The organism is Bacillus siamensis KCTC 13613 (genome assembly GCF_000262045.1).
Lineage (GTDB): Bacteria > Bacillota > Bacilli > Bacillales > Bacillaceae > Bacillus > Bacillus siamensis.
The window spans coordinates 57,672-168,166 of record NZ_AJVF01000021.1; the positions used below are offsets into that span (position 1 = coordinate 57,672).

Annotated in this window: 106 protein-coding genes, 5 tRNA genes, 1 pseudogene and 1 other annotated feature (1 of these 113 only partly in view); of the genes and pseudogenes, 42 read left to right on the forward strand and 70 right to left on the reverse strand. The window is 46.1% G+C overall.

The window, feature by feature from the left end:
- From Y79_RS0105825 to Y79_RS0105835, 3 genes are all read right to left on the reverse strand, one after another.
- Positions 1–577: the 5' portion of a metal ABC transporter ATP-binding protein gene (locus Y79_RS0105825; RefSeq protein WP_016936838.1), read on the reverse strand. 119 nt of this gene lie to the left of the window's left edge; only the first 577 of its 696 coding nucleotides appear in the window; the start codon lies at positions 575–577; its stop codon lies beyond the left edge, outside the window.
- A 54-nt stretch (positions 578–631) separates the two neighbouring features.
- On the reverse strand, positions 632–1,585 hold the full coding sequence (locus tag Y79_RS0105830; RefSeq protein ID WP_016936839.1) for a metal ABC transporter substrate-binding protein: 954 nt from the start codon (positions 1,583–1,585) through the stop codon (positions 632–634).
- 180 nt (positions 1,586–1,765) lie between these two features.
- Positions 1,766–3,448, reverse strand: a complete 1,683-nt coding sequence (locus Y79_RS0105835) for a glycoside hydrolase family 13 protein (RefSeq protein ID WP_016936840.1) — start codon at positions 3,446–3,448, stop codon at positions 1,766–1,768.
- A gap of 222 nt (positions 3,449–3,670) precedes the next feature.
- Here Y79_RS0105835 and Y79_RS0105840 point away from each other — a divergent pair, with 222 nt between their 5' ends.
- The 4 genes from Y79_RS0105840 (at position 3,671) to Y79_RS0105855 (ending at position 6,523) form a co-directional block, all read left to right on the forward strand.
- A complete protein-coding gene (locus Y79_RS0105840) occupies positions 3,671–4,312 on the forward strand; it encodes a dTDP-4-dehydrorhamnose 3,5-epimerase family protein (protein WP_029575242.1) in 642 nt (213 codons plus the stop codon).
- A 1-nt stretch (position 4,313) separates the two neighbouring features.
- The gene (locus Y79_RS0105845) at positions 4,314–4,937 is read left to right on the forward strand and encodes a dTDP-4-dehydrorhamnose 3,5-epimerase (RefSeq protein ID WP_029575243.1); all 624 of its coding nucleotides are present in this window, start codon (positions 4,314–4,316) and stop codon (positions 4,935–4,937) included.
- A 15-nt stretch (positions 4,938–4,952) separates the two neighbouring features.
- A complete protein-coding gene (locus tag Y79_RS0105850; RefSeq protein WP_016936841.1) occupies positions 4,953–5,210 on the forward strand; it encodes a hypothetical protein in 258 nt (85 codons plus the stop codon).
- A 74-nt stretch (positions 5,211–5,284) separates the two neighbouring features.
- Positions 5,285–6,523, forward strand: a complete 1,239-nt coding sequence (locus Y79_RS0105855) for an MFS transporter (RefSeq protein ID WP_016936842.1) — start codon at positions 5,285–5,287, stop codon at positions 6,521–6,523.
- Between the two features lie 3 nt (positions 6,524–6,526).
- Here Y79_RS0105855 and Y79_RS0105860 read toward each other — a convergent pair whose 3' ends face one another.
- Both Y79_RS0105860 and Y79_RS0105865 read right to left on the reverse strand, forming a co-directional pair.
- The gene (locus tag Y79_RS0105860) at positions 6,527–7,303 is read right to left on the reverse strand and encodes a glucose 1-dehydrogenase (protein WP_016936843.1); all 777 of its coding nucleotides are present in this window, start codon (positions 7,301–7,303) and stop codon (positions 6,527–6,529) included.
- Between the two features lie 113 nt (positions 7,304–7,416).
- On the reverse strand, positions 7,417–8,538 hold the full coding sequence (locus Y79_RS0105865) for a response regulator aspartate phosphatase (RefSeq protein WP_016936844.1): 1,122 nt from the start codon (positions 8,536–8,538) through the stop codon (positions 7,417–7,419).
- A 110-nt stretch (positions 8,539–8,648) separates the two neighbouring features.
- On the opposite strand from Y79_RS0105865, the gene Y79_RS0105870 reads away from it, so the two are divergent.
- Positions 8,649–9,152 carry a M15 family metallopeptidase gene (locus Y79_RS0105870; protein ID WP_016936845.1) on the forward strand — a complete coding sequence of 168 codons (504 nt, stop codon included), beginning with the start codon at positions 8,649–8,651 and terminating at the stop codon, positions 9,150–9,152.
- Here the strand turns inward: Y79_RS0105870 and Y79_RS0105875 are convergent.
- Positions 9,149–10,507: a YcdB/YcdC domain-containing protein gene (locus Y79_RS0105875; protein WP_016936846.1), complete on the reverse strand. Its 1,359-nt coding sequence runs from the start codon at positions 10,505–10,507 to the stop codon at positions 9,149–9,151. The two genes, Y79_RS0105870 and Y79_RS0105875, sit on opposite strands and share 4 nt — an antisense overlap.
- Positions 10,508–10,707: 200 nt before the next feature.
- Positions 10,708–12,108, reverse strand: coding sequence for a YcdB/YcdC domain-containing protein (locus Y79_RS0105880; protein ID WP_016936847.1), 1,401 nt, complete (start codon positions 12,106–12,108; stop codon positions 10,708–10,710).
- Positions 12,109–12,236: 128 nt separating this feature from the next.
- Between Y79_RS0105880 and Y79_RS0105885 the strand changes: the two genes are divergently transcribed.
- A complete protein-coding gene (locus Y79_RS0105885; protein ID WP_016936848.1) occupies positions 12,237–13,232 on the forward strand; it encodes a DUF5105 domain-containing protein in 996 nt (331 codons plus the stop codon).
- A 43-nt stretch (positions 13,233–13,275) separates the two neighbouring features.
- On the opposite strand, the gene Y79_RS0105890 is transcribed toward Y79_RS0105885, so the two are convergent.
- The 4 genes from Y79_RS0105890 to Y79_RS0105905 all read right to left on the reverse strand — a co-directional run bounded on the left by Y79_RS0105890 (position 13,276) and on the right by Y79_RS0105905 (position 17,500).
- A complete protein-coding gene (locus Y79_RS0105890) occupies positions 13,276–14,208 on the reverse strand; it encodes an aldo/keto reductase (protein WP_016936849.1) in 933 nt (310 codons plus the stop codon).
- Between the two features lie 129 nt (positions 14,209–14,337).
- On the reverse strand, positions 14,338–15,408 hold the full coding sequence (locus Y79_RS0105895) for a helix-turn-helix domain-containing protein (protein ID WP_016936850.1): 1,071 nt from the start codon (positions 15,406–15,408) through the stop codon (positions 14,338–14,340).
- A 136-nt stretch (positions 15,409–15,544) separates the two neighbouring features.
- Positions 15,545–16,189, reverse strand: coding sequence for a lipase EstA (locus tag Y79_RS0105900; RefSeq protein WP_016936851.1), 645 nt, complete (start codon positions 16,187–16,189; stop codon positions 15,545–15,547).
- A 195-nt stretch (positions 16,190–16,384) separates the two neighbouring features.
- A complete protein-coding gene (locus Y79_RS0105905; RefSeq protein ID WP_016936852.1) occupies positions 16,385–17,500 on the reverse strand; it encodes a type II asparaginase in 1,116 nt (371 codons plus the stop codon).
- A gap of 176 nt (positions 17,501–17,676) precedes the next feature.
- On the opposite strand from Y79_RS0105905, the gene lmrA reads away from it, so the two are divergent.
- Entirely contained in the window at positions 17,677–18,243 is a 567-nt protein-coding gene (lmrA, locus tag Y79_RS0105910; RefSeq protein ID WP_016936853.1) for a transcriptional regulator LmrA, read from the forward strand.
- A gap of 37 nt (positions 18,244–18,280) precedes the next feature.
- On the forward strand, positions 18,281–19,720 hold the full coding sequence (gene lmr(B) / locus Y79_RS0105915) for a lincomycin efflux MFS transporter Lmr(B) (protein WP_032864767.1): 1,440 nt from the start codon (positions 18,281–18,283) through the stop codon (positions 19,718–19,720).
- Between the two features lie 34 nt (positions 19,721–19,754).
- Here lmr(B) and Y79_RS0105920 read toward each other — a convergent pair whose 3' ends face one another.
- Complete coding sequence (locus tag Y79_RS0105920; RefSeq protein WP_016936855.1) at positions 19,755–20,882, reverse strand: aminotransferase class V-fold PLP-dependent enzyme; 1,128 nt, start codon at positions 20,880–20,882, stop codon at positions 19,755–19,757.
- A gap of 71 nt (positions 20,883–20,953) precedes the next feature.
- Between Y79_RS0105920 and pcp the strand changes: the two genes are divergently transcribed.
- A complete protein-coding gene (gene pcp / locus Y79_RS0105925) occupies positions 20,954–21,601 on the forward strand; it encodes a pyroglutamyl-peptidase I (RefSeq protein ID WP_016936856.1) in 648 nt (215 codons plus the stop codon).
- On the opposite strand, the gene tatC is transcribed toward pcp, so the two are convergent.
- The 4 genes from tatC to Y79_RS0105945 all read right to left on the reverse strand — a co-directional run bounded on the left by tatC (position 21,598) and on the right by Y79_RS0105945 (position 25,039).
- Entirely contained in the window at positions 21,598–22,326 is a 729-nt protein-coding gene (gene tatC / locus Y79_RS0105930) for a twin-arginine translocase subunit TatC (protein WP_016936857.1), read from the reverse strand. The genes pcp and tatC overlap by 4 nt on opposite strands.
- Positions 22,327–22,387: 61 nt before the next feature.
- On the reverse strand, positions 22,388–22,585 hold the full coding sequence (locus Y79_RS0105935) for a twin-arginine translocase TatA/TatE family subunit (protein ID WP_003156681.1): 198 nt from the start codon (positions 22,583–22,585) through the stop codon (positions 22,388–22,390).
- Between the two features lie 12 nt (positions 22,586–22,597).
- The gene (locus Y79_RS0105940; protein WP_016936858.1) at positions 22,598–24,349 is read right to left on the reverse strand and encodes an alkaline phosphatase D family protein; all 1,752 of its coding nucleotides are present in this window, start codon (positions 24,347–24,349) and stop codon (positions 22,598–22,600) included.
- Between the two features lie 261 nt (positions 24,350–24,610).
- Positions 24,611–25,039 carry a cell wall hydrolase gene (locus tag Y79_RS0105945; protein ID WP_029575244.1) on the reverse strand — a complete coding sequence of 143 codons (429 nt, stop codon included), beginning with the start codon at positions 25,037–25,039 and terminating at the stop codon, positions 24,611–24,613.
- A gap of 151 nt (positions 25,040–25,190) precedes the next feature.
- Between Y79_RS0105945 and Y79_RS0105950 the strand changes: the two genes are divergently transcribed.
- Positions 25,191–25,574 (forward strand): DUF2512 family protein, encoded by a 384-nt coding sequence (locus Y79_RS0105950; RefSeq protein WP_016936861.1) that lies wholly within the window; start codon positions 25,191–25,193, stop codon positions 25,572–25,574.
- Between the two features lie 63 nt (positions 25,575–25,637).
- Here Y79_RS0105950 and Y79_RS0105955 read toward each other — a convergent pair whose 3' ends face one another.
- From Y79_RS0105955 to Y79_RS0105970, 4 genes are all read right to left on the reverse strand, one after another.
- Complete coding sequence (locus Y79_RS0105955; protein ID WP_016936862.1) at positions 25,638–25,976, reverse strand: thioredoxin family protein; 339 nt, start codon at positions 25,974–25,976, stop codon at positions 25,638–25,640.
- A gap of 173 nt (positions 25,977–26,149) precedes the next feature.
- The gene (locus Y79_RS0105960; protein WP_007609195.1) at positions 26,150–26,539 is read right to left on the reverse strand and encodes a DoxX family protein; all 390 of its coding nucleotides are present in this window, start codon (positions 26,537–26,539) and stop codon (positions 26,150–26,152) included.
- 131 nt (positions 26,540–26,670) lie between these two features.
- Complete coding sequence (locus Y79_RS0105965) at positions 26,671–27,609, reverse strand: ring-cleaving dioxygenase (protein WP_016936863.1); 939 nt, start codon at positions 27,607–27,609, stop codon at positions 26,671–26,673.
- Positions 27,610–27,633: 24 nt separating this feature from the next.
- Complete coding sequence (locus Y79_RS0105970) at positions 27,634–28,254, reverse strand: nitroreductase family protein (protein ID WP_016936864.1); 621 nt, start codon at positions 28,252–28,254, stop codon at positions 27,634–27,636.
- Positions 28,255–28,682: 428 nt separating this feature from the next.
- Here Y79_RS0105970 and Y79_RS0105975 point away from each other — a divergent pair, with 428 nt between their 5' ends.
- Complete coding sequence (locus Y79_RS0105975) at positions 28,683–29,576, forward strand: cation diffusion facilitator family transporter (RefSeq protein ID WP_016936865.1); 894 nt, start codon at positions 28,683–28,685, stop codon at positions 29,574–29,576.
- A gap of 387 nt (positions 29,577–29,963) precedes the next feature.
- On the opposite strand, the gene Y79_RS0105985 is transcribed toward Y79_RS0105975, so the two are convergent.
- From Y79_RS0105985 to glnK, 4 genes are all read right to left on the reverse strand, one after another.
- Entirely contained in the window at positions 29,964–30,128 is a 165-nt protein-coding gene (locus tag Y79_RS0105985) for a tryptophan RNA-binding attenuator protein inhibitory protein (RefSeq protein WP_016936867.1), read from the reverse strand.
- A gap of 88 nt (positions 30,129–30,216) precedes the next feature.
- Positions 30,217–30,466 (reverse strand) — a binding site (T-box leader).
- A 48-nt stretch (positions 30,467–30,514) separates the two neighbouring features.
- Complete coding sequence (locus Y79_RS0105990) at positions 30,515–31,435, reverse strand: macrolide 2'-phosphotransferase (protein ID WP_016936868.1); 921 nt, start codon at positions 31,433–31,435, stop codon at positions 30,515–30,517.
- A 296-nt stretch (positions 31,436–31,731) separates the two neighbouring features.
- Positions 31,732–32,679: a glutamine utilization two-component system response regulator GlnL gene (gene glnL, locus Y79_RS0105995; protein ID WP_016936869.1), complete on the reverse strand. Its 948-nt coding sequence runs from the start codon at positions 32,677–32,679 to the stop codon at positions 31,732–31,734.
- Positions 32,679–33,971 carry a two-component system sensor histidine kinase GlnK gene (glnK, locus tag Y79_RS0106000; RefSeq protein ID WP_016936870.1) on the reverse strand — a complete coding sequence of 431 codons (1,293 nt, stop codon included), beginning with the start codon at positions 33,969–33,971 and terminating at the stop codon, positions 32,679–32,681. Before glnK ends, glnL begins: the two co-directional genes overlap by 1 nt.
- 244 nt (positions 33,972–34,215) lie before the next feature.
- Here glnK and Y79_RS0106005 point away from each other — a divergent pair, with 244 nt between their 5' ends.
- The 4 genes from Y79_RS0106005 (at position 34,216) to Y79_RS0106020 (ending at position 39,238) form a co-directional block, all read left to right on the forward strand.
- Positions 34,216–35,199 (forward strand): glutaminase, encoded by a 984-nt coding sequence (locus Y79_RS0106005; RefSeq protein ID WP_016936871.1) that lies wholly within the window; start codon positions 34,216–34,218, stop codon positions 35,197–35,199.
- Between the two features lie 24 nt (positions 35,200–35,223).
- Positions 35,224–36,660, forward strand: coding sequence for an alanine/glycine:cation symporter family protein (locus Y79_RS0106010; RefSeq protein WP_016936872.1), 1,437 nt, complete (start codon positions 35,224–35,226; stop codon positions 36,658–36,660).
- A 116-nt stretch (positions 36,661–36,776) separates the two neighbouring features.
- Positions 36,777–37,724: a homocysteine S-methyltransferase gene (gene mmuM / locus Y79_RS0106015; RefSeq protein WP_016936873.1), complete on the forward strand. Its 948-nt coding sequence runs from the start codon at positions 36,777–36,779 to the stop codon at positions 37,722–37,724.
- Between the two features lie 113 nt (positions 37,725–37,837).
- Positions 37,838–39,238 (forward strand): amino acid permease, encoded by a 1,401-nt coding sequence (locus Y79_RS0106020; protein WP_162139818.1) that lies wholly within the window; start codon positions 37,838–37,840, stop codon positions 39,236–39,238.
- Positions 39,239–39,282: 44 nt separating this feature from the next.
- On the opposite strand, the gene Y79_RS0106025 is transcribed toward Y79_RS0106020, so the two are convergent.
- Positions 39,283–40,350 (reverse strand): branched-chain amino acid aminotransferase, encoded by a 1,068-nt coding sequence (locus Y79_RS0106025; RefSeq protein WP_016936875.1) that lies wholly within the window; start codon positions 40,348–40,350, stop codon positions 39,283–39,285.
- 369 nt (positions 40,351–40,719) lie between these two features.
- Here Y79_RS0106025 and gltP point away from each other — a divergent pair, with 369 nt between their 5' ends.
- On the forward strand, positions 40,720–41,970 hold the full coding sequence (gltP, locus tag Y79_RS0106030; protein ID WP_016936876.1) for a glutamate-aspartate/proton symporter GltP: 1,251 nt from the start codon (positions 40,720–40,722) through the stop codon (positions 41,968–41,970).
- A 36-nt stretch (positions 41,971–42,006) separates the two neighbouring features.
- Here gltP and trhO read toward each other — a convergent pair whose 3' ends face one another.
- The 8 genes from trhO to Y79_RS0106070 form a co-directional block, all read right to left on the reverse strand.
- Positions 42,007–42,975, reverse strand: coding sequence for an oxygen-dependent tRNA uridine(34) hydroxylase TrhO (trhO, locus tag Y79_RS0106035; protein ID WP_016936877.1), 969 nt, complete (start codon positions 42,973–42,975; stop codon positions 42,007–42,009).
- 106 nt (positions 42,976–43,081) lie between these two features.
- Positions 43,082–43,357, reverse strand: coding sequence for a hypothetical protein (locus Y79_RS0106040; protein WP_016936878.1), 276 nt, complete (start codon positions 43,355–43,357; stop codon positions 43,082–43,084).
- Between the two features lie 42 nt (positions 43,358–43,399).
- A complete protein-coding gene (locus tag Y79_RS0106045; protein WP_016936879.1) occupies positions 43,400–44,215 on the reverse strand; it encodes a phosphatidylserine decarboxylase in 816 nt (271 codons plus the stop codon).
- Entirely contained in the window at positions 44,208–44,696 is a 489-nt protein-coding gene (locus tag Y79_RS0106050) for a DedA family protein (RefSeq protein WP_016936880.1), read from the reverse strand. The genes Y79_RS0106045 and Y79_RS0106050 overlap by 8 nt, the downstream gene beginning before the upstream one ends.
- Entirely contained in the window at positions 44,687–45,220 is a 534-nt protein-coding gene (pssA, locus tag Y79_RS0106055; protein WP_016936881.1) for a CDP-diacylglycerol--serine O-phosphatidyltransferase, read from the reverse strand. The genes Y79_RS0106050 and pssA overlap by 10 nt, the downstream gene beginning before the upstream one ends.
- 477 nt (positions 45,221–45,697) lie before the next feature.
- On the reverse strand, positions 45,698–46,852 hold the full coding sequence (gene purT, locus Y79_RS0106060; protein WP_016936882.1) for a phosphoribosylglycinamide formyltransferase 2: 1,155 nt from the start codon (positions 46,850–46,852) through the stop codon (positions 45,698–45,700).
- 82 nt (positions 46,853–46,934) lie between these two features.
- Entirely contained in the window at positions 46,935–48,002 is a 1,068-nt protein-coding gene (locus Y79_RS0106065; RefSeq protein WP_016936883.1) for an iron-containing alcohol dehydrogenase family protein, read from the reverse strand.
- 74 nt (positions 48,003–48,076) lie between these two features.
- On the reverse strand, positions 48,077–48,547 hold the full coding sequence (locus Y79_RS0106070) for a helix-turn-helix transcriptional regulator (RefSeq protein ID WP_016936884.1): 471 nt from the start codon (positions 48,545–48,547) through the stop codon (positions 48,077–48,079).
- A 191-nt stretch (positions 48,548–48,738) separates the two neighbouring features.
- Here Y79_RS0106070 and Y79_RS01000000119990 point away from each other — a divergent pair, with 191 nt between their 5' ends.
- The 6 genes from Y79_RS01000000119990 to hpaB all read left to right on the forward strand — a co-directional run bounded on the left by Y79_RS01000000119990 (position 48,739) and on the right by hpaB (position 56,595).
- Positions 48,739–50,670 carry a T7SS effector LXG polymorphic toxin gene (locus tag Y79_RS01000000119990; RefSeq protein WP_162139819.1) on the forward strand — a complete coding sequence of 644 codons (1,932 nt, stop codon included), beginning with the start codon at positions 48,739–48,741 and terminating at the stop codon, positions 50,668–50,670.
- Between the two features lie 13 nt (positions 50,671–50,683).
- Positions 50,684–51,082: a ribonuclease toxin immunity protein CdiI gene (gene cdiI / locus Y79_RS0106080; protein ID WP_016936886.1), complete on the forward strand. Its 399-nt coding sequence runs from the start codon at positions 50,684–50,686 to the stop codon at positions 51,080–51,082.
- A 142-nt stretch (positions 51,083–51,224) separates the two neighbouring features.
- On the forward strand, positions 51,225–52,226 hold the full coding sequence (locus Y79_RS0106085; RefSeq protein WP_016936887.1) for an ADP-ribosylglycohydrolase family protein: 1,002 nt from the start codon (positions 51,225–51,227) through the stop codon (positions 52,224–52,226).
- A gap of 100 nt (positions 52,227–52,326) precedes the next feature.
- Complete coding sequence (locus Y79_RS0106090) at positions 52,327–54,501, forward strand: glycoside hydrolase domain-containing protein (RefSeq protein ID WP_016936888.1); 2,175 nt, start codon at positions 52,327–52,329, stop codon at positions 54,499–54,501.
- Between the two features lie 72 nt (positions 54,502–54,573).
- Positions 54,574–54,999, forward strand: coding sequence for a hypothetical protein (locus Y79_RS0106095; RefSeq protein WP_016936889.1), 426 nt, complete (start codon positions 54,574–54,576; stop codon positions 54,997–54,999).
- A 150-nt stretch (positions 55,000–55,149) separates the two neighbouring features.
- Positions 55,150–56,595, forward strand: coding sequence for a 4-hydroxyphenylacetate 3-monooxygenase, oxygenase component (hpaB, locus tag Y79_RS0106100; protein WP_016936890.1), 1,446 nt, complete (start codon positions 55,150–55,152; stop codon positions 56,593–56,595).
- A 54-nt stretch (positions 56,596–56,649) separates the two neighbouring features.
- Here hpaB and Y79_RS0106105 read toward each other — a convergent pair whose 3' ends face one another.
- Positions 56,650–56,892, reverse strand: coding sequence for a DUF2651 family protein (locus Y79_RS0106105; RefSeq protein ID WP_016936891.1), 243 nt, complete (start codon positions 56,890–56,892; stop codon positions 56,650–56,652).
- A 335-nt stretch (positions 56,893–57,227) separates the two neighbouring features.
- Between Y79_RS0106105 and glpT the strand changes: the two genes are divergently transcribed.
- A complete protein-coding gene (gene glpT / locus Y79_RS0106110; RefSeq protein WP_016936892.1) occupies positions 57,228–58,562 on the forward strand; it encodes a glycerol-3-phosphate transporter in 1,335 nt (444 codons plus the stop codon).
- Positions 58,563–58,658: 96 nt separating this feature from the next.
- Positions 58,659–59,546 carry a glycerophosphodiester phosphodiesterase gene (locus Y79_RS0106115; RefSeq protein WP_016936893.1) on the forward strand — a complete coding sequence of 296 codons (888 nt, stop codon included), beginning with the start codon at positions 58,659–58,661 and terminating at the stop codon, positions 59,544–59,546.
- Positions 59,547–59,641: 95 nt separating this feature from the next.
- Here the strand turns inward: Y79_RS0106115 and Y79_RS0106120 are convergent, their stop codons facing one another.
- The gene (locus tag Y79_RS0106120) at positions 59,642–61,261 is read right to left on the reverse strand and encodes an APC family permease (RefSeq protein ID WP_016936894.1); all 1,620 of its coding nucleotides are present in this window, start codon (positions 61,259–61,261) and stop codon (positions 59,642–59,644) included.
- Between the two features lie 185 nt (positions 61,262–61,446).
- Here Y79_RS0106120 and Y79_RS0106125 point away from each other — a divergent pair, with 185 nt between their 5' ends.
- Positions 61,447–61,707 (forward strand): hypothetical protein, encoded by a 261-nt coding sequence (locus Y79_RS0106125; RefSeq protein ID WP_016936895.1) that lies wholly within the window; start codon positions 61,447–61,449, stop codon positions 61,705–61,707.
- Between the two features lie 43 nt (positions 61,708–61,750).
- Here the strand turns inward: Y79_RS0106125 and Y79_RS0106130 are convergent, their stop codons facing one another.
- From Y79_RS0106130 to Y79_RS0106185, 12 genes are all read right to left on the reverse strand, one after another.
- Positions 61,751–62,449, reverse strand: a complete 699-nt coding sequence (locus Y79_RS0106130) for a YqeB family protein (RefSeq protein ID WP_016936896.1) — start codon at positions 62,447–62,449, stop codon at positions 61,751–61,753.
- A 109-nt stretch (positions 62,450–62,558) separates the two neighbouring features.
- Positions 62,559–62,807: a sigma-G-dependent sporulation-specific acid-soluble spore protein CsgA gene (locus Y79_RS0106135; protein WP_029575245.1), complete on the reverse strand. Its 249-nt coding sequence runs from the start codon at positions 62,805–62,807 to the stop codon at positions 62,559–62,561.
- Positions 62,808–62,887: 80 nt separating this feature from the next.
- Positions 62,888–63,364: a DUF4879 domain-containing protein gene (locus Y79_RS0106140; RefSeq protein ID WP_016936898.1), complete on the reverse strand. Its 477-nt coding sequence runs from the start codon at positions 63,362–63,364 to the stop codon at positions 62,888–62,890.
- 105 nt (positions 63,365–63,469) lie between these two features.
- Positions 63,470–63,649, reverse strand: coding sequence for a hypothetical protein (locus Y79_RS0106145; RefSeq protein ID WP_016936899.1), 180 nt, complete (start codon positions 63,647–63,649; stop codon positions 63,470–63,472).
- 13 nt (positions 63,650–63,662) lie between these two features.
- A complete protein-coding gene (locus Y79_RS0106150) occupies positions 63,663–64,805 on the reverse strand; it encodes an ABC transporter permease (protein WP_016936900.1) in 1,143 nt (380 codons plus the stop codon).
- Positions 64,802–65,989 carry an ABC transporter permease gene (locus Y79_RS0106155; RefSeq protein WP_016936901.1) on the reverse strand — a complete coding sequence of 396 codons (1,188 nt, stop codon included), beginning with the start codon at positions 65,987–65,989 and terminating at the stop codon, positions 64,802–64,804. Before Y79_RS0106155 ends, Y79_RS0106150 begins: the two co-directional genes overlap by 4 nt.
- Complete coding sequence (locus tag Y79_RS0106160) at positions 65,986–66,933, reverse strand: daunorubicin resistance protein DrrA family ABC transporter ATP-binding protein (RefSeq protein ID WP_016936902.1); 948 nt, start codon at positions 66,931–66,933, stop codon at positions 65,986–65,988. The genes Y79_RS0106155 and Y79_RS0106160 overlap by 4 nt, the downstream gene beginning before the upstream one ends.
- 138 nt (positions 66,934–67,071) lie before the next feature.
- Positions 67,072–67,716, reverse strand: coding sequence for a response regulator (locus tag Y79_RS0106165; protein ID WP_016936903.1), 645 nt, complete (start codon positions 67,714–67,716; stop codon positions 67,072–67,074).
- A gap of 4 nt (positions 67,717–67,720) precedes the next feature.
- A complete protein-coding gene (locus tag Y79_RS0106170; RefSeq protein WP_016936904.1) occupies positions 67,721–68,851 on the reverse strand; it encodes a sensor histidine kinase in 1,131 nt (376 codons plus the stop codon).
- 10 nt (positions 68,852–68,861) lie between these two features.
- Positions 68,862–69,575, reverse strand: a complete 714-nt coding sequence (locus Y79_RS0106175) for a YjjG family noncanonical pyrimidine nucleotidase (RefSeq protein WP_016936905.1) — start codon at positions 69,573–69,575, stop codon at positions 68,862–68,864.
- Between the two features lie 92 nt (positions 69,576–69,667).
- Positions 69,668–71,053, reverse strand: coding sequence for an amino acid permease (locus Y79_RS0106180; RefSeq protein WP_016936906.1), 1,386 nt, complete (start codon positions 71,051–71,053; stop codon positions 69,668–69,670).
- A 422-nt stretch (positions 71,054–71,475) separates the two neighbouring features.
- On the reverse strand, positions 71,476–71,907 hold the full coding sequence (locus tag Y79_RS0106185; protein WP_016936907.1) for a MarR family winged helix-turn-helix transcriptional regulator: 432 nt from the start codon (positions 71,905–71,907) through the stop codon (positions 71,476–71,478).
- Positions 71,908–72,101: 194 nt separating this feature from the next.
- Here Y79_RS0106185 and Y79_RS0106190 point away from each other — a divergent pair, with 194 nt between their 5' ends.
- From Y79_RS0106190 to Y79_RS0106200, 3 genes are all read left to right on the forward strand, one after another.
- Positions 72,102–72,506: a CidA/LrgA family holin-like protein gene (locus Y79_RS0106190; protein WP_016936908.1), complete on the forward strand. Its 405-nt coding sequence runs from the start codon at positions 72,102–72,104 to the stop codon at positions 72,504–72,506.
- Positions 72,476–73,168 carry an LrgB family protein gene (locus Y79_RS0106195; RefSeq protein ID WP_016936909.1) on the forward strand — a complete coding sequence of 231 codons (693 nt, stop codon included), beginning with the start codon at positions 72,476–72,478 and terminating at the stop codon, positions 73,166–73,168. Before Y79_RS0106190 ends, Y79_RS0106195 begins: the two co-directional genes overlap by 31 nt.
- A 112-nt stretch (positions 73,169–73,280) precedes the next feature.
- Positions 73,281–74,123, forward strand: a complete 843-nt coding sequence (locus Y79_RS0106200; protein ID WP_016936910.1) for an aldo/keto reductase — start codon at positions 73,281–73,283, stop codon at positions 74,121–74,123.
- Positions 74,124–74,174: 51 nt separating this feature from the next.
- Here the strand turns inward: Y79_RS0106200 and Y79_RS0106205 are convergent, their stop codons facing one another.
- On the reverse strand, positions 74,175–75,341 hold the full coding sequence (locus Y79_RS0106205) for a DUF4885 family protein (protein ID WP_016936911.1): 1,167 nt from the start codon (positions 75,339–75,341) through the stop codon (positions 74,175–74,177).
- A gap of 133 nt (positions 75,342–75,474) precedes the next feature.
- Between Y79_RS0106205 and Y79_RS0106210 the strand changes: the two genes are divergently transcribed.
- Positions 75,475–76,341 (forward strand): hypothetical protein, encoded by an 867-nt coding sequence (locus tag Y79_RS0106210; protein WP_016936912.1) that lies wholly within the window; start codon positions 75,475–75,477, stop codon positions 76,339–76,341.
- A gap of 75 nt (positions 76,342–76,416) precedes the next feature.
- On the opposite strand, the gene Y79_RS0106215 is transcribed toward Y79_RS0106210, so the two are convergent.
- From Y79_RS0106215 to Y79_RS0106290, 16 genes and pseudogenes are all read right to left on the reverse strand, one after another.
- Positions 76,417–77,079: an ABC-2 transporter permease gene (locus Y79_RS0106215; RefSeq protein ID WP_016936913.1), complete on the reverse strand. Its 663-nt coding sequence runs from the start codon at positions 77,077–77,079 to the stop codon at positions 76,417–76,419.
- Positions 77,057–77,929, reverse strand: a complete 873-nt coding sequence (locus Y79_RS0106220; protein ID WP_016936914.1) for an ABC transporter ATP-binding protein — start codon at positions 77,927–77,929, stop codon at positions 77,057–77,059. Before Y79_RS0106220 ends, Y79_RS0106215 begins: the two co-directional genes overlap by 23 nt.
- A gap of 601 nt (positions 77,930–78,530) precedes the next feature.
- Complete coding sequence (locus Y79_RS0106225; protein WP_016936915.1) at positions 78,531–79,070, reverse strand: hypothetical protein; 540 nt, start codon at positions 79,068–79,070, stop codon at positions 78,531–78,533.
- 3 nt (positions 79,071–79,073) lie between these two features.
- Positions 79,074–79,892 (reverse strand): restriction endonuclease, encoded by an 819-nt coding sequence (locus tag Y79_RS0106230; protein WP_155816720.1) that lies wholly within the window; start codon positions 79,890–79,892, stop codon positions 79,074–79,076.
- 281 nt (positions 79,893–80,173) lie between these two features.
- Positions 80,174–81,067, reverse strand: a pseudogene (locus tag Y79_RS01000000119995) (YaaC family protein); the annotation flags it as partial.
- A 267-nt stretch (positions 81,068–81,334) separates the two neighbouring features.
- A complete protein-coding gene (glmS, locus tag Y79_RS0106240) occupies positions 81,335–83,137 on the reverse strand; it encodes a glutamine--fructose-6-phosphate transaminase (isomerizing) (RefSeq protein WP_016936919.1) in 1,803 nt (600 codons plus the stop codon).
- Between the two features lie 431 nt (positions 83,138–83,568).
- A complete protein-coding gene (gene glmM / locus Y79_RS0106245) occupies positions 83,569–84,915 on the reverse strand; it encodes a phosphoglucosamine mutase (protein ID WP_016936920.1) in 1,347 nt (448 codons plus the stop codon).
- A gap of 17 nt (positions 84,916–84,932) precedes the next feature.
- The gene (locus tag Y79_RS0106250) at positions 84,933–86,372 is read right to left on the reverse strand and encodes a CdaR family protein (protein ID WP_016936921.1); all 1,440 of its coding nucleotides are present in this window, start codon (positions 86,370–86,372) and stop codon (positions 84,933–84,935) included.
- Positions 86,365–87,186 (reverse strand): diadenylate cyclase CdaA, encoded by an 822-nt coding sequence (cdaA, locus tag Y79_RS0106255; RefSeq protein WP_003156763.1) that lies wholly within the window; start codon positions 87,184–87,186, stop codon positions 86,365–86,367. Before cdaA ends, Y79_RS0106250 begins: the two co-directional genes overlap by 8 nt.
- Before the next feature lie 174 nt (positions 87,187–87,360).
- Positions 87,361–87,978 (reverse strand): anti-sigma-W factor RsiW, encoded by a 618-nt coding sequence (gene rsiW / locus Y79_RS0106260; RefSeq protein ID WP_016936922.1) that lies wholly within the window; start codon positions 87,976–87,978, stop codon positions 87,361–87,363.
- Between the two features lie 13 nt (positions 87,979–87,991).
- Positions 87,992–88,555, reverse strand: coding sequence for an RNA polymerase sigma factor SigW (gene sigW / locus Y79_RS0106265; protein ID WP_003156766.1), 564 nt, complete (start codon positions 88,553–88,555; stop codon positions 87,992–87,994).
- Positions 88,556–88,783: 228 nt separating this feature from the next.
- A tRNA-Gln gene (locus Y79_RS0106270) sits at positions 88,784–88,855 on the reverse strand.
- Between the two features lie 4 nt (positions 88,856–88,859).
- Positions 88,860–88,944, reverse strand: a tRNA-Tyr gene (locus Y79_RS0106275).
- Positions 88,945–88,963: 19 nt separating this feature from the next.
- Positions 88,964–89,036: transfer RNA gene (locus Y79_RS0106280), tRNA-Thr, on the reverse strand.
- A gap of 5 nt (positions 89,037–89,041) precedes the next feature.
- Positions 89,042–89,117: transfer RNA gene (locus Y79_RS0106285), tRNA-Val, on the reverse strand.
- Between the two features lie 3 nt (positions 89,118–89,120).
- Positions 89,121–89,192 (reverse strand) — tRNA-Glu (locus Y79_RS0106290).
- Positions 89,193–89,372: 180 nt separating this feature from the next.
- On the opposite strand from Y79_RS0106290, the gene Y79_RS0106295 reads away from it, so the two are divergent.
- The 12 genes from Y79_RS0106295 to Y79_RS0106350 all read left to right on the forward strand — a co-directional run bounded on the left by Y79_RS0106295 (position 89,373) and on the right by Y79_RS0106350 (position 102,920).
- A complete protein-coding gene (locus tag Y79_RS0106295) occupies positions 89,373–89,825 on the forward strand; it encodes a 2-thiouracil desulfurase family protein (protein ID WP_016936923.1) in 453 nt (150 codons plus the stop codon).
- A gap of 17 nt (positions 89,826–89,842) precedes the next feature.
- Entirely contained in the window at positions 89,843–90,319 is a 477-nt protein-coding gene (locus Y79_RS0106300) for a GNAT family N-acetyltransferase (protein WP_016936924.1), read from the forward strand.
- Positions 90,320–90,398: 79 nt separating this feature from the next.
- Positions 90,399–91,328, forward strand: coding sequence for an N-acetylmuramic acid 6-phosphate etherase (gene murQ / locus Y79_RS0106305; RefSeq protein ID WP_016936925.1), 930 nt, complete (start codon positions 90,399–90,401; stop codon positions 91,326–91,328).
- 137 nt (positions 91,329–91,465) lie between these two features.
- The gene (locus Y79_RS0106310; protein WP_016936926.1) at positions 91,466–92,833 is read left to right on the forward strand and encodes a PTS transporter subunit EIIC; all 1,368 of its coding nucleotides are present in this window, start codon (positions 91,466–91,468) and stop codon (positions 92,831–92,833) included.
- A gap of 18 nt (positions 92,834–92,851) precedes the next feature.
- Positions 92,852–94,135: a penicillin binding protein PBP4B gene (gene pbp4b, locus Y79_RS0106315; RefSeq protein ID WP_016936927.1), complete on the forward strand. Its 1,284-nt coding sequence runs from the start codon at positions 92,852–92,854 to the stop codon at positions 94,133–94,135.
- 46 nt (positions 94,136–94,181) lie between these two features.
- The gene (locus tag Y79_RS0106320; RefSeq protein ID WP_016936928.1) at positions 94,182–96,095 is read left to right on the forward strand and encodes a glycoside hydrolase family 3 protein; all 1,914 of its coding nucleotides are present in this window, start codon (positions 94,182–94,184) and stop codon (positions 96,093–96,095) included.
- A 15-nt stretch (positions 96,096–96,110) separates the two neighbouring features.
- Positions 96,111–97,355: an exo-beta-N-acetylmuramidase NamZ family protein gene (locus Y79_RS0106325; RefSeq protein ID WP_016936929.1), complete on the forward strand. Its 1,245-nt coding sequence runs from the start codon at positions 96,111–96,113 to the stop codon at positions 97,353–97,355.
- Between the two features lie 137 nt (positions 97,356–97,492).
- Complete coding sequence (gene btr / locus Y79_RS0106330; RefSeq protein WP_016936930.1) at positions 97,493–99,088, forward strand: bacillibactin transport transcriptional regulator Btr; 1,596 nt, start codon at positions 97,493–97,495, stop codon at positions 99,086–99,088.
- An 87-nt stretch (positions 99,089–99,175) separates the two neighbouring features.
- Positions 99,176–100,132, forward strand: coding sequence for an iron-hydroxamate ABC transporter substrate-binding protein (locus Y79_RS0106335; protein WP_016936931.1), 957 nt, complete (start codon positions 99,176–99,178; stop codon positions 100,130–100,132).
- Positions 100,133–100,151: 19 nt separating this feature from the next.
- The gene (locus Y79_RS0106340; protein WP_016936932.1) at positions 100,152–101,159 is read left to right on the forward strand and encodes a FecCD family ABC transporter permease; all 1,008 of its coding nucleotides are present in this window, start codon (positions 100,152–100,154) and stop codon (positions 101,157–101,159) included.
- A gap of 1 nt (position 101,160) precedes the next feature.
- Positions 101,161–102,171, forward strand: coding sequence for an iron ABC transporter permease FeuC (gene feuC, locus Y79_RS0106345; RefSeq protein WP_029575246.1), 1,011 nt, complete (start codon positions 101,161–101,163; stop codon positions 102,169–102,171).
- Positions 102,168–102,920 carry an alpha/beta hydrolase gene (locus tag Y79_RS0106350; RefSeq protein ID WP_016936934.1) on the forward strand — a complete coding sequence of 251 codons (753 nt, stop codon included), beginning with the start codon at positions 102,168–102,170 and terminating at the stop codon, positions 102,918–102,920. Before feuC ends, Y79_RS0106350 begins: the two co-directional genes overlap by 4 nt.
- Here the strand turns inward: Y79_RS0106350 and Y79_RS0106355 are convergent.
- The 5 genes from Y79_RS0106355 to Y79_RS0106375 form a co-directional block, all read right to left on the reverse strand.
- A complete protein-coding gene (locus tag Y79_RS0106355; protein ID WP_099743946.1) occupies positions 102,909–103,850 on the reverse strand; it encodes a bile acid:sodium symporter family protein in 942 nt (313 codons plus the stop codon). The two genes, Y79_RS0106350 and Y79_RS0106355, sit on opposite strands and share 12 nt — an antisense overlap.
- Positions 103,851–104,000: 150 nt before the next feature.
- Positions 104,001–105,434: a SulP family inorganic anion transporter gene (locus Y79_RS0106360; RefSeq protein ID WP_016936936.1), complete on the reverse strand. Its 1,434-nt coding sequence runs from the start codon at positions 105,432–105,434 to the stop codon at positions 104,001–104,003.
- A 231-nt stretch (positions 105,435–105,665) separates the two neighbouring features.
- Positions 105,666–106,712: a zinc-dependent alcohol dehydrogenase gene (locus Y79_RS0106365; RefSeq protein ID WP_016936937.1), complete on the reverse strand. Its 1,047-nt coding sequence runs from the start codon at positions 106,710–106,712 to the stop codon at positions 105,666–105,668.
- Positions 106,687–107,637, reverse strand: a complete 951-nt coding sequence (locus Y79_RS0106370) for an inositol monophosphatase family protein (protein ID WP_016936938.1) — start codon at positions 107,635–107,637, stop codon at positions 106,687–106,689. Before Y79_RS0106370 ends, Y79_RS0106365 begins: the two co-directional genes overlap by 26 nt.
- Positions 107,634–108,902: an aspartate aminotransferase family protein gene (locus Y79_RS0106375; RefSeq protein ID WP_016936939.1), complete on the reverse strand. Its 1,269-nt coding sequence runs from the start codon at positions 108,900–108,902 to the stop codon at positions 107,634–107,636. The genes Y79_RS0106370 and Y79_RS0106375 overlap by 4 nt, the downstream gene beginning before the upstream one ends.
- Before the next feature lie 228 nt (positions 108,903–109,130).
- Here Y79_RS0106375 and Y79_RS0106380 point away from each other — a divergent pair, with 228 nt between their 5' ends.
- Positions 109,131–110,342, forward strand: a complete 1,212-nt coding sequence (locus tag Y79_RS0106380) for an MFS transporter (protein ID WP_016936940.1) — start codon at positions 109,131–109,133, stop codon at positions 110,340–110,342.
- Here Y79_RS0106380 and Y79_RS1000000121675 read toward each other — a convergent pair.
- A partial coding sequence (locus tag Y79_RS1000000121675; protein ID WP_235714281.1) for a hypothetical protein occupies positions 110,315–110,495 on the reverse strand: 181 nt, incomplete at its 5' end. The genes Y79_RS0106380 and Y79_RS1000000121675 overlap by 28 nt on opposite strands.

A 110,495-nucleotide genomic window follows, 5' to 3' on the forward strand; every position in this document is an offset into this window, starting at 1 on the left:
TGACGACGGTGCGGTTGTGATTTTTCACCTGATGGTGCATAAATTCGTAGAACCCCTGTCTGCTTTCATAATCAACCGCTGTTGTCGGCTCATCAAGCATCAGCAGATCCGGATTGCTCGCAAGCATTCTCGCAATGCAGATTTTCTGCTTCTGTCCGCCGGATAAGTCGCCGATTTTCCGATTGCGGAAATCCCACATCTCCACCATCTTCAGCGCGTTTTCCACTTCGTGGTGATCCGTTTCGTTCAATCGTTTAAACCATTTCCCCTTCGTATAACGGCCGGATTGCACAAGCTCAAGGACCGTGCTCGGGAACCCCGCGTTAAATGAAGAAATCTGCTGCGGAACATAGCCGATTGTCAGGCGTTTTCCGGCTGCGTTTTTTTTACTGATCTCGGCCGTTCCTTCCCAAGGTCTGAGCATGCCGAGCATGACTTTCATGAGCGTCGATTTTGACGCGCCGTTCGGCCCTGTAATGCCGACGAATTCGCCGCTTTTGATTTCCAGCGACACGCCGTCAAGCACCGGTGTATGCGAATAACCAAAAACGATATCTTTTAATGTAACGAGATTCATGCTGACCTTCCTTTCCCGCATAGAAATAGTGTGCACCCTGCGGCGCACACTATGTTATTTAACCAATAGCGAATCTTTCAGTGCATCGAGGTTTCTCTCCATAATGTCGATATATCCGATGCCTTTATCCCGTTCTTTTTGGCTTAAACCTTCCAGTGTATTGAGCACTTCCGTTTTCGCGCCGATTTCACCGGCAAGTGTATCTGCAACTTTAGGCGATGCGACTTCTTCAAAGTAGATGATCTTCACATCATGCTGTTTGGCAAACGTTTTGAGATCTGCCAGTTTGGCCGCACTCGGCTCTTCTTCAGGAGAAAGGCCTGCAATCGCGACCTGTTTCAAGCCGTACTCTTTAGCGAGATAGCTGAACGCCGCATGCTGTGTGATCAATTCTTTTTTCGCCGCTTTATTTAATGTTGTACGGTATAGTTTATCAAGATCCTTCAGTTTTGCAATATATTCTTTACTATTTTTCTCATAGTATGCCTTATTCTTCGGGTCCTGTTTTACGATCTGCTCCGTAATGGTTTTGACCTCTTTTTGCGCAAGAACCGGGCTCAGCCAGACGTGAGGGTCCATGCTGCGGTCATGACCGCCGTGTTCATGCTCTTCTTCCTCTTCATCCGAGCCTTTGAGCAGGTCAATTCCTTTTGACGCCTTTACAAACTTCGCATGATTAGAACTCATGCTTTTTTCCGCTGACGGAACCCATGTCTCCATATATTCGCTGTTGTATACGAAAAGATCGGCGTTTTGAATGCCGGCGATATCCTTCGGCGTCGGCTCCCAATCATGGGGTTCGACCGAAGACGGGATGAGAATGTCTACATCGCCTTTGTCTTTTACAATTTGTTTTGTGAATTCGTACATAGGATAAAAGGTCGTCACGACGTGCAGTTTGCCGTTTTTCGAAGAACCTGACGAACCTTTTGAAGATGAATTGCCGCAGCCCGCCGCGATTAAAAAGCATGCCGCAATGACGATGATTCCGCTCCATTTTTTAAACAAGCCGTTTCCCCCTGTTCTGCAAATCAGAATGATGACGATTTCCGAATCGTACTTTCTCGCTCATTTGTTACCTTTACCATAATAAAACGAAGTAATTACGTTTTGCAAGATATTTTTTCTAAATTGATATTCGATTTACCTATAAAGCCCCCGTCAGGTAAGGACAGGGGGGTCTAACTCTTAGCAGGCCAGCAGATAGACTCTTGTTTCATAAGGGCGGAATGTGATGCGGGATTCCGCGCCGCCGCCATTTTCATAGTTGCTGAGAAGAAGCTCGGCGCTTTCAGGTTTGGAGCCATCCGGCCAATAAAAAACGGCTTCTTCTTTCGATACGTTGCTGATGGAGATGAGTTTTTGTCCGTTTGCCTGTCTTTCATACACAAACAGCTGCGGGTCATCAGGAAGCAGCAGCGTGTAGCTGCCTTTTATGACATCAGCATACTGTTTTCGCAGGCGGATCAGTTTTTTGTAAAAGTTCAATACAGAATCGGGATCATCCTGAGCCTCGGCTGCATTGACGGTTTTGTAATTGGGATTGACCTTCAGCCACGGTTCTCCCTTTGTAAACCCGGCATTCTTGCTGCCGTCCCACTGCATCGGTGTACGGGCATGGTCACGGCTTTTCGCCATAATGGACGCCATGACTTCTTCTCTGTCACAGCCCTTTTCAAATACCCTTTTGTGATACATATTGACGGTCTGAATATCCTGATAGTCCTCAATCCTGTCAAACGGGGCGTTTGTCATGCCGAGTTCTTCTCCCTGATAAATGTATGGCGTGCCTTTCATGAAATAAAGCAGGGCGGCAAGCATTTTGGCTGATGCCTTTCGGTATTTGCCTTCGTCTCCGAAGCGGGATACGATCCGGGGCTGGTCATGATTGCACCAATACAGCGTATTCCAGCCCTGATGTTCAAGTGTTTTCTGCCAGTCTGTAAGCACTTTCTTCAAATCGGCCAGCTCAAGCGGCTTTACATCCCAATGCTCTTGGCCCGGCTTCTGGTCAAGCTCCATATGCTGAAAATGAAAAATCATATTCAGCTCATGCTCATCGGTTCCCGTATAAACGAGCCCCTCCTCAGGCGTCACTGATCCGGCCTCGCCGACCGACATCACGTCATATTTGGAAAATACCTCTTTCGTCATTTCTTTTAAATAATCATGTATCCGTGCTCCGTTTGGCCGGAAAGGCTTCGGATCGGCCCGGCGAGCGATATAATCTTCATACGGCGGCAAGTATTCTTTTTTGGACAGAAAATGGAGCTGGTCTATACGCAAGCCGTCCACGCCTTTATCGAGCCAGAATCTCATCATCTCGTACACGGATTGCCGCATTTCGGGATTTTCCCAATTCAGATCGGCTTGTTTGACGGCGTTCATATGCAGATAATATTCGCCCGTATGTTCTTCGTACTGCCAGACGGATTGTCCGTAAGCCGACACCCAATCGGTCGGCGGGCCGTCCGCGGTGCCCGGCCGCCAAATATAATAATCGCGGTATTTGCTGTCGGGATTCATTTCCGCCTCTTTGAACCAAGGATGCTCTGTGGATGTATGATTTAAGACGAAGTCCATCACAAGCTTTAATCCTCGGCTGCGGCATTCCGCAAGCAGATCGTGAAAATCCTCCATCGTTCCGTATGATTCCATAATCGCTTGGTGATCTGTCACATCGTAGCCGTTGTCAACGTTTGGCGACGGGTAAATCGGGCAGATCCATATCACATCGGCGCCAAGCTCTTTTATATAATCGAGACGCGCGATAATTCCCCGCAAGTCACCTATGCCGTCACCATTCGTGTCTTGAAAGCTCCGCGGGTAGATTTGGTAGACAACGGCGTCTTTCCACCAGTCATTCGGCATAAAGTCTAATCTCCTTTATTTTTAATAGATTATTTCCTTATTTTTATTAAATGTAAACAAGGTCTTCCCTATATTTCCAAACATGATATGACCACTTGAGTCACAGACCAAAAATAAAAAAATCCAATTATTACAAAATATGTTTACAACATTCTAAAAATTGGTTATTATTAGTTTATTCAAAATAATCAGTATTTAAATCAAATGAGAGGAAGGATACTAATGAAAGAGGAAGAGATCGAGAAAACCGAAATTGAAGGATTGTTTTTCCAAAAGAATCTATATACTTGTTCTCCTGATGAAAAATACTCTCACGTAATAGCAAGCGATGGGCCCGGGATTTCTGATATGGTTACTCATAGTAATCAATTCTCCTATCAACATTACGGCATTCACATAGCCCAGGTAGATAGATTAACTTTTTTTGGTGACAGAACACAAAAAATCATCGGTCATTTTGTTGATTGCAGAAAGGACTCACCAACACTTCATAAAAAAGTAGTACTTGAATATTATCCAGATCCTAAAAAAATGCTTTATATTGACAGAGGCATTGCACACACTTTTGATGGACTGGAAAATGTCTTAACTAGAGACGAGCCTATTTGGTATCTCTCAACTGGAAACATTCATTATAATATGGCAAATGACGTCGTCAATGTAGATAGAAATGAAAGCATTGAAAATTTCCCCATTTTAGAAGTGAACAAATATCCTATCCCAAAACAAGCCTATGAATTCGCTCTTAAAGTTCAACAACACAATATGAAAGATCTCCAAGAATTCCCTCATAGATTTCAAATTCAATTAGATGGCGAAATGCGCTATGTAAATTTAAAACCTAAAAAAAGAAGTGAGGTGTAGCATGAATACAATCGAAAAAACTAATATACAGGGACTGTATTGGAAAAAAAATTATTATGTAGGAACTGGAATCCGCAGTTATACTTTGGTGGCAAATGAGGGGCCGATTGTTACTGATGTATTCTTTTTTGAGGATGATACCCATTATAAAAACTTTTATTTGCATATTGGACAAATTGACAGATTCACTTTTATCGGAAACGAAAATCAAATGATAACAGCTGAATTTATTGATTGCAGAGAGAACTCCCCTACACTTCATCAAAAATTAACAATGGAATTCACACCTGACCCCCGAAAACATTTAGTTATAGAAAGAGGCATTGCAAAGAGATTCCTTGGATTGAAAAATACAACAATACGTTCCGAACCAATACTTTTTGCAACAAACGAAAATAATGGTTATATCGTAGGAAATGACCGCCTAATTTTTTCTGAAAATACAAATGCGGAGGAATTCCCTAAAGTAAATATCAATAAACTCCCTCTGCCCAAAGAGGCGTTGCAATTCCTGTTAAAAAAGGAGCAAGAAGTCCTGAAAACTGGTAAAACACCTCCATTTTCTTATAAAGCTTATATTGACGGGGAACTGAGACGAATACAAATGAAACCAACGGGAAATTGAAAGGGGGTGATATAAATGACAACTGTAATGGAAGATATATATACTTCCCTGCATGAGCTGGAAGATCTAGTAAACAAAATTGATAATCCTTTAGAAAAAGAAGGGCTAAAGGCATTCATCAATTGTATTACTCCTCAGCTTATGGATGAAGCCTCGATTGCATTGCTTGGAAAAATCGCTCAAACACCTTATGGCGCTGCCTCAATTGAAGCAAAAAGCGCTAAAGATTTACTGAAAGAAATAGGGGACAATTACGAAGTTACGATTGAGTAGAGTAATCGAGAAGAACTTAGCTGTCCTAAGTTCTTCTCTTTATTGTATTTAACATTATGGGAAAGGATTAAATCATGATTAAAAACAGAGCGTTTCTTTTCGTAGTCAGCAGTAATTTTATACACAAATTAACTGAAAATATATATGACCTTGTTCTCCCCTTGTTAATACTTTATTTCACGAACTCTCCAATATTAATGGGGGTTTGCTACGCTCTAGGTTTTCTGGCAGATTTTCTTGCAGCCTATTTTGGCGGCGCTGTTATTGATTCATATAATAGGAAAAAGGTACTTATCTTCATTTCAATATCGCAGGCATTCCTCATTTCTTTAATTCCGATCTTCCATGAATTGCAGATCCTAACAGCACCTCTTGTCTTATTCATTGCCTTTTTTATTGATCTGCTAATCGCAATGTATGGTTTAACTGACATATCTATCATTCCTGAAATCGTGAAAAAGAGTGATCTGCCCTCAGCTAATTCTTTTTCTCAGATCGCTTTATCAATAGCCACATCAATTGGCCCTTCAATAGCCGGTTTATCATTAACTATATTTGGATTGTTTAACAGCCTATGGTTTACATTTTTAGGTTTTTTAATCCTTATCTTCTCGCTTAAATTAATAAACTACTCAGATAAAGAGATAACAGCCGCTGCAACTCCTAAGGAAATTCTCAGGAAAAGTTTTGAAGGTCTTAAATATACCCTCTCGATTAAAGTTTACAAGCTGCTGACGTTATGGAACCTATTTATAAATTTAGGGTTAACAGGGGCGGTTCTTATGATTATGTTCAAACTAAAAGAAGAGCTTCATATCACGGAAACACAAATCGGTTTCATTTATACGCTAAGTGCTGCAGGCGGAATCATTAGCGGAGTTATTCTTCCCTACGTGCACCGTTTTTTCAAGTCAGCACATGCATTATTTATTTCAGCTTTCATGACTGCATTGTCTTTACTGATTCTTGCATACAGCGATCATTGGCTTATAATCGGGATTCTTAATTCCATTTTAATGGGGAGCATAGGTTTAAATTCCAGACTTGTAAGTTTGCTTTTTCAGACTCATGTCCCTGCTGACTATTTAGGACGCGTTTTTAGCGGTTCAAGGCTCATTTCAACATTACTGGCTCCCCTCAGCGTTTTAGCCGCAGGCTATTTTTCTCATAAGCTTGGCACTTTGCATGTGTTCCAAGCAGGCTCATTTATTATTATCTTGACAAATATTGTTTTTCTGTTTACTTCACTTCGAAACGAAGACTGGCGTCTCCTAAAAGAAGAAAGTGACATTAAAAATAAGAAATTAGTGTAATGTTCACTCCAGCTGAGACGGATAAAGCGTCATGCCTCCGTCGACGAAAAGTGTCGTTCCGGTCACGTAACTTGCTTCCTCCGACACCATCCATGCGGCGGCGGCTGCGACTTCTTCCGGTTTTCCGAAGGCGTTCATCGGAATTTTTTTCAGCTGGGCCTGTTTATGTGTTTCATCTTCCAGGTCCTTATTAGACTCCGTGGCGATCGTGCCGGGAGCGATGGCATTGACCCGGATGCCTTTGGATGCATAATTGAGCGCCATCGTTTCCGTCATCATTTTGATCCCGCCTTTGGATGCTGAGTACTGCACGTTTTCAGGGCGGGGTATTTGCTGATGGACGCTCGATATGTTTAAGACCGTTCCTTTTTTCCCGCGATCGAGCATATGTTTAAGGGCCGCTTTCGCCCCCAAAAAGGTGCCGGTCACGTTGACGTCGATGACCTTTTGCCAATCCTCCAGGCTCATTTCATGGGGCATCGCTTCGGCACCGTTAAAGCCGGAATTGTTGACCATCACGTCCACTCCGCCGAAATGCTCCTGTGCGGCATCAAACAGCGCCTGAATCTCATTCTCTGAGGATACATCGGCTTTTACGGTGACGGCTCTGCCTCCCGCTTTCTCAATCATGGCCGCTGTTTCATCTGCTCCGGCAGCATCACCGAGGTAGTTTACAACCACATTCATCCGCTCCTTGCCGAAGCGTTCGGCAATGGCTTTTCCGATTCCTTTCGAAGAACCTGTTACAATCGCCGTTTTTTCCTGTAAATCCTGATACATTGTCTCTTTTCCTCCCTGATGTTGATACAGGGCATGTACCCGGTTTTGATCGGCTGAAAACAGAAGGAATCATAAAAAGAACGATGAGACCGAAGCTCCACCGTTCATTTTCATTATGCGTAGTTGTTCATCTGCAGCCTTTTTTGCACGCCGACAAGCCGGCTGAAAAAATAAGATGCCGCTTTGTAGTTCCCCCGTTTATGAAAGAAATGGGCCGCATCCTGAAGCAGCTCCTCCGTGTCAGCCAACAGTTCCTTAGATTCCAGAATATCAAAATACTCTTTGAGCGAGTCCTGCCCGCCTTCCCCCTGATAAAGCTCTTTAATCAGACGGAATTTTGTCATATAGATCTCATCTTCCCACTCCGCCGCGCTTTTCATGCCCCGTGCGCAGCTGGCGGCGGCTTCACTGTATTTTTCCATTTTAAAGTATATATGTGTGAGTGAAAAAACAGCCTGAATGACCTGTTGGAAGCTGTGCGCTTCAAAGCCGGCAGCCGCACGTTCAAAGTCATCGGCCGCCTTGCAAAAGTCACCCAGACTGTACATACAGTGCCCGATATTATAATAGGCCGCAGCTATCATATATTGATCATCAAGCCGCTCCGCGTGCTCCAAGGCGCATTCGAGGTATTCCAGCGCTTTTTTATGCTGCTGGGCGTCCATCAAATTTCCGGCAATGATAAACTTGCACTGCACCCTTCTCATTCCGTATAATTCATATTTCTTGTAAATATCAAGCGCCTGTCCCGCGTAATTCATCGAAAAGAAAGTCTGCTTGATATGATAGTACACTTCAGAAATTTTATACAAAAACTCGGCTTTCTCTATGTCATCTTCCACATATTCAAGCTTTTCCTCAGCCCGTTTGTAATGAGAAATCGCTGAGATGAAGTTTTTCTGCTTAAATTCATACATTCCTCTGAAATAGTAAAAATAGTATTCCAGTAAACCGGTCAGCTTTTGCTGGTTCATCTCAATCTCAGTGAGCATTTCAGAGAACGGAGGCCGGCCGTCGCAGTCTTTCATGGGTTTTAATTTATCCAGCATGATGCGGTGCCGAAATTCCATCAATGAAAAATACAATAATAAGTCCTGGTTCTCTTCCATATCTTCGAGTTCATATTGAATCTCCCGCTTCAGCGCTTCAGCTTTATCGGCTTCAAACGCGCGGATCAGCTTATACCATTCATTCATCTTTACGGCTACTTCTTCAGATGGAATCTTGGATTTCATAGATTTGCCTCCTTCCTCCGGCTACTAATTATGTTATATTTTATCATAGCAAATTTATAACAGTGAGCAAACAAAGATTTTAACCAATTAAAGAAAGAGAGTATTCCGCCATGAGATTACCAGCCAGAATAGCGCTGCTTTTCATCCTCTTCTTTTCCGCAGACCTATGTTTTTCCTATGTGCAGAAAGAACTGAGGCTGCAAACGGCATTACAGGAAAGAGATATACCAAGCGATCTTCATCCGCTCGTTAAACAGAATGCGCAGTTATTGCAGACGGCCGCACTGAAAAAAGGCATCACCGTCGTTATCACAGAGGGTTTCAGATCAATTGAGGAACAAAACGAATTGTACCGTCAAGGACGTTCAAAAAAAGGAAACATCGTCACCTACGCAAAAGGCGGAGAATCATACCACAATTACGGCCTTGCCATCGACTTCGCCCTGCAGAAAAAGGATGGCAGCCTGATTTGGGATATGACGTATGACGGAAACCGAAACGGCACGCCCGATTGGCTTGAGGTCGTATCGATTGCCAAAACGCTCGGTTTTGATTGGGGAGGCGATTGGAGAGGCTTTAAAGATTATCCTCATTTACAAATGATCCCTGGCTAATAAAACCTTTTCTTTTTTCGCTTTTGCGCATCAATATACGGAGGATATACAGGCCTGTACACAAGCTTATACCCTTCACTGCCGGACGGCGTAAAATCGCGCTGCCATTCCAGCTGCAGATGGAAATCAGATAAAAAAGCTGCCTTTGCTTCTTCAAGGGTAACGGCCGGCACCGGATTGATCCGCTCCAGCTGCTCCGGATCAATATCAGGCGCCATGTAAGCTTCCACAAGCCCGGTTACGGGACTGACAATGATCCTCGCAGCGCCGAAACGGAGCGGAATATCCCGATACCATACGGAAAAATGGAAGCGGAACCGGCCCCTGCCGTCCGTCTTCAGCGGGTTCATTTTAAAAAACTCGTCCGCTCTCGGATAAAGCTTGTATAAAAACTGAAGTGCGACCTCCTCACACTCTTCTGCTGAATAAACGGCCGGGCCCGCATGCTCAATAAAAGATTTAAAGGCCGTCATTTTCCCTGTCTTTTTGTCTGTTTTCATCTTCATTGTATTTTTGTTGCTGCTTTCAAAATAGCTTTCTATACTCAAATCTTTCCGTTCCGGAACTGACCCTTTCCGCCATGTCGTTCCGATCTCATCTCCGAGGCCGCGGTGGCGCGTCTGAATCATATCCGCGGTAAACCCCATCAATTCATAGATGCTGGCTTCCCATTTATGTTTAAGCGCGGGAAGCGGTTTTGCCGGTTCGTTTCTGTCTTCGCAAAGCGGCTGATCCGGAACGATTTCATCTTCTCCGGCAGGATAGCTGTAGGACGGCAGGATCGGTTCATAGACGAGACGCGGCGTTTTCTCAAAATTGACAACGTCATAGACGAGACTGAATGACAGCCCGCTCATATAATGCGAGATCACTTTCTCCTGATCGACGAATGTTTCCGGGACGGGCGCTTCACCCTTATCCCCATAATAGATAAACTGCACGACGAAGCCGCTCTCGGTTACATCAACGAAAAAACCCGAATCGGGAAGCGGCCTGCCGAACACTTTTTTTGTATAGTTAAAACGGATGCACCCATTGCGTTCTTCCCTCGCCTGAAAAGTGAAGTTCATAAAAGTAAGCGGGCGGTGTCTGGCCGCAAACCGAAGAGCCGTCAGCTTTAATTCGGCATCTGACAGCTGAATGTCTGAATCCGGACGGTCATTGCGCGAATATGCAAGCAAAGATCCGTCGCCGCCCAGCTCAATCGTTACCGTTTTGTCCGGATGGTTGCGATCTTTCCATATATAATAGGCTCTCGTTTTTTGTTTTTCATCAAAATCTTCTATTTCAAGCTCATAGTGCGGCGGTATGTTCCCGATCTCCAGCGCTTTTTTTCTCAGATGTTCTTTCAGCAATGGGGTCATCCTTTCAGAAGAGTGTATAAAAAAGAACTGTTTTTTATTATATAAAAACGTCCTTATCCTTTTAAAGGGAAGAAAGTGCCTTTTATGTGTCTATTTTTAGCAAAGAGGGAAAACAGCCGTATTCAGAGCGGCTGTTTTTCATACAAATGGCACACTTCCTGCGAAAGCCCCGGGACGAACGCCTATGACCTTCAGCCTATTAAACTCATAATCGCTTCTCCCGTATGAGCCTCAATAAACCGCGGGAAAACCGGCTTGTATACGAGCCGGTACACATTTCTGCCGCTGTCGTCATCGTAACAACGATCCCAAGCGAGCTCGGCTTTGATATTCCGGCGGATCGCGTCCTTCGCCTCTTCCATTGTCAATGAAGGAACGGGATCGATATGATCAAGCTCTTTCGGATCAATTTCCGGCGGCATATATACAGTGACAAGACCCGTCTTTTTGCTGACACAGATTCTCCCCTCTCCGAATCGCAAATCAACGCCGCCCGAACAAGCCTTATATGTAAGTCCCACGTTTTCTCCTTCATCATCCGGTTCATCATATTGAACCCGGAAATACTGATCCGCTTCCGGAAACATGGCGAATAAAAAGCGGATGGCCATGTGATGGCATTCTTCCTCGGAAAACTCCGGTTCGCCTTCACTTTGTATAAATGACATTACCCCGGTGAGCCGGCCCGATTCTTTATCATACCTTGTTTTCAATACATGTTCATTCCGCTCTTTTAACAGACTTTCAAAGCTTTTATCTTCCCGTACGGATTTTGTTTTTTCAGGGCGCCACGCTATGCCGATACTGCCCTCTCCAAGATCGCTTTCCCTCTCTTTATAAAAACCGTCATGCAGCCCGATCATGTCATTGATGCTCATCTTTTCCGCTTCAGGTGCAGGGCGTGAAATCGGGACATACGGACGCGTGTCGTCTTCCAGCTCTTCACACTCTTCTAATTCTTCATTCTCTTCCTTCAGGTCAGCCGATATCGGCCGCGGCGGAGATACGATTTCATAGACGAGATGGGGCTTGTCATCCCCCTGCACATAGACGGACTGGTGCAGTACGGTGAACAATAGCTCTGCTTCTATTTGTTTGACAAAGTGATCCAATGCATCCCGCTTGTCCGCAATTGTCCCGGGTCTTAACAGCTCATCCGCCCTCCCATAATAAGAAAAACCGGTTACTTCCCCTGTCACAGCCAGGTCGACGTAAAACCCGGTCATCGGAAGCGGCAGACCGTCAGCCATCTGAACATAGGAATATCTCACATCACCCTCATTTACGGAGCTTTTTTTCTCCCATTCGAACTCAGCCAATGCCCTCGGACGGTGGGTTTCTGCAAACGCCCGCATCCGTTCTTCTATGTCCGATTCCGAAAGAGGCGGCAGATCAGTCCGAAAAGCCGGACGGGATAAGGATTTCAGTTTTCCGTCCCCGTCCAATTCGACCATGATGCCGGCTTCCGGATCATTCTTGTCTTCCCACCAAAACAGAACCTCATCTTCCTGGTATTCTTCCACCTTACTCTCGTAGCCTGCAGGTACGTTTCCGATTCTGAGAGCCAGCTGTTTCAATTCTTCTTTTTTCATCATAACACTTCCTTTTCTTCCAAAAAGATTAATGATTACCAAGACTCTTTTAAACAAATCTAGTATAATTAACCTGCCTTTCTTCATGACTATTGAATCAACCATTACAACAACAGGGGGTTAACCAGATGTCCATCAAAAAAATGAGCGCCGTGTTTTTCATTTTGCTTCTCACGGCATTTACTGCTGCATGCAGCAGCGAAACGAGCAGCGGCCAGGAAAGCGGCACGGCGAAAGTGAATATAAAAGATACGGCGTGGGCCGCTTCAGACGATACCGAACATCCGGCCGCACTTAAAGTAACGGTCACTGTCAAAAATACGGGCAAAGACCCGCTTACCGTCAAAAGCAGCGACTTCTCGCTTTACCAGGATGACGCGAAAACAGCGGCGGCCGATAAGGAAGACCAGATGCAGAGCGGCACGCTTCATGCGGGCAAGACAGTGACGGGCAATCTGTACTTCACGGCTGACGAAGGCAAATCATATGAATTGGTATATCAGCCGCAGGCAAAAGACGCGAAGCCTTTATCTTATAAACTGAAAGTCAAAGGCACAGCCTCAAACGCAAAACCTGAACCGACGGACGCATTATCCGCATACATTGATGTGATGCTGTACGGCAAGCACAATAAAGATTTCACCCGCCTGACCGGTGTAAATGAAAAAATGACGGCCGCCGCCTATCAGGAATCAGCGAAAGCCAGCTTTATCGCTTCAGCAGGCATTTCACAGGAGCAGGCGGATTCAAAAGCCATTTCCGCTATTATTGACGCCATGTCATCAGCGCTGCGGGATAATACAGAGCTCAAGGTGCATACCAAATCCATGTCAGGCAAAAAAGCCGTCCTTGAAGCCAATGTGACGCCGCTTGATATGTCTCCGCTTGCGGGCCGGCTGCAAGACCGCGTGCAAGACTATGCCGGAAAGCACCCCGATGCTGATGAAAACGAAATTGTCAGCCACCTGCTTTCTGTCTACCCAGAAGAGTTTATGCGCCTGAAACCGGCTTCTTCTTCAGTGACAAAAGAAATTGAAATGAAGAAAAACGCCCGCGGCCAGTGGTATCTGGATACAGATGCCGATCTGGAAGGATTGACGGAAGCGTTTTTGAAAACGTCCTGACAACAAGAAAGGAAATAGCGCAGGCTATTTCCTTTTTTTATTTTCACTTAAAGATGTCACTGATATATTGAACTTCGTCCTCGGTTAACTGCACATCAAGCGCGTCCAGATTGTGTTTCAGCTGGTCGGGGCGTTTGGCTCCGGGAATGATCGCATCCACCGCAGGCTGCGACAGAAGCCACGCGAGTGCGATATGCGCTGTCTGCACGCCTTTTTCTTCAGCAACGGCCCGCATCTTATCCACTCTCTCCAGGTTTTGGTGAAAAGCTTCTCCCTGAAACGGCGGCCTGTTCTTTCGGCTGTCCTCAAAGACTGTGTCTTTTGTAAACTTTCCCGTCAGCAAGCCGGAAGCAAGCGGAAAATAAGGAATAAAGGAAATGCCGTTCTTTTCACAGTAAGGCAGCAGATCGCGCTCCGCCTCACGCTGAATCAGTGAATATTCCGACTGAAAAACCTCTAAATAGCCGTCCGCGTTAAACTCCTGCAGTTGTCCGAAGCTGAGATTGGACGCGCCGATTGCTCTGATTTTCCCTTCGTCCTTCAGTTCTTTTAACGTACCCGCCACCTCGGACAGCGGTGTTTTTCCGTCAGGGAAGTGAACGTAGTACAGATCAATCACATCTGTTTTCAGCCGCTTCAGGCTTTTTTCCGCCTCACTTCGAAGAAATTCACGGCTGTTGTCCAGTTCGATCTGCCCGTTGACTTCTTTGTGCGCGCCCTTTGACGCAATGACGAGGCTGTCCCGCACGCCGCGCTCTGCGACAACTTCACCGATTAACTCTTCTGAACGCCCCAAACCGTATATAAACGCCGTATCAATAAAATTGACGCCGCCATCCAATGCTGTGCGGATGAGTTCTTTTCCCGTTTCATCATTGAGATTAGGAAACAGATTATGTCCTCCGACCGCATTTGCGCCAAAACCGATACGCTTTACCCGTAAATCCGTCCTGCCCAGCGTACGTGTTTCCTCCATGGCTCAGATCCCCTTCCTTTTATACCTCTGTTTAGTATTAGATAGACAGTAAGAATTATCCTGCCTGAGAGCCTATCTACAGAAAAAACCTTGAAAAGCGTTTGCCCTTCAAGGTTTTTTTGCCGTGTATTAAGATGTCAGAGCTGCGGCGAAGCGTTCGGCTTCATCCGTGAGAGCACCCTCGATTTCCTTATAGCGGCTGGAAATCGTTGAGGCGCTGACGCCGTACTTCTTCGCCAGCTTCGCTTGAGAAACGGACGCGCCGTTCAGAGAAATGCTGTTCACATAATATTCGACCGCCGCCGCGAAAGCTTCCGGCTTTCTGATCGTCGGTGCTTTTTTGACACAGAACGTTTTCCACAGATCAATAACGGCCGGAACCAGCTCAGCCGGGTATTCATCCCCGCTCAGGCCTTTTTCAATGGCGTCTGCCGTTTCCTTCTCCATGTCGTTGGCCCACTCTGTCTGTTTTTCTTCAGCAGCCTGCTCAGGCTCTTCCGCAGTTCCTAAAAGAGCGGCCAGCACAGTGTCGAAGTTTTCCTCCATAAAGCGCTCAGGCGATTTTCCTTCTGCAAGGGCCGGGGCCGCCGCTTTTTTCACTTTGCTGATCAAAGCTTCGGTCCGCTTCACAGGGAAGATCGTAAATTGCATGAAGAACTCCGCTTTTTCCGCTTCGTGGATCGGATAGCCGAGAATCAGGCTTCCCTCCGGCGGAAGATCCTGCTGGCTGACGTCCATTTCCACTTTGAATTGTTTTTTCGTCATCACATCTTCAAAGTGAATCATTCCTTCTTTCACATCTTCAAGCACCATAACCGCTGGTGTCATGCTTTTCCATGATTCAACGATTTCTCGTGTTTTCGGACGGTTGATGCCGCCGGCTTTTTTCTGAAGGTATTCTTCAAAAATCGTCTTGCCGCCTGCCAGCGGTCGGAAGAAAATGCCCCAGATGCCGAGGTTGAAGACTCCGATGTCTTTTGTCTGTCTGTCCAGCTCCGCAATGAACTCGTGCTGGTTAATAAATGATGATATGCCGTCTCTATGTGCTGTAAAGGCGTACTCCATTAGGCTTTCCTGAATCTGTTTCGCTTCTTTTGCCGCGATGTCTGCCGGAATGGCAGCTGCTTTACTTCCGCAGCATTTTTTATATTTCTTCCCGCTGCCGCATGGGCAAGGGGCATTTCTTTTCACTTTTCCCACAATAAACCCTCCGAATTCTGATATAACTTTATTATTTTAACAAAAATAACTTCAGAGGGCTTGGTTTACGGCTAAAAAAGAATTTGGAAGAAAAAAAGGCCCCGGGAGATTCTCTTTCTCCGGGGCTTTGAAACGGTTAATTTGTATTTTGTCCGCCGCCGTTCAGACCTTCTTTAATCAGCCCGTTTACTTGGCTGTTCATTAAAAGTCCGATGTGCCCGACACCGTGAATCTGCACGTTTTTCCCGCCGATCAGCCGTGACAGCGGGTTCATGACGATTAAGTCCGCTGAGCTGTAAATCGATGTATACAAAATCTTTTGGTTCGGATCAGTTCCCGGAAGCGCTCTGTTGGTCACAAGACCGTTCGCTCCGCCGAGTGTGACGACGTTTGCGATTTTGTCCCCGCCGTCAAGATTTTTAATGTAATAGAGCGTGTTGGCGCCGCCCATGCTGTGCGCGACGATATCGACTTTTTTCGCGCCCGTTTCGCTGAGCACTTTTTTCACGTAATTTGACAGTCTCGGTGCATTGTGTCTGTTGTTTCCGGTTTTGTCCAGAAAATCAATGGCGTACATCTCATTTCTTGACCAGCCTTGGGATGCCAAGTACGTTTTGATTCCCGCGAAATTAAAGGACGCCCCGCCGATTCCGTGGACCATGACAACCGGGTTATGCTCTGAGGAGGCTTTCGATACGGTCGGCTGGAAGGCAAATACGGAAATGACGGACAGCATGCAGACTGTAAGAATCGCTAGGATTTTGCTTTTGATTTGTTTCATGAACTTTCCTCCTGTTATGTAATTTTTTGCAATTTTCATTCTATTAGAGAAGAAAAGGAAAAAATAGAGTATTTTTTCCTGTTTTCAACAATTGAAAAAGAGGCGGAAAAATGAGAAAGACGCCCCTTTCCCGAAAGCACACTTATACTTTAATACGGCAAACAAAAAAAGGAGAGAACACCTGGTTCTCTTCTCCTAGTACTCATTGAAATAGGTTTGAATCCGCTTAGGGTCATGCGTTTTTGTCAGCGCGAGCATCAGCAGAATCCGCGCTTTTTGAGGGTTGAGAGAGTTTGAAGCTGTCAGATGGTCTTTTTCATACTCTCGATTAGGTGTTACCGCCCCGTTTCCCGTCCTTGTGGAGCGGACAACCGCCAGCCCGCTTTTGACCGACTTTACGGCGCCTTTTTGCGCCGCATCAGACATTGAGCCGTTTCCCGGGCCTGCAAAAATAATGCCTTGCGCTCCTGATTTTGCGGCGGCTTCAAAGAGATAGCTTCCGTCATTTTGATAGCCGTATATAATATCGACCTGCGGCAGTTTATCAAGTTTATCGATCTGGAAATCTGTATCTTTCGTATGCTTTCGGGTCATGATGTTATTAAAATAGATGTCATCAGCAATCGTACCGATATAACCCATTTCTTCCGATTTGAATGTGTCGGTCGCGGTTGTATTGGTTTTTGTCACATATCGCGCCGAAGCGATTCTGTCATTTAATACGACAAGCGTCCCCTTGCCTTTCGCATCAGGCGCAGCCGCGGTTTTTACCGCGTTATATAAGTTGGACGGCCCGTCAGCTCCGATCGCCGTGGACGGCCTCATTGACCCGGCGACCACGACGGGTTTGTCACTTTTGACCGTCAGATTGAGAAAATAGGCAGTTTCCTCAAGTGTGTCTGTTCCATGTGTAATGACAATGCCGTCTGTATCATCAGACTTGAGCAGCTTGTTTACCCGTTTTGAAAGTTTCAGCAGGGTCTCGTTATTCATATTCTGGCTGCCGATATTCACAATCTGTTCTCCGCTGACATGCGCGATCTCCTTCATCTCCGGGACTGCCTGAATCAGGGCATCAACTCCGATCGCCCCTGCGGTGTACTCCGTGGCGGACGTCTTTGAAGGAGCAGCGCCTGCAATTGTGCCGCCGGTGGCAAGAATTTTAATATTCGGCAGTCCGTCTTTTTTTGCTGAGGCTGAGGCTGCCATCTGGTGCGGTGTTTCTTTCGCCTGAGGAGATTGGGAGCAGCCGGCCGCTATGAAGAATAGAGCCGTGATAAATGTAATGAATGGCATGAATTGTTTTTTCATTCTTTTCTCTCCTTTTCTTTATTTATGAAGATTTCCCTCTCATCGGTCAACGCGCTTGTCAGGCAATCTTCCGAAGAAAATAACTGTAAAAACCCTTGACACCGTCATGGGAAATCAAGATAATAGACCAGTCACTATATTTTAAATTTGTCATCAATCAGTAAGGTGGGAACATTATGAGTTATGGAGATTCTCGTGAAAAAATCCTCGCTGCGGCAACCAGGCTGTTTCAGCTTCAGGGGTATTACGGCACGGGACTGAATCAGATTATTAAAGAAAGCGGCGCGCCGAAAGGTTCTCTTTACTATCATTTTCCGGACGGCAAAGAGCAGCTCGCCATTGAGGCTGTCAAAGAAATGAGCCATTATATCCGTATGAAAATAAAAGAAAGCCTTGATGCCTATCCCGACCCTGCGGAAAGCATTCAAGCGTTTTTACAGGACTTATCAAGCCAATTCACATGTCCGGAGAATTTCGAAGGGTTTCCTGTCGGTTTACTGGCTGCCGAGACGGCTTTAACGAGCGAAAAGCTCCAGCAGGCCTGTCAATGCGCTTATCAGGAATGGGAGAATCTGTTCGCCGGCAAATTGAGATCAGCCGGTTTTTCCGATGAGAAAGCGGCGGAAATCAGCACTGTTTTAAATGCCATGATAGAAGGCGGCATCATTTTGTCTTTAGCAAAAAAAGACAAAATGCCGATCATCCATATTTCCAAACAAATCCCCAACCTGCTGAAGACATAAAATACAAGAGACATGTTACGTAAAGAAAGAGAGGAGAATGTTTTTGGAAAACGCTCAGCCTTCCAAACAATATAAAGTTATGCCGATCATGATTTCTTTGCTGATGGCAGGATTTATCGGCATGTTCAGTGAAACGGCGCTGAATATTGCCCTGACCGACCTGATGAAGGAGCTGCATATCACTCCCGCGACCGTCCAGTGGCTGACGACGGGCTATCTGCTCGTTCTCGGTATTCTTGTCCCGGTTTCAGGTCTGCTTTTGCAATGGTTTACGACGAGACAGCTGTTTATCGTTTCACTCGCTTTTTCCATTATCGGCACGCTGATTGCAGCGCTTGCACCGAGCTTTCCGTTTCTTTTGGCGGCAAGAATCGTGCAGGCTTTAGGAACCGGACTGCTGCTGCCGCTGATGTTTAATACGATCCTCGTCATCTTCCCGCCGCATAAGCGCGGAGCGGCAATGGGGACGATCGGGCTTGTCATCATGTTCGCTCCTGCGATCGGTCCGACGTTTTCAGGGCTTGTGTTAGAGCATTTGAACTGGCATTGGATTTTCTGGATCTCCCTGCCGTTTCTCGTCTTGGCTCTTTTATTCGGCATCGCCTACATGCAGAATGTATCCGACATTACAAAGCCGAAAATTGACGTGCTTTCCATTATTCTGTCTACGATCGGATTCGGCGGCATCGTCTTCGGTTTCAGTAATGCGGGCGAAGGATCAGGCGGCTGGTCAAGCCCGACGGTTATCGGTTCGCTTACTGTCGGTGCGATCGCGCTCATTTTATTCTCCATCAGGCAGCTGAAAATGAAGCAGCCGATGATGAATCTGCGCGCTTTCCGCTATCCGATGTTTATTCTCGGTGTCGTGATTGTATTTATCTGTATGATGGTTATCTTATCAACAATGCTTCTCTTGCCTATGTATTTACAAAGCGGATTGCTGCTGACGGCATTTACGTCCGGACTCATCCTGCTTCCGGGCGGTATTTTAAACGGATTTATGTCTCCGATAACGGGACGTCTGTTTGATAAATACGGACCGAAGTGGCTTGTCATTCCCGGGTTTGTCATCACGGCAACCGTGCTTTCGTTTTTCTCAAACATTAACGGCGCTTCAACGGCGCTTCTGATTGTCGCGCTTCATACATGCCTGATGATCGGAATTTCCATGATCATGATGCCGGCGCAAACGAACGGCTTAAATCAGCTGCCGCCGGAATTTTATCCGGACGGAACAGCCATTATGAATACGCTCCAGCAGATGGCCGGCGCAATCGGCACTGCGGTGGCAGTCAGCATCATGGCTGCCGGCCAGAAGAATTATATGAGCACCGCGAAAAACCCGAATGATCCTTCCGCATACTCTCACGCGCTGATTGCGGGCGTCCAGCACGCCTTTATCTTCGCGATGATTGTCGCCGTTATCGGTCTGATCAGCGCTTTCTTTATGAAACGGGTCAAAGTGAATCACTCATAAGAAAACAGCAGACTCCCCGCGGGTCTGCTGTTTTTTATATCATGAGCGCTTCAGCCAGTTCATCAATCGCACAGATAAGGTCATCGGCCGTGTTATAGAAATGAGGCGCCAGCCGGATGAGTTGTCCGCTGGGTGCGCATACGATGTTTTTCCGCTTCAAAAGCGCAGCGGTCTCCGCCGCTTTTTCATCCCGTATGGAAATCATGCCGGGTCTGTCATCGGCAGACGGGGGGCCTGTGAGAGTCAGTCCTTTTTCAGAAGCGTATTCATACGCAAATGCGCTGAGTTTTTTTACTTCCCTATGAATGCGGTCTGTGCCGACATCGTTTAAAAGGGATAAAGCCGCCTGTGCCGCATATATGCTGATAAATGCCGGGGTTCCGGTTTCAAAGCGTTTGGCTCCGTCCGCATAAGAAAAACGGGTCAAATCCAGCATCGACTCCCGCTGCTGTCCGAACCACCCGGTGACTTTCGGCTTCAGCCGTTCCGCAAGTTCCTTTCTGACATAGAGAAACGCCGTTCCCGGTATGCCGAGCATATACTTTCTCGCGCCCGCAGCGAGCATATCAACTCCCCATTCTTTTACATCAATCGGGATGTGCCCAGCCGATTGATAAGCATCGACAAAAAGAAGCGATCCTTTCTTTGCAGATATCTCGGCAATGCGCTTCATATCCTGGACAAAACCGGATGTATAGGACACATGCGGAACATAGGTGATACACGTCTGCTCCGTGATATACGTCTCATAACGTTCTAACGGGATCATTCCTTCTTCAGACGGGACGACTGAAAGCTCCATCTCAGTCTGCGCCTTCAGAATGTGGGCGATTGCCGGAAAATCCAATTCCGTATACACCGCCTGCTTCTTTCGGCAATCCGGTAAAGCTGAGACGACGGCAGAGGCGGCAGCCGTTACTGAAGGTAAAATGGCGATTTCTTCAGGCTTAGCGCCGATTAATTTCGCAAATTCACACCTTGCCTGCTCCGTGCGGCCCATGGCTTCATCCCAGTTTCCGCCGTTCTGAAGCAGGCTTTCCTGGTAGTCATTGATCGCTTTTGAAACCGGCCGGGCAAGAGCGCTTTGGGAGCAGCTGGCGAGCATCGTATGTGTGCGGAGCGCCGGAAATAAAGATCGGTATGGCACCAAAGACGAATTCAAGGCATGTTTCCCCCTTCGGCAGGAATATATGTCCATTATAGAGTATGGTAAAAAGAAAAGGAGGGTTTTTGATGGAGAAAAAAGTATTGCTGACAGGCTTTGACCCCTTCGGCGGGGAAACGGTCAATCCTTCATGGGAAGCGGTCAAACGGCTGGACGGTGCCGCTGAAGGCCCCGCTGCTATCGTATCTGAACAAGTGCCGACCGTTTTTTATAAGTCCCTTGCCGTGCTGCGGGAGGCAATCAAGAAACATCAGCCCGACATTATCATCTGTGCCGGACAGGCAGGCGGCAGAATGCAGATCACGCCGGAACGGGTCGCGATCAACCTGAATGAGGCGCGCATACCGGATAACGAAGGGAATCAGCCTGTCGGGGAAGACATTTCTCAAAGCGGTCCCGCGGCCTACTGGACCGGCCTTCCGATCAAACGGATCGTTGAAGAAATAAAAAAGGAAGGCATTCCCGCGGCTGTATCCTACACGGCGGGGACGTTTGTATGCAATCATCTCTTTTACGGGCTGATGGATGAAATCAGCCGCCATCATCCGCACATCCGGGGCGGGTTTATTCACATCCCGTACATTCCGGAGCAAACCTTGCAGAAGTCCGCGCCGAGCCTCAGCCTGGATCACATCACAAAAGCGCTCAAAATCGCCGCGGTGACCGCCGCGGCGCATGAGGACGATATTGAAACCGGCGGAGGCGAGCTTCACTAAGCCGCTGACGCCGTCTCGGCCCATTTCTTCTTTCGGTAAACAATGCGGGACAGCGTCACACTGATTTCAAAGAGGACGAGCAGCGGAATCATGACGAGAAAGTCAGACATAAAATCCGGCGGCGTAATCAGCACCGAGACGACGATCAGCACGAAATACGAAAGCTTCCTCGCCTTTGCCAGCCGGGATGGGTTCACGATCCCGAGCCGCGTCAGAAACATGACGGCCAGAGGCATTTCAAACAAAAACCCGAACGGCAATGTCATGTTAAGCATAAAAGTAAAATACTTGTCCGCCGTAAATACTATGTCAAAATGGCCGGCGGATAATTGTGTTAAAAATCCGAGCACAATCGGAAACAGCACAAAATACCCGAAGGAAATTCCGATAATAAACAAAACCGAAAGCCCCGGAATGTAAAGCAAAGCGGCGCGGCGTTCAAACGGGGTCAAAGCCGGCGCCGTAAAACGCCAGAGCTGAAAGGCCGCAACCGGAATCGCTGCCGTAATGGCGCATATTCCCGCAATCATCATATACACCCATAAAATCTCGCTCGGCCCTAAAACGGCCAGCCTTCCATGCAAATCCTTGATCAGCCAGTCATAAATATCCTGCACAAACCAGCATGCGCCGATAAAAAACACGAGAAAGGCGATAACGGTTTTAATGAGACGCTGCCGGACTTCCTCTAAATGCCCGATCAAGTGGGTTTCTTTTTTATCCAATCGTACATCCTCCTTATATCAAAGAAGGGGCAGAAACGGATCTCTGCCCCCGTGTCAGGATTCAGCCTGCCGTTTTGTCTTTCTCAGCCGTCTGCTTGTCCGGCTCTTCATTTGAGACCAGTGTTTTTGCGGCGCTTTTAAATTCAAGCAGCGTGCGGCCGGCGGCACGGCCGATTTCCGGAAGCTTTGAAGGCCCGAAAATGATCAGAGCGATGACAAAAATCAAGATTAACCCGGGAATGCCGATATTTGAAAACATAAGTATGCCCCCTTATTGTGAAATTTTGGCCCGTTTCTTTCTCATTTGCTTTTCATGCGCACTGTTATGGGCGAAGAAACGATCCTCTTCCACCTCATTTGACTGCTTTAAGCCGCCTGCAACCGCTGCCTGTGAGACCTTCCGAATCCCCGTCTGGTCTTTTTGATAAATGAATGAAGCCCGCGTGGAAACCTCAGCCCCCGGCTCCGTCACATACGGCACCACTCTGTAATCCGCCCTCCATTGGGCAGGCGTCACCGTACAGCGGACATAGCCCCGGTAGTCGTTGAAAAACTTAATATGCGGGTTTTGTTTTAAGATTTGATCCGTATCCGCCCGTTTATCCGCCCCGTTTCCTCCCGATGTGATGGAAGTCCCGACGAATTCGGCTCCGAAGATCTTTGAATTCGTTTGATTAAAATCGGTATGCAGGTTTGACGCCCAGCTTGCATGAACATCACCCGTCAGCACGATGACATTGTTCAGGTTTTTGCTTTTTATAAAATTGATGACCCGCTCCCGCTGCGCCGGGTAGCCGTCCCATGAATCCATGCTGAATATCGGCTTGTCGGTTGTTCCGAAATTCCATTGCGCGAAAAAGATTTGCTGGGCCAGCACATTCCACTTCGCTTTTGAAGCGGCTAAGTTGTCGAAGAGCCATTGCTCCTGCTCTGTCCCCATCAATGTGCGCTTCGGATCTCTCCACTCATCAGAAGGCGGTTTATTCCCGTCGCCGTTGGCCTGATCATCTCTATACTGTCTTGTATCCAGCACATTGAAAGAGGCTAAATTGCCATAAGAAAATTGCCTGTACAGCCGCATATCAGGGCCGTTCGGGAGCGACATGCGTCTGAGCGGCATGTGTTCATAATAAGCCTGATAAGCCGCAGCCCTTCTGAGTACAAACGCTTCAACTGATTGGCCTTTTTCGGGAATGACATTGGCATAATTGTTCTCCACCTCATGATCGTCCCAAGTCACGACCCACGGAAATGCGGCGTGGGCGGCTTTCAGATTGGCATCTGAGCGATATTGGGCGTGACGGTTGCGGTAATCTGACAGCGTGTACACTTCGGCGCTGCTGTGCGTCCTGACATTCCCCGTCTTTGCCACATATTCGTTCGGCCCGTATTCATAAATGTAATCTCCGAGATGGAATACGAGATCAAGCTTTTCCTTCGCCATATGTTTATACGCCGTATAATAGCCGTGTTCATACTGCTGGCAAGAGGCAAACGCAAACGTCATGGCGGATACGTCAGCACCGGGAGCGGGCAGCGTTTTCGTCCGGCCGACGGGGCTGAGCTCATGTCCGCTTTTAAACCTGTAATAGTACACTCTATTGGGCTTAAGCCCGTCCGCTTCAACATGGACGGAATGTCCGAGATTCGGTTTTGCCATTTCCGTTCCGCGTTTGACGACATGGCGGAAATGTTCATCTGCGGCGATTTCCCATTTAACCGGAACGGCCTGATTCGGCATTCCTCCCCCATTGAGCGGGTCCGGGGCAAGACGTGTCCAGAGAATGACGCTGTCAGACAGCGGATCACCGGAGGCCACGCCGAGGGTGAACGGATAGTTTGAAAATGTCGGAGCGGCATTCACTTCAAACGCGCCGATGGATTGCGCGATCGCCAGCCCGAGGGAAAGGCCTGCGATTTTCCCGGCGCCCTGTATAAATGCGCGGCGGTCAAACGTATTGTTTTGAAAGCTTTTGTTCTCCAATTCCTTGATCCATTCATCTAAACGGCCGTCATGTGTCATGTCAGTTCCCCTTTCGTCTCATTGATCGCCCCCATTATAGAAAAGAAATGTTAAACCGTTATGAAGAAGTGTGAAGGATTTGTAAGGGCGGAAAGTGATCGGCGGGAGACATTTTTCACATTGTTTCGACAAATCTTTCCCGTCCGGGAGAAAACCCCCTCTGTTTCTGTTTGGCTTTTCATCCGTCAAGCGCACTTTGTTCCTATTTTTCTTCACAAGAAATTAAAAAACACCGTTCATTCTGAGAACGGTGCTCCGGGATTAAAATGTATTGTACACGTTTTCGCACGTTTCCCCTGTCGGCTGATAGAAGCAGTGGGATTTGAATCTGGCGACAAACGGCTGATTGTACCATGTCGGCGGGCAGTTTCCCGGCGGCTTAAAATACCACAGGCTGAATTTAGCCGGCCAAAACCGTTCTCCGCTAATATTCCGGCGGGCAAGCCTCCGCTCAGATTCGCGCGGCCTTTGGTAAAAATATCCGTGAGTCACCGCTTCAAACGCGTGCGGCTGAAACACCATCTGCCTGATGGTGCGCAGGCCTTTAAAATCAGAACAATTCGCCCGCACCCGATTGATTCCTACATTGCCGACCAAAAGCATTCCCTGCTTTCCTTCGCCTTCCGCTTCCGCCCTGAGCAGCCTTGCCATTAGATCGACATCGGCGCTCGACGCTTTTACGACTGCCATCATGACACCTCCCGTTTTTCTCCCTTCATCATATTCAGCCGCGGCCCAGTGATGACAGCCAAAAGCCAGAAAACAAATGTTCACAAAAAAAGGTTTATATTTCACGGGATGAGGAAACATACTAACATGATTTCCATAAGGAGGAATTCGCATGGAACATATTAAAGCGCTTGCCATTAAAGGCATCATGACCATCATCATTCTGTATCTCGTACTCGGCTTAGGTTTTCGCTTTACATTCGGCGACGTGCTGCTGATGACCATTGTGTTGGGAGCTGTTTCCTACTTTACGGGCGATCTGTACGTGCTGCCGAGATGGAATAATATCACGGCGGCGTCCGCTGATTTCGGAATCGCGTTTCTAGTTGTCTGGCTGATGGGAATGCCGCTGTCCATGGGCATTTCAGGAGGAAGACTGGCGTTTGCCGCTCTTATTTCCGCCATCATCATCGCGGTCGGAGAATATTTTTTCCATATTTATCTGATGAGAAAAGACTTGGGCGGGTCACGTTTTTTAGAGCCTCGGTCCGAATAACGCAAAAAAGGCCGGATAACGGCCCCCTTAAAGGGGGCTTTTTAATTGTAAAGTATAAACGCTTTATACATCTTGATATAACTGATAAACCCTTTTCAGCCTTTCTTCAAGCTGTTCAAAATGAACAAAGCGGGCTTCTCTCAGAAACTCAGTCCCATCAATGAACAAAAGAAGCACGGGGACAGTGAAGACTGAAAATCTGCCGGCAACCTCTTCTGCCTCGTCAGCATTGATATGCCCCAATTTGATATTCGGAAACTGATCCAATACTTTTCTGAGCTGCGGCAGAACAGCGTGACATACTGTACAGGCGGGTCTTGAAATGTAGATAAAACTGAATTGATGCTGTTTAATAAAATTCTCGATAGAATCTAATGAATGTAAGTCTGCCATCTCTTTCATCAAATTCCTCCTTCAATTGACTCGTCTTTCATGACTTTCAATATGCATATCATTCACTATACACATTTATATTGAACATATCCGCTTTTTTGCTATTCAGAGCACCTTAACGTTGTGCTTGAAAAATAAAAGAACAGTTACCGCTTTTCAGTAACTGTTCTTAGATCCTTATATTAAAAATGCAAAGCGTAAGCTCCTGAACCGATGAGTGCAACTCCGATGGAGACTGCAATCAGCACCAAGTTATATTCAAAGCCGCCGGCACCGTTCGCAAACCCTTTCGCTCCATGAACTTTTACAATGGCACCTAACATAATAATCGTTATGATAGCAGCTCCAAGCGGGAGGAATACACCTAAAATAAATAAAATTCCGCTTGCGAGTTCCCCGAGACCTGATAAAGCGGCCGCGGCATTACCTGGTTTAACTCCAATTGACTCGAACCATTGTCCGGTTCCTTTAATCCCGTATCCGCCAAACCAGCCGAATAATTTTTGTGATCCATAAAACAGAAACACCACACCAATCATGATTCGAATAAGTAATAGTCCTGCATCTTCCATTTTTATCTCTCCTTATTTTTCATATTATATGATGTCTGCAAGGCAGCTTGTTTACCAACAGCCGCTTCCAGCAAACATCTGTTAAATGTATGTCTTTTTATTTTTCTTCATGCTTCACGTTCATCTATAAATCAATCTAGTTCTCTCACTTCAAACGGCAGCAGCCCTTGTTCAATTTGTGCCCGGTGCGGTTCATACTGCTCAGGGAGCATCAATTTTCCGCCCATTGTTTCTTGTGACTCATCATGGGCAAAGCCCGGCGGATCAGTGGCGATCTCAAATAAGATTTCCCCATGTTCTCTGAAGTAAACCGCATTAAAATAGTTTCTATCCTGAACAGGAGTTACACCATATCCGTGCGCAGCAATGAATCTTTGCCAATCTAATTGATCTTCATCATCCTGAGCCCGCCAAGCGATGTGATGGACCGTGCCGACACCCATTTGTCCGCGGCCGATAGGCGTTAATTTCAGATCAATCACATTTCCGATATCACCGGCAGAACGATAACGAACGAAGTCTCCTTCTTTGCCGACTCGCTCAAGCCCCATGATGTTTTCTAGCAATTCACCTGTTTTTTCAGGTTGTGCTGATAACAGGGTTGCACCGCCAAAACCTTTAATGGCAACATCCGGGGTTACATCTCCGAAAGTCCACGTATTGGCGTCCCCTGCTTCTCTTTCCACGATTTCTAAATGCAGGCCATGCGGGTCATCAAATTCTATATATTGTTCTCCAAAACGCTCGATTTTGGTGTATGGCACGTTGAACTTTTCAAGTCTCTTTTCCCAAAATGCCATGGCACCTCTCGGCACGACGTAAGATGTCACGCCGACCTGTCCGTCTCCAATAATGCCTTGACGGGCGCCCGCCCACGGAAAGAAGGTGATGATTGTTCCCGGCTTCCCGCCTTCATCCCCAAAATAAAGGTGATACGTAGCCGGATCATCAAAATTGACCGTTTGCTTGACCAATCGCAGCCCTAGCACTCCAGCGTAGAAATCAGCATTCTCTTGAGGATGACCGACAATTGCTGTAATATGATGGATTCCCATCGTTTTTTTAGCCATTTTTATCCGCCCCTTTACAAATAGTTAAATATACTCCACAAACTCATTCACAGGCTTTCGGTAGCCGCGCGGCCTTCTGCTTTCTGTTTTTTCTTTCCCGATTGTAATCATCATGACAACCTCAAATTGATCATCTATATTCAAAATCTCTTTCACGGCTTCAGCATCAAACCCGATCATCGGACAGGTGTCCCAGCCTTTTTCCTTAGCACTCAGCATAAACATCATCGCAGAAAGTGAAGCATTTCTTATCGCCTCATCTCTCTTAAATGGTTCTCCCCTGTTTTCATAAAACGAAACGGTGTCTTGAACCATGTGATCATACTCTTGTTTATTTAATACCCCCAGCATCTTCAACCCTTCATAGATGTCAGCCGCTTGCTGATATGCCTGCTTATCCCCTAAAACCAAAAGAACCGCTGATGAGCTAAACACTTTATATTGTCCGTTTGCGGCCTGCTTCAGCTTTTCTTTTACATCCGGGTTAAGAACTGTCACATATTTTGTATGCTGCAAATTAAAAGCTGATGGAGCCAACGCAACCAATTCAAACATTTCGTTGAGTTCATCTCTTGTGATTGGATGATCTGGAAGAAAGTTGCTTGCAGATCTTCTTTCATTCACCAGCTGTACAAATTCAGCCATTTCTCTCGCACTCCTTTTTATCTCGAATTCGAGATATTATGGTATAAAAAATCAAATAACATATGATCAAAAAACGAAACGTTCTCTTACTGATCTTTTCGCGATTTAAACGATCGGCAGGTTCTTATCCTGCACTCTAATTAAATTATCTTGAATTAAAATATCTTGACTTCGAGATAATAATAAAGGATAAATACTTAAATGTCAACAGTTCATTTTTAAATTCAGCGCCATTTTGTCTATGTACTGTTTAGCCCTGCTCCAACTTTTTTTCTGTCACCTTATTTATTAGTAAACAGGAAAAAACCTTGCTATAGACCCACTCGAAACTGAATTGGTATGATAAGCAAAGTGATTACACAAGAAAGGATACGGAGAGCGAATCAAAAGCGCTCCTCTTTTTTTGCGCAGTTTTATAGGAGGACAAAATGACAAGTGAAAGAGAACAAATAAGCAAAAAGGTCGCTTTGATTGCATTGATAGCCAATCTGATCTTAATGGCAGGAAAGATCTTTTTTGGACTGATAGGCGATAGTGAAGCCGTTTTTGCCGACGGTATACACTCTGCAGCGGATGTCGTGGCTTCGATTGCTGTCCTGGCCGTCATCGGCATTTCTAATAAGCCGCCCGATCAAGACCATCCTTTCGGGCATGGCAAAGCTGAGGTCATCAGCGAAGCAATTGTAGGAATCATATTAGTGCTCGTTTCTGTGTATATTCTAATAGAAGCGATTTCGTCCTTTGTTGAAGGTCCAAGCGTTCCGCAATACAGCGCATTGTTTGCGGCTCTGATATCCTACGCGGCTAAGCAGATCTTATATCGTTATTCGATCAAACAAGGAGAAAAATGGAACAGTAAAGCGATTATAGCGATTGCATACGATCATAAAGGCGATATCGTTGCCTCTCTTGCCGCTTTTATCGGCGTCCTATTGGCGATTATCGGGAACACACGCGGATGGTCCTATCTGTTGTACGCCGATGCAATTGCCAGTGTCATCGTGGCGTACCTCATTTTTAAGATTTCAATGGAATTAATCAGGCCGTCTGTTGACGTTCTCATGGAAAAAAGTGTTGATCCCGAACTGATAGAGGAATATAAAGCGGTTATTTTGCATTGTCCTCAAGTCAAACGGCTCGATAAAATCCGAGCGAGAGAACACGGCCACTATAAATTGCTTGATGTCCGGTTATCTTTGGATCATGATTTGACGATTAAGCAGGGACACGATATAGCCCGCGAAATCCGAAATGAAATCAAAAGACATTTTTCAGATGTTGAAGAAGTGCTCATTCATGTGAATCCTTATTTTGAAGAATGAAAAAGCAGCTTGTAGAGAAAATGATGTTTCTCTACAAGCTTTTTTCTTTTGTGCTGTTTCTTTCCATATTCATTTGATTTCAGGTGCAGAAAAAGCACTCCCGCATGCCTAGCCTTGCTTAGCTGGGTATGTGGCAACTTTTCAACGATGAAAAAGAAGTCTATGTATTTATCAATTTTTCAAAGCAGATGATCTTCTTCGACGAGTTGGTCAAGCAGACGAATTCGGCTGTGTTTTGAGAAGAATTTCTTGTGTGGCACATGAGAAAGACACCGTCCTTTTCAGTCTTTCTTTTATTTTATGACAGGATATTTTAAGGGAAAAATAAAGACTGTCGAGATTTTCTCGACAGCCTGAAGGCCGGATAACGGCCTTTTTCGTTTGATTTCACTGATCAAGATGCTTTTTGATAAAATACAGCAGCGTGTTTCCCTGAGCCGTCAAAATGACCCCCTTCGCGCCGCACTTCGGGCAGGGCGCGCCTTCCTTCTCCGCCCCGGTTCCTTCACAATGCGGACAGGTGAGTTCAAGATCGTCGGTGGCGATCACCATGAATATCCCTCCTTTTTTGATTGTTTGTCCGTCTCCAGTCACTTTCCATGGCTATCACCTCCTTAACGATACAAAAAAACCCCGTCCATCAAAGGACGAGGTTTTCGCGGTGCCACCTTTATTAACGGCTGTAAAGCCTTCACTCAAAAAGTACAGAAACACACGGTTTCAATACCCCTTTCTTGATAACGGGGAAAGAATCCCGGCACCGCCTACTGTCATTTCAGCGCAGCAATTCAGAAGCCCATTCGGCACCGGACGGGGATCGGTTCACAGCGGCCACCGACTCTCTGAACCCCGCGCGCTGATGCGTACTTACTCTTCCTCAGCATTGTTCATCCGTTCGTTTATTTTAACATGTATCATACGCTGTCTTCCGGGCGAAGTCAATAACCTTTCGAATCGGACAGGCCGAGCATTTCCCGCGCCATTTGCATATGCTCCTCTTGCCCCGTTTGAAGCGCAAACTTCGCTGTTTCCATAGGATAGGCGGCCTGCCATTCTGTTACATGCTCCTGCATTTTCGGCCAGACGCGTCCGCCTTCAGCCTCGTAGCTCTTCATCAAACGTTTCGTTTCTTTTTCTCCTAATATCATTTGATAAAGAACAAAATCCTTGGCCGGATCGGCAACCTTTGCCTCCGTCCAATCGAGGAGACCCGTCACACGCTGATTTTCGCCGATCAAAATATGCGGAGGATGCAAGTCTCCATGGATCAGCGCGGAAAAATCAGGCCAGTACGAGCTGTCATTAATCCATGTTTGCCATCTTTGCCAAAGCTGTTCTGAGACCCCGATTTCTTTTTTTATATGATCCATTGATTCCGCCGCCCTTTGCCTGACGTCATCCGGTTTTATGATTTCAATTCCGGATCTGGAGGCCGCATCCGGGTCTGCCCCGTGCAGCCCGGCTAATGCCACGGCAAGCGAGCCGACAAAACCGTCTGAAGGCGGCTCGTGCTCCATATTCCAGACATACTGTTTCTTATCCAGATCAATTGCGGCAGCGGGTATTCCGTCCAGTTTCGGATAAGCGATCAGTTCCGGTGTATGAACCCGCCAATCGGGCACTGATACCGCGGCATGGCTGCGGAGAAACACGAGAACCGCGCTTTCTGCAGCCGCTCTTTCGATAACATCGGGACGGCGCGGCTTTCGGAGCACCCATGTCACGCCGCTGTCATCTTCAGCAAATACGACTTGGAAGTCCATACCCGTTTCATTTATGTCCGCCCCTTCATGTTTTAACCGTAAGCCATTTTCCTTTGCGATGTTCAGAACGGATTCTATTTCCCTTTGTTTTGTCATCTTGTTTCCCCATTTCCCTTATTTACTGACACAGAGCTTCGCCTGAGGCGGAGGAGAAAGAGATATGTGAAGACGCCAAAAAGAGGGCGGCATAATCGCCGCCCCCTCACTATTGCTGTCAGGTTCCTTTATTCAGGCAGACAATCCCGGTTTCCTCCGCACTCAAGGCAGAGACTTTGACACTATTTCATTAGTGCGAAAACCGGAATTTGATCAGCCATCAGGATCCCTCCGTTCCTTCTTAGTTAACATTATTTTACACAAAGACCTTATATAAGTAAACCCCATTTATCAGCTTACCTGCTCCCTCCGCTGACAAACTTCGATCCTTCGCGTAAATCTTTCGCCTCCAAAAAAAAGACGTGAATAAATTTTTTCATATTCACTTTAACCGGAGAAAGCGGAGCGGTTTCTTTCGCCTGCATTTCTTTCATTCTCTTGCTGACGGCAGGGAAATCAAAGAATTTCGAGGCGTAATATTCAAATTTGGGGTTTGAAAAATCCGTTGTGCCCAATGAGGCGAAATGGTTTAACGAATGAATAATCGCTCTTCTGATCCGCTGTTCGGAGGCTTTTGTCTCCCTGCTGATGTCTGCTTCCGACGCCGCCGGTCCCAGTTTCCGCAGCGCGACGTTTGTAAACACACGCTTCAGCGACGGAACGCTTTTTTGCGCCTGCTCATCCTCAAATAAAAAATGCAGCACGGCCATCAGGTCGTGCGCGCCGCTTTCTCCCACAATCCCTAGTTCTGATAACAGAAATTTCCCGGTCTCTTTCACGGATTTTTCGCAGGATTTAAAAGAGCGGCTTTGCTGCGGTTCATTGCGCTGAACAAGCCGTCTTAGCGAATTTTGGATGTCGCCGATCGAGGTTTCCAGTTCGATCCGCTCTTTCACTTTTCGGAGCACGGTGATGATTTCAATTTTGTTGATCGGTTTGTGGATAAAATATTCAATACCGAGAGAATAGGCTTCTCCCACCATTTCCTTCGCTTCCACCTGGGATATCATCACCGTTTTTCCGGTGTACGAATCCTGAAGATGCCGTATCGTCTCAATCCCGTCCCGCCCCGGCATCAGCAGGTCAATTAATAAAATATCGACTTGTTTAAAATGGAGATAATGCCCTTCAATCTGGCTTCCGTCCTCCGCCTCGCCGACGACTTCGCCTAAGTCCTCATCTTCAATGATCTGTCTTAAAATGGAACGGATCGCCCGGTCATCATCAGCTATAAAAAAGCGCATTATGAACTCACCCTTTCTGCAATTAAATGCCTCACCGGCAGCTTAATCGTAAATATGACGCCTTTTGGCTTGTTGTGAAAGGAGATGCCGCCTTCAAGTTCGGTTACGATTTCCTTCACGTATGAAAGCCCGATGCCCGTTGAAGGTGTGCCGAATTCATCGTATTTGGACGTAAATCCGGGATCATAGATTACCTCTCCGATTTTTTCCGGAATGCCGGGACCGTCATCTTCCGCCTGAAATTCAGCCATCTCCCCCTCCGCCCTGCGCAGCGTGAGGCGGATCTCACCTCTGTCCCCCATGGCCTCTACGGCATTGGCGGTCAGGTTATTCAAGATCGACAGGACGGTAAAGACGTGATAATCGGGATGTTCTCCTTCAATCACGCTCCGGAACTGAATATCCTTGCCTAAAGATTCGGCGTATTTTTCATTGATTCGGATGACGATTCCGATCAGAGCGGCGGCATCCATGTAATCCCGGAATCTCTCATTTGAAATCAGCTTCGACAGGCCGGCGAATATCCGCTGATTGTCTTTTTTCACTTCATGGATTTCTCCCGCAAGGCGCAGCATTCGGCTGCCGAGCTCCCGGTCGTTCCCGCTCATTTCCCGATACAGCTGATAGGATTCTTTCGTCACATGCTCCGTCGTTTTCAGCGTTTTTTTCAAATGAATCGTTTCTTCGTATAAGTTAGACACAATCATCAGCATGTGCTCATGCTGCTTTCTCGTTTGCTTTTCCCTGACCTGGGATTCGTGCAGCTTCATCACGTTGAAAAAACTCAGCACAATAAATGTGTGAGAAATGGCGATGACCGCAATATCTGCCAGTTTGCCCGGCATCATAATCAGCCGGCCTCCTGAAAACTGAACCGCCATTTCAACGGTGTCGGAAGCGATTTCAATGAGAAAGCCGAGGAATCCGATCATGAGCGGCCGATCCCGAAAGAACCTGACCCTCAGCACATAAAACAAGCAGGCATATGTAAAGTAAAAAAAGAAACTGGGATATTGGCTGAAAAAAGCCTCCGTAAAGCCGGCATGCTCTCCTCCCCAGCACGCCAGGCCGATCCGGAATGCCACAACGGCTGCACCTGTCAACAGCCCTGACAATACTGCCGGCACATGCCGCAGCAGCAGCAGAAAAAAGAAAAAAGCCGGGGCGCCGAAGCTGATCCGGTACACCTCATTCAGGGGGTAAAATTTCAGTTCCCCCGCCAGCGGCACGGTGATCAGCATGAGAGCGAATAAATAGCCGTCTTTTTTTAGTAAATAGTCGAGCCTGATCACAATCACTTCCTTCTTCTATCTATTTTGAATAAGACCGAGTGAGTCCGCAAATTTCTTTAGACCCGTATGGCGGGACGCTCCTGCTGATTTATAAATCTATCGGCTTATTTTAAGAATGATTTTGTCGTATTTTATATGATTCTGTAGATGTCATTATACATTAACATGGAACACGCTATATTTGAAAACGTTTTCCAAGACCGGTTTCCGCTTACGGACAGGCTTGTAATAGAGGAGGAATGTTATGAAAGATATGGTCAGAGAGCGCCTTGAAAAAGAGGAACTGGCTTCACTTTTACAAGATTGGGTCGAACATTACCGACCGTTTTCCGTCAATGGAAAAAGCGCAAATTATATACCCGCCCTCGGAGAAATCAACGACTCTCAGCTGGGCATTTGCATATTAGAGCCGGATGGCTCAATGATTCATGCCGGTGAATGGAATGTGCCGTTCACATTGCAGAGCATCTCAAAAGTCATCAGCTTTATTGCCGCCTGCATGTCCAGGGGCATTCCTTATGTGCTGGATCGTGTGGACGTGGAGCCGACAGGTGATGCGTTTAATTCTATCATCCGGCTTGAAATCCATAAACCCGGGAAGCCCTTCAACCCGATGATCAATGCCGGCGCCATTACCGTCGCCTCGCTTCTTCCCGGTGAAACAGCGCATGATAAATTAGAATATCTCTTTTCCGTTTTTGAAAAATTGATAGGAAAACGGCCTCACATACACGAGGAGGTCTTCCGCTCAGAATGGCAGACCGCACACCGGAACAGAGCGCTCGCCTACTATTTAAAAGAAACGAACTTTCTCGAGGCGGATGTGGAAGAAACGCTTGAAGTGTATTTAAAGCAATGCGCCATGGAGGGGACAACCGAGGACATCGCTTTAATCGGATTGATTCTTGCGCATGACGGCTACCATCCGATCCGCCGGGAACAGGTCATTCCGAAAGATGTCGCAAAACTCGCCAAAGCCCTGATGCTGACGTGCGGGATGTACAATGCGTCAGGCAAATATGCGGCTTTCGTCGGCGTCCCGGCCAAAAGCGGGGTATCCGGCGGCATTATGGCATTGGTTCCCCCAAGCGCCAGAAGAGAACAGCCTTTTCATAACGGCTGCGGCATCGGCATTTACGGTCCGGCCATTGATGAATATGGCAACAGCCTGACCGGCGGCATGCTGCTGAAACATATCGCACAGGAGTGGGAGCTCAGTATTTTTTAATCAAACGAACCAAGAGGTGATTGGATGCAGGAATTCCTTGAAAATGTAATCGGCTCGGCAAATGATTTTTTATGGTCAAAACTGTTAATCGTACTGCTTCTTTCTCTGGGACTGTTTTTTACGTTCAGATCAAAGGGTCTGCAAGTCCGCATGCTGAGGGAAATGATCCGGGTTTTGAAAGAAGGCGCAGCCGCCCGGTCAAAAAACAGCATTTCCCCGTTTCAGGCATTTTGCATCAGCATGGCGGCGCGTGTCGGAACCGGGAATATTACCGGAATCGCCATTGCGATCGCACTCGGCGGCCCGGGCGCTATTTTCTGGATGTGGATTATCGCAGTCATCGGTTCGGCTTCAAGCTTTGTTGAAAGCACGCTGGCCCAAATTTATAAAGTAAAAGATCAAAACGGATTCCGCGGCGGCCCGGCCTATTACATGGAAAAAGGCTTGAAGAAACGCTGGATGGGCGCGCTGTTCGCCGTTTTAATCACGCTGTCATTCGGAGTCGTCTTTAATTCCGTTCAGTCCAATACGATCAGCGTCGCCTTTCAAAACGCATTCGGCACCAGCCGGCTTACATTGGGCATTATTTTAATCTTGGTTTTCGGCGGCGTGATTTTCGGCGGCGTCAAACGAATTGCGAAAATGGCGGAATACATCGTAGTCGTCTTAGCCGTTTTATATATCGGCGTCGCTTTCTTTGTCATTCTGACGAACATCACCCAATTGCCCGGCGTTCTGTCGCTTATCGTAAAAAATGCGTTCGGTATTGATCAGGCAGCGGGCGGCGCTTTAGGTGCGGCTTTGATGCAAGGTGTGAGACGCGGAATTTTCTCAAATGAAGCGGGAATGGGAAGCGCTCCGAACGCGGCGGCGACAGCTACGACGAGCCATCCGGTGAAACAGGGGCTCATTCAGGCCTTCGGCGTCCTGACGGATACGCTCGTCATTTGTACAAGCACGGCACTTATCATTTTATTTTCAGACGCTTATCACCAGCCGGGACTGAGCGGCATCGCGCTTTCTCAGGCTGCCTTGAGCGACCATATCGGCGCGTGGGCATCAGGTTTCCTTGCCGTCTTAATGCTTTTGTTCGGCTTCAGCGCTCTGATGGGCAACTATTATTATGGAGAAACCAATATCGGATTTTTAAGCCAGAACAAAAAATGGCTGTTCATTTACCGCATCTGTGTACTCGGAATGGTTCTGTTCGGGTGCATTTCCAAAGTCCAGCTTGTGTGGGATATGGCTGACTTGTTCATGGGCTTAATGGTGGTCGTGAATTTAATCGCGATTTTCCTTCTGTCGAAAAAAGCGTTTGCCGCTTTGAGCGATTATGCCCGGCAAAAGAAAGCCGGAAAGGACCCCGTCTTTTACAGAGATGTGCTCCCTGATGATGACGGGATCGACTGCTGGGAGTATTCAGACATCGCAAAAAGTGCGAAAGGCAAACATATTTCCTAAACAAAAGGTGTTCGGGCAGCGTCCTGAACATCTTTTTTTCTGCCGGTTGATTGACAAAGAGGAAACTGTCCATTACCCTTTTCATATATTTTCAGGAAAGTCAGAAAGGAGCGCCTATGAACCACATTACACACATATTAGATGAATACCCGGTTATGATCATAGACGGAGCAATGGCAACCGAGCTTGAACGGCTGGGCTGTGATTTACATGACGATCTGTGGTCGGCCAAAATTCTTTTGGAAAAACCCGAACTGATCAAACAGGTGCATGCCGAATATTTTGCCGCCGGCGCTGATTGCGCGATCACTGCCAGCTATCAATCGACGATTGAAGGATTTGCGGCACGCGGCATCTCGGAAACCGACGCGATCCGCCTGATTCAGACATCAGTTGAGCTCGCCGTCCAAGCTCGCGATGAATTTTGGGCGCATGAAGAAAACCGTTCAGACCGTCCCAAACCTTTGATCGCCGCTTCTATCGGACCTTACGGCGCGAGCCTTGCCGACGGCTCTGAATATCGCGGGCATTACGGACTGACGGAGGATGAGCTGATCAGCTTTCACCGCCCCCGGATGAAAGCCCTTATAGAATCCGGCGCCGATCTTTTGGCGTGCGAGACCATTCCGTGCCTGTCAGAGGCAAAAGCGATTATAAGGCTGCTGGAGGAATTCCCCGGCACTTATGCGTGGATGAGCTTCAGCGCCAAGGACGGACGGCATATCAGCGAAGGCACGCCTATTTCCGAATGCGCGGCCCTGCTTGACTCCTGCAGCCAAATCGCAGCGATCGGCATCAACTGCACACCGATCGAACATATTCCGCCGCTGATAAAAGAAATCAAACGGGCAGCGTCCAAGCCGATTATCGTCTATCCGAACTCAGGCGAACAATATGACCCGAAAACAAAAACCTGGAAAGGTGAAGCGTGCGCAAAACATTTCGGAAAGAGCGCGCAAAGCTGGTACGAAAACGGCGCAAGCCTGATCGGAGGCTGCTGCCGGACGAAACCCGCGGATATTCAGGCCATTGCCGCTTGGGCCAAAACCATAAAAACAACTTGACTAATCGGAATAGTTTGTATATTCTATTCAAAAAGCCGGTTCGCCGGAATCTCGTGCCGTTCGCCGGCATGAGATTTTTTATTAGAACGGCTCTCGCAGAAAGTTGGAAAACAATGAACAACAAGAACGAGACAAATTTTCAGAGAAGTATGAAAAGCAGGCACCTCTTTATGCTCTCACTCGGAGGTGTAATCGGAACGGGGCTGTTTTTAAGCTCGGGGTATACCATTCATCAGGCGGGTCCGGCGGGTACCATTTTTGCATACCTTTTGGGCGCGGGCATCGTCTATCTTGTCATGCTTTGCCTCGGTGAACTGTCAGTGGCCATGCCGGTCACGGGTTCCTTCCACACCTATGCGAAAACCTATATCGGGCCCGCGACGGGCTTTACGGTCGCATGGCTGTACTGGCTGACCTGGGCGGTGGCGCTTGGCTCTGAATTCACGGCGGCCGGGCTCTTCATGCAGCGCTGGTTCCCGCATACTTCTGTTTGGATGTGGAGTGCCGTATTCGCTCTTTTCATCTTTTTATTAAACGCCTTCTCCGTGAAATTTTTTGCTGAATCGGAGTTTTGGTTCTCAAGCATTAAAGTCTTAGCCATCCTGCTGTTTATTTTATTGGGCGGAGCGGCGATGTTCGGCATCGTTCCGATGAAAAGCGGTGAGGCGGCACCTATGCTGTCGAACTTTACGGATGGCGGCAGTCTTTTTCCAAATGGTTTTTTTCCGATACTGATGACGATGCTGTCAGTAAACTTTGCCTTTTCAGGGACGGAATTGATCGGAATTGCCGCCGGGGAAAGCGCTGATCCGGAAAAAACCGTTCCGCGCGCCATTAAGACCACAGTCTGGCGGCTGGCGCTTTTCTTTATCGGAACGATTTTTGTGCTGTCGGGCATGATCTCCATCCAAGAAGCGGGTGTGATTGAAAGCCCGTTCGTCACGGTATTCGACAGAATCGGCGTGCCGTATGCGGCCGATCTAATGAATTTCGTTATTTTGACGGCGCTTCTGTCTGCGGCGAATTCGGGGCTGTACGCCTCATCACGAATGCTGTGGTCCCTGTCTAAAGAAGGTGAGCTTCACCCCGCCTTTGCCAGGCTGACGTCTAAAGGCATCCCTTTTAACGCCCTGATTTTCAGTATGATCGGCGGCATTCTGTCACTGCTGTCAAGCGTGTTCGCAGCGGATACAGTGTATCTTGTTCTCGTCTCTGTCTCAGGATTTGCGGTAGTGGCGGTGTGGATGAGCATTGCCGCATCGCAATTTTTGTTCAGAAGACGGTTTCTTAAAGAAGGCCATCAGCTTTCAGACTTAACATACAGGACACCGGGATATCCGGCCGTGCCGATAGCGGCTTTTATCCTTTGCCTTGCCTCCTGTATCGGCATTGCTTTTGATCCGAACCAGGCCATCGCCCTTTATTGCGGAATTGCCTTTATGGCCGTCTGTTACAGCGTTTATTACTTAAAAAACCGGAACAGCCGCACCCGTGTTCAAGCCGCAAAATCTTAATAAACAAAAAAGAACCCTGCCGCGCAAGGGTTCTTTTTTTTTGTTTATACTTCAACCACCCATCTGAACGAATCCGGCACCTTCCCGACCTGGATGCCGGTAATGGTTTCATAGAGCCTTTCTGACACTTCACCGATCAAGCCGTTATTCAGCTCAATTGTTTCTCCGTGAATGTGCAGCTCGCCGACCGGTGAGATGACGGCTGCGGTTCCCGTACCGAATACTTCTGACACCTCGCCTCTCATCGCGGCATGATAGATGTCATCAATGGCAACCCGTTCTTCCCTGACGCGGATGCCCCAGCTTTTTAACAGCTCTATCACAGATGCGCGGGTGATGCCCCCGAGGATGCTTCCGTTTAGCGCCGGCGTTACAGCCTCTCCGTTTATAATGAAAAAGATATTCATACTGCCTACCTCTTCAGCATATTTCTTTTCCACTCCGTCGAGCCAAAGCACCTGATCATAACCCAGTTCTTCGGCTTTCCGCTGAGCCTGTAAGCTGGCCGCATAGTTTCCGGACGTTTTAACATCGCCCACTCCGCCGGTGACGGCGCGCACATACTCATCCTCGACATAAATACGGATCGGTTTCAGCTGATCGCCGTAATACGAACCGACCGGCGTCAGGACAACCATGAATTTGTACCGCTTGGAAGGCCGGACGCCTAAAGAAGGCTCGGTCGCAATCACAAACGGACGGATATATAAAGAAGTTCCTTTTTCTTTCGGAATCCATTCCTGCTCCAGCTCCACCAATTGTACCAATGCTTCCAGCGCAAGCTTCTCATCGAGAGGCGGCATGCTCATCCGCCGCAGCGATTTATTCAGCCGCTTTATATTTTGGTCAGGTCGGAACATCAATGCCCGTCCGTCTTCTGATCTGTAAGCCTTCAGCCCTTCAAATACGGCCTGCCCGTAATGGAAAACGGATGCGGACGGATCAAGATGAACCGGTTCATATGGTGTGATTCTCGGATCATGCCAGCCTCTTTCTTCTTCGTAATCCAGGACAAACATGTAATCAGTGAAGTACTTGCCAAATCCCAATGAAGCGGAATCCGGTTTTTCTTTTCTAGCTGTGACCTTACGTCTTTCAATCAGTTGATTCAACAAAAGCACACCTTTCTTGTAATTGTTTAAATTTTCAGTCTTTTATAAGCTGCCTGTTTTCTCTGCCTGAATCGTGTATGCACAGATATATAAGGATGCAGTTGACCGTATCATATCAAATATACCACTTATAAGAGGATAATTATCAAAATTTTTGATATTTTCAAGCGAAAATCTGACTTTATTTTATTCTCCTTCATTTTTTTCAATGAGGACTTTCTGTCATATTAAATGATTGCGCTTACATAATGTAAAGAAATCCTCTCTTTCGCAAAGTCAATTTTGTGACAAATTTATGGCGGAGAGGAAGGTGGTTGCCGCCTGCTTCACGAATTACGTAAGAAATGCGCAAGTAAAAGGGGGATTCGCTTGAAAAAATTTATCGCATTTCAGATTTTGATCGCCTTAGCCATCGGAGCACTGATCGGCCATTTCTTCCCGGATTTCGGGATGGCGCTGCGGCCCGTGGGAGACGGATTTATCCGCCTGATTAAAATGATTGTCGTGCCGATCGTGTTCTCGACCATTGTCATCGGAGCCGCCGGCAGCGGCAGTATGAAAAAGATGGGCAGTCTCGGCATCAAAACGATTATTTGGTTTGAAGTGATTACGACGCTTGTTCTGGGGCTCGGCCTCCTATTGGCAAACGTGCTGAAGCCGGGAGTCGGCCTTAACCTCTCTCACCTTGCTAAAAAAGACATTCACGAGCTTTCCGGCTATACGGAAAAAGTAGTCGACCTGAAACAAATGCTTCTTGATATTATCCCCGTTAATATCATTGACGTTATGGCGAAAAACGATCTTCTCGCCGTCATCTTTTTCGCGATCCTATTCGGTGTTGCCGCAGCCGGCATCGGCAAAGCCTCCGCACCTGTCATGAATTTCTTTGAATCAACGGCAAATATTATGTTCAAGCTGACGCAAATGGTGATGGTCACCGCTCCGATCGGCGTTCTTGCCCTTATGGCCGCCTCAGTCGGACAATTCGGAATCGCGCTTTTGCTCCCGATGCTGAAGCTGATCGGCACTGTGTTTCTCGGGCTGTTTTTGATCCTCTTCGTTCTGTTTCCGATTGTCGGGCTTATCTTTAAAATCAAGTACTTTGAAGTGCTGAAAATGATTTGGGATCTGTTTTTGATTGCTTTTTCCACGACAAGCACAGAAACCATTCTGCCTCAGCTGATGGATCGGATGGAGAAATACGGCTGCCCGAAGCGGGTCGTCTCCTTTGTGGTTCCGTCAGGCTTATCGCTGAATTGTGACGGCTCCAGTCTCTATTTATCGGTGTCATGTATTTTTCTGGCGCAGGCTTTTCATGTGGAGATGCCGCTTTCTCAGCAGCTTCTGATGATGCTTGTGCTCGTCATGACAAGCAAAGGCATTGCCGCCGTCCCGTCAGGCTCACTCGTCGTGCTTCTGGCGACAGCGAATGCCGTCGGTCTCCCTGCGGAAGGCGTCGCCATCATTGCCGGTGTCGACCGCGTCATGGACATGGCGAGAACCGGCGTCAACGTGCCCGGCCATGCGGTCGCCTGTATCGTCGTATCTAAATGGGAAAAAGCCTTCACATATAAAGGGTCCGTCACGGCGGACCAGACCGCCCGGACAGAAAGTATGTAAACACAAAAAAGACCACCTCATTGGTGGTCTTTTCTATTAATCAATCGCCGCATGATCTTCTTTTTCAATCAAAGCAAGGCGTTCATTGATTTCTTCTTGAGTCATTTCGTGCTCTTTCACATACATGTTGCGTTCGTTTGTACGGCATTCGTGACTGCAGCTGCGCATGTACTTGTATTCATTCTCAGGTGTGCAGATCATTTTTTTATTACATGCCGGATTTGCGCAGTTCACATAACGCTCGCAAGGCTCGCCCGTGAAATAATCTTTTCCGATAATGACATGCTCTACGCGGTTGACCGGTACGCTGATTCTTTCGTCAAATACGTAGCACTGTCCGTCCCACAGTTTGCCTTGGACTTCAGGATCTTTACCGTAAGTGACGATACCGCCGTCAAGCTGGGACACGTCTTCAAAGCCCTGCTTCAGCAGCCAGCCGGAAAATTTCTCACAGCGTACGCCGCCTGTGCAGTACGTGAGGATTTTTTTGCCTTCGAGCATGTCTTTGTGCTCTTCAATCCAGTCCGGCAGCTCACGGAACGCCTCAATATCAGGTCTGACCGCTCCGCGGAAATGACCGAGATCATACTCATAGTCGTTTCTGGCGTCAATCACGATCGTGTCAGGATCCTGCATTTGCTCATAAAAGTCTTTCGGTTTTAAGTGTTTGCCCGTCGTGGTATTCGGATCAACATCATCTTCGAGACGAAGCGTCACCAGCTCTTTTTTATGGCGGACAAACATTTTGCGGAACGCATGTCCGTCAGTCTCATCAATTTTGATCGGCATGTCGGCAAAACGCGGATCAGCTTTCAGCGCATTCATGTATTGATCCGTCTGTTCAACCGTTCCGGACACCGTACCGTTAATGCCTTCCTCAGAAATCAAAATACGGCCTAACAGACCGAGCTCCTTACAAAACTTCAAATGCTGAGCCGTGAATTCCTCAGGCTCATCAATCTTTACATATTTATAATAAAGTAAAACTCTATATTGTTTTTCCATGATTTATACACCCTGTTCAATTATATTAATGATCACGCACACTATACTATATCATACAGGAAAACGGGCGAAAGATGAACATTTCCGTCCGGACTCTTTCTTCCAGTCACGCTTCTCCTTTTATTACCTGCTGAAAATAAAACCGATACGTATTGCGCAAAAAGGTTTCAAGTGAAAGGCCGGCGGCAGTCTGATACTTGCCGATGATAAACGGAAAACGGTCACGGCCTTTTTCGCGCAGGACATCGGCGCTGTCTTCACCCAGTTCCGAAATGAGCGATTCGATGACAGGCCAGCTGGCATCCCGCACGGCTTCCAAAGCTTGCTGATTGCCTGTAAGCAGGTATTGCTCTATCAGCTTTGCCAAATCCTTTTCTTCCATATTGTTCACTTCCTTACACCATATAAAAAAGAGGAGCAGCTTTTATAAAGCGGACGCCTCCTCCTGTGACTCCGCATAACCGATGATCTGGCCGACCTGTAACTCCCGGCCTTCAATGAGGTTATCCGAAGGGGTAAACATATCCTTCTCAAATACTAAAATAACGGTCGATCCAAATGAAAAATAGCCCAGCTCTTCACCCGTTTCAAGCCTGTTTCCGGTGTTTGTCTGAACGATGGAATTAATATTCATCGCACCTACCGGAATCATGAGCATCTGCTGGTTACCACGGGTGAGCTCGTACACATAACGGTAATTTTTTGAGAGCACGTCTTTCCCGTACTTCAATCCCATCGTATTGACGGGATAGGAGCGTTTCCCCAGCTCGGCCAGCTTCTGATACGTACAGCTGATGGGGGAATGGAAGCGGTGGTAATGTCTCGGGCTCAGATAAAGCACGGCAAAACGGCCGCCGTTGTATTTGTGATCGGCGCTTTTAAACCCCGTCAGTTCAGCGAACGAATAATCCTTCCCTTTTACCATGAAGGTTTGATTCGGATTAATCATGCCCACCGTCTGAACGACGCCGTCCACAGGACTGACGATGGCGTTCTTCTCTTTTGCCACGGGGCGGAGATTCAAATTAATATCACGAATGAAAAATGACGCCAGTGAATCAAAGTCAGAGGCTGTCCGTTCCGTTTCATTCCAGTTGATGCGATAGTGTTTGGAAAACAGCGGAATCATCGGCTTGCTCAGTTTCGATTCACAGAAGTTTTTAATGAGATGGGACGTCAATCGATTATTAGTCAGTTCAATCAATGAACGATAAAGAACTTTAGCAGCAGTATTAAACATTGATTACTCCTATGAATTTTCCTATAGTAATAAAAATAAAACACCATAAAAACGCTCCGATGGCGGCGAAGCATAAGTAGGTTTTGAAATCCATTCTGCCGATTCCGGAAAAGTAGCAGGTCACGTGTCTGATGCCTGGGATGAAATAACCCAAAATAATGGTGTACGGCCCGTACTTTTTCATCCACCTGTCTACTTTCTCCATCCTCTTTTCCTTCAGGCCGACCCATTTTCCGAACTTATTAATAAACGGCCGGCCGGCTTTTCTGCCGATGAAGTAGCTGATAATCATCCCCAGGAGAGCTCCGATAAAGCTGATCAGAATGGAGAGCTCATAATTCAGCACTTTTATATGGGCGAAGTAGCCCACAAGCGTCATCATGACTTCATCCGGAATAGGCAATCCGATAATACCAAGTGTCAGCATGAGAAAAATCGCGATATATCCGTAATCGGAGATTAATTGCTGAACTAATTCCATCTTCTGCTCTCCAGGTTTTCAGGCGCCTGTTTTTTAAAGTGGGGAAATTTAATATTGCTGACCATTAAATAACCGAGCGCGATCGTTCCCGCCCCCAGAAGAAAAGCGTTATTGATGAAGCTCAAAATAACAAGACACATCCCCGCAAACGGAATCGGCATCCCGATAAACGTCGGCAGCTTGCTTTGTCCGATATTAAATCTCGAGAGCCGGATCATTCCGCAGATGCTGTAGGAAAGCGCGATTAAAATTCCGATGAACGGAATCGTATATAGTGAAACAGTGTAAGCAAGCATAGACGGCGCCACGCCGAACGTCACGAGATCAGCAAAAGAGTCAAGCTCCCTTCCCATCTCCGATACCGCGTTCAGCTTACGGGCGGCCAAACCGTCAAAAAAATCGAGAAACATCCCGATGAAAATAAAGATCACCGCGGAGTGAATATTATGATACAAAAGGGAATGAATCGATAGAAGCCCGCAAATAAAATTTCCAATTGTGATCATACTAGGTATATAATTCACAGTTTACACAAACCTCCAATTAAAACCATATCAAATCGGACTGCGTATGCATAAAGACTCCATTTTACGGAAACATAAAATGAAATTCTTTCAATGCTATCATTCAAATTCTTTTATTATACAGCATTTGGTGTTATTTGAACAATCTAATCTGGTGATTTTTGTTTTTTCGCCGTTCATATTAAGGTAAGCAATCGGGGTTATCTCTATTCCGGATTACCCTGCTTAAATATTCCATGCCGATGAGACGGTCTGTCCGCGCTTCACGAATGAAAAGCCTTATGATGTATAGTTATTTCCTTCTCCGTTAAATGAGAACATTACATATAACGATTGCGGACATAAAAAGTTTCATGAATGAAAAAACCGGCAAAAAACGGCCTCATACATTATCTCACAACCCCGTTTTCCAGTATATAGTCTGCCCACACAAAAAGGCGCCTTACCATTACGGTAAAAACGCCTCTTAAGATAGGTTTATGTAACAGATAAATGACTGAGTGCTTCGGCCGCTCTTTCTCTCGCCTCTTCAACCGTCTCGGCTGCAGAAAGCGCAACCGCCATTCGGCGTCCGGCTTTCGTGACAGGTTTTCCGAATATGCGGACCTGAGTGCTTTTTACCGCCAAGGCCTTCTCCACACCTTCAACCGCGTAATCAGCAAGCTCTTTTGGCGCCTTCAGCGGACGGCTTGCCCCCGGCGACAGCAGTGTGATTTCCGGAATCGGGAATCCCATTATCGCACGGACATGCAGCGCGAACTCTGACAAATTTTGCGTCACAAGTGTGACGAGGCCCGTATCATGCGGACGGGGAGACACTTCGCTGAAATATACCTTATCTTTAGTAAGGAAAAGCTCAACCCCGAACAAACCGTATCCGCCGAGCTCGTCCGTTATGCTTTTCGCAATGTGTTTCGCCTCTTCAATCTGCTGTTCTGTCATATGATGAGGCTGCCACGATTCAATATAGTCACCATCTTTTTGTTCATGTCCGATCGGTGCGCAAAAGGATGTACCGTTCGCCGCGCGCACTGTCAAAAGGGTGATTTCGGATTCAAACGGAATGAATTCCTCAACGATGACCCGGCCATTTTTCACCCGGCCGCCTTCCATCGCCATATTCCAGCAGCTTTCCAGCCCGGAAGCCGAGCGGCACACGCTTTGCCCTTTTCCGGAAGAGCTCATCAGCGGCTTCACCACGCACGGAAAGCCGATTGTTTCCGCCGCTTCTTTAAATTCTTCATATGTATTCGCGAATTCATAGCCGGCAGTCGGAAGGTGCAGCTTCTCTGCCGCTAGCCGTCTGATGCCTTCACGGTCCATCGTCAGCTTCGCCGCACGCGCATTCGGGATGACGTGAAAGCCTTCTTCCTCAAGCTTCAGCAGCTCATCCGTCGCAATGGCTTCCACTTCCGGTACGATCAAGTCCGGTTTTTCTTTTTCAATGACTTCTCTGACCTGCGCTTTATCGAGCATATCGATGACATAGCTTTTGTGCGCGGTCTGCATGGCAGGGGCATGCTCATAGCTGTCAACGGCTACAGTGACAACCCCGAGCCGCTGCGCTTCAATGACGACTTCTTTCCCCAGCTCGCCTGATCCCAATAACAACATCTTTTTCGCCTGATACATGTCCTTTGGCCCCTCCCTTTCTATACCTCCCTCATTATAACGGAAATATTCAAAAAATAAAGACAAGACAGATAACCAAGCTCTATCCTGTCTTTTGCGCTGATTCGAGCGATTCAATCGCCGCTGACACGTCCTTCTCGCCATATTGCCCCATTAAGCATAACGATTCTTCCGCCCGGCAGGCGTGAGAAGAGATGCGGCGCTTGGCTTCCTCATGCATGTCACGGATGCCGAGTTCTTGGAGACTGACGGGAAATCCGAGCCGGCGGTAAAACGGAAGCAGCTCTTCAATCTCATGTCTCCGATTCTCAAGCGCAAGCTGCACCAATATGCCGTAAGCAACCTTCTGACCGTGCAGCACCTGATGTGTCTCCTGAATAAAGCTGAGTCCGTTGTGCACCGCATGCGCCCCTGCCATCCTGCACAAACGGCCCCCATAGCCGCCGACCGTTCCCGCGAGCATAATAATCGTTTCCGCCGTCTGGATGAACGGTACTGACAGCTCACCTTTCTCCATGCTTACGACGGCTGCTTCACTGTAACGCAATAACAGATCACGGATATATTCCGCCTGCCTCAGCCCCGCCTGAGCCATCAGCGGCGCCGTCCCCGTATTTCTGATGACCGCTTCGGCCTCATACCATTTCGCCAGCGTATCACCGATCCCGCTTTTCATATATTCAATGGGAGAGGAAAGCAAAAACAGCGGATCAACAAGCGTCAAATAGCTTGAACGCTTATGATAATCCACTCTGATAAAATTGCCGCTCTCATCATACATGACACTTAACGGCGTACTTGCCGCACACGTCCCCGCGATGGAAGGAACCATCACAGTCTCAATATCAAGCCGGTCTGCCGCCGCTTTTGCCAAATCCAACATCGTGCCGCCTCCGATACCGATGATCACATCCGCATCTTTCGCCTGCTCACAGACCTTACGCACCGCCTCAGGTGAACAGTATCCTTTATGCTGAATCACATCCCAGGAAGAACCGCCGCTGTAATCGGAGAACGCCTGATAGGATTTGATTCCGGTCACAATCACGGGTTTTCTGAATGTCTCCAGCAGCCCCGGAAGCTCTTTTGCGATTCCTTCCTTACATATATATTGATTCGGGCCGCTTCGTACGATATCTTCAGGCTTCATTCGAATCTCTCCTCTGGCTGGAATTTATATATATATTTTCTCACTTGTCAGAAAATACATCAACCGGAGGTGCATCAGCGCTTCGCTTCCTCCGCCTCCAAAAACAGCTCATCAAGCCGCTCCAAAGCCTCTGCCTTTTCAAAACTGCTGAACCACAGATCATCATAAGAATCCAGGATGCGGTAATGGTGGGAAATCAAATGCTGCTGCAAGCGGAACTCACCTTTTTTCTCGATGGTTTTCCACCACACCTTGCCGCCCATCGTCTTCCCCTTCGGCCTGTCAATTGTGCGATGGGCAACCGCTTCAATGACCTCCAGCGGATCATCTCCTAATACGGATTGCAGTGTTTCACTTGATCTGAAAAGCGCGCAAACCGCCACAACATGCGGCCATTCCGCAAGCGCCCGCCCTTTCTCAATCTGCACCAGCGCCTTTTTGGAAAGACCGATCACATCCGCCATTTTCTCTTGCGTATAGCCTCTCTCCGACCGGATTTTCTTCAGCTGGACCGAGACAAGCTCAGTCATATAATCTTGATCCATCTCAACCTCCATATTTATCAATATAGCCATTTTACACCGCGTGACGCCTTTTTTATATCGGTACATTTTTAAATGAATCAAAAGAAGCGGTAAAAAAGTACCCTTTTCCTCTTTTTCTCAATTCACGAACAGAAATTGGCATCCTCATGGTAAAATACGGTCGGAGAAAATCAGGCGAAAGGACACTGTATATGAAATTACTCGAAAGCAATACCCTCATTCAATCAGCAAACAGCCGTCTGAAAGCTTATCAAAAAACGAAAGATGACATGATTGCTTTAAAACAGCAGTTTCACGGCATTGCAAATACGGACGCCATGTCAGGGAAAGGCGCGGACGCCATTAAAGCCTTCTATACTGAACAGGCCTCCGGAGCAGAGCTTTGGCTTGATCTCTGCGACATGAAAATTACTTTTTTCAAAAGCATCCCAAGAGAAATAGAACAGGCGGGCTTCGGCCGGCATGACTTGCTGGAAGAATCGTTTCTTGATAGTGAGCTTAAGCATGCCGGGCAAAGAGCTTACCATATCATTGATGGCCAGCATGATGAGATCAGCCGAATTTTAGGATCAATTGACGACATTTTGTCCTTATCACCGTTTGACAAATCTTCGGTTACCGGCAAACTTGATGCCTCCGATCACAAAAAACGGCAAACAGCAGAACACTTACATAAACTCGACGCAAAACTGGTTCACGAGTACGCTCAATCTGAAGCGCTTGAACACGAAGTTGAAGCCTTCTTCCGGACGCTGGCCGACTTAACAAGTAAGGCAGGAGGTCCGCAATCTTTTAACACCAAAGCATTTCACGATACTGACGTATATAAAAGAAAAGACAGCATACAAAAACAAGCCCATCAATACATCAAAATGAAACAGCAGGAAGAAACCGCCTTTTTACAGAAAAAACTGGACCGCATTTCTGACCCGGATGAATATGTAAACATTGCAGAAAAACTCGGGGCTGACAACTTGAGCGCCGAACAATTACAATATTACTCAAGCCTCGTCCAGCTAAAAGTCATGCGCCAAGCCGGACAAATGCTCGTCGACGGGGCAAAAGGCATTATGCTGGGGATATGGGATGCAGGAAAAGACGCCGTCATTGGCGCTTACGATTTCGCAATCTGGCTGCAAAGAGCACAAGGACACGCAGGAACAATAGAACAGGCCAAAGCCGGACAAGAACTCATCGGCGCCATTTACAATGCACCGGAAACATTCGATTATATGGTTCAATCCTTCAAAACTTCATGGAATGAAAACATCATTCACGGTGACACCTACAGCCGCACCCACTATATCGCTTACGCTGCCGTCTCCCTCTTAGGAGCAAAAGGCGCAGGAGAAGTCACCGGAGTGACAAGGGCCGGGAGATTTGTGACGAAGGAAGCGAAGACCTTTATTGCGGATCAGAAAAGAACGTTTAAAACTGTTGCTGAAAAAACAAAACCCTACCTCAAAGAACCAAATGTCTTTCAACTGAACACTGTTTCACAAGGAGCAGGAGGTATTGAGTCTTCAGTTCTGAAGATGGGAAATGGATTGGATAAGAAGCAGGAAAGTGTTATGCGGATTGATGGCGGTATGGATGGGTTTAAAAAGAATGGAAACCTTGCATATAAAGAGGGGTATTATGTAGAACATCTAACCGGAGAAGTAAAAAAGTGCACCAAACGCCATGGTGTAAGCGGCGGACATAACTATGATGAATTCCAAAAGTACTTCCACAACAATGGACAATACAGATTAGAGGAAATTCGAAAACTTGAGCACCCCGAAATTAAAGGTGTATATGATATTGAATACAGGTTGAAAGTTGAAATAAAAGATTATCGAGGACAGGGTACTGGTGATTTTAAATTTGTTCCTAAAGAAGGGGTCACGCCCCTTAAAAAAACCGTTTACGACCCGAAAGTAATTTCTAACGAGGAAATCGTGAGATTAGGGAAGGAAGCAATGAAAGAAGGATTAAACAATAATCGAAAAAGAGCTTTAACAACACAAAAAAAAGAGAAAATATATGGAATTTCAAGCGAAGGGCTTAAATTTGAAGGGATTAGAAATATTGAAACTGGAGAAATTGATAACTTTTTTCCAGTAATCGAATTCGAAAAATAAAGGAGCAAGTACTGTGGACCATATTTTTCAGGATAGCAAATTATGTATTGAATACTTCAAAAAACGAAATCTACATAAAAGTCATGTAATAGATGTTTTGGTAGAATTTATTTTCCTTTACGATTTTCAAAACATTCTTAAAGGTTTTCTTAAAGAAGATGTCGTAAGGCGAGATACAATCGGAGTGGTCTTCTCAAGTGAGTTCGATAAAGATGATGAAGAGTACTTCGGTGAAAATAAAGTCTTATTCTACTACGGTACAGACGAAGATGGAGAAGATATCGTAACACACGAAGAACTATACAAATACGTAAAAGCGGCATGTGAATTTTATATTGAAAGACATCCCGAACAATCTGCAGATACTGAAAATCTCTTGTTACAAATAAAAGCAAAATATCAAGAGTCATGAAAACTGTTGGTGATATAGTTAAATCAAGCACTAGTAAATTAGATAATCTAAAACAGCACACATTTTTGGGAAAAGCTTATGACAAGTGAATAAATTCTCTTACTTCTCGCATTAGATCTATTTAAAAAGTAGGTGCAAACCAATGAGAAGAAAAATGAAAGACAGATGGAACGACGATGATCGTATTTACCTAGGCTTATCTATAAAAGAGAAACTTTTCCCAACGATATTGGGAGGTATTGTCGGGGATGCACTGGGTGTACCCGTGGAATTCAAGGACAGGAATTTAGAAGTAAACGGCATGACCGGATACGGTACTTACAATCAGCCCCCGGGGACGTGGTCAGATGATTCATCATTGACATTATGCTTGATAGAAAATTTAATTGAGGAAAATGGCGAAATTGAATTGATGGAAAAATTCACCTCATACCGGGAAGATGGTTATTGGACACCGCACGGCCATATGTTTGATATCGGTCGAACAACTGATGAAGCCATTGAGCGCTTTTTAAAAGAGAAAAACGTTCGTCAATGCGGCGGAATCACTGAGTTTGATAACGGCAACGGCGCGTTAATGCGCATTTCTCCTTTAGTTTTTATCTTATGCAATGAGAAAGACTTCACGACAAGAAAAAGGGAAATTGAACGGTGGGCGGAATTAACACATGCGCATCCAAGATCTACACTAGCCTGTATTGTTTATATACAATTTCTCATCCATTTATTTAATAATAATACTCCAGCTCGGGCATTTGAACGAGCAACAGGAACCTGCAGGTCAGAACTATCCAAGGATATAAAATATAGAGATGAATTGGTACATTACAGACGCGTGTTTGATCAATCTATTTTAGATGCGAAAAAAGAAGATATTATCTCTGACGGCTATGTTGTGCATTCTCTTGAGGCTGCATTGTGGTGTTTCTTTAAACATACAAACTATAGGGATGCAGTCTTAGAAGCAGTTAACCTGGGAGGAGATACAGATACTATCGCTTTTCTTACAGGTACGTTAGCCGGCATGTGCTATGAGATCAATAGTATTCCAGAAGAGTGGATTAATAAACTGACAAGAAAACAAGATATTTTAGACCTATGTGAAAGATTTTTTCAATATTGTTATAAGAGAGCGGCTCAATAGATTTAAGCAAAAAACAGATCGTGATGGCGATCTGTTTTTTTCTCGTCATACGTTTGCCACCTATTAATGAACGCACACTACATGTAATGGAGGGATTGCAATGGACGAAATGGTCCTGGAAACACAGCAATGGCTGAATGAGACGTACAAAGGCAGACACGGGTACAACAAAGTGCCGGAAAACGGAAAAACAGGCTGGGATACCATTTACGGTCTGACACGGGCGCTTCAAATCGAGCTTGGTATTTCTGAACCTGCCGATAACTTCGGACCGACGACACAAAGATTATTTAAACCGTTGAAAAAGCAGGCTCCCGATTCTAAGCCGACAAACATGAATTACATTCTGCAAGGGGCGCTATGGTGTAAAGGATTTAACCCGGGCGGATTTTCTGGCGTTTTCTATGAAAATACCGAAAGCGCTGTAAAAGAGTTTCAAAAAGCGGCCGGGCTCACTAAGCAAGACGGCATCGTCACAGCACTCATTATGAAAGCCTTGCTGGATATGAGCGCTTTTCGGTTAGTAGCGGGCGGCGACAAAAAAATCCGCCAAATCCAGCAGAACCTGAACAGGGATTACAATGACTACATCGGCTTGATGCCTTGTGACGGCTTATATGCCCGCGATACAAACAAGGCTCTCATTTATGCCCTCCAAAAAGAAGAAGGCATGAGCACAAGCGTCGCCAATGGATTTTTCGGGAACGGAACGACCAGCTTATGTCCTACCCTGACTCCCGGCGATTCACGGACAGGCTTTGTTTTGATTGTTCAATACGCGCTTTACTGTAATGGGAAATCATTTGACCCCGGTGAATTCGACGGAAAATACGGCGTCGGCGTTGTATCGGCAGTGAAAGCTTTCCAAGAGTTTATGTGCCTGCCGCAAACAGGTTATGCGGACATGCCGACGATTAAAGCTTTATTATCAAGCTCAGGCGACACAACGCGGGCTGCTTCGGCTTGTGACACTGCTGCAATTATAACGGCAGATACCGCTAAAACTTTACGTGAGAATGGCTATAAAATCGTGGGAAGATATTTGACCGGGAATGTGCGGACAAGCAGCGGACTGACATCGAAAGCCTTGACGTCAAAAGAGCTTTCCACTATTTTCGATGCCGGCTTAAGCGTTTTTCCGATTTATCAGGACGGCGGCTATGAATCTTCTTATTTTGTAAAAGATCAAGGAACGAGAGATGCGTACAGCGCTGCATCAGCCGCCCGAAGATTAGGTTTTCCGTCAGGCACAACCATCTACTTTGCTGTCGATTTCGATGCGTATGATTATGAAGTCACAGATAAAATCATCCCTTACTTTCAAGAAATCAAGTCAGCTTTTATGAAAATGCAGGCGTTTTCAACTGCGCCGAAATATGAAATCGGGGTATACGGACCGAGAAACATTTGTATCCGGACGTCAGAAGCAGGTCTGACCAAATATAGCTTTACAGCTAACATGTCGACCGGATTCAGCGGCAACCTCGGATACCCGATGCCGAAAAACTGGGCTTTTGATCAATTTTATGAAGGAACGATCGGAAGCGGAGCGGGAAAAGTCGCCATTGACAAAGACGGTTACTCCGGAAAAGACTCAGGTGTAAGCAGCGTCCATCCGCCTTCTGATCCTGTGTATGATGCAAGACTGCGTACACTGACGGACATTTTAACGACCATTCCCGCATTAGAAAATGTACCGAATCTTGCGAATGCCATGTTTGAATTCGACAAGACTGAAACCATTTATGCATCACCTGAAATGGATATTCTTTTATCAACTTCACTTTTGGCAACAGTGCCGAGTGAAGGTTCTCCCAACACAGTTACCATTACAAATGGCAAACCGGGAGCTTATATTACCGGTCTGATGGGAGATTCACAAGTCTCTTTTACAGCATCACAAATTGATTCCTATCAAAACCTGCTTAACAGTCTGAGCTTGTCAGTCCGCAACGGTTATTTAGAAGTATACGTCAATCCGGCTGCGGGATCGCTGAATATTCAATTTAAAATCTATACACCTGATATTCCGGTCGGTGACAGTGCTACAACTGGACTAACAACGACCATTACATTTAAAATAAAACAAAAGAGCTTCAGACTGCCGGATTCCGAAGAGGTTTACTCTCCGGATTGGGATTCTGTCGTGAATACCATGGCCATTGCAGGCGCAGGAATTATTGTTATTGTAGGTATCGGCGCTTTAGTCGTTTTAGCGCCTGAATTAGGGGGAGCTGCAGCCTTGTTCAGCACGGTTTTATCACTATTTCTATAATTGAACAGGCAGCTCCTTGCTCCGGGAATGCTCAATGAGTATTCTTGGAGTTATTTTTTAAGGAGGATTCGTATGAAGATTGACATGCAGATATACAAGGAAACCGTTCAAAAAATAGAAAGCGATTTGCTTCCGCGAAGTCAAAATGACAAAGAACTGCTTACATATTTAACGACACAAGATTCGCTCACACTCAATCAAATGAAAATGTGTTTCACTGAACCGCAGCTCACCTTCAACCATACAGTCAAGATTGTATGCACAGTCACTTTCATCACGTTATATATCTTTTTTTTCAGCACTCATTTTAATGATTTGATTGAAATGGCGCTGCAAATGGTTTTTGGTCTGGCCGGCCTTGTTTGGATTTTTGCCGTATTCCCGTTTTCAAGGAAAATCCAAGTGTCTGACCGTTTCAGACAAAAATCTGAAAACACCCGTATTACCGGAATGATAGACTTCGTCCTCGAACAAAGATACAAAGACATGATCAGTTAAGAAACCCCTCCGCTTAAGGGGTTTTTTATTATGCAATCCTTTCATCCCCCTTGCCAAAAAAGGCTCTTCCCCACTGGAAATAACCGGAACACCCAATTTCATTCTCAATATAATGTGGTAGTGGATCTGTAAAGAAAGAAGGGCTACATGATGGGTATCATTAATGGCAAAATGTATATTGACCGATTGAACCAGCTTAAAAATGAGATTTGGCTTGACGGTGAAAAGATCGAGGGACTCATTTCTGAACATCCCGCATTTAAGGGCCTTCTGGAAACGAAGCGCTCTCTTTATGATTTGCAAACGAAACCGGGCATGAAAGACGAGATGACATACAGTCTCCCCGGTAAAAAAGAGCGGGCCGGGCTTTCATACCTGCAGCCGAAAACGAAAGAAGACGTTAAAAGAAGAAGAAAGATGTTCGAGCATTGGGCCAGGCATACGCACGGAATGATGGGACGAAGCCCGGATTACATGAATACTGTCCTGATGAGCTTCGCCTCCTCTGCCGCGCTTTTGAAAGACCGGGAGCATTGTTTTCCGGAACATGTTCAGGCGCTGTACGAACGGGCTGTCACACAGGATCTTTCTTTTACGCACACGTTTATCACCCCTCAGGTGAATCGTTCACAAATGGATGTAAACGTATCACCAACACCGATCTCCGCAAAAGTCGTCGAAAAAAATGAAAAAGGCCTCGTCATTCACGGCGCCCGGATTTTGGCCACACAAGGCGGCCTGACGGATGAAGTGCTCGTGGTTTCCCTGCCTAAGATGTATTTTGAATCAGATGAAGCGTTCGCTTTTTCCATTCCTTCCAATACAAAGGGCGTAAAATTCATCTGCAGGGAATCTTTCGTACTGGGAAAATCATCATTTGATTATCCGCTCAGCTCAAGATATGAAGAAATGGATTCCATCGTTGTATTCGATAACGTTTTAGTCCCTTGGGAACGCGTATTTTTTTATGATAATTACGAGGCGGCTTATGATTTCAATATGAAAAGCTCTTTTAACGCCTTCGCATTTCACCAAGTCATCACGAGACAAATTGTAAAGACGGAGTTTCTCCTGGGTCTCGCCCAAACGCTTGTCGATGCGATAGATGTCAGCGAGTTTCAGCATATTCAGGCTAAGATGGCTGAAATCATCACCGGTCTGGAAACGATGAAAGCCCTTTTGGAAAAGTCGGAGAATGATGCCGAAACAGATGAATGGGGATATATGCGGCCGAGTGTCACTCCGCTTCGTGTGGTCAGCGCGATTTTCCCTGACATCTACCCGCGCTTCACAGAGATCATTCAGCTGATCGGGGCAAGCGGAATGGTGACTTTGCCGACTGAAAAAGCGTTTCATTCAGACATCAGAGGAGACCTTGACCAATATTTACAGGCAACCGAATTGAATGCTGAGGATCGGGTGAAAGTTTTCCGTCTGGCATGGGATTTGACCATGAGCCCCTTCGGAACAAGACAGACACAATATGAGCGGTACTTCTTCGGTGACCCCGTCCGCTTGGCCAGCCATCTGTACAATAGCTATCCGAAAGAAGAACAGACCGCTGTCATCAAGGACTTCCTGAACATTCATAAATAAAACAAAGCAGAGCCTCATCTCTGCTTATCATAGCTGGATCGGCTGCCGCCGATCCTATTTTTTATTTTGACTGATCACCACCATCGTAATATGCGATAACGCGAAAGAGACAAGCGTGTACACAGCGGCCCATCCGATAAACGAGAAATTCAATACAGTAAAAGTGCATATAAGGCAAACGGCCAAAGCGGCAGCCGGCATAATAAACGCGTTTTTAAACAGATATGTTCCGGCGACTGACAAGATGATAATACAAAGCGGCAGAACACCGAACGCAAAATCCAATTCATCAATCAACAGAGGCACTCCTTTCCCTTTTCTTAAATCGGCCTACCACATCTTATGCCTGAGTACAAAAACAAGTACTTCAAATCCTTTCGCGCTCACGCTGATATTCCCTTCGGTGATTTATTCAAAAAAATGAAAACTTTTCTTAAAGCGTTTACATTTATGGCAGACTGTGATAATTTAAGAAAGCGCTATCATACACAAGTTAATGATTTTTGGATGGAGATGAGGAGAGCCAGAAAAACCCGCCCTTACACAAGGGTGATTTCTGGTTCTTTTTGTTATTTTTAAGGAAAGGAGTCATACATACATCATGATAGACGTTCAGCAAAGGGGAGGATATGATGTTTCAGTTGTTCAAGCCGGCTCCGCATATTGAGAGATTGGATGATTCAAAGACGGATGCGGCCTATAAACGGCTCAGGCTGCAAGTATTTTTGGGGATTTTCATCGGGTATGCCGGGTATTATTTGCTCCGCAAAAACTTTGCCTTCGCTATTCCTTACTTTCAGGAGCAAGGGTTTTCAAAAGGGGAACTTGGCTTGGTGCTTGCGGCCGTATCAATCGCTTACGGCTTCAGCAAATTTATTATGGGGATGGTGTCTGACCGCTGCAACCCGAGATATTTCCTTGCAACGGGTCTGTTTTTGTCAGGTGTCGTAAATATTTTATTTGTTTCCATGCCATGGGTCACGTCAAGCGTGACGATTATGTTTATTTTTATGTTTATTAACGGGTGGTTTCAAGGGATGGGCTGGCCGCCTTGCGGACGGACGATGGCTCATTGGTTTTCCATCAGTGAACGCGGCACGAAAATGTCGATATGGAATGTCGCCCATAACATCGGCGGAGGTATTCTCGCCCCGCTCGTGACTCTCGGCATCGCCATGTTTGTTACTTGGAAAAGCGTGTTTTTCTTTCCGGCTATTATCGCCATTGTCATTTCATTTGTCATCGTTCTTCTCGTTCGTGACACGCCGCAATCCTGCGGGCTGCCGCCGATTGAAGAATACCGGAATGACTATCCGAAACATGCGTTTAAAGACCAGGAAAAAGAAATGACGACCAAAGAAATTCTTTTTAAATACGTGCTGAATAATAAATTTCTGTGGTATATCGCATTTGCCAATGTGTTTGTTTATTTCGTACGGTACGGAGTCGTTGACTGGGCGCCGACTTATTTGACGGAAGCGAAAGGATTCTCTCCTGAAGACTCCAGATGGTCTTATTTCCTTTACGAATATGCGGGAATTCCGGGCACGATTTTGTGCGGCTGGATCAGCGACCGGTTTTTCAAAAGCCGCCGCGCGCCAGCTGGCGTACTGTTCATGGCCGGTGTATTTATCGCTGTATTGGTCTACTGGCTTAACCCTGCCGGTCATCCGCTCATCGACAATATCGCGCTGATCAGCATCGGGTTCTTAATCTATGGACCTGTCATGCTGATCGGGCTTCAGGCCATTGACCTTGCGCCTAAAAAAGCGGCGGGAACGGCAGCCGGCTTAACCGGGTTTTTCGGCTACATCGGAGGCTCGGCTTTTGCCAACGCCATCATGGGTTATGTTGTAGACCGCTTTGACTGGAACGGAGGCTTTATCATGCTTGTCACCTCATGCGCGCTGTCCATCGTCTTCTTGGCTATGACGTGGAATACCGGCAAGCGGGCGGAGCATGTATAAGAAAACAACATAAAAGATTAATATTTTTGCAGTACAGAATTTACAACGATTTTCTACGCTAGAGACAGATATTGATTTATTAAGGGGGAAGAAAACATGCGGAAACATAAGTTGTTTGCTTTGGTATTGCTTTCATTCGGTTTATTGTCATTCATCGTCACGCCTGTATCGGCGGCGGGAAAAGGAAACCTCTTGTCTCCTGACAGAATGTTAACCATTGCCCATCGCGGTGCTTCGGGGTATGTCCCGGAGCACACGATCCTTTCTTATGAAACTGCGCAAAAAATGAAGGCAGACTATATTGAATTGGATTTACAAATGACAAAAGACGGCAAGCTGATCGTCATGCATGATGAAAAACTGGACCGCACCACAAACGGACACGGCTGGGTGAAGGATCATACATCAGCCGAGATTCAAAAGCTCGACGCCGGCTCTTGGTTCAATAAAGCCTATCCGGAAAAAGCTAAACCGCAATACGCCGGACTTCACGTTCCCACACTTGATGACGTGTTAAAACGGTTCGGCAGACACGCAAATTATTATATTGAAACGAAGGCGCCTGAAACGTATCCGGGTATGGAAGAGAAACTGATCGCTTCACTGAAAAAATACAAATTGGCAGGTAAGCATGCGAAACTTGGACAAGTGATCATTCAGTCTTTCAGCAGGGACAGCCTTTTGAAAATCAAAAAGCTCGATCCGAAACTTCCCGCCGTCCAATTGCTTGAAGCGGATCAGATGACGTCAATGACTGACGCTGATTTAGCGGACATCAAAACCTATGCCGTCGGAATCGGGCCGGATTACAAAGCGCTGAACGCTCAAAACGTCCGGAACATACGCAGCCACGGCCTTTTGCTCCACCCTTATACCGTAAACAGCGAAGCGGACATGCGCCGCCTGCTGGATTGGGGCGTAACCGGTGTGTTCACCAACTATGCGGATATATTCCAAAAGGTCAAAAAAGAATACAAATCATAAAGCCAGCATGGGTTCGGAGATGATGCCGAACCCATGTTTTTTTGCGCGATCAAAAAACCCTTGCGGGAAATGTACCGCAAGGGTTGTATCAATCGTTATTCTTTTCCGGCAGCGGCTTCGGCCTGTCCGCCTTTTAATTGATCGTTGATTGCTTTGGCGTCTTTCAAATACTCAGTCTTGAATCCGCTCTTCAGCGCCCACGCATAGAAGACAAGGGCAACGATTGCGATCAGCCCCATATCCCAGCCGTACGGAATGATGTTCAGACCGCCGAATTTTTCACTTCCGAGCCATGAAATGGTCATCATGCTGAGCAGATAGACAACCATCCAGACGCCGCCTTTAAAGTTTCTGCGGAATCCTTTCCACTTCGCTTTCGCTTGGTAGTAGAAGTAAATCGGCAGACCGATCAAAATGATAAACAGCACCTGCCCCGTTAGCGGCCAGCGCGCCCAATACAGCACGAGAGACGCGAACACGAAGCCGAGCGGAGCAACCATGCTGAGGCCTTTCAGACGGAGAGGCCTGTACAAATCCGCCGCCGTCCGCCGCAGCGTCATCACCGTCACAGGACCCGTGATATAAGAAATCAGTGTCGCAACGGAAATGATTTCAGCAAGCACGCCCCATCCTCTGAATAAAAACAGAAAGATAAACGATACGATCAGGTTAAAAATCATCGCTTGGCGCGGCACGCCGTACAGCGGATGAAGCTTTCCGAAAATGCTCGGCATATATTTATTTTTTTCCATGCCGTAAATCATGCGAGACGTCGTAGCGGTATAAGTGATACCGGTTCCTGACGGAGATACGAACGCATCCGCATAAAGAATAATGACAAGCCAGTTGATATTCAAGGCGATCGCCAAATCGGCAAATGGAGAGTTAAAGTTCAGGTGACTCCAGCCGTGAACGATCATAGAAGGTTCAACCGCACCGATAAACGCGATTTGCAGCAGGACGTAAATGACAGTTGCGACCAACAGCGAACCGACAACCGCAATCGGAATCGATTTACCGGGATTTTTTGCTTCTCCGGCCATGTTAATCGGGCTTTGAAACCCGTTAAACGCAAAGACGATACCTGATGTGGCCACTGCTGTCAGCACGCTCGCCCAGCCATTCGGCGCAATGCTTGACCCGGATGTGAAATTTCCGCCGTGAAAACCGGTAAACAGCAGCGCTCCGATTGTCAGCCCCGGAATAATGATTTTAAAGATGGTAATCAATGAGTTCGCTTTTGAAAATAAGTTAACTGTCCAATAATTCAGTAAAAAGTAAATAATCAGCAATACGGACGCAAAGCCGAGACCCTCTCCCGTAAGTGTGCCGTTGTGAACGAGATTGCCTGTCCATTTCGCCCACTCCCACGGCCATGAGCTCATATATTGAACGGACGCGACCGCTTCCACCGGAATAACGGAAACAATCGCAATCCAGTTTGCCCATCCTGCGATAAATCCAATAAATGATCCATGAGAATATTGAGTATATTTTACCATTCCCCCGGCTTCCGGGAACATTGAACCTAATTCACTGTAAGAAAGTGCGATAAACAAAATAACGATCATACCGATAATCCAGGAAATAATTGCGGCAGGTCCCGCAATCTGAGCCGCCCGCCATGCCCCGAATAACCAGCCAGAGCCAATCATTGACCCAAGTCCGACCATCATGAGTGCAAACGTTCCCATTCTGCGATGTAATTGATTCATAAAGTTAACACCTTTCAATTAAAATATGACTCCAGCGCTATCATATATTTATAATATTATTCTGAAAATAGTTTTGTCAATCTTTATCGCATTAAAGCAGGAATCCAAAAATTACCCTTTGATGTTTAAACAGCCGTCAAGCGGGAATAACTACTGCAAGCCAGAAATAGAAAGGAGTTTTTATCATGAAACAAAAACTGCTCATTTCAGGACTTGCCGTGTCGACTGTCGGAGTAACTTCCTACCTGCTCAAAGATAAATCAAACCGCCAAAAGGTGAAGGACTTTATCCGCAATATGAAAACATCGCTTTCAGGGAAGCACGATATTGAATCATTTCCCGTCCACAAAGCAGGCAACCCGCACCCCGAAGATATTGAAGATAACAAAATGGTATCCGAAGGCTCCATGTATCCGGTTCAATACTACGATGACAAGAAGAAATAATCTGTTCCCATGCTGCCCGGCCGTATAAACGGCGGCAGCTTTTTTATGCAGACGGCTTTTTATAGATCCGCCAATATTGGCGCGACCCTTGATCCCGCACGGTAATGCCCAGTTTGGATATTTCCGCTTTCAGTTCTTTTGCATCTTCGGTTTCATCCTGCTTCAGCGCCTTTTCCCTCGCTTTTAAGAGAGCGTTTGCCCCAGGCTCCAAATCCGGCATGTCCGGCACCCACCGTTTGTATTCTTCTTTAAAAGGATCTTCTGTCCCCAGCCAGACATACCCATGCGCGCGAAACGCATCAGCCGCTTTTTCAACCGCCGGCTCAATCTTTTCCCGAAAAAGCTCCTGCCCTTCAGTCCCCAATAAGACCAGATACTTCCCATCCGTAAACACACCGGAAATGCTGTCTTTCGAAAACACGCTTTCTTTATTATGTATGGTTAAGGACACCTCACTATCCGTCACGACTGCCACAAGACTTTCTTTAAAAGCCGCCCGCGTCAGCCACACTCCCCCAATTAAGCCGATAACGGCGGTTGCTGCCGCAGCCTTCCATCCGTGAAAAGATGCGATGATTTCCAGCGGCCCGTGAAAAGGCAGCCAATCCAATGTAACGGCCCATTTCGCAATGACCGGCAGAAACCAGCCGATGACCAGACCCAATAATGGCGGCACAAGGAAAACCAAAGCTTTCTCAGCCGATGACAACTCAAGAACCGTCTGTTTTTTTGTTTCGTTCATTTTTCTCCTCCATTTGTATTTGTTACAGCAATCCATTATACAAAGGGTTGGATGATTCTGTAAACTGTTTCCGGAACAATAAAAAGCCTCCCGGCCGCCGGGAGGCTTTTTAAAACAGCAGTTCATACACTTCATTCAATTCCATTGTACGCTTCTCATCCTGCTCGTTCTCAGCATATTTGATCTCCTTCTCAAGCACCTGATTCAGCGCATCCATTTCCAGATCATTAAGATCCTTCACGAACTCGCCCTCATTTGCATAATGCTTCACCTGCAGCTTTTTATAAATCCCGCGGCAAACATCATGCTCCAAGTGGTTCGAAAGCGACTCGCGCAAATACCCGAGTGTCGTGTCCATCATGTAAGCCCTCCCTTTTCTTTAGGAATAGCTTCCCGGAAAGAGAGAAAAACTATACATGAAAGCACGGGGCGGCTGTTTTAACTCTGTACCTGAATGGAGAAAAATCCGCTGCTTAACGGTGTGTACGGCCCATTCAGCCCCGTTGCAGAGAAAGAGAACGTTCCTGAACTGACGTAAGAAAGAGGAACGCTGTAATATTTAATGTAGCCTGTAATGATATTGCCGCTTTTCGTATATTCATCTTCCAGCGCTTTTGCCGTGAGATTTGTAATATTCGTTCCGTTGTTAAACGCCTGAATTGTGTTATTGTTCGGATACCCTTGGAAATATACGGCTAAATAACCCGTTGTACCCTTCATCGGTTTTGATGCGCTGATTTGGTTCGGGCCAATATTCTCCCATTGATAATTCTGTCCGTCAGACGTCACACCGATAATACGGATTTGTGTTAAAGCAGGAGCAGGCGCCGCAGACGCTGACGGCATCCACAACCCGCTTACAAGCATCAATACAGCGGCAGCCGCGGCGAATAACATCAAGATTCTCTTTTTCATGTTTCTTCCTCCTCTTGTCATATTTTCATAGAACTCTATTCTATTTTACATGATTCCAAAGGAAAAAGATTACATTCCAAAAAAGAGTCTGGAAAACTTTGTGAACTAGATATGAAACGCTCTGGAAACACCATTGATGATCAGAAAGATGCCGCAGATTCTTAACACGACTCTTGAACTTCTGTCATCTTTACCGAAAAAGGTTTTTCCGAGCCAGCCGATCCAGACGTTCATTGCGGCTCCAGCAAGCAATTCTATGATTCCGATGATTTCTGCCATATACAAAGCAGCCATCCTCCTAACTGTGTTTTTTCATATTGCGGTTTATCAAACAGAGTGATAAGGCCAGTGCCGCTGCGCCGGCGGCAAGAAACAGGCTCAAGGGTGCAATCTGCGCGCTGTCTCCGCCATTGTTTTGAAATGCGCCGATCACCCATTTTTCAGGGGTAAACAACGACAGCGTCCGCATATACTCCGGAGCCGCATCTAAAGTGAAGAAAGCCCCTCCCAATAAACCCGTAACAGCGATAAAAACAGAAGCAAGCGATGTGAATTGCTTTTGGCTCTTCATAAACGGGATCACCGCCATCGTTACAGCAGTCAGCGCAAATACACAGGCCGCAAGCATCGCTCCCGTAGCAAGAACGTGATCGGCAAAACGGATATGCAGCATGAATGTTCCGGCACCGAGAATCACTATAATATGGAGAAGTCCGAAAAGATACGCCGCCGCAAACTTAGAGATTGCATATGCCGTATAGGACACGGGCGTGCTCAGCAATCTGGCATATGTATGATTTTCTTTTTCGTCTATAAATGATCGCAAGCTTTGAACCGCAACGAACCAGATAAACATCACTAAAAATCCGATAAGCCTGTCAGCCGCTTGACCGCCTGCATAAATGTGCTGGCGGTCAACGGTTACGGCAGAATGGCTTTGGATATCCTTCAACAGGTCAGCCGCCGCCTGCTTAGTGTCAGTGTGCAGCGTGCGGGACATCACTGCCGCATCGCGGACGATCTTTTTCAGCGTGCCCGCCTGCTGCGCAATCAGCCGCTCTGTCAAAACAGCATCACCCTTTTCTTCATTCTGAATGAATGAAACGTTCAATTCATCTCCGGAAAATAATGTCTCTTCAAAATGAGATCCGATCAGCAACCCGAAGGAAATATCCTGATGATTGACCTTTGTTTTTAAAACGTCCTCCGTGACCTTCGTGACTTTTACATGGCCGGCTGTCTGAATCATGTTCATCAATTGTGCTGAAAAGACGCTCTGATCCTTATCAGCCACATAGACTTCCTTCTGCTGACTGTCATCGGCAGAAAAGGAAAAGAGATAAGTCAGAAGGAGCGGGACGGAAATGGTCGCAAAGATCGCAACCCGATTCTGTAACATCAGTTTCAGCTGATGTCTGATCATGAATAACAGCTGCGTCATGAAACAGCCTCCTTCCGCTTAAACACCCATATGGTCAAACATAAAAAAACGGCGCCGATAGCGAAAAGCTCTGCCAAATCCGCCAAAATACCGCTCAGGCCGGCATGCTGCGTGACACTTACGTAGCTGTTGATCGCTTTGCCGTTCGGTATCAGCTCCTGCACGATTTTCAAACCGGCAGGCAGGCTGTCTTTTGCAATAAAACTTCCGCCTAAAAAACTGAAGCCATACAGAATAGGAGCCGCCATACTTGAGACGGTCTCGTGGTTTTTTGCAGTAAACCCCCAAAGAAGCACGATACTGCCGATCGCAAATGAATAAACGATCGTCACCAGCAATATTTCAAACAAATTGCCCCATTTCACATGGTACAAGATGCTGCTTGCGATGATGACGGCAGCCATTTGTATAAGGATGGCAAACATGATCCCCAAAAGCTTTCCAGCCACGTACTGGATATGTAATACAGGCATTGATTTGATTCTGAAGAATGTGTGCTGCTGCCTTTCTTCCACTATGTCGTGAATGAGCGCAAAAGCGGTCATGATAGAGAACATGACGACCATCGCGATTGAATAATACTGCATCGCATCAATCGGAGCCGCATGATGTCCGGCGGACTGTTTCGGAATGGCCACAGCCTGTCCGCGCTCAGCGGAAATTCCGCTCATTATGCTGCCGACTTCCTCCTTTGACAGATGTCCCGACTGTTTCAGCACCGTTTTTTCTTCGCTGTTTTTCATCTTTACTCTGGTGACAAACGAATCGGCCATCATCTCAACAATGTCTCCGTTTACAGAGCCTTGTTGGTCTGAAATGACGTTGATATTTGTTTTTTCATTGTGTTCCGCCGCTTCTGCAAAGCCTTTCGGCACGTATACAAAAACCGAAACTTTGCCGCTTTCGACAAGCTGTTTCCCTGCTTGATAACCGCTTATGTCTTTTACACGGATGAGATCATTTTGTTTCAGAACGTCATTCTTTAATATGTCTCCCAAAGCACTCTCCGCGTGATCCGCATTATAAAACGCGATTTTAAATGACTTCGCTTTCGAATCGCCGTGAAAAACCGTTCCTAAAATAAAAATCATCAGCGCCGGAAACAGAATCAGTTTTATATAGAAAGACTTTTCTCCGGCCATTAACCGAAAATCTAATAAAGTCAGCCTGAGCAATGTTTTCATGACGCCCCCTGTGAATCCCGCAGCGTTTTGCCGGTAAGCCGGAGGAAAATGCTTTCCAGATTGGCTTCCTCGAAATGAATGCCCTTAATGGTGATACCGGTTCTTCTGATATCATCCGCGATATCAAGGATATTCCGCTCTGCCGCGGAAACGAGCATCGAAATGGTCTGATGGCTGACGGCGGCTTCGGAAACACCGGGAATGCGGCGGATTTTTTGTACGGCATCATCATTCAGACCCTCTGCATTCACGATCAGGGTATCGGAGGCTCCCGCTGACTGTTTCAATTCGTCTTTCGTTCCGCAGGCAATGATTGAGCCGCGGTCCATGATCGCCGCTCTTTCACATAGATATTCGACCTCTTCCATGTAATGGCTCGTGTAGATGACGGTCATTCCTTTTTCTTGATTTAACGTCTTAACGGTTTCAAGAATATGGTGTCTGGATTGCGGATCAATTCCGACGGTCGGTTCATCTAAAATGAATAGTTTCGGTTCGTTCATCAGAGCAGCACCGATATTCACCCGTCTCTTCATACCGCCTGAAAATTCAGACACCCTTTGATTTCGCTGTTCCTTTAATTCGATGATGTCCAGCACTTCATCGATCCGCTTATCGAGCTCCTTACCGGAAAGTCCGTACAGGCTCCCGAAAAAAGCCAAATTATCCTTTGCGCTTAGCGCTTGATACAAGGCTATTTCCTGCGGGACGATACCCATCACTTTTTTTATGGCCGCTGGCTGTTTTTGTAATGACATTCCATTAATGCAAATGGTTCCATCAGTCGGTGAGAGCACGGTGCTGATCATTGACACCGTTGTTGATTTACCGGCGCCGTTTGGTCCCAGCAGACCGAATATCTCTCCTTTTTCGACGCGCAGCGATATATGATTGACAGCGGTAAAATCGCCGTACTTCTTTGTCAAATCGGTTAATTCAAGCATTCGTGCAGCACTCCTTGTGTCATGTCTGCACTTATTCTACTCTTGGCGATCCTTGTTTTCTATTCACTTTCGTACTCGATATGGGTATTACTTTCGTCATATGTTTGGTGATGAAAAGAGAGAGGGGGTGAAGCGGGGTTATATCATTTTTTGTAAATATAATGTAAGCTCAGTCCTGTTTGTCACTTCGAGTTTATCGAGGATTCTGGATACATAGTTTTTCACAGTGCCTTCAGTCAGGAATAAGTCTGCGGCAATGCGTTTATTGCTTTTGCCTTCCATAATGTGCTTTGCGACATCAAGCTCTCTCGGCGTGAGAATCTCCGTCAGCTTTGACTGCGGCTCCTCCTGAACGGACGGGATGCCGATATGATTCAGCGCTTTTACGACTTGAACCGTAACCTTGGGATTCAGCATCATATTTCCTTCATAAACGGCCTGAAGAGAGGCAATAATTTCTTCTGAATCAGCATCCTTCAAGATATAGCCGTCAGCCCCGCTTTTCAGCCCGGCAAAAATATAGTGATCATCCTCAAACGTTGTCAGAATGATGACTTTTACGGACGGATAGCTGGCTTTTACTGCTTTTGTCGCTTCGATTCCGTCCATGCCGGGCATTCTGATATCCATTAAAATCACATCGGTATCGGTTTGCGGAAGCAGCTGCAGAACTTCTTCACCGCAAGAAGCTTCTCCCGATACTTGAATTTCTTCGTGTAGGCTCAGAATCATTTTCAGCCCCTCCCTGACAATGGACTGGTCGTCTGCGATCATGACATTCACTAGATCATTCCTCCTTGCACGGTATCCTTATTTTCACGTCAAAACCCGTTTCATTTCCGGAAGTGAAAACAGCTTCTCCGCCAAGCGCGGCCGCTCTTTTTTCAATTCCTTTCAGACCATTTGATTTTATAATCGTCCCGCACGCTGAGCCGTTATTATGAATATGCGCCAATATCATGTTCAGGTCCTTTTGAATCCGGACAGAAACATATGACGCATGTCCGTGCTTCACCGCGTTCGTAATCGTTTCCTGGACGGTTTGATAAAGACAGTGCTTCACATCAGGCTGCGCCGCTTCTATAGCCTCGTCCATCTCCAGCTCGAAGCGTATCCCTCCCGCCTCTTGAAAATGGCTGAAAATGTCACGGAGCGCTTGTTCAAATCCCCGCCCCGGCAAAGATCCCTGCAACAGCATCACGGCCTGGCGAAGCTTTAAAATCGATTCTTTCGTAAGATCATGCGCCTTATGAATGATCTGCTTTACTTTTTCCGGCTGATGCCCGGCTGTCTTCCCGGCAAACTCCAAATTCATTTTCAGAGCAGCGAGATAATGACCTAAAGAATCATGCAGCTCCTGCGCAATTCTTGTTCTTTCTTTCGTAACCGCCAGTTCTTCAATGCGTTCTGAGTATTCCTTCAGTGTGGCGTTGGCCGTCTTCAGCTCTCGATTCAGCGATTCAACCTTTGACTTCTCCTGCAGATTCTTCCGATATAAATAAATCACCGCAAACATGATGAAGTAAGGGAGCACGATATCACTGACACCCGCTCCGGAGGCGTATAAAGCTGCGGCAAATGCGGCGGCGTGCATCGTTAACAAAACAGCCGAAATCTGCTTATCAGTAATAAGCACCTCCACCAATAAAAGCACCATTATGGCCTGTGCCCCAATGCAATAGACATTGTACAGCAGAACTCCCGCCATGACGCTGCTCAGGAGAAAAGATCCGTGATAGATGGCGGACTGTCTCTTCATATATATCGGCCGCAGGCAGTCATTCGCCGTCAGCAGCATCACGAGTACAGACAAAAAAACCTTCAGCTCCCCCCGGCCGGGAGGAAGCTGAAGAATCGTATGAAAAATTGATAGTACCGCAAAGCCCCTGATCAGTAACTTCGTATGTGCAATCTTCATCGTATTCTCCTTACAGATGAGCAGCGGCTTTTCGCTCCACGTTCAGCAGATCATACAGCTCATCAAGCGAATGAATTTCATACGTCGGGATAACCCCGGACTCATTTATTTTCTTTCCGGGATTAAACCAGCACGTATCAATTCCCGCCATCTGACCGCCTTTTATGTCCGCGCTCAGTGAATCGCCGATAATAAGCCCGCGCTCGGCAGAAAAACCGGGAATTCTCGCAAATACATAATCAAAGTATTCCTTCATCGGCTTTTGAAAACCCGTATCCTCAGATACAAACACAGCTTTAAAAAACGGATACAGACCGGAATCACCCAGCCGCTTATATTGGGATCTTGATACACCGTTTGTCACGATGTATAAATCAAATAAAGGACTCAGCCTTTCAATCAGCTCATAAGCCCCGTCTATCATCTGGTGTCCTTCTTCTAAGTATTGGCGGTACGCCTCATTCATCAGCACGCCGTCCGCCTCGAGGCCGTATTCTTTAAACAAAAGGGCAAACCGTGTGTTCACCACTTCATCGCGGGTCATATCCCCCTCTTCAAACGCCTTCCACAACCCTTGATTTATTGCTTTATAACGGGCTTCCACCTCTGGCGTCAGTTCCAGCTTTGAACCTTGAAACAATTTTTGAAGAGCATCGGTTTCTGAAGCGGTAAAATCCAGCAGCGTATTGTCTATATCAAATAATAACGTACGGTAGTGACTCATCGATGTTTCCCCCGGTTCTGCTTTTTTTAACCAGTATACCACTCGCGGACAAGCCGAAAAAGACACCCCTTTAAGAGAGGTGTCTTGTTGAGTTATACAGCGTCTTCTATTTTCGAGTCTTCATCAGACATGCGCTTGCCGATGCCGAACGCATAATAGCTGATCGTCACAATCGCCATAAAAATCACCCCGACGACCAAAGATATCCGCGTCTCTTTGTTAAACCACATGCCGGCCAATACCATGATTAAGAAAGCGATCGTCAAATAGTTTGTAAACGGCGCAAAAGGCATTTTAAACGGATGCTGATCAAGCTCAGCGCCCTTCGCCCGTCTGAAACCGAGATGGCTGATTAAAATAACAAACCACGGAATCATTCCAGGGAGCACACTCGCGCTGTAGACATAGACAAATATTTTCGGAGGCGCGATATAGTTCAGAACGACACCGATCACAAGTCCGATTAATACTGCGAGCGTACCGAATATCGGCACACCGCTCGATGAAACTTTCTTAAAGAATTTCGGCGCCTGTCCGTTCACGCCCAACGTATAAAGCATGCGTCCCGCACTGAAAATCCCGCTGTTGCAGCCGGACATCGCAGCGGTAATCACAACAAAGTTAATCAAACCGGCCGCCGCCGTAATCCCGACTTTCGCAAATGTCGAAACAAACGGACTGCCGAGTGAGTGAAGCTCATTCCACGGATACACAGTCACGATCACGAAAATCGCACCGATGTAGAAAATCAAAATCCGCCAGATAATACTCTGAATCGCGCTTCGCAGCGTTTTTTGCGGATCTTTCGCTTCCCCTGCTGTAATCCCGATCAGCTCAACCCCTTGATAGGCCGCAACGACCAAAGACAAAGCAAAGAAAAACCCGGAAAAACCATTTGTAAAGAAACCGCCGTGCGACCATAAATTAGATAATCCGATCGCATGACCCCCGTTGCCGAAACCGAAGAAAATAATGCCGATACCCGCAACAATCATCAGAATAATGGTGACGATTTTGATCATGGCAAACCAAAATTCAAACTCACCGAAAGATTTTACCGAAATCAAATTCGCCGCACCGAGAATGGCCATGGCGATAAGGCCGGGAATCCATGCCGGCAGATCAGGAAACCAATATTTCATATACGAACCGACGGCGATAATTTCAGACATCCCGACGATCACCCATTGAAACCAGTTGCTCCACGCCGTCATATAGCCGGCTAACGGATGTATATACTTATGGCCGAATGTCGCAAACGACCCTGTACTCGGCTCTACATAAAGCATTTCGCCCATCGCACGCATGATAAAAAAGATAAAGATACCCGAGATCGCATAAGCCAGCAGAACAGACGGCCCTGTCCATCCAATCGTGCTGGATGACCCCATGAATAAACCGACACCGATCGTGCCGCCCAGCGCAATCATCTGGATATGACGCGCGCCTAAGCCTCTTTTTAATTCCTTGTTTGCCACTTCGCTTCCTCCTCTTAACAGCTCTGATATATGTGAAATAATGAAGCAGAAGGTGCATCTGTTGAACCTAACTCAATCTTCATTTCCCGCAATATTAGAAATATTCTATCTTCCTATTGTTATATAGTCTCCAATTTCCTTATTCCATCATAATAAATTTTCGTGGAAAACACAATTGTTTTTTTCAGGTAAACACCATGCACCCTAGACCGAAAGACTAAAAATAAAGCGCTTTCAATTTTGTTAAATTGAGAATATTGAGATAATAATTACCACAGCTTCCGAGAAACAGTATTTCCCGGTAGAAAAGGTTCCACCCCCTATTCTATAAATGTTACTAAGCAGAATGGCGTAAAGCCTTACTCTCTATCATTCTCCCTCTCATACGCCATCATCCTGCTTACCCCTGCAAAAATCATTCACTAATCGATAAATGCCTCATTCAGCCGCAGCAAAAGCCTGCCGAACATTTCTTTCTCCTCGCCGGACCAATCATCAAGCATGCGATGATATCGCTCAAGACGCATCTTTTTATCAGCTTTTAGCCTCTGTTTGCCAAGCTTCGTAATCGCAAACAGACTGACCCGCCCGTCAGAAGGGTCGGAGAAGCGCTGGATCAGCTCCTTCGTTTCCAAGGCCGCGGCCTGTCGAGACAATGTAGAAATATCCAGTTTAAAGGATTCGGCCAATTCCTTTACACGTGCAGGCCCGAATTCATCCAGCTGCCGTAATAGCAGATACGCAGCTCTTTCCAGATGTCCGATTTTACGGTCGGAGTTATCGAGATAAACAGCCCTCCTGATAAAAGTAGTGAGCTCATATTCAATTAATTCAATCGGATCTTGTTTTGACAAACGCCTCACTCCTTACATTGACAACAGCAACATTAGTTGTATAATACAAACATATGCACATTTACTCAGAAAACATATAGAAAGATTTTGCATACATATATTTGTATAGTACAAATATATGTGCCAAAAGTAAAGAAACTTATCGAAGCAACAAGAAAGGGGGAAGCTGCTCTTCTCCAAAGAACAGCATCGTTGTGAAAGTCATACGCATCATACTGCAAATTATTATTTTATTCGCATTTTCCTTTATCGGGGGAGCCGTTCAGCAGCTCTTTCACCTGCCCATTCCCGGCAGTATCATCGGTTTAATCCTGCTCATCATATGTTTATCGGTTAAGATCATTCCCGCCAAAATGATTGAAGACGGAGCCGGATTTTTGCTGTCTTTTCTTCCGCTGCTATTCATTCCGGCCATGACGGGCGTCATCAATTATCCGTCACTGTTTTCCGCCAGCGGGGCGGCCCTGTTTTTAATCGTCGTGCTGAGCACCATCGTCACAATGATCGCCGCAGGGTACGCGAGCCAGCTGTTAGAGCATAAAGCCAATCAGAGAAAGGAGAAAAAGAAGTGCAGCAAGCATGTATCGCAATCCTTATAATTTTGTTCACGGCCGCCGCCTATCTGGCCATGGTGAAATTATATGTACGCTTTCCATATCCCTTTCTCATACCCGTGTTGACGACTACGATTTTCATTATTGCCGTCCTGCTTGTTTTTCATATTCCGTATAAAGAGTATATGGTCGGCGGACAATGGATCAATTCACTGCTCGGCCCCGCCGTGGTGGCTTTGGCATACCCGCTTTATAAGCAGCGCCGGATGTTAATCAAGTATATGTTTCCGATTATCGGCGGCGTATTGGCCGGTTTATTCTCCGGAATGGTCAGCGGCCTGTTATTTGCAGAGCTGTTCGGCATCAGCCGGAGTTTGATTTTGTCCATCATTCCAAAATCAATCACGACTCCCGTCGCCATTCAGATCGCGTCCGGTATCGGTGGTGTCCCTTCCATGACAGTCGTGTTCGTCATGATCGCAGGGTTTTCCGGCGTCATCTTAGGGCCGCTGCTTCTCAAGTGGATCCGCATCCGCAGCTCACTCGGGAAAGGAATTGCATTCGGGAGCGCCTCCCATGCGCTCGGCACCTCAAAAGCAATGGAATACGGAGAATTAACAGTCTCCATGAGTTCTGTCTCCATGACGCTCTGCGCCGTGTTAGGATCGGTCTTCGGACCTGTCGTAGCATGGATGTTTCAAATTTAAAGCTGGCGGTTCTCCGTCAGCTTTTTTATATGCAGATTATCTCATTTTCTTCCAATATAGATGTTTCATTTGTAAGAAGAATGGTAAAGTAGAAAACAAGGAGGGATTTAAGATGACTGCAGCAATTCCGCAAAAGAAACTGCTGGATGGGACAAGCATTCCCGCGATCGGCTTCGGTACATACGCTCTTCATGGAAACAACGGCGTTCATGCCGTTACCAGCGCCATTGATATCGGCTATCGCCTGATTGACACCGCTTATAACTATGAAAATGAAGGGGCGGTCGGAGAAGCCATCAAGAGAAGCTCTGTTCCGAGAGAGCAGCTATACGTGACGTCCAAGCTTCCGGGACGCTACCATGAATATGACAAAGCTGTACAAACTATCCAAGAATCTTTATACCGCGCCGGTCTGGATTACTATGACCTGTATCTCGTCCATTGGCCGAATCCGAAACAAGACCGCTACACTGAAGCATGGCAGGCACTGATTGATGCGAAAAAATGGGGCCTGATCCGCTCCATCGGCGTCTGCAATTTCCTGCCTGAGCATATCGAACGGCTCGAACGTGAAACCGGCGTAAAGCCAGGCATAAACCAAATTGAACTGCATCCCGCTTTTAATCAGCAGCAGCAGCGGCAATGGCATGAAGAACAGGGCATCGTGACAGAATCATGGAGTCCGTTAGCCCGCGCCGGTGAAGTATTGAACGATCAAAAACTCGGACAGATTGCGGACAAATACGATAAAACCATTTCTCAAGTCATTTTACGCTGGCATATTCAGCTGGGCGCCATCCCGATTCCAAAATCAGCATCCCCAGAGCGCCAGCTCGAAAACATCTCTGTTTTTGATTTCTCTCTTGATGAAAACGACATGAAACTTATCGATTCGCTTACCCGCCCCGACGGACGCATAAACGGCCAAGACCCGGCGGAGTATGAGGAGTTTTAAGCAAGCACATAAAGAAAGCTGACGGCATCATTCGTCAGCTTTTTTCTCATTTTATATACGCACACCCAGCTCCCGTTTCCATTCAGAAAGCCAATCCGTATCCCCAGATCCGTATTGCCTGCTTTGGCCGGTATCACGCAGAGATCCGTCTTTGTAATCAATGGACAGCACCAAATCAGGAATGGCATCATAACCCGTTCTCGCCAGCTTCGTAAGCGCCTGTCCGTAATGGGCAGCCGCTTCTGCCGCCGTATGTTTCAGCAAAGGATCGTGCTGCAGCGCTTCCTTATAAACCTCTAAAAGGTCGCGTCCGTCTTCTGTGACGTACTTCCCGCCCACAGTCTGCAAGTCTTTCAGATGATAGCCGGTCACCTCATACATTTCCCGAACGACTTGATATTTCTCATACGCTTCCGGCGTAAACTGCGAGGAGTCATCACTCCGGCTGCGAATGATGTGCGCAAACAGCTCTTTGCTGTTTTCCCCGGAGTTTAAGACAGCTTCGATCTGCTGAGTGAGCTCTTGATCGTCAGTCCCGCTCACTTTTAACAGATAATCAATCGGCGATATCGTAAATGTAAGATTCGCGCCCTCCGGAATCTGAATATGATTCCGATGAAAAAGCACACCGATTTGCTGATTGACCTGCCCTCTCTGAAACACCTTTTCATTTTCTCCTTGAATCTCTCCATTGAGTTTTTCACCCCGAAACGCAGCATCACGGAAATCATAGCTTTGGGCTTTCCCCTTAAACAGCCATTCCGTTTCATTATGATAAGCGGCCTGACGCTCTGATTCTGTTAAATCACTCCTGAAATAAGGTGAATCGGGACGCTGGTATTTGTCCTTAATAAAACGCAAAGGATCTGATTTTCGTTTATTGATTTCATTGATACGGCTGTATTTCTCATCAAGAATCCTGCTTGCAATATCACTCTCAGACTCATACGGATTATCAGCGGCTATTACCGTCTCATTCCCATTATTCGTAATCGTTTTCTGATTTGCGGATTGATATAAACGGGACAGGCTGCTCCCTTTCTCAGTGACACCGCTCCTTGAATAATTCACCTGGCTCAGATCGCGGGTCCCGCCTGATTGAATCAATAACCGGTCCGGCCTTTTTGCCGCATCTTTCGCATTTGTTTTGGAAGAATACTGCTGAAGCACTTGCTGAGCCATTACTTGATTTTTTATATATCGAGCGTTTAGGCGCATGTTTTTAACCTCCGCTTGAGATGATGTTCTAGTGTTTTTATCGGCTGTTTCTCAGTTGATTTTAACCTTAAATAACAAATTTTTACATAAGGGCTATTTTTATATATGATGAAGTAAAAAGGGGGATTTTTCCATGAAGAAGTATATATCTATTCTATTTGTCACTGCAATCGTATTATCAGGCGTATTGTTTGCACCTTCAGCTTCAGCCTCTGCGTTTCAAGTAAGTACTATTACAGGAAATCACTCATTTGAAACTGCCAATCCAGTCGGCTACTGGAAATATAAAAATATTGATACAGCCGTATTGCCGAAAGGGGAAAAAGAATCGTACTTCACTTTCACTGCCAATAAGGGAGAAAGACTCTATGTCAGGAGCTCAACAAGAAGTGAATACAAGGGAATGAGCATTGAAATTTATAATAAAAATAAAGTGCTGGTCAGTAAAGGCACAGAAGTGATAAACCCTGATACGCTGCTTCCTTTTATCTATGCCATTACAGATGCGAAAGAAAATAACGAGACGTTCTACGTGAAAGTGTCCCGCGGCTCATACACTGACGATATATACTTTACACTCTCCATTTACGATCGCATCAAAGCCGGAAGCGAGACCTTCGCATTCAGCGGCACAGCTGAAAATAAAGGAAATACAAGCCTCAGTCCGAACGGATCGGATTCAACCGTTCTCAGGCTCGACTTAACCAAACAGACAAGCATTCCAAAAGACGCCATAGTGAAAAGAATCAGCACCACCGCGACTCAAATACCAAGTCAAGGAAACACAAGACACTGCATAATGCCTGAAGAAAATAAAGTGTGGCACCGCGCACTCGCAAACAGCTCCACTCAAGGAAATTACGGTATCACACTGGATGATAACCTCTCAATCTCAAGCATCTGGAATTTTAAATACAACACACTTGCAACAGCTAGATCGACTATGAAAAATGTAAAATTGAAGATTGATTATGAGTATGATGTGACATCACAGTATTAATGAGAAGAACAGCCGCCCATTATGCGGGCGGCTTTCTCCTTGGGTTTAGGTTAATTTATGAGCCCGTTCCATGCCTTATCCTGTTGTAAATTCTTTTTTATGATAGATAGCTGCGGCTATGAAAAATGAAATGAGATATAAGATAACGCCGATCATGAGATATATAATCGAGACATATAAAGAAGGATTTATGTGCAAAAATGACGGCGATAATTGTTCTGCTACATAACCAACGACACTTTGCAATCCAAAGGTAGCAAAAAGTCCCCCCATTGCACCTCCAATTACAATAGCATCAGACTTTTCCGGGCCTATCATGTAGAGAAGAGGATAAACGATTGCACCTGCAAAGAGAACGATGAACGTTCCAAAAGAGACAATATTCAATATGCCGTCAATTCGATCATCAGAACCCAGGCTGTATACAAAGAAAACGCCATAAGATATTACAGCTCCGATCACAACAACCAAAAGATAGAAGACATAGTGGCTTTGAACAATATTTGTTCTGCTGACCGGTAAAGTCAGCACATACTTGTCATAACCAGACTTACTCTCATACTTTATAACCTCAAGTGCGGGCATGACGACAAACAAAATAATCAGCATAGCAACAAAACGATGCATTGAAGCGTCTCCAAAATAAAAGATGACTGCTGATATCAATATGGCCAACCCCGTGTATGCAAAGAAACTTCGATAAACTAAGTAATAGTTAGTCAATAACAGACCTCTCATGTTTTTCACTCCTCGTTAAAAAGACACTGATTTCTTCTATTGAAATGGTTTTGGCCGTTACGCCATTCGGCAATTTCTGTCGATCCGATACAAGCACACTCCAATAAGATCCATGGTTCCTTTTTGCAAGAACGATATCTTCGTTGAGCTCAGCCAATTGACCTTCATCAACATCTATAACAGTATAGCTTGCAAGAACCTTATCTTTCTCTTCATTTAATAAAATTTCGCCATCTTTCATAATAATGATATGGCTTGCTATCTTCTCAACATCAGACATAATATGTGATGAAAGTAAAATACCGCCGTTGCATTTACTCACAAAGCTTTTTAATTCATTTAACAGATCATCTCTTGAAGAGGGATCAAGCCCTCCCGTTGCTTCATCCAAGATTAATAATTTTGCGTTATGCGACAAAGCAACAGCTACGGATAACTTCATTGACATGCCGCGTGAGAGTGTATTTACTTTTTTGTCCATAGGTAAAGAGAAAGATTGAACCAACCGATAAAAATTGTCTTGGTCCCAAGCACCGAATAGTTTTTTAAATACATGATTCAGCTGCTTTATCGTAAGATGTGCGGGCAGATTCATCGCATCAAATGCGACCCCTATATCTTCTTTGAACTTTATATGTTTATCCAGATTCTCCTCACCAAAGATTTTCACTTTTCCTCTATCTTGAGAGATTAACCCTAATATCGTTTTAAATGTTGTTGATTTGCCTGCGCCGTTATCACCGATAAAACAAACAATGGACCCGGCAGGTACATTGAATGTGACATCTTTTAAAACAGCTTTATGACCAAAAGATTTGCTGAGGTTTCTGACTTCTAAAAGGTTTGACATCATACCACTCCTATCACTGTTGTCAGGACTTTTTAGGTTTGGTTACCTTTCTTCTTAAATGATGTTTTTCAGATTAGGATACTAATTTTTAAAGCATCTTCAACCTAGTTTAAATTACGGAATCAACTTCTCGTGGAATACAGTAAAAACAAAAGAGCTTTTATATGAATGCTTGTGACTACTTGCAAAGCTCTGTGTACTTTTGGAAGTTTAATATACGTTTTAATAGGTCTTAATATTTAGATACTATAAGCGAAAAAAATCAACAATTAGTCTATACCTGACTTAAATGGGGATAGATTAAATTGAAATGCAAAAGGAATGGAAGGATCATTCACAATGTTTATTTGAACATAGGTAATATTTAACAATTGTTACAGTTATGAATATTAACTGGAATGCGCCCCCATTATAAAATATGTCTTTCTCCGGACAATTGATATTAGAATATTTAGTTAAATTAAACTTCAGGTTAATTAAAAAGAAATGTTCATACTAAAAACCTCCTCTAGTTTATCTCACCAAAGGGATCAAATTTTAAGATTGTATTATACATCTGTGGTTGTGTAAAGATAATATAGAAGTTTTTTAATTTTGAAATCTATTCATGTTGCAAATAAAACATCTCAATTTCATCCATTATTAAATCTGCAGGATTTTCTCCCCGTTCTTTAATATATAACATTTCAATAAGCTTATCTTTAGTTAAAAAAAGCATTACAGTACCAACATCAGAATAAATAGTATTCCGTTTAATATGAGCTGCACTATTGGGAAGTTTAGTAGAACATATGATAGCTAATTTCCCCATAGGCGCTGTAAGATAATTATTTGTTTGTAATACTTCTTCTTTTCCAATTTCACTTGAGTCATAATTCTTAAATTCAAATAAAATCATTCTTGCATTTAATTCTCTTTTAATCTTAGCCCAAGTACTATCTCCTTGATCTTCCCTATTAGCAAATACAGCATCTCTTCTGTCAATCCCAGAATATGTTCTAGATTGAATATAGGGCTCTCTTAATGGGGGAACAAATAAATAGGATAATATCTCAACACAAATATTTTCAAATTCACTCCAATGACTTCTACCTGGTGGGCAAGCATTTAGACGAGCCACTAAGTCAGCTACTGTACTCATATGCTAAACCTCCCCATCGGTTGTAAAATATTTCATTACAAGTTCAGGGTATTTTAATATCAACTCTTTAAGTCTGCTACCATCTACTATATGTATACTTACGGATTCTTTTGCTTTCATAATTTCTAAAGCTTCTTGAGCAGCAGATGTAATTATCCCATTAGTAATTAGGATTCCTCTATAGCTCGGAAACTTTTCAGAGATTAAGTATGTGAATTTTTTTATTGTATTAACATCTATCCTAGAATGCTTATAAAATTTACATTCGATTATCCACTTATTTTTAAAAGTCCCTATTAATTGATTCCTATTAGTTGAATTGGCTATAATATCAACTTCATAATCATCAACTCTCCTATTTGTAGCTTCAATATTAAAACTCATTTTTTTTAATAAAGATACAATTAATTCTTCAAAAGTCCAAGGAGTAATTTTTTCAAAATCAAGGAATTGAATATTTGTTAAATACGCCACTAACATATCTATAGTTTTATTTTCACCTTGAGATAGATTAAAGCTAACAGTTCTATTCAATAAAGGATCTTTTTTCTTGCCTAGATTAACCGATATAAAATTAATATCTCGATAATTAAATTCATTTATCATTTTTAATATATTCTCTTTGTATATATAACCTCTATATTTTAAACTAGGTATCAATAAAACTACATAATCATTCGGATTAGTGTAATAATTAATATCTTTGAAGATGTCATCATTTTTCAGTACAACCTGTAATCCTTCTATTTCTAATCTGTATTGTATTTTCTCAGCTGTATGATAAGTATCTTCTGTATATAAAATTACAATTTTAGAATTCAACAAAACACTCACTCCTTACACTTCCCAATTGAACCACTAAATTCCAACAATATCTATCATTCGCAAATATTACTGATTCTAGATATAAAGGTAAGTTCTAAGACTCAACAGAGATGGTGATCCCATGGTATGATAAACACGCCCGTTGGATGGTACGTCCTTAACAGTTAGCCCATACTTATAGAAAAACAAGTTTACCTTGCACTCTGCCTTCTTTGATATAAAGAGACGTCTGTCCAACCAATTTGACGTTTTGGCATGAGACCGCTCCTTAAAAAACATTAGATTCCTCTACGTGGAACTAAAAATTCTTCCCCTGTAATTTCAGAAGCTATTTCATGAATAAATTGATACGGTGCACTCTTTATAAATTCTGATAACAACCAATTTTGTTGGCTATTTAAATGCTTTGATAAAGTAATTGGTTCATATCTAGATAATTCACTCAATCTATGCATCGCCGCAAAAGTAATTGGTAACGAACTCAAAGGGATACTTTCATTGGTATTTGTTCGCTTTATATACCACCTACTAGATGCGCCAGCAATGTACTGTACATTCTTTCTAACTTTTTTATGATAGTTTATAAATTTAGCAGAAGTAACAGTTTGATTACCATTCCATTTAGAGCGACCTTTAAAACGAACTATGAATTGATCTTTGAAATTGACATCTCTTTCAAAAAAATTATCTATTTTGTTTAGGGTATGCTGAGTTGCATATTTTTCATCTATTTCGGCACTAAACCAACATTCACTGGATTTATCTTTCTTAACAAAGAATACATCATCTAAGGGAATAAATAACTCTTTACTCCCCTCAGATGTATACGTTAAGCAATATGTACGATGAATATACACAAGATTTCTCAATAAATCTTTTAATGTATATTCAACTTTAGAGTCTCCTAGTGGTATAACATCTTCAAAACATTTACATAAAGACGGCATAATGCCACCTGTTTTTAAAATAATCATTTCATTACTCAAAGCAAGCTTAGATTTTTTTCGATAACCAGAAACCCCATGCATATCTGAAAATTTAACCTCTCGTATTAATAGTAAAGTTTTAGTTGCATTTAGGAAGCAGTAATATGAGGTTAAAGGGGCTGAGGTTAACGGTAAAGATAGGGTTGCTTCATAAAACTGTTTAGCTTGTTGCCAATAAAAAAGTGCATCCTTACTACTATAGTTTTCTCTTAAGCCATAGTTCTACATATTCCCAAGGGTCACTAACCAAGACACTCTTACCGTTAAAACGGGGTTCGTTATAAGATTTTTTTAAAGTTAAATTTCTACGATTTATTTTTATAGTGCTCGACATTAATATCCCCCTAAAAAAAATCCGTTCGCTTATTTAAATTATAAGCGAACGGATATCAAACTTCCATATTTAAGAAACTTTATTGTTTCCCTACAGTGATTATCAGTAATTTTCCAACTTTACTCCACAGTCACACTCTTCGCAAGGTTGCGCGGTTTATCAACGTCACAGCCGCGGTGCAGTGCCGCGTAGTAAGCGATCAGCTGCAATGGCACAACAGAAACCAGCGGAGCAAGCGCAGGGTTGACTTCCGGCAGGATGAATCTGTCGTCTGCGTCATCTAAGCCTTTCAGCGAGATGATGCAAGTGTTGGCGCCGCGGGCTGCGACTTCCTTCACGTTTCCGCGGATGCTCAGGTTGACGTGTTCTTGTGTCGCCAGTGCAAAGACCGGAGTTCCTTCTTCGATCAGGGCGATTGTTCCGTGCTTCAGCTCGCCGCCGGCGAAGCCTTCCGCCTGGATGTAAGAAATCTCTTTCAGCTTCAGGGCGCCTTCGACACATACGAAGTAGTCGAGGCCGCGGCCGATGAAGAAAGCGTTTCTTGAAACAGTCAGGTACTCACGCGCGATCATTTCCATTTCGTCCTTCTGGTCGCAGAGGGCTTCCATGGCATTTGCCGCGATACCTAATTCTTTGACTAAATCAAAACCGATATCAACGCCGTTGCGTTCTGCCGCAACTGATGCAAGGATCGCAAGCACGGCAATCTGAGCCGTATACGCTTTTGTTGATGCAACCGCGATCTCAGGACCGGCATGCAGAAGCAATGTGTAATCCGCTTCACGGGAAAGCGTGGATCCCGGAACGTTTGTAATTGTCAGCGCTTTGTGGCCCAGCGCTTTGACTTGAACAAGCACGGCGCGGCTGTCCGCTGTTTCTCCGCTTTGAGAAAGGAAGATAAAGAGCGGTTTCTTAGACAGAAGCGGCATGTTGTAAGAGAATTCACTCGCTACATGCACTTCAACCGGGACGTTTGCCCACATTTCAATATATTGTTTCCCGACAAGACCGGCATGGTAGCTCGTTCCGCAAGCCACGATATAAATGCGGTCCGCTTCCGCCACGGCGTCAGCGACATCGCCGGCCACAGCCAGTCTGCCATTTTCGTCTTGATACGTTTGGATGATTTTGCGCATAACAAGCGGCTGCTCATCCGTTTCTTTTAACATGTAGTGAGGGTATGTGCCTTTTTCGATATCACTGGCGTCAAGCTCAGCGATATAAGACGCACGTGTCATGACTTCACCGTCAAGGTTTTTAATCACGGTTTCGTCTTTTGTCACGATCACCATTTCTTTATCCAAAAGCTCAACGTATTCATTCGTTACCTGAAGCATAGCCATCGCGTCAGATGCCACGACGTTAAACGTATCTCCAAGACCGATTAACAGAGGGCTTTTGTTTTTTGCAACGAAAATGGTGTCTGTGTTTTCGCCGTCAAATAATGCGATCGCGTAAGAGCCTTTTAACAGAGTGAGTGTTTTTCGGAACGCTTCTTCTGTATTAAGACCTCCCGCCACAAATTGCTCGATCATTTGAACGATTACTTCAGTGTCCGTGTCGCTTTTCAGTTCAACGTGTTCAAGATATTCGCGCTTCAGCTGAACATAGTTCTCGATCACACCGTTGTGAACAAGTGTAAAGCGGCCGAGTGCGCTTTGATGCGGGTGAGCGTTCAGGAAGCTTGGTTCGCCGTGAGTCGCCCAGCGTGTATGGCCGATTCCCGCTTTAGATTCAACCGCGGGATCCACCACTTCACGAAGGTCGGCGATGCGGCCTTTCTCTTTGTACACATGCACGCCCTGCTCGTTCGCCACAGCGATACCGGCAGAGTCATAGCCGCGGTACTCAAGCTTCTCTAATCCTTTTAACAAAATCTCTTTCGCATCAAGCTGACCGATATAACCTACAATTCCACACATTTTTTCTTCCTCCTAAAGGTGTAAAAGGAGACGAAGAAAGCCGAATTACAAGGGGACTTTCAATCGTCCCCTCCCACATGTTTTTTTGGAAGATCATGTGATTTCCCTTTGTTCGGAGAGTCGCCCCTCCGGTTTGAAGAAATCCTTACGGCTGTGATCTAAATGAATCAGCCGGGAGGCATCCGCCGAAAATTCGATAACCTCCATCCTCGTCAACTAAGCCGTTTTTCGGGCGCTTAGTTCGGGCGCTGTAATTATAAAAGATGCAAACAATTCCGCCTTCCCTGCAAGTGAAAAACAAAGGCCGAACAAGCTTGATTTTACAGCATGTGCCAAGGACGGTCAATTATTTTTTGCCGCCCCGGCATCATGTTTACTATCATATTATGCTGATCGCACTTGTCTTGTTCGCTCTCTGTTTATAAACTTCGCTACTCCGCTCCCATTTCTGTCCGCACGACATCTACGATTTTTGTGACATATTCGTCACAAAGCTCTTTTGTTCTCGCTTCAGCCATCACGCGGACGAGCGGCTCAGTGCCTGACGGACGCACTAATATCCGGCCGTCTCCGTTCATTTCTTTTTCCACTTCAGAAATAACGGCCTTCACCTTAGCGTTTTCTTCCACCTTATATTTATCCGTCACTTTCACATTTACTAAAAGCTGCGGGAATTTTTTCATTTCAGCCGCAAGCTCTGAAAGGGTTTTGCCGGACGCCTTCAGCGTATTCACAAGCATGATCGCGGACAAGAGACCGTCACCGGTAGTGTTGTAATCAAGGAAAATAAGGTGCCCTGACTGCTCGCCGCCCACATTATAGCCGTCTTTTTTCATCGCTTCTACAACATAGCGGTCTCCGACTGCCGTTTGAACGCTTTTGATTTCTTCTTTTTCAAGCGCTTTGTAGAAACCGAGATTGCTCATCACGGTTGATACGACGGTATCATCTTTGAGACGGCCCTCTGATTTCAAATACTTCGCGCATATGTACATGATCTGATCGCCGTCGACAATGTTTCCTTTTTCATCCACGGCAATGAGGCGGTCGCCGTCGCCGTCAAATGCAAGGCCGATGTCGGCGTTTTTTTCTTTGACGAAAGCACTCAGCGCTTCCGGATGTGTAGAACCGACGCCGTCATTAATATTTAATCCGTTCGGAGACGTTCCCATTGTAGACACGTCAGCATCAAGATCGGCAAAAAGGTGCGTCGCAATGGAAGATGTCGCACCATGGGCGCAGTCAAGCGCTACATGAATGCCCGTGAAATCTTCGTCTGCCGTCTGCTTTAAAAACTGCAGATATTTTTGAACGCCTTCGAAATAATCGTTCACAAGCCCGAGGTCCGCGCCTGTCGGTCTTGGCAGCTTATCTTCCGGTTCATCCATGAGACGTTCAATCTCGGCCTCCTGCTCATCGGAAAGCTTAAAGCCGTCTCCTCCGAAAAATTTAATTCCGTTATCCTGTACGGGATTGTGAGAAGCGGAAATCATGACGCCCGCCTCAGCATCCATGGCTTTCGTTAAATAGGATACCCCCGGTGTAGAAATGACGCCGAGGCGCATCACTTCAGCTCCGATCGATAAAAGTCCAGCGACAAGGGCTCCCTCCAGCATATGTCCGGAGATGCGTGTATCACGGCCGATCAGCACTTTCGGGCGCTGTTTATCTTTGGTCAGGACATAACCGCCAAAACGCCCCACTTTAAAGGCCAGCTCTGGCGTAAGCTCGCTGTTGGCAACACCTCTTACACCATCTGTTCCAAAATACTTGCCCATTTTGTATCGCTCCTTTTTCATTCTGTTGAAGATGAATCAGCGCTTGATCCGCCTTCATCCTGGTCTTGATTTTGATCCTGGTTCTGACTTTTATTCTGATCGCTGTCAGTGTCTTCTTCCCGGTTCTTGTTCTTGTCTTTATCTGCGTCTCCGCTTGTTCCGTCCTTATTGCCGGAATCGGCAGAGCTGCCGTTATTTTTATTTGAACTTGTGTTTTTCTTAGAAGTCAGCTTGATTTTAGCCGTGTCTTTGGACAGGGACCATGTGATGTTTTGCGGTCCGTTTACTGCAAGCTTTACAGAATGCTCTCCGTCATCTAAGTCTGAGACATTGGCGTACAGTTCAATGTCCGACTTTTTCAGCGCCTTAATGTTGGCCGGAGAGCCTTTGGCCGTAATATTTATCGCCCGCGATTCAGGGTCGAGAAACTCAATCTGCTGCGAGCCTCCCAATCCGACCGTCTTAATTGCGACATTGTCAAAATCCTTTTTGTCTTCACTGTCCACCTTAACATGAAGCGTAATTTTCCCCGGCGACACCTTTGTCACACCCTTAGGAAGCGGAATGTCGGCATCTATATCCGTATCTTTATCAATTTTGCCTAAATCAAGAGATACGCCGTCGATAAACTCAAGTGAATCCAGCACGTCCTGCGGGCCGTAAACCGTCACCTCACTCGGGTTCGAGTCAATGCTTGCAATGCTCACCCCGTCAGGAAGACTTCCCTTCCTTACGATTTTGAAAGGGAGCTTTTTGCTCGGACTGGCCACGGGAACCGTCACTTTAATGACTGACGGTTCAACATCAACAGGAAGTGCGTTGCCGTCTTTGTCATAGACGGTCACCTTCACTTCCTTATCAATGGTTTCATTTGCATTTTCAAGGTTCACGGATGCTTTGACAAGCGAAATGTTGTCAATTACATTTTTCGAACCCGTAATCTGTACATTTTTCGGGCTGATAATCGGCTGCTGGGGCGTATACCCCTTTTTCATTTTGCTTTTATTGTAGTATTCAACCTCAACCGGAAAACTCTCAGCCGTTTTTTCCTGAATCGTAACCGTCGTGACTGACGGGTTAATGGATATCGTCAGTCCGTCCGATACATTTTTCGCCTTCAATTCGACCTTATGAGTCCCGGTCTTCAGCTTATTCATATCGGCGTATATCTCAAAATTCTTCGTCTGTCTCGCCTTTTTCACCGCGCTTGTCGATCCTTTAATCGTGACATTTACGGTCTGAGGCACGCCGGTGACCACGTAATTCGCTTCATCATAGTATGCTTTTACAGGAATATCAGTAAGCGTAGCCTCGTCAGTCGTTGATGTCGGAAAAAAGGATTCCCCCGGCTTTTTCGGAGTCGGCGCCTGGTTGTTGTTAACCGCAACATAAAGCAGGAGCGCAAAGAGCAATGCAATGATCTTTACAGCCCAGCGGTTGTTTAAGAATTTATCCATTTTTCTTGCCCCTCCAGTACCAGCGGTTAGAAGAAGTATCTCTGGCGTTTTTCTTAAACTCGGCTTCAAGCATTTCTTTCAGTGCTTCTTCCGTCAATTCTCTGTGAAGGTCTCCGTTTTTGGCCACGCTGATGGCGCCCGTCTCTTCAGATACGATAATGGTTAAGCTGTCCGTCACTTCACTGATGCCGACAGCAGCTCTGTGCCGCGTCCCCAGCTCCTTTGAAATAAACGGGCTTTCAGAAAGCGGCAGATAACAGGCAGCCGCCGCGATCTCGTTATTTTTCATAATGACCGCTCCATCGTGCAGCGGCGTATTCGGAATGAAGATATTAATCAAAAGCTCCGAGCTGACCTGCGCATTAAGCGGGATGCCCGTCTCAATATAATCGCCCATTCCCGTATCGCGCTCAATGGCGATGAGGGCGCCGATGCGGCGTTTCGCCATGTAGCTGATTGATTTTGTAATCGCTTCAATTGTCTTATGCTGCGCTTCCTCTACGGGGGTGCCGCTCCTTGAAAAGAACCGGCCCCGTCCGAGCTGTTCAAGCGCCCGTCTCAGCTCAGGCTGGAATATAATAATGATCGCTAAAAATCCCCATGTTATCGCTTGGTCCATCAGCCACTGAAGCGTACTGAGTCCCAAATATGAACTGGCCATCCGGACCAACACGATGACGACGATTCCTTTTAAAAGCTGAACCGCCTTCGTTCCGCGTATGACCATGATTAATTTATATATCACATACCAAACAAGGAGAATATCAACGGCATTGCCGAGGTATTGCAAAAATGGGATGTCCTCAAAAGCCATTTCCTCGTCCTCCAAGAATTCAGTCATTTCGTTTTTTGTTATGAATTGTGCTGCATGAGCAATATGTACATCATATAGCGTGCTCATTATACCACATTTTGATTTATCAAGTGAAATCAGCCAGCGCGGCGCCGCGTAAAAAAAGAGTAAAGCGATTATACGCTTTACTCATCTTTAATCGGAGTCTAAAGCACTCACGACGCCCTGACCCGCTGTTTTCAGTTCGTACCAGACCCAGTCAAACAATTCGTTAATTTCTTCAATCTGCCCGGTGACTTGTCCGGCTGAGGCCATGTATTTTTCTCCGTTAACCACGGTCACGTTGCCGTCGACTTTCCCTTTAATGACCAGCTTGCCGTTTTTTACTGTGACATCGCCCTTTACGGTCTCGCCTTCAGGGACGGTGACCGTGTGATTCTGCACGACAAGGTTCGGCTGCTTTGACACACTGAAATTGTGGTCGTTATGCCAGCTGTTGAAAAAACCGCCGCCCATTAAAATCACAAAAACCGCCGCGGCTGCAATTATCGGATGAGTTTTGATCCATCGTTTTACAGAAGCGCGTTTTTTCTCTTTTGGAAGATTCGCCATAACTTTGGCAGTAAAATCAGCAGGGGCTGTGACATGCGATGTGCTCCGGACGAGCGCTACGGATTTCTCCATTTCATGAAAATGCCGTTTGCAATTCCCGCATGACCGCAAATGTTGTTTTAATACGTCTTCATCTTCAGGAAGAATATCTCCATCAAGATGCTTATGCATAAGCTGCACGATCTGTTCAGGACAGCTCATTTCATCACCCCACTTAAAGATCCCTTAATTGTTTTCTAAGAGCCTCTCTGCCTCTGTGTATCCTTGTCTTGACGGTGCCGACAGGGATATTCAGAATCTCCCCGATTTCAATTAAAGAGAGTTCATCAATATACTTTAATACAATAACTGTTCTGTACTTGTCAGGCAGCTTTAAAATCTTTTTCTGAATTGTGTCCGACAGCTCCAATGACAACACGGCGTCTTCAGGGAGAACCCCGTCCGCGGCGATCTGCGAATACATCGTCAGCCCCTCTGCGCCCGCCACTTCTGCGTCCAGATAATAATCAGGCTTTTTCTTGCGGATGCGGTCAATGGTCAGGTTGGTCGCAATTCTGTAAAGCCACGTTGAAAACTTTCTGTTGATGTCGAAACTGTCGATATTGACATACGCTCTGATGAAAGCTTCCTGCGCAATATCTTCTGCTTCGTGGACATTGCCGAGCATGCGGTAGCAAAGCTGGTAAATCTTATCTTTATAAAGGTCAACGATTTCCGCAAACGCATTTTGATCGCCTTTTTTGACTTGCTTGATTCTTTTTTTAATCAGGTTTTCCATGTTTTATCTTACCTCTGCCCTTCACCGGTCTGTATCTATACGTTGATTGTTTTAAAAGGTTTCATTTTTTTATTACATTTATTTTACCAAATTTCAGGCAGGGTGTAGATGGAAAATACAGAATATACTGCCTTAACAGCAGCTTAAAAATAGTATATCTGATGAACAATCAAAATTCGAGACGAAATACAAATAAAAAAAGACACCTTATGCAAAAGGTGTCTGAGACTGGGCTAGCTGGATTCGAACCAACGCATGACGGAGTCAAAGTCCGTTGCCTTACCGCTTGGCTATAGCCCAAAAATGGTGGAGGGGGGCAGATTCGAACTGCCGAACCCTGAGGGAGCGGATTTACAGTCCGCCGCGTTTAGCCACTTCGCTACCCCTCCGTATTTTGTTGAAAAACAGTGCCGGCCAGAGGACTTGAACCCCCAACCTACTGATTACAAGTCAGTTGCTCTACCAATTGAGCTAGGCCGGCAAATATGGTGGAGGATGACGGGCTCGAACCGCCGACCCTCTGCTTGTAAGGCAGATGCTCTCCCAGCTGAGCTAATCCTCCATATGACCCGTACGGGATTCGAACCCGTGTTACCGCCGTGAAAGGGCGGTGTCTTAACCGCTTGACCAACGGGCCGTTGTGTCCGCGTCGAGCTGACAAAAGTTATTATATACAGGTTATACCCCTTTTGTAAAGAGAAAATTTATTTTTTTTATTTTCAAACTTTTTTACCCGTTTTTTAACTGAAAAACTCATCCCTTCTCTCTTATTTCATTTAAGATGAAAGTATCAAAATATTGAAGGGAATGGACACAGATGATCTTAGTCAGCTCTTGTCTCGGCGGTATCGAATGCAGGTATAACGGCTCTCACGCCGCTTCGGAAAAAATCCGCAGACTCGTAGAGGAAAAGAAAGCTGTTATGGTCTGCCCCGAACTTTTGGGCGGCTTCACCACTCCCCGCGAACCGGCGGAAATCCTCGGCGGCACGGGCGAAGACGTGCTGAATGGAACAGCAAGAATCGTAACAGCATCAGGTGAAGACGTTACATCTTTATATATAGACGGCGCGGAAAAAACGTTAGCATACGCAAAAGAAATAGGCGCCGCAACGATCATCCTTAAAGAAAACAGTCCGTCCTGCGGCAGCAGCTTCATCTATGACGGCACTTTCTCCGGGAAAAAGATAATCGGGGACGGCATCACTTCCGCTCTATTAAAACGGGCAGGCTGCCGCGTGTTATCAGAAAATGAACTGGATCAACTATAAAAAGGAGAGTAGATATCATGGTTGCAGCCCTATCCTTTTATAAACCGGAACATGCAGACGGCCTGAATGGGTTTGTACTCAGTGAAGAAGATAAAATGTTCACAGCGCTCCCGAAGGATGTACTGCCGCAGGCTCTTGTCATCCGGGAGCGCTATCCTACAGTCGTTTTAAAAGAAGACACCCCCGTCGGTTTTTTCATTTTACATACCTCAAAGGAAACCATAGCTCCATATTCGAACAGCGTGTCTGCCATTTTACTGAGCGCACTGTCCATAGATGCGCGGCAGCAAGGAAAAGGTTATGCCAAACAAGCGATGCTGCAGCTTCCCGCTTTTGCCGCAAATTATTTTCCTTGGTGTGACGAAATCGTGCTTGCAGTGAACCATCGCAATCATCGCGCAAAGAACCTTTACCAGTCTTCCGGTTTTATTGATAAAGGGCGTCGCAGGATCGGCCCCATCGGCGAACAGCACATTCTGCATCTTTTTTTGTGAAAGCGTTTGATTTTTTTCTTGAAACATATATTCAGAAGCCCATATACTTCAAGTAATAACGACTTGGGAGGGTACATTCATGACAGACCGGCTTAACATTCACAGATTGACCACAGAAACAAGAAATCCGCAGACCGCTTCAATCCATCAAGCAGACACGTTGGAAATCCTCCGCATCATTAACCAAGAGGACTTCAAAGTGGCGGACGCCGTTCAGCAGGTGCTGCCTGATATTGAAATTGCCGTTCAATTTGCCCATCAGTCTTTGCGGCGAAACGGCAGGCTGATTTATGCGGGAGCGGGCACAAGCGGCAGGCTTGGTGTACTTGATGCGGTTGAATGCCCGCCTACATACAGCGTAAGTCCCGGCACCGTCATCGGTCTGATGGCCGGAGGGGCAGACGCCTTTTTGCAAGCGGCTGAAGGTATAGAAGACAGCGAGGAAACCGGCGCTCTCGATCTCAAAACGATCGGCCTTACCGCTGAAGACACCGTGATCGCCATCGCCGCAAGCGGGCGCACACCGTATGCGGCCGGTGTGCTGAAATACGCAAAAACAATCGGCGCCAAAACCGTCGCGCTCACATGCAATAAGCACTCATTGATCAGCACCTTTGCCGATCACAGCATTGAAGTCGTCGTCGGCCCCGAAGTGATTACAGGGTCAACACGAATGAAAGCCGCAACAGCACATAAAATGATTCTGAACATGATTTCCACGGCCGTGATGATCAAAAGCGGCAAAGTGTACGAAAATTTAATGGTGGACGTTCATGTCAGCAACGAAAAATTGAAAGAACGGGCAATCGGCATTATCCAAAGCATTACGGGCGTTCCGTACGATAAAGCAAAAGAGACCCTTGAGGCCGCAGGCAGCCATGTCAAAACGGCAATCGTCATGCTGAAGACGAATTCGGACGAAACACACGCGAAAGCACTGCTCGAAGAATCGGAAGGCTTCATTGACAAAGCCATAGAACAGCATGTTTCAAGCGAAAAAAATCGCTGATCATTCTTTTGGCTCCGTTACTGATCATCATGTGCCTTTTACCAGCCGCGCCGTTTTCATGATCGGCGCAGGCGCTTTCAGGATGCGTTTCAGGCACAGCTCCGCGGGAAAAATGGTACGGAAAGAGGAGGGTCTTCATGAGCAAAGAGGCATTTTATCAGTCGCTGGCCAAAGATATTCTGGACAACTGCGGCGGTTCATCGAATATTTCGGGCTTTACCCACTGTATGACACGCCTGAGAATTACGCCTTTAGATCAGGACAAAACGGATATTGAAGCGCTGAAACGTCTTGACGGAGTAATAGGCGTCGTCGAAGCCGAAACACTGCAGATCATTCTCGGCACGGGTGTCGTCAATCATGTCGCCGACGCTTTCGCAAAACTGGTGTCACCCGGAAAAAACATTGATTTAAAAGAAGCCGCCTCACGGAAAAAAGCCGATCTTAACAGAAAAAATACAACACCCATCAAACTGCTTTTGAGAAAAATATCAAGCATCTTCATTCCTCTTATTCCCGCACTCATTGCATCAGGTTTAATCACCGGCATGACGAAAGCCGTCATTCAGGCCGGCTGGCTCCCGAAAGAATCTCAAATCGCACTTATTTTAACGGTTATCGGTTCAGGCTTATTCGCTTACCTCGGCGTCCTTGTCGGCATCAATGCGGCGAAGGAATTCGGCGGAACACCCGCGATGGGCGGCATTGCAGGCATATTGATCTTAAACCCGGAGATCGCCAATATCAGTTTGTTCGGAGAGAATCTGCTCCCGGGCAGGGGAGGTTTAATCGGCGTTCTTTTCGCTGCGATTTTTATCGCTTATACGGAACGGTTTATCAGAAAATACGTCCATCAATCCATCGACATTATCGTCACGCCTACTTTGTCTTTGCTCATCACAGGACTGGTGACATATGTCATCTTCATCCCTGCAGGCGGTTTTATTTCTGATTTGATTACATCAGGTTTATTGTCGCTGCTGAATATCGGGGGAGTGCTGTCGGGATTTGTATTAGGAGGCGCCTTCCTGCCGCTTGTCATCACCGGCCTGCATCAAGGCTTGACTCCCGTGCATTTGGAACTCATCCGATCCATCGGGGATGACCCGCTTCTGCCGATTCTCGCAATGGGAGGCGCAGGTCAAGTAGGCGCGGCCTTCGCCATCTTTATGAAAACAAAAAAAGCCTCATTGAAAAGAGCGATCGGCGGCGGACTTCCATCCGGTCTGCTCGGAATCGGGGAGCCGCTCATCTTCGGCGTCACACTTCCGCTCGGCCGGCCGTTTTTAACAGCGTGTTTAGGGGCGGGTATCGGCGGCGCCTTTCAAGCCCATTTTCAAGTTGCGACTTTTTCAATCGGTGTCTCCGGCCTTCCGCTCTCATTTCTCGTACAGCCGGCTCAAATCGTTTTATATATCATCGGTCTCTTCATCTCTTACGCGGCGGGCTTTGTCTTCACCTATGCTTTCGGGTTTAAGGATGACATGGCTGCTGAATTTGAATAAGCCGGGAGGGAACAGAATATGAAAACACTGGCAGCCGCCGTACTCACCATGGTCATCAGCCTCTCTTTTCTGCCGCAGCACAAAGCCGGAGCCCAACCCAAATTATACGACACAGCAAAGCTCAGAAAGGTTGATCAAATGATTGAAAAAGACATCGCATCAGGATTCCCGGGAGCCGTCCTCGTCGTCGTAAAGGACGGACGGGTGATCAAAAAGAAAGCATACGGCTACAGCAAAAAATATGATGGAAACAGTCTTTTATCCCGTCCGAAAAAAATGAAAACGTCAACTATGTTTGATTTAGCTTCCAACACAAAAATGTATGCGGCGAATTTTGCATTACAGCGCCTCGTCAGCCAGGGAAAGCTGGATGTGTATCAAAAAGTTTCGGCTTACCTTCCCGATTTCAAAGACAGGAAAAGCGATCCGATACAAGGAAAAGACCGCATACGCGTCATTGATGTGCTGCAGCATCAATCCGGTCTGCCGGCAAGCTTTTATTTTTATAAGCCGGACACCGCAGGCCCTTTTTATTCACAAGAACGGGACAAAACGATCCGTTTTCTCACCCAGATCCCGCTTGAATACAAACCGGGCACAAAACACGTATACAGCGATATCGGTTACATGCTGCTCGGCTGCATTATTGAAAACATAACCGGAAAAACCCTTGATGCCTATGCGGAACAAGAACTGTACAAACCGCTGAAACTGACGCACACACTGTTTAACCCGCTGCAAAAAGGCTTCAAAGAAAAAGCATTCGCAGCTACTGAACGTTTAGGCAACACGCGTGACGGGGTTATCCATTTTCCTCATATCAGGACGTATACGCTGCAAGGAGAGGTTCATGACGAAAAAGCATTTTACTCAATGGGAGGGGTGTCCGGCCATGCAGGACTGTTTTCAAGAGCTGATGACATGGCCGTTCTTCTTCAAGTCATGCTGAACGGCGGCAGTTACAAACATGTTTCTCTCTTCACTCAGCAAACGGCCGATCTGTTCACAACGGCGTCATCCTCTGACCCGACTTTCGCTCTCGGCTGGCGGAAAAACGGCAGCCCTGATATGGAGTGGATGTTCGGCCCTTATGCAAGCAGGCAGGCTTACGGCCATACCGGATGGACCGGCACCGTCACGATCATTGACCCCGCTTATCATCTCGGGATCGCGCTTTTGACCAACAAAAAGCATTCCCCCGTCGTCAGCCCCGGTGAAAATCCGAATGTTTTTGAAGGGGATCTTTTCCCGACCGGAAGCTACGGCAGCGTCGTAAAAGCGATTTACGAAGCCATTGAATGACAACCTATGTCTTTTGTCCAAACTATGACGGCAGGAGGGCGCCATTATGAAACTTGTCATCTCAGCTGTATTACTGTTGTTTATTGTTTTCGGCACGCATCATGCATCGACAAAACCGGATATTCCGTCACAGGCGGAACAAACGGTATCCCGCATGACATTAGATGAGAAATTAGGGCAGATGCTCATGCCTGACTTTCGAAATTGGCAAAAAAAGGGGCAGTCATCACCTGAGGCTCTTACTCAAATGAATGACGAAGTCGCAGGGCTTATTCAAAAGTACCGGTTCGGCGGTGTCATCTTATTTGCAGAAAATGTAAAAAACACTGAACAAACGGTCCGCCTGACAGATGCCTTTCAAAAAGCAAGCCCTGACATTCCGCTATTATTAAGCATTGATCAAGAAGGCGGCATCGTAACAAGACTTGGTGAGGGCACTCATTTCCCAGGCAATATGGCACTCGGGGCTGCAAGAAAAACAGCATACGCGTCCCAAACCGGCGCCATTATCGGGAAAGAATTGAAAGCACTCGGCATTAATACGAATTTCGCTCCCGTTCTCGATATCAATAATAATCCCGGAAATCCGGTCATCGGCGTCAGGTCATTCAGTTCAGACCGTGATCTGACAGCAACACTCGGCCTTGCCTCAATGAAGGCTCAGCAAAAACAGGATGTCGCTTCCGCCGTCAAACATTTCCCGGGACACGGCGACACGGATGTCGATAGCCACTACGGCCTTCCGCTTGTCACCCACGGTCAAGAAAGGCTGAGGCAGATCGAACTGTATCCGTTCCGTCAGGCCATTCAGGCCGGGGCCGATATGATCATGACAGCCCATGTGCAATTTCCCGCTTTTGATGATACAACCTATAAAAGCAAGCTGGACGGTTCAGACATTCTTGTACCTGCCACACTCTCGAAAAAAGTGATGACTCATCTTCTCCGTGAGGAAATGGGGTTTAACGGCGTCATTGTGACGGATGCATTAAACATGAAAGCCATTGCCGATCATTTCGGCCAGGAAGAGGCGGTCGTCATGGCAATAAAAGCAGGAGTCGACATCGCCCTGATGCCGGCCCAAGTGACATCGCTGCAAACAGAAAACCGCTTTGCCCAAGTTCATTCCGCTTTAAAAAAGGCGGTTCAAAAAGGGGATATTCCTCTTCAGCAAATCAACAAATCGGTGGAGCGCATCATTTCCTTGAAAATAAAACGAGGGATATATCCCGCTCCGAAAGAAACAAGTCTGAAAAAGAAGATTGCAAAAGCGCATAAAACCGTCGGCAGCAAAAACCATCTGAAGGCTGAAAAACAAATCGCGGAAAGATCCGTCACCGTCTTACAAAACAAAAACAGCACGCTCCCATTCAAACCGAAAAAGAACAGCCGCGTTCTCCTTGCCGCTCCTTATGAAGATCAAACAGCGTCAATGGAACAAACCATTCGGCAGCTCATCAAGAAGAAAAAAATCCGGCCGGTAACCATCAGTAAAATGAACTTCGCCGAGCGCACTTTTCATGATGAGCACAAAAAGCTGGTATCAGACGCTGATTACGTCATTACAGGCTCATATGTCGTAAAAAATGATCCTGTCGTAAACGACGGTGTCATTGACGATTCCGTCACAGATCCCGGCAAATGGACGACCGCGTTTCCGCGGGCCGTCATGAAGGCTGCGCAGTCGAACCAAAAACCCTTTGTGCTGATGAGTCTTCGGAATCCTTACGACGCCGCGAATTTTGAAGAAGCTGATGCCCTTATCGCAGTCTACGGGTTTAAAGGATATGCAGACGGACAATTTCTCCAGCCAAACATTCCGGCAGGCATTGAAGCGATATTCGGGCAGACAAAACCGAAAGGCAGGCTGCCCGCTGCTATTCCTTCCGTCACCCATCCGGGGACGACACTGTATCCATATGGTTTCGGGATCAATCTGAAGACCGGAAAACCGCTTTAAACAGGAGGGCTGATCATGAAAACACATACGGCTGCACTTCTCGCCGGACTTGTCGTCATCAGTGCTATGACGGCAGTCTCGGCGGCTTCTGACAGTAACACACACACTGCCAAAAAACCAACCATCCAGACAGGCATTGACCGCCTGCTGAAAGATTATAAACAAGAACTGAAGGGAAAAAGAATCGGACTGATCACTAATCCGACCGGTGTGAACTCAACATTAAAAAGCAGCGTTGACGTGCTTTATGAGGCACAAGACATGCATTTGACGGCATTATTCGGACCCGAGCACGGTGTTCGCGGCGACGCTCAGGCCGGAGACAAAGTCACATCCTATATAGATGAAAAAACAGGGCTTCCCGTCTACAGCCTGTACGGAGAAACGAGAAAACCGACGCCTGACATGCTGAAAGATACCGATGTGCTGATTTTCGATATCCAGGATGTCGGAATGCGATACTACACCTACATTTATACAATGGCCTATGCCATGGAGGCGGCCAAAGAAAAAGGCATTCCTTTTTATGTCTTGGACCGGCCGAATCCGCAAGGCGGACGACATCCGGACGGCCCGGTTCTTGAGCCTGACTACGCTTCATTTGTCGGACTGTATCCAATCCCGCTGAAACACGGCATGACCATCGGCGAGCTTGCTCTCCTATTCAATAAAGAGTTTCATATTGGCGCCGATCTCACCGTCGTAAAGATGAAGCGTTGGAAGCGGACGATGACCATTGAAGATACCGGTCTGCCGTTCGTCCTCCCTTCGCCTAACATCCCGACCCCGGACAGCATATTCGCTTATTCGGCGACAGGACTAATCGAAGGCACGAACGTATCTGAAGGAAGGGGCACGACAAAGCCGTTTGAACTTATCGGCGCACCTTATATGAAAAGCACCGAGCTCGAAGAACGCCTTAACAGTCTCAAGCTTCCGGGCGTCACCTTCAGAGCCGCTTCATTTATCCCCAGCTTCTCCAAGCACCAGGGCAAGCTATGCCACGGCGTACAAGTCTACGTAACGAACAGAAACACCTTTGAAGCGGCAAAAACAGGGCTCTCCATTCTGAAAACCATGCATGACTTATATCCGAATGACTTCTCATTTCTGCCGACAGGAGCTTTTGACAAGCTGATCGGCAACGGCTGGGTACGCAAAAAAATAGAACAAGGCGCTTCCATTCAAGACATCACCAGCACCTATCAACGCCGGCTTGACCAATTCAAACTTGTAAGAAAGCAATACCTCATATACTGACAACATTCGTGTTACACGTGTAACATTTTGACGCATTTCACATTTCCGCTTTTTATAGGAAAACATTCATTTATTTGGTACAATTCAAATGATAACAGTTATCATTTAAATGAATGTTTCCTAAAAGGTGGTTTCTCATGAAAAACACATTATTCTTTCACCCAATTGATATCATCTCCGTAAAAAAAACAGCAGACCTTTTGTCAGAGCATCAGCTCACTGATTCCCCGGTACTGATCTTTCATGTGACAGGCGAGGGACAAATTGATATCGGAACAGACAGCTTCCCGCTGCAGAAGGAGACGCTCTACATCTGTCCTTGTGATGAGACATTCAATATTGACCCTGCATCGTCAGACGGCATCCATTTGTATATCGTCAGACTCCGTATTTTCTCATATTCATCAGATGATAAAGCGATGCTTCCGGATAACGGGGGAGACATCTTCCGCGGACTTCAGCAAATGAATTTGCAAACGGTTGAACACTTGACAAGCCGGCTTCAGTCACTTTCCGAAAACGCGCGATCGGCGGATGAATTGCAGAAAATGAAATCAACAGCCGACTTTCAGCAGCTGATGTACGACCTTTATGCCGCAAAAGTGTGCCATCAAAACAATACGAAAGCGGCGATCGAACAGACAAAACAATTCATACATGCACAATCCGACACAAAAATCACACTCACCCAGCTTGCTCAAATGGCGGGAATCAGTCCTAAGCATTACAGTGAAACCTTTAAAAAACTATATGGACAAAGCGTAACAGAATATATCACAGACATCCGCATAACCAATGCGAAAAAACTGATGGCCAAGGCCAGCTGCAAACTGCGGGAAATCGCTCATCAAATCGGCTACCAAGACGAATTTTATTTCAGCCGCATCTTTAAAAAACGTACGGGCAGCTCACCTACAAGCTATATGAAAAAAAGGCGCACAAAAATGGCCGCGTACGGGAAAGAAATGATGGGACATTTGATTCCTCTGCATCACGTGCCTTACGCTGCAACGCTTCATCCGAAATGGACGGCCTATTACTATAAACAATTCTCTTCAGACATTCCCGTGCACCTCAGCGCTTACCGCTATAACGCAAATTGGGAAGAAAACCTGCATACGCTGTCTCAAGCTGCGCCGGACATCATTTTCAGTCTGGATTCTGTCAGTGAAGAAGAAAAACAGCGTCTGAATGATATCACCGAAGTTTTCTACATTCCGACTCAAGACAATTGGAAAGACCAGTTTCTTCACGCAGCTGCATACTTGAATGAAGAACAGGAAGCCCGGCACTGGCTTGAAGCCTATCAAAATCTCGCACACTCAGCAAAAGACGCTCTTGAACACGTGCGGCATCAGCGTTTCTTATTTGTCCGTGTATATAAAGAAAATATGTATATCGCCCATAACAACAGCATTGAGGATGTCTTCTTCGGTGATCTGGACTTTACCTCCGCAAAACCGGAATCTTTTGCTCCCGACGAAAAGATTTCATTGGAAATGCTGGCGGATTGCCAGGCTGACTGCATCATGCTTTTCACTTGCAAAGAACCGGAAACGCTTCGCTATTTTCAGCGCATTCAGCAGTCTGAAATATGGCAGAACCTTAGAGCCGTCAGCAATAAACGTGTGTTTCCCGTTTCATCTGACCCGTGGATTGAATATTCTCCAAGCGGGCATCAGCGGATGATTGAACAAAGCATTTCCTTTTTTTCCGAAGATCGTCCATGGTAATACCGGAAATTGTCCATGGTCTTATCTTTGTTCATTCTCTATAATTCCAATTGATAATAGTTATCAATTGAACAGGAGGAACAATAGATGAAGAAATTGGCATTCGCTTTCATGATTTTGCTTTTGGCTTTCACGGCCGCGGCTTGCGGAAGCTCAGAAACATCTGATACAGCAAGTAAAGGTAAGGACGCTTCTTCAAATAAAAAGAAAATCGAATATCTCGGAAAAACATATGAAGTCAAAGCGCCGACTGACAAAATCGCCATTACGGGCAGCGTAGAATCAATGGAAGACGCCAAATTGCTCAACGTCCATCCGGCAGGAGCGATATCATTCTCCGGCAAATTCCCGGAACTGTTTAAAGATATTACAGATAAATCCGTATCAACAGGTGAAAAAATGCAGCCGAATATGGAGAAAATTCTTGAACTGCAGCCGGACGTCATTCTGGCATCAACCAAGTTCCCTGAAAAAACGATAAAAAAATTGAGCGGCACGGCTGAGACCATTCCTGTCTCTCATATCTCATCAAACTGGAAAGAGAACATGATGCTGCTTGCCCAGCTAACAGGCAAAGAGGAAAAAGCGAAAAAAATCATTGCTGATTACAACCAGGATCTGAAAAAGACGAAAACAAAGATGAACAGCAAAGCAAAGCAGGCAAACGCGCTGGTCATCAGAATCAGACAAGGAAATATTTACATTTATCCTGAACAAGTTTATTTCAACTCTACGCTTTACGGTGATTTAGGCCTGAAGGCGCCGGACGAAGTGAAAGCGGCGAAAGCGCAGGAGCTGATTTCTCTTGAAAAATTAAGCGAAATGAACCCCGACCATATATTCGTACAATTTTCTGATGATGAAAACGCAGATAAGCCGGATGCTTTGAAGGACTTAGAGAAAAATCCGATTTGGAAGAGCCTGACGGCAGTCAAAAAAGACCATGTATACGTCAATACGATCGATCCATTAGCCCAAGGCGGTACCGCTTGGAGTAAAATCCGCTTCTTACAGGTTGCGGCTGACAAATTGACTCAAGACTAATAAAGAGTAGGTTTTTCACATGTATGCAAAACGGCGGACACACATTATTATCATCGCTTCACCGATTGCCATTGTTCTGTCACTGCTGCTTTCCGTTTTATACGGCGCAAAGCAGCTTGACTTCCATACCGTGTTCTCCGCATTGCTGCACTTTAATCCGGAGAATACCGACCATCAGATCATATGGCATTCAAGAATCCCGAGGGCGGTTGGCGCGATGTTTATCGGCGCCGCCCTTGCTGTTTCCGGGGCGCTCATGCAGGGAATCACACGGAACTATCTGGCCTCGCCTTCGATCATGGGTGTGTCGGACGGCTCCGCTTTTATCATTACTCTTTGCATGGTATTGCTCCCTCAATCAACATCCATTGAAATGATCATATACTCGTTTATCGGTTCCGCATTCGGCGCTGCCCTTGTTTTCGGGCTGGCCTCCATTCTTCCCGGCGGTTTTACCCCGGTGCAGCTTGCCATTATCGGAACGGTGACCAGTATGCTTCTCAGCAGTCTGTCGGCTGCGCTTTCGATTTATTTTCAAATCTCGCAGGATCTCAGTTTTTGGTACAGTGCGAGACTGCATCAAATGAACCCTGATTTTTTGAAACTGGCCGTCCCGTTTTTTGCACTCGGAATCATCACAGCCATGATTCTCAGCAAAAAGGTCACAGCCGTATCATTAGGAGACGACATTTCAAAAAGTCTGGGACAGCAGAAAAGAACCATCAAACTCATGGCAATGGCGGCCGTTGTCATATTGACCGGAAGCTCGGTGGCGCTCGCCGGAAAAATTGCCTTTGTCGGTTTGGTCGTTCCGCACATCACCCGTTTTCTCGTCGGATCGGACTACAGCCGGTTGATTCCCTGCGCGTGCATCATCGGCGGCGTCTTCCTGACCCTTTGCGACCTTGCCAGCCGATTGATTAATTATCCGTTTGAGACGCCTATTGAAGTTGTCACTTCTATCATCGGTGTTCCTTTCTTTCTTTATTTGATTAAAAGAAAAGGAGGGGATCAGCGTGGTGCGTAAAATGGCCGGAATCTATATCATTCTGATTGCTCTCATCCTGCTCGTAAGTTATTTCAGCATGACCAGCGGGCCTTTTTCAGCAAAACCGGGTGAACTGCTCAGTGCGCTTTTCCGCATCCATCCGAATCCTCAATATGACATTTTGCTGTTTCAGCTGAGGCTGCCGCGTATTGTCATGGCGGCTGCCGTCGGACTCGGATTGGGGATAGCCGGAGCCGTTATTCAGGCCGTTACCAAGAACGGGCTTGCCGATCCCGGCATTTTGGGCATCAATGCCGGAGCCGGTGCGGGAATCGTCACGTTTATGCTTCTGTTTCAGGGGCAATCTGAAGCGACGGCGCTTGCCTCCGCAATGGGCATGCCTGTCTTTGGGCTCATCGGCGGATTAATGGCTGCCGTGCTGATTTATATTTTCGCCTGGCACCGGGGGCATTTAGAATCCGGAAGAATTATTCTTGTGGGAATCGCCATGAATTCCGGATTCAGCGCGCTGTCTTTATTTCTTTCATTAAAAATGGACCCGCAGGATTATGAGATGGCGATGGTCTGGAAGAACGGCAGCATCTGGTCGGCAAACTGGATGACCATTACCGCAATACTGCCGTGGCTGATCGTGTTCATTCCTCTGCTGATGGCGAAAACGTCATTGCTGGATACCATTCGTTTCGATGAGGACACGGTGAAAAGCCTCGGAGTCTCAACCAATAAAGAAAAAACCATTTTACTCGTTGCCTGCATCGCTTTGATCAGCGCATGTGTAACCGCAGCGGGCAGCATGGCATTTGTCGGACTGATCGCGCCTCATATTTCCCGCAGGCTTGCCGGCATTGAACACAGATATTCATTACCGGTCAGCGGACTGGTCGGCATGCTGCTCGTCATCTCCGCCGATTTTGCGGGCAAATTATTCTTTCAGCCTTCAGAGGTGCCGGCGGGCATTATTCTTGCGATTCTCGGCGTTCCTTATTTCTTTTTTCTTCTGTTTAAGCAAAAAAAGGGGTTGGATGCTTGAGAGGCACACTTACAAAACACCGGATAAACGGAAAGGAATGCACGGTATACCTTCCTCCTTCCGCTCCGGTTCAAACGAGGGCTTTACCCTGTGTCTACGTGCTTGATGGGGGCGATTTGTTTTTAGAGCAGATGGATAAGCTTGAACTCCAATTCGCAAACGGAAAACTCCCTGAATTGATTCTCGCCGGCATCAAACCGGATAACAGGCTCGATGAGTACACGCCATGGCCTGTGCCTTCCCTGAGTCCTGCGTTTCCTGATTTCGGCGGCAAAGGGAGCCTCTTTCTTGAGGAGCTGACAAATGTCATCATCCCAACGATTGAAAGTATGAATCCCATGTCTGCCCATCCGGATACAAGAGGACTGATCGGCGCATCATTAGGAGGACTGTTCTCGATATATGCGATGTTACTGAAGCCTGAAACATTCGGCAGAATCGGCTGTATTTCCGTGTCCTTTTGGTATGAAAAATCGGCTGACTTTGTCCGCTCCGCGTCTTTGCAGCCGGCACGGCAGCGTATCTACATGTCTGTCGGAAACCGTGAAGCAGAGCAAAAATGTAACATCCAAAACACCATGATCCGACAAAATAAAGACGTGTACAAAAGCCTGAGGCAAAAAGGCTTTTCTCAAGCTCAGCTCTCATTCACGATCGAAGAGGGCGCCGTGCACCATCAAGAAGCGTTCAAAAGACAATTCAATTCAGCTCTAAGCTGGCTATACGGAAAAAACCGCTCACGTGGCTGAGCGGTTTTTTTCATACTTCATCACGACCGGTTTAAGTTCAAAACGTCTCAGCAAATAGCCGAACAAAGCGGCAAGGATTTGCTGAAAAAGCATCCCGATGACGACCGGAACCGCCACTTGGGACGGAAAAAAAGAAACGGCAAGAACAGCTCCCGCACTGATATTACGCATGCCTCCCGTATAAATCAGAGACACAATTTCATCCCGGCTCCGCTTCATCAGCCTTCCGATCAGCCAAGCCACGGCATAACCCGTCATGGCAATAAAAAATACCATAGCCGCGATGCCCGCAAACTTGATATCCACGTGCGTGACATACGGCGCAATTTCCGAACTGTTAATGGCGATGACAATCATCAGACAGATTTTTGAAAATGGAGACAGTGACCGGCTTATCGCCTGAGTCCTTACCGGCGGAGAGAACTGGTTGACCATCATCCCTGCGATAGACGGGATCACCACCATTTCCGCCAGCCCTTTCATCATTCCCCATACATCCATCTGAACATTCGCCCCGGCCAGGACAGAAAGGCTTAACGGTACGATAAAAGGAGACAGCACGGTATCAACAAGGATAATAGACAGCGTCAATCCGACATTTCCCTTATACATCGCAGCCCAAATCAAACTCGTAATTCCGGTCGGGATCACCACACCCATAATCAGCCCCGTCACGGTTAAAGGGTCACCGCTGAATATCAGATGGCCGCTTCCCCATGCAAAAACAGGCATGAAAATATGCAGAACAAACAATGCCATAATCATCGGGAGCGGCTGCTCAATACTGCGCTTCAGCGATTGAAAATTGGCACTCAGACTGCCCGTAAATGTAATAAACGCAAAAATCCACGGCACAGCGCCGGCCATCCAGCTGATATGCTGAGATAACAGCACACCCGCCGCTACACTTGACGGAGTCAACAGCGGCATGATTCTCCCCAACACTTGGTTCAACTTCTGAAGCCACATCATATGCAAGTCCCCTATATACGGTTTTCAAGTCTCATTCATTATAACAATGCACACCGGCGAATTTAACCGAAAAAAAGCCCGGATATATTCATCCGGACTTCACAAATCCTATGCCATTTGTTTCATTAAATCTCGGCTTTTCTGATTTAATCCCTTTAATTCAGCTTCAATCCCGTATTCTTTACATTTGCCGACAATTTTCTCAAGAGCCGCCGCTCCAGAATCATCCCAGACATGAGCATTTGTCAAATCAATGACAATCCGCTTCACACCTTCATCATAAACGATCGCATTCATCAGCTCAGACACGGAAGCAAAAAAGATCTGTCCCGTTACCTTATATGTTCTGACATCATTCTGTTCGGAATGTGACACAATCTTCAACTTAGAAATTTTAGCCGTGAAAAAGATCGCGCTTAGCAGCACACCCGCGAAAACACCCTTTGATAAATCATTTGTCAAAACGACCGTCACGACGGTAATAACCATAACGATCGAATCAGTAAGGGGCGCTTTCCGCAAACCTTTAATCGACGACCAGTCAAACGTGCCGATGGATACCATAACCATCACCGCCACCAGCGCAGCCATCGGAATTTTCACGACGATGCCGCTTAATACGGCAATTAAAAACATTAAAAATGCTCCGGCCGTAAAAGCCGATAACCGGCCGCGACCTCCGGCTTTCGTATTAATGACAGACTGGCCGATCATGGCGCATCCGGCCATGCCACCAAAAAAGCCGTTCACAATATTGGCGATGCCTTGTCCGCGGCTTTCTTTGTTCTTATCACTATCCGTATCCGTCATTTCATCAATGATCTGGGCCGTCAGCAGCGACTCAAGCAATCCGACGAATGCAAGCGCCAATGAATACGGGAAAATAATCCGCAATGTCTCAAACGTCCATGGAACATCCGGTATCAAAAAATGCGGAAGTGAACTTGTAATTCCGCCCATATCACCGACTGTGCGGACGTCCGCATGGAAAACCACCGCAATAACCGTCATGACAATAATCGCCACCAGCGGAGACGGCACGGCAGTCGTAATCTTCGGCAATACATATATGATAGCCAGTGATCCGGCAAGCATGGCATACATGACCCATGAAGCCCCTTTGAACTGCGGGAGCTGCGCAGAAAAAATTAAGATCGCCAAGGCGTTCACAAATCCGATCATGACCGAACGCGGAATAAATTTCATCAATTTCGCTATCTTACTGACACCAAGAATAAATTGAATAATACCTGTCAAAATGGTTGCCGCAAACAAATACTGCAGTCCGTAATCGGCCACCAATGTCACCATAACAACCGCCATTGAACCCGTAGCGGCTGAAATCATTCCCGGTCTGCCGCCGAAGATAGAAATAATAATCGCGATACAAAATGATGCATAAAGGCCGACCATCGGATCGACACCTGCAATAATTGAAAACCCGATCGCCTCAGGGATCAGAGCAAGAGCAACAAGGATACCCGCCAGAATGTCTTTCCGGACATTCCCGAACCACTGCTGCTGTAACGTATAATCTTTCAAATGATAACGACTCCTTTTTACTATAAAAATCCGCACCCTATCAGTTGGAAACATTGATTTTCATCTGGGGAATATGAGGCAAGCTTACGGGGAAAAAGGGGACACGCTCAGAGTATAATGTCGTTGAGGAAAGGAATGGTTAACAAAGAGTATCATATTAAACTTTAAAGAAATGTGCAAGACCGTATAAATAAGAAAAGAAAACGGCTCTCACTGGAGCCGCTTCCGCTTTTATAAAAGTTCTGGATCAGACACAAGAATGGTTTTGATTGCACTGATATCCTTTCTTTCTTTTGTCACCGGGTCGATGCCCATGAGATGATCAATGGCTTCTTCATAATTCTTTAGTTCTGTCTTCTCAGTAATGAAATCATAGAGCTGGGGGAGATCGGATGCGCATGCTAACGCGGCTTCCATGATCTGCCGGGCTTCACCTGTGCCCACAATCGTCACGCCGTTTGACAGCAGCTGGTACGGCCTGACCGTCATCTCATACGTATCATCAAAGCCCATCGGCACAATTCTGCCTCCCTTTTCAATAAAAGGATAAGCCCAATCAAGCTGGTTGCCGATCGCGTCAAATATCACATCAAATTTTCTTCCTTGATTAATCCGTTTCACTTCATCTACAGTCAATGCTTCAGGATGGTAGACATAGTCCGATATCCGGCTTGCCGCCTCGCTCCGGAAACTGCCTATTTCAGTCGCAACCGTCAATCGCGCCAGTTTTTTTACCATCATTTGCACAAGCAGTCCGATCGGTCCGGATCCCAATACCAAAACCGAGTCCTCCGGCTGAATCGAAGCTTTGTCCACAACATTCAGCACACAGGAGAGAGGTTCAACCAATGTGGCCCGCTCCCATTCCATTGAATCCGGAATTTTGTACATGAACCTGTCTTCCCCCACGTAATATTCCGCAAACGTCCCGTGCGCCCCGATTCCGAGCTGCCACTCCTCGAAGGTTTCGCAATAACACGTCAGCCCTCTCCGGCAATAATGGCATTTCCCGCAAAACTGCGTAGGATCTATCACGACGCGGTCTCCGACTTTTACATTTGTCACGTCCGGCCCGACTTCCGTGACCGCTCCCACGGATTCATGCCCCATAATCATATGATGGGTCGCATTCATTTTTCCCTTCAGCACATTTAAGTCCGTGCCGCAGATTCCGGTGCCGAAAATTTTCACCTTCACATCATTGGATTTTCGAATTTGAGGCTCGTCCACCTCTTGATATTCAAGCTTATCATTAGGAGTCCAGACCAACGCTTTCATATCTCTCTTCCTTTCTGCCCCAGCGGATTTGGTCTAATAATGTTTGATGAAGCTCCTTCGTTGATGCTGCAATACACGATTGCTGATTCTGATAACTTAAATCTGTCAGAAGCGTTTCGTCCAAAGACTGGCCGTACGCATCTGTAATGACCACTCCCGCTTTCTTCGCCAAAAAGACGCTTGCGGCAATATCATAAGGAAATAAGTGCAGCACCTGTCCGTTCCCGACCTGCTGAAAATCTGAAAGCAGTTTCGGATCATCTTTCAGCAGACGATTGCCGATATCCACATAAGCATCCATCTGCCCCGTAATAATTCGTGAAATCGAATAAGAAGCGCTGTTGAAAACAAAGACTCCTCCGTTATTGGCCGACCGGTCAATCAGATGACCGTATGCGTCCGTCATCAGCTGCGCCGGATGCCCGTTAAACTCAAGGCTCCAAAACATATTCTTAATATCCTGCACTCCGCTCAAATTCGGCAATTCTCCCTGATACCCCTCAAACTGAATGGCATCACTGTAAATATCACCGTACATATAAGCACCCGATTTCAATTCAAGCAAAAAAGCAAATTCGATATCCTTAATCTTTGCGTTTGGCTTATATGAAGCAAGCGCAATCGAAATACATGACATTTCAAGCCCCGCGGCGGCCGGACGCGTTCCGTCTATCGGATCTACAATTAAAATATATTGCGGATCTTCTCCAATCAGCTTCAGGCCGCCATCCTCCGTGTAAAAAGCAACCGGATGGCCCTTTTCTTGAATATAATCCAGCACCGCCTCCTCAGCAGCGGCGTCTATATTAAATTGCGCGTCGCCACCAGGTGAATATCCGTTAACAAGCCGGTTTTTCAGTGTGCCTTTTTGATTTTTCACCTTTTGATATACAAATTGTCCAAGCTCAATGATATAGTCTCTCACTTGATTTCCTCCAATAGCTTGCGAAGTCTGTAGCAGAGCACCTCAGCTTCACTAAGTGTAATGGTTAAAGGCGGACGGATTTTAAATACATTTCCGAATCCGTAACGGGATGTCCGGAGAATCAGCCCGTAATCCATCGCCCGTTTGGCAATATAATTGGTCAATTCCACATCCGGTTCATTGTTCTCTTTGACAATTTCCACACCGATCATCAGACCGACGCCTCTTACCTCAGAAATAAAAGCAAAATCCTCTTTCATCGTTTCTAAGCAATCCATAATATAATGACCGACAGTCGTTACGTTCTCCAAAAATCCCGGACGCTGCATGATATCTATGGTTTTACAAGCGGCAGCGGCGGCCATCACATTTGACCCGTACGTGAAGGAATGCGTATACCCCGGAAGCCCGGTGTACTTGTCCTCCGTCAGAGTGGCGGCGACTTGGAAGCCTGTGCCTCCGAGCCCTTTTGCTACCGTCATCATATTAGGTTTCACATCGAAATGGTCTGCGGCAAACATTTTGCCCGTCCGTCCGAACCCGGTCTGAATTTCATCAAAGATCAGGGCGATTTCATGTTCATCACAAAGCTTTCTCAGCTGTTTAAAATACTCTTTAGGCGGGACGACGTTTCCGCCATTTCCGGATATCGGCTCAATAATCATGGCGGCAATTTTTCCATTGCTCGCATACTCAATAAAATCGTTAATTCTTTCTACGCACAGCATACCGCACGAATCCGGTTTCTGATTATAAAAACAGCGGCTGCAATAGGGATCTGGAACTTGTAAGCCAAAAGAAATTTGCGGCGGGAAAGGTTCTTTTCTGAATGAGTTGCCGGACAAAGCGGAAGTCATATACGTTTGTCCGAGGTGGCTTCGAAATAAGGAGATGACATCGGTTTTTCCGGAGTAATACTGAGCCATTTTAATAGCTCCTTCATTTGCACCGGAACCGCTGCTGACTTTAGGGTGTACTTTTGTGAGATTATCGGGGGCGATTTCTACTAGTTTTTCTGCTAGTTTATTTACGGCATCTGTTTGAAAGGACGATGTCACATGGATCAGCTTGTCGGCTTGATCTTTAACCGTATCAATGACCTCTTTGTTACCGTATCCTAAATTCAAGTTAAATGTGGCAGAGGCGCAATCAATATACTCATTTCCCTCTTGGTCGTACAGGTAAATCCCTTCTCCGCGCTCCATGACTACGTCGTCAACACTGTAATACAAGCTGTCTGGATTCGTGATTTCCTTCGTTCCCACAAATACCACCCCTATGAAATTATTAGAAATTCGCTTTTTATCGTATTAATTATTGAAAATAATGTCAACGATCTTTCTTGTAAAAAATGTTAACAATTTGTTAACGTTACCATAAGGGATGTACGTGAAAAGGTTATGTGATATAGTAACAATACTTGGATTTTTTGTAAAATCAACATGCCGTGGAAGTAGAGAGAAAAATTATTTTACCAATAAGGAGATAAAATGATGAAAACTCGTCTGCTGTGGATAAGCTGTTTCTCTTATGGATCGATTGCTTTTACACTTGTCATTCTTGGAGCCGTACTGCCTGAGTTACTCACACATTATTCACAAAGCTACAGTAATGGCGGAGTATTAGTATTTTCTCAGTTCATGGGCTTCCTCATAGGTGTCATCGGAATGCCTTACATGGTGAAAAAACTCGGACGCAAAAACGCCGTTATCCTTGGCCTGGCGCTCATCAGCTGTGAAATTTTCATCACCTTCCTGCCGCCCTGGCCGCTGCTCTTTCTTCTCGTCAGCCTCGCAGGACTTGGCGCGGGATTGGTTGAATCCTGTGTAGGCACAATCATCCTCACAGCTATAAAAGAAAGACAAGCCGTGGCCATGAGCAAGATGGAAGTGGCTTACGGATTAGGGGCGCTGTTCATGCCTCTGCTCTCAGGCTTTCTTATCAACAGCCACATGTGGACAATTGCTTTCTTAGTATTAGGGTTATCCAGTTCTGCACTTTTAGTCGCATGGAAGCAAATGAGTTTCGGCAGTATTGATGAGCTTCTCGTACGCAAAGAGGTCTCTTCTGATGATACTAAAAAGAAAAGCTCCGGGTATCGGTCACACGGAGTGCTGTTTATCGCGCTGGCGGCTGCTTATTTCTTCTTTTACGGCGGCAGTGAAGTTTCAATCGTGCATTTTATCCCCTCCATTTTCGCTGAAAAATGGGATATCCCCAGCTCTTTAGCAACGATAACAGTAACAGTGTATTGGACCGGGATGATTATCGGCAGGTTATTAACAGGCCCGGTATCTGAAAAGCTGACCTATCACCGTTATCTCCGGATCATAAGTATTGGCGGTCTGGCTGCACTTGCTGTACTAGCTTTAAGTAAAAACGTATGGTTTGGGTTTGCCCTTTGTTTCTTCTTAGGATTGTTCATGGCCGGCATGTTTGCAATTGCCCTGATCATCACCAATCATTTTTATCCCGGAAAGACAGAAACGACCACCAGTATTCTGCTCGCTTCAAATGGATTAGGAGGTTCACTCCTTCCGATCGCCGTCGGCTGGAGCTTAGATGAATATCCCGCCCAAACCGCGTTCTGGCTGTTTACTGCACTGATGCTTCTTATGCTGCTGATTGTGTTCAGTTTAAGAATACTCGAGACAATAAAATCAAACAGTCTTCAAAATCATACCAGCAAAACAAAATCAATATAAACAAAAAAGCTAATGCCTTGGAAAGGCATTAGCTTTATATATATGCATCTTTCATATAAAAAACCCAGTTCATGATGAACTGGGTCAAGTATCGCTTGGCGGCGTCCTACTCTCACAGGGGGAAACCCCCGACTACCATCGGCGCTGAAGAGC

Bases quoted from the DNA above. Each gene is read 5' to 3' on its own strand.
- Y79_RS0105835 (WP_016936840.1), bottom strand. From the start codon at position 3,448: ATGCCGAATGACTGGTGGAAAGACGCCGTTGTCTACCAAATCTACCCG.
- Y79_RS0105840 (WP_029575242.1), top strand. From the start codon at position 3,671: ATGAAAGAGGAAGAGATCGAGAAAACCGAAATTGAAGGATTGTTTTTC.
- Y79_RS0105845 (WP_029575243.1), top strand. From the start codon at position 4,314: ATGAATACAATCGAAAAAACTAATATACAGGGACTGTATTGGAAAAAA.
- Y79_RS0105850 (WP_016936841.1), top strand. From the start codon at position 4,953: ATGACAACTGTAATGGAAGATATATATACTTCCCTGCATGAGCTGGAA.
- Y79_RS0105855 (WP_016936842.1), top strand. From the start codon at position 5,285: ATGATTAAAAACAGAGCGTTTCTTTTCGTAGTCAGCAGTAATTTTATA.
- Y79_RS0105860 (WP_016936843.1), bottom strand. From the start codon at position 7,303: ATGTATCAGGATTTACAGGAAAAAACGGCGATTGTAACAGGTTCTTCG.
- Y79_RS0105865 (WP_016936844.1), bottom strand. From the start codon at position 8,538: ATGAAATCCAAGATTCCATCTGAAGAAGTAGCCGTAAAGATGAATGAA.
- Y79_RS0105870 (WP_016936845.1), top strand. From the start codon at position 8,649: ATGAGATTACCAGCCAGAATAGCGCTGCTTTTCATCCTCTTCTTTTCC.
- Y79_RS0105880 (WP_016936847.1), bottom strand. From the start codon at position 12,108: ATGAAAAAAGAAGAATTGAAACAGCTGGCTCTCAGAATCGGAAACGTA.
- Y79_RS0105885 (WP_016936848.1), top strand. From the start codon at position 12,237: ATGTCCATCAAAAAAATGAGCGCCGTGTTTTTCATTTTGCTTCTCACG.
- Y79_RS0105890 (WP_016936849.1), bottom strand. From the start codon at position 14,208: ATGGAGGAAACACGTACGCTGGGCAGGACGGATTTACGGGTAAAGCGT.
- Y79_RS0105900 (WP_016936851.1), bottom strand. From the start codon at position 16,189: ATGAAACAAATCAAAAGCAAAATCCTAGCGATTCTTACAGTCTGCATG.
- Y79_RS0105905 (WP_016936852.1), bottom strand. From the start codon at position 17,500: ATGAAAAAACAATTCATGCCATTCATTACATTTATCACGGCTCTATTC.
- lmrA (WP_016936853.1), top strand. From the start codon at position 17,677: ATGAGTTATGGAGATTCTCGTGAAAAAATCCTCGCTGCGGCAACCAGG.
- pcp (WP_016936856.1), top strand. From the start codon at position 20,954: ATGGAGAAAAAAGTATTGCTGACAGGCTTTGACCCCTTCGGCGGGGAA.
- Y79_RS0105935 (WP_003156681.1), bottom strand. From the start codon at position 22,585: ATGTTTTCAAATATCGGCATTCCCGGGTTAATCTTGATTTTTGTCATC.
- Y79_RS0105940 (WP_016936858.1), bottom strand. From the start codon at position 24,349: ATGACACATGACGGCCGTTTAGATGAATGGATCAAGGAATTGGAGAAC.
- Y79_RS0105945 (WP_029575244.1), bottom strand. From the start codon at position 25,039: ATGGCAGTCGTAAAAGCGTCGAGCGCCGATGTCGATCTAATGGCAAGG.
- Y79_RS0105950 (WP_016936861.1), top strand. From the start codon at position 25,191: ATGGAACATATTAAAGCGCTTGCCATTAAAGGCATCATGACCATCATC.
- Y79_RS0105955 (WP_016936862.1), bottom strand. From the start codon at position 25,976: ATGAAAGAGATGGCAGACTTACATTCATTAGATTCTATCGAGAATTTT.
- Y79_RS0105960 (WP_007609195.1), bottom strand. From the start codon at position 26,539: ATGGAAGATGCAGGACTATTACTTATTCGAATCATGATTGGTGTGGTG.
- Y79_RS0105965 (WP_016936863.1), bottom strand. From the start codon at position 27,609: ATGGCTAAAAAAACGATGGGAATCCATCATATTACAGCAATTGTCGGT.
- Y79_RS0105970 (WP_016936864.1), bottom strand. From the start codon at position 28,254: ATGGCTGAATTTGTACAGCTGGTGAATGAAAGAAGATCTGCAAGCAAC.
- Y79_RS0105975 (WP_016936865.1), top strand. From the start codon at position 28,683: ATGACAAGTGAAAGAGAACAAATAAGCAAAAAGGTCGCTTTGATTGCA.
- Y79_RS0105985 (WP_016936867.1), bottom strand. From the start codon at position 30,128: ATGGTGATCGCCACCGACGATCTTGAACTCACCTGTCCGCATTGTGAA.
- Y79_RS0105990 (WP_016936868.1), bottom strand. From the start codon at position 31,435: ATGACAAAACAAAGGGAAATAGAATCCGTTCTGAACATCGCAAAGGAA.
- glnL (WP_016936869.1), bottom strand. From the start codon at position 32,679: ATGCGCTTTTTTATAGCTGATGATGACCGGGCGATCCGTTCCATTTTA.
- Y79_RS0106005 (WP_016936871.1), top strand. From the start codon at position 34,216: ATGAAAGATATGGTCAGAGAGCGCCTTGAAAAAGAGGAACTGGCTTCA.
- Y79_RS0106010 (WP_016936872.1), top strand. From the start codon at position 35,224: ATGCAGGAATTCCTTGAAAATGTAATCGGCTCGGCAAATGATTTTTTA.
- mmuM (WP_016936873.1), top strand. From the start codon at position 36,777: ATGAACCACATTACACACATATTAGATGAATACCCGGTTATGATCATA.
- Y79_RS0106020 (WP_162139818.1), top strand. From the start codon at position 37,838: ATGAACAACAAGAACGAGACAAATTTTCAGAGAAGTATGAAAAGCAGG.
- trhO (WP_016936877.1), bottom strand. From the start codon at position 42,975: ATGGAAAAACAATATAGAGTTTTACTTTATTATAAATATGTAAAGATT.
- Y79_RS0106040 (WP_016936878.1), bottom strand. From the start codon at position 43,357: ATGGAAGAAAAGGATTTGGCAAAGCTGATAGAGCAATACCTGCTTACA.
- Y79_RS0106045 (WP_016936879.1), bottom strand. From the start codon at position 44,215: ATGTTTAATACTGCTGCTAAAGTTCTTTATCGTTCATTGATTGAACTG.
- Y79_RS0106050 (WP_016936880.1), bottom strand. From the start codon at position 44,696: ATGGAATTAGTTCAGCAATTAATCTCCGATTACGGATATATCGCGATT.
- purT (WP_016936882.1), bottom strand. From the start codon at position 46,852: ATGTATCAGGCGAAAAAGATGTTGTTATTGGGATCAGGCGAGCTGGGG.
- Y79_RS0106065 (WP_016936883.1), bottom strand. From the start codon at position 48,002: ATGAAGCCTGAAGATATCGTACGAAGCGGCCCGAATCAATATATATGT.
- Y79_RS0106070 (WP_016936884.1), bottom strand. From the start codon at position 48,547: ATGGATCAAGATTATATGACTGAGCTTGTCTCGGTCCAGCTGAAGAAA.
- Y79_RS01000000119990 (WP_162139819.1), top strand. From the start codon at position 48,739: ATGAAATTACTCGAAAGCAATACCCTCATTCAATCAGCAAACAGCCGT.
- Y79_RS0106085 (WP_016936887.1), top strand. From the start codon at position 51,225: ATGAGAAGAAAAATGAAAGACAGATGGAACGACGATGATCGTATTTAC.
- Y79_RS0106090 (WP_016936888.1), top strand. From the start codon at position 52,327: ATGGACGAAATGGTCCTGGAAACACAGCAATGGCTGAATGAGACGTAC.
- Y79_RS0106095 (WP_016936889.1), top strand. From the start codon at position 54,574: ATGAAGATTGACATGCAGATATACAAGGAAACCGTTCAAAAAATAGAA.
- hpaB (WP_016936890.1), top strand. From the start codon at position 55,150: ATGGGTATCATTAATGGCAAAATGTATATTGACCGATTGAACCAGCTT.
- glpT (WP_016936892.1), top strand. From the start codon at position 57,228: ATGTTTCAGTTGTTCAAGCCGGCTCCGCATATTGAGAGATTGGATGAT.
- Y79_RS0106115 (WP_016936893.1), top strand. From the start codon at position 58,659: ATGCGGAAACATAAGTTGTTTGCTTTGGTATTGCTTTCATTCGGTTTA.
- Y79_RS0106120 (WP_016936894.1), bottom strand. From the start codon at position 61,261: ATGAATCAATTACATCGCAGAATGGGAACGTTTGCACTCATGATGGTC.
- Y79_RS0106125 (WP_016936895.1), top strand. From the start codon at position 61,447: ATGAAACAAAAACTGCTCATTTCAGGACTTGCCGTGTCGACTGTCGGA.
- Y79_RS0106130 (WP_016936896.1), bottom strand. From the start codon at position 62,449: ATGAACGAAACAAAAAAACAGACGGTTCTTGAGTTGTCATCGGCTGAG.
- Y79_RS0106135 (WP_029575245.1), bottom strand. From the start codon at position 62,807: ATGGACACGACACTCGGGTATTTGCGCGAGTCGCTTTCGAACCACTTG.
- Y79_RS0106140 (WP_016936898.1), bottom strand. From the start codon at position 63,364: ATGAAAAAGAGAATCTTGATGTTATTCGCCGCGGCTGCCGCTGTATTG.
- Y79_RS0106150 (WP_016936900.1), bottom strand. From the start codon at position 64,805: ATGACGCAGCTGTTATTCATGATCAGACATCAGCTGAAACTGATGTTA.
- Y79_RS0106155 (WP_016936901.1), bottom strand. From the start codon at position 65,989: ATGAAAACATTGCTCAGGCTGACTTTATTAGATTTTCGGTTAATGGCC.
- Y79_RS0106160 (WP_016936902.1), bottom strand. From the start codon at position 66,933: ATGCTTGAATTAACCGATTTGACAAAGAAGTACGGCGATTTTACCGCT.
- Y79_RS0106170 (WP_016936904.1), bottom strand. From the start codon at position 68,851: ATGAAGATTGCACATACGAAGTTACTGATCAGGGGCTTTGCGGTACTA.
- Y79_RS0106175 (WP_016936905.1), bottom strand. From the start codon at position 69,575: ATGAGTCACTACCGTACGTTATTATTTGATATAGACAATACGCTGCTG.
- Y79_RS0106200 (WP_016936910.1), top strand. From the start codon at position 73,281: ATGACTGCAGCAATTCCGCAAAAGAAACTGCTGGATGGGACAAGCATT.
- Y79_RS0106205 (WP_016936911.1), bottom strand. From the start codon at position 75,341: ATGCGCCTAAACGCTCGATATATAAAAAATCAAGTAATGGCTCAGCAA.
- Y79_RS0106210 (WP_016936912.1), top strand. From the start codon at position 75,475: ATGAAGAAGTATATATCTATTCTATTTGTCACTGCAATCGTATTATCA.
- Y79_RS0106215 (WP_016936913.1), bottom strand. From the start codon at position 77,079: ATGAGAGGTCTGTTATTGACTAACTATTACTTAGTTTATCGAAGTTTC.
- Y79_RS0106220 (WP_016936914.1), bottom strand. From the start codon at position 77,929: ATGTCAAACCTTTTAGAAGTCAGAAACCTCAGCAAATCTTTTGGTCAT.
- Y79_RS0106225 (WP_016936915.1), bottom strand. From the start codon at position 79,070: ATGAGTACAGTAGCTGACTTAGTGGCTCGTCTAAATGCTTGCCCACCA.
- glmS (WP_016936919.1), bottom strand. From the start codon at position 83,137: ATGTGTGGAATTGTAGGTTATATCGGTCAGCTTGATGCGAAAGAGATT.
- glmM (WP_016936920.1), bottom strand. From the start codon at position 84,915: ATGGGCAAGTATTTTGGAACAGATGGTGTAAGAGGTGTTGCCAACAGC.
- Y79_RS0106250 (WP_016936921.1), bottom strand. From the start codon at position 86,372: ATGGATAAATTCTTAAACAACCGCTGGGCTGTAAAGATCATTGCATTG.
- cdaA (WP_003156763.1), bottom strand. From the start codon at position 87,186: ATGGCTTTTGAGGACATCCCATTTTTGCAATACCTCGGCAATGCCGTT.
- rsiW (WP_016936922.1), bottom strand. From the start codon at position 87,978: ATGAGCTGTCCTGAACAGATCGTGCAGCTTATGCATAAGCATCTTGAT.
- sigW (WP_003156766.1), bottom strand. From the start codon at position 88,555: ATGGAAAACCTGATTAAAAAAAGAATCAAGCAAGTCAAAAAAGGCGAT.
- Y79_RS0106295 (WP_016936923.1), top strand. From the start codon at position 89,373: ATGATCTTAGTCAGCTCTTGTCTCGGCGGTATCGAATGCAGGTATAAC.
- Y79_RS0106300 (WP_016936924.1), top strand. From the start codon at position 89,843: ATGGTTGCAGCCCTATCCTTTTATAAACCGGAACATGCAGACGGCCTG.
- murQ (WP_016936925.1), top strand. From the start codon at position 90,399: ATGACAGACCGGCTTAACATTCACAGATTGACCACAGAAACAAGAAAT.
- Y79_RS0106310 (WP_016936926.1), top strand. From the start codon at position 91,466: ATGAGCAAAGAGGCATTTTATCAGTCGCTGGCCAAAGATATTCTGGAC.
- pbp4b (WP_016936927.1), top strand. From the start codon at position 92,852: ATGAAAACACTGGCAGCCGCCGTACTCACCATGGTCATCAGCCTCTCT.
- Y79_RS0106320 (WP_016936928.1), top strand. From the start codon at position 94,182: ATGAAACTTGTCATCTCAGCTGTATTACTGTTGTTTATTGTTTTCGGC.
- Y79_RS0106325 (WP_016936929.1), top strand. From the start codon at position 96,111: ATGAAAACACATACGGCTGCACTTCTCGCCGGACTTGTCGTCATCAGT.
- btr (WP_016936930.1), top strand. From the start codon at position 97,493: ATGAAAAACACATTATTCTTTCACCCAATTGATATCATCTCCGTAAAA.
- Y79_RS0106335 (WP_016936931.1), top strand. From the start codon at position 99,176: ATGAAGAAATTGGCATTCGCTTTCATGATTTTGCTTTTGGCTTTCACG.
- Y79_RS0106340 (WP_016936932.1), top strand. From the start codon at position 100,152: ATGTATGCAAAACGGCGGACACACATTATTATCATCGCTTCACCGATT.
- feuC (WP_029575246.1), top strand. From the start codon at position 101,161: ATGGCCGGAATCTATATCATTCTGATTGCTCTCATCCTGCTCGTAAGT.
- Y79_RS0106355 (WP_099743946.1), bottom strand. From the start codon at position 103,850: ATGCCGCTGTTGACTCCGTCAAGTGTAGCGGCGGGTGTGCTGTTATCT.
- Y79_RS0106365 (WP_016936937.1), bottom strand. From the start codon at position 106,712: ATGAAAGCGTTGGTCTGGACTCCTAATGATAAGCTTGAATATCAAGAG.
- Y79_RS0106380 (WP_016936940.1), top strand. From the start codon at position 109,131: ATGAAAACTCGTCTGCTGTGGATAAGCTGTTTCTCTTATGGATCGATT.